Genomic DNA, 94,527 nt, shown 5'->3' on the forward strand with positions numbered 1-94,527 from the left:
TTGCTCGTGTGCGCTGTCCTGCGCACCCGGCAAGACCGGGGTTGGGCGTCCTGCCCAACCCGCCCGAGGCATGCCTCGGGCCCATGCGGCTGACACCCCCGCGAACCCACCCCGCCCGGCCTCTGACAGTTTCCGGTTGCTTCCACCCACGGAAAGAAAAGAAGAAGAGCAAAAGCTGCTTGGCTGGGCGCTCTTTGTAGAGCCGAGCCCACGCTCGGCTGCTCTCCGCGAAATCTCCAGCCGAGCATGGGCTCGGCTCTACATTCCTTCTCCGTCCGACATCAGAAACCGCTCTTGCCTTTGCCATCCGCTCCGTCACATGAACCTGTCGAGGCCGGGGCGGTGTGGGCTGGCAGGGGTGTCCGCGGCATGGATGCCGCGGCCAAGCCCCCAAGGACGGGTTTACGGCGTCCCCTGCCAGCCCACACCACCCCGGCCCACTCACAGCACCACGAAGCGCCAGCGCTTTGGCTGTTGCTGTGCGCCTCTGCCTGCCGCAGGCATCGACCCTCCCACCACCCGCACCCGATACAATGGCCGTCTGCCGTACCCCGGCATCCCGTCCCTGAGCCAAAGAGTTGCCCATGTCCATCGTCCGCATGACCGACCTCGACCTCTCCGGCAAGCGCGTGCTGATCCGCCAGGATCTGAACGTGCCGATCGAGAATGGCCGCATCACCTCCGAACAGCGCATCACCGCTTCGCTGCCGACGCTCAAGCGCGCGCTGGAGCAGGGTGCGGCGGTGATGGTCACCTCGCACCTGGGGCGCCCGAAGGAAGGCGTGTGGAGCGAAGCCGAGTCGCTGGCGCCGGTTGCCCAGCGCCTGTCCGAGCTGCTCGGCCGCGAGGTTCCGCTGGTGCGTGACTGGGTCGACGGCGTCGACGTGCAGCCGGGCCAGCTGGTGCTGCTGGAAAACTGCCGCATGAACGTCGGCGAGGGCAAGGACGATGAAGCCCTGTCGAAGAAGTACGCGGCGCTGTGCGATGTGTTCGTGATGGATGCCTTCGGCACCGCGCACCGTGCGCAGGCCTCCACCCACGGTGTCATCCGCTTCGCCCCGGTGGCGGCCGGTGGCCCGCTGCTGATGGCCGAACTGGACGCGCTGGCGCAGGCGCTGGATGCACCGGCCAAGCCGCTGCTGGCCATCGTTGCCGGCAGCAAGGTCAGCACCAAGCTGGAACTGCTTGCCAACCTGGTCGGCAAGGTCGATCAGCTGATCGTCGGTGGTGGCATCGCCAATACCTTCATTGCTGCCGCTGGTTACAACGTCGGCAAGTCGCTGTACGAGCCGGACCTGCTGGATACCGCCAAGAAGATCGTGGCCGATGCCAAGGCGCGTGGCGCCGACATTCCGCTGCCGGTGGACGTGGTCACCGCCAAGCAGTTCATGCCGGACGCGGTTGCCGAAGTGAAGGCGGTCGACGCGGTTGCCGAAGACGATCTGATCCTGGACATCGGCCCGCAGACCGCTGCGCAGTACGCGCAGCTGATCGAAAAGGCCGGCACCGTGGTCTGGAACGGCCCGGTCGGCGTGTTCGAGTTCGAAGCCTTCAGCAAGGGCACCGAAGCGCTGGCCCGCGCCATCGCCAGCTCGCCGGCCTTCTCAATCGCCGGTGGCGGCGACACCCTGGCCGCGGTCGACAAGTTCGATATCGCCCAGCAGGTCAGCTACATCTCCACCGGCGGCGGTGCGTTCTTGGAGTTCCTGGAAGGCAAGACCCTGCCGGCGGTGGCCGCACTGGACGCGCGCGGCGCATGAGTGCCGAGCGCGGCAAGGATGTGCTGTTCTTCGACCTCGATGGCACGCTGATCGATTCGCAGGTGGGCATCACCACCTGCATCGCTTACGCGCTGCAGAAGATGGACCATCCGGTGCCGCCGCAGGAGACGCTGCTGGGTTGGATCGGTCCGTCGCTGCGGACCACCTTCGCGCCGCTGTTCGTTGAACCGGCGCGGGTGGAACAGGCGGTGGGCTACTACCGTGAGCGCTTCGACGCCGAGGGCTGGCGCGAGCATACGGTGTACCCGCAGGTGGAAGACACCCTGCGCACGCTGCACGGTCGTGGCCACCGCCTGGCGGTGGTCACGGCCAAGAACGAGCCACATGCACGCCGCATCCTCGCCCACCTGCCGTTCGGCGGGCTGTTCGAGGAGATCGTCGGTTCGACCCTGGACGGTTCGCGCAGCCACAAGCCGGAACTGGTGGGTGAGGCATTGCGCCGCCTGCAGGTGCAGCCCGCGCAGTGCTGGATGATCGGCGACCGCCGCATGGACATCGAAGGCGCACACCACCACGGCCTGCGCAGTGTCGGCGTGCTGTGGGGTTTCGGCGGTGAGGCCGAACTCACCGAAGCCGGTGCCGGCCAGCTGGCACGCGAGCCAGCACAGCTGACGACGCTGTTGGCCTAGGCTCCTGTAGAGCCGAGCCCACGCTCGGCTGCTCCGGCGTGTGCCCAGCCGAGCATGGGCTCGGCTCTACAGAACGCCCTGCGCCAGCGTATGTCCGGCCGATGTCCGTTCCATGACCCGCGAAGTCAGGCAGCACAAGGCTGTAACCGTATACATGCGGCGTGAAGGATGTGCTAATTTCCGTTCTTTATCGGGAGAGGCCCATTCACCATGTTCGAGCGTCAGCGTCGCACCAAGATCCTTGCCACCCTCGGTCCGGCCACTGATCCGCCGGGCGTGCTGGAGGATCTGTTCCGCGCCGGCGTCAACGTGGTGCGCCTCAACTTCAGCCACGGCGATCCCTCCGGCCAGGCCAAGCGTGCCGCCGAAGTGCGTGCCGCTGCGGCCCGCGTGGGCGTGGAAGTGGGCATCCTGGCCGATCTGCCGGGCCCGAAGATCCGCATCGAGCGCTTCGCCGAAGGCAAGGTGCAGCTCAAGGCGGGTGACCGCTTCGACCTGATCGCCAGCGCCAATGCCGGCCCCGGCGATGCGACCCAGGTGGGCGTCAGCTACCTCGGCCTGCCGCAGGACGTCGGCCCGGGCGATGTCCTGCTGCTCGATGATGGCCTGATGCAGCTGCAGGTGGTCGAGGTGCAGGGCGAGCGCATCATCAACACCGTGCTCAATGACGGCGCGCTGTCTGATCGCAAGGGCCTGAACAAGCAGGGCGGTGGCCTCTCGCTGGGCGCGCTGACCGAGCGCGACAAGGAGCTGATCGGCATCGTCGCCAAGATCGGTGTCGACTTCATCGCCGTGTCGTTCTGCCGCAACGCGCAGGACATGAACGACGCCCGTGACATCGCCCGCTCGCATGGCTGCGATGCTGCGCTGGTGTCGAAGATCGAGCGCACCGAAGCGATCGAGAACCTGGAAGAGATCGTCGAGGCCAGCGACGTGGTGATGGTGGCCCGTGGCGACCTCGGCGTGGAAATCGGCGACGCCGAACTGCCGGGCCTGCAGAAGAAGATCATCAAGGCCTCGCTGGCACAGAACAAGGTGGTGATCACGGCCACGCAGATGCTGCAGTCGATGGTCGAAAGCCCGATCCCGACCCGCGCCGAAGTGCTGGACGTGGCCAACTCGGTCATCGACGGTACCGACGCGGTGATGCTGTCGGCTGAAACCGCTGCCGGTGCGTACCCGGTCAAGGCGGTGGAAGCGATGGCGCGTATCTGCCTGGGTGCCGAGCGCCAGTTCCAGACCGAGACCGACTTCAACGCCTCGCCGCGTAATCTGGAACGTGCCGACCAGGCGATTGCCATGGCCACCATGTTCCTGTCGCAGCACGTGGGCGTGCGTGCGATCGTGGCGATGACCGAATCCGGTGGCACCGCCCGCTACCTGTCGCGCTTCCGCGCCAAGGCGCCGGTGTTCGCAGTCACCCGCCACGACGGCGCGCGCCGCCAGATGGCCCTGATGCGCGATGTGTTCCCGATCAACTTCGACAGCCGTGGCCTGACCCCGCGCGAAGCCGCGCGGGGCAGCATCCGCCTGCTGGTGGAAGCCGAACTGCTGCAGGCCGGTGACCGCGTCGTGTTCACCAGCGGTGAGCACATGGAAACCCTGGGTGCGACCAACACCCTGCGCCTGCTGGAAGTGGGCGAAGACGGCCGCGCCAGCGGCCTGGGCGATCTGTAAACCCCGTCGGCCCCCGGTCGGAGCCGCTGTGCGGATCCGGCCCACGGTCAGATCCGCAAAGGGGCTCTGACCCGGCGCAACAGGACATCGCCTGTCCGGTGCGGACATTGGAATCGTTTCCAGACTGGCCTGCACGTCGGCGCAACGGGCGGCGGGGCTATACTTACGTTTTTCCCGCACCCGCCACAGGAAGTACATGAGCATCGAACAGCTGGCTGAAACCGCCCAGGCCATGGTTGCCCCGGGCAAGGGCATCATCGCGATCGACGAATCCACCGCTACCATCGCCAAGCGTTTCGCTGGCGTCGGTATCGAGAACACCGAGGAGAACCGTCGTGCCTACCGCGAACTGCTGCTGACCACGCCGAAGCTCAACGAGCACATTTCCGGCGCCATCCTGTTTGACGAAACCATCCGTCAGTCGACCAAGGACGGCGTGCCGTTCGCCAAGTACATGGCCGACCACGGCATGATTCCGGGCATCAAGGTGGACAAGGGTGCGCACCCGCTGGCCGGCTGCCCGGGCGAGCTGGTGACCGAAGGCCTGGACGGCCTGCGCGAGCGCCTGCAGGAGTACTACAAGCTGGGTGCGCGCTTCGCCAAGTGGCGTGCGGTGATCAACATCGGCGAAAGCATTCCGTCGGGCACCTGCATCGAGTCCAACGCCCACGCGCTGGCCCGCTATGCCGCGCTGTGCCAGGAATGTGGCCTGGTGCCGATGGTCGAGCCGGAAGTGATCATGGACGGCGACCACGACATCGAGACCTGCTACGAAGTCACCGAAGCCACCCTGCGTTCGCTGTTCGACGCCCTGTACCAGCAGAACGTGCTGCTGGAAGGCACCATCCTGAAGGCCTCGATGGTCATCTCCGGCAAGGGCTGCGATGAGCAGGCCGACGTCGAGGAAGTGGCCGAGTCGACCGTGATGTGCCTGAAGAGCACCGTGCCGGCCATCCTGCCGGGCGTGGTGTTCCTGTCCGGTGGCCAGAGCGACGAGCAGTCCACCGAGCACCTGAACGCGATGAACCAGCTGGGCAACCTGCCGTGGCCGCTGAGCTTCTCCTACGGCCGCGCCATGCAGCAGGCCGCGCTGAAGCTGTGGGCCAAGGACATGAAGGGCAACTACGCTGCTGCCCAGAAGACCGTGTACGAGCGCGCCAAGGACAACGGCCTGGCCGCGCTGGGCAAGTGGAACGGTTGATCCGTCCCATCGCTGGATGAACAAGGCAACGCCGGCATCACGCCGGCGTTTGCTTTTGCGGGTATCGTTTCCGCCCCCACGCGCCCGGCCGGTGCGTGGGAACCACATGGAAGGCCAAGGAGAAACAACATGCGTTTGGCAGCAATCACACTGGCCGTCGCCACGGTCCTGGTCGCCGGCGGTTGCAACCGTCTCGGCGGCGGTGGTGACGCAGGCAAGGCCGCGTCGCTCGATTTCGACAAGCCGGTGTCCGGCGAGATCACCTCGCGCAGCGGCATCAACTACAACGACGGCAGCCATCACCAGCTCTACCAGATCAAGCTGGAAGACAAGCAGCTGGTTGGGCTGAAGCTGACCGGCTCGCTGAGCGGCTCGATCGCCGTCTTCAACAACGGCAGCCTGGTGGCCAGCAGCAACACCGGCTACGAGCGCGAGGGCGACGTCTCGCTGGCCTTCCGTGCCAACGGTGGCGGCACCTACCAGGTAGCGGTCAACGCCAACGGCTCGACCGATTACGGTCCGTACCGCCTGCGCGCCGAGAAGCTGGTGCCGTACGACGGCAAGCCGCTGGCGGGCAGCGGCGAGATCGTCGACATGCTGGCCGGTGGTTCCCAGGACTACACCCTGCAGGTGGACAAGGCCGGCCTGTACGAGATCCGCCTGGTGTCGGATGTCTTCGATCCGGTGCTGAAGCTGTCGGGCCAGGGCGTGGACGCCGAAAATGACGATGGCGGGGACAGCACCAACTCGCGCCTGACCCTGTCACTGAAGCCGGGCAAGTACACCCTGACTGCACGCGGTCTGGGCGACGGCGTCAACGGCATGTTCACCCTGTCGGCCAACCGCATCGAGCTGCCCGGCAATCTGGTGGAACGCGATGGCACAGCGCTGCCGAAGTCGGGCAGCGTGTACACGATGCTCGACAACGACGGCCGCCGCCGCTTCCTGCTGACCCTGGATCGCCCGGCCGACGTGCGCCTGGATGCGATTTCCAGCCAGGTCGATACCGTGCTGCGCGTGGTCGGCGGCGACGTCGAGCTGACCGATGATGACGGTGGCAGCGGTACCAATTCGCGCTTGGAAGAGACCCTGCCGGCCGGTCACTACACCGTGGACGTGTCCAGCCTGAACAATGGTGCGGGCATGGTGGAAGTGCGCGTGCAGGTCGAGGGTGCCAGCGCCGACGGAGCTGCGGCCTCGGCGGCACGTGCCGCGGCCGATGCTGCCGCCGCCGTGGCCGATGACGCCGCCGCGGTGGAAGCCGCCAGCCGTTGAGCGTGATCCACGCCGCGCGTGGATGACGACAACGATGCAACGGAAAAGGCCGGGCAATGCCCGGCCTTTTCTTCTACCTGCAGCGCTGCGGTTCAGTGCGCAGCGGCGAAGCCCGAATCGCCCAGAGGCGGCAGCACCGACCCGCGCGGTTCGTTGTCCGTACTTTGCCCGGCGGCGCTCAACGCCTGCTGGTAGGCCTTCGCCGTGGCAGTGTTGAACGCCACCAGCACGATGCGCATCGGCTGTGCATGGCTGCGCTGCCACGCCAGTGTTTCCGTTACTGCGATCTGCGCGGCCTGGTACAGCGGATAGCCATACACACCGCAGCTGATCGCCGGGAACGCGATCGACTGCACGCCCAGCGACTCGGCCAGCTGCAGCGATTTCCAGTAGCAGTTGGCCAGCAATGCCGGTTCGTCGCGCTGGCCGTCGTGCCAGACCGGGCCCACCGTGTGCAGTACATGCTGCGCCGGCAATGCATAAGCGTCGGTGGCGCGCACTTCGCCGGTCGGGCAACGCACGCCCGGGCGCAGCTCCGGCAGTTGCTCGCACTCGGCCAGCAGCGCAGGGCCCGCGGCACGATGGATCGCACCGTCGACACCGCCGCCACCGAGCAGTGTTTCATTGGCCGCGTTGACGATCGCATCCACCGCCAGGGTCGTGATGTCGCCCTGCCAAACTTCGATCTTCATGCGTCCGTCTCCTGCCTGTGAGGTGTTCCGCGCAGCGTCTGCGCCGGCTGTTCCCACGGTAGGGGACAGGGCATCGATACTGCGTCATGACCGTCTCACGCGCTGCGATCCGACGGCCTTCACGCACGATGGCGGGCGACGCCTTCACGCAGGCTGAAGCACAAGCGGGGCAGAGCCTTTTTCCGACGGAAAAAGGATCCGACCCTGTGCATTACGGCAGGCCGGCCAGCCAGTCGTCGTCGGAACCCTCATTCACATCGGCGAACAGCGGCGTGGAGAAATAGCGTTCACCGGTGTCCGGCAGCATCGCCAGGATCACCGAGCCCGGTTCAGCACGGGCCGCCACGTCCAGCGCGCTGGCCACGGTAGCGCCGGCGGAGATGCCGACGAAGATGCCTTCCTCCGCAGCCAGTCGGCGTGCGGTGGCGATGGCGCGGTCATCTTCCACCGTCACCAGTTCATCCACCACGTCGCGGTTGAGCACATCCGGCACGAAGTCCGGGGTCCAGCCCTGGATCTTGTGCGGCTTCCAGTCATCGCCCTTCAGCAGTGCGGCACCGGCCGGTTCGGTGGCGATGATGCGGGTCTGCGGGCGCGCGACCTTCAGCACTTCGCCAACACCGGTGAGCGTGCCGCCGGTGCCCCAGCCGCTGACGAAGTAGTCCAGCCGCTTGCCGGCGAAGTCGCGCAGGATCTCGGCGGCGGTGGTGTTGCGGTGGTACGCCGGGTTGGCCGGATTGGCGAACTGGCTGGCCAGGAACCAACCGTGCTGTTCGGCCAATTCAGCGGCCTTGCGCACCATGCCGCTGCCACGTTCGGCGGCCGGGGTCAGGATCACCTTGGCGCCATAGGCGCGCATCAGCTTGCGGCGCTCCACCGAGAAGGTTTCGACCATGGTGGCCACGAACTTGTAGCCGCGTGCGGCGGCGACCATCGCCAGTGCCACGCCGGTGTTGCCTGACGTGGCTTCGACGATGGTGTCGCCCGGCTTGAGGACGCCACGCGCTTCGGCGTCGAGGATGATCGCCAGCGCCAGGCGGTCCTTTACCGAGCCGCCCGGGTTGAACGACTCGACCTTGGCGTAGACGCTGACCTGCGGGGGCGCCAGGCGCTGCAGCCTGACGATGGGGGTGTTGCCGACGGTATCGAGGATGGAGTCGTACAGGGCCATGGAAGCGCTCCGGAAACGGGGCCGCGCCGGGCTTCGGCGGGCGAAGGGGGAGGGCTGGCTGTTCAGGCCAGCGGCTGCCGGCTGACCGTAGCGCCGGCATATGACGCCCGGAAATGACCAGATACCTTTCTTAAACAACCTTTGGTTATAAGCTGGTGACGGCAAATGACCCTAGAGTGGACTTCCGCCCCACGCCGCCTGCCTCCCATGACGCTGACCCAGCTGCGCTACCTGGTTGCCATCGCCGACGCCGAGCTGAACATCACGCTGGCTGCCTCGCGCGTGCATGCCACCCAGCCTGGCCTGTCCAAGCAGCTCAAGCAGCTGGAAGACGAGCTCGGCTTCCTGTTGTTCGTGCGCAAGGGCCGCAGCCTGGAGTCGGTCACTCCGGCCGGCACCGAAGTGATCGCCCGCGCCCGCGCGGTGCTGGCCGAGGCCAACAACATCCGCACCTACGCGGCCAACCAGCGCCGCGAGAGCCAGGGCCAGCTGATCCTGACCACCACCCACACCCAGGCGCGCTTCGTGCTGCCGCCGGCGGTGGCAGCGATCAAGCAGGCCTACCCGCAGGTGAGCGTGCACCTGCAGCAGGCCGGCGAAGCCGATGCGCTGGACCGCTTGAACCAGGGTGACGCGGATATCGCGATCATCAGCACCGCCGGCGGTGAGCCCACCGATGGCATCGCGGTGCCGCTGTTCCGCTGGCGGCGTCTGGTGGTGGTGCCGAAGGGCCACCCGCTGGACCGCGCCGGCCGCGCCCCGGACCTGGCCGCGCTGGCCCGCCAGCCATTGATCAGCTACGAATCCTCGACCCGTCCGAACTCGTCCCTGCAACGCGCCTTCGCCGCCAATGGGCTGGTGCCCGACCTGGCACTGACCGCGCTCGATGCGGACCTGATCAAGACCTACGTGCGTACGGGTCTTGGCGTAGGCCTGCTGGCCGAGATGGCGGTCAGTTCCAACGATGAAGACCTGCGCTCGTGGCCGGCGCCGGACCCGATCAGCGAGTGCATTGCCTGGGCGGTGCTGCCGCGTGACCGCGTGCTGCGTGATTACGCGCTGGAGCTGGTGCACGTGCTAGCACCGCAGATTGATCCGCGCGATCTGCGCAGGGTGCTGGATGGCAACCAGGCGGCGGCGTGGCCGGTGCCACCGACGTGGGAGTCACTGACCCAGACCATCACGGTGTGAGGGGTTGGTCGAGCAGGGCTTGCAGCCCTGCACCTGCTGCGGCATTCAAGCAACAGCAACAGCAACAGCAGAAGCGGCATTCCGTGGGTTGGCGGGGCGGTGTCGGAGTGCGGGGACGCTGCAAGTACGTCCCTGTAAGCTTGGCAGCCGCATCCATGCGGCTGACACCCCGCACTCCGACACCGCCCCACCTCTGACAGATTCCGGCGGCTGTTGGTAGGTGTCGACCTTGGTCGACACGGTAGATCCACCCCATGCGTGGATGCTTTTCGATTCCAATTCGAAATATTCGATTCCGATGGAGATTCATCCACGCATAGCGTGGATCTACGACAGATCGCAGAAATCTGTCGAAGGCGGGGTGGGTCCGGTTGCGGGAGTGTCCGCGGCATGGATGCCGCGGCCAAGCCCCCAGGGACGGGTTTACGGCGTCTCCCGCAACCGGACCCACCCCGCCATCCCACGGATTGCCCGCTTTTGACGTTGACGTTGACGTTGATTCAGCGGGTGCAGGGCTGCAAGCCCTGCCGATAAACCCCCTCCTGCGACCGTTCGTCGCACGAGCAACCCTGGACCCGCATCTACACTAGCGGGGTGACCCGCCTGTCCCGCCCGCAGCGCCTTCTGCTCCAGCTCGCCGTCCTGGCGACGCTGCTGATGGTGCTTGCGCCCCTGGTCAGCCGCGCGCTGCAGGCGCCGCCGATGGAGCACGCCGCGATGGCAGGCATGGACCATGCCGCCATGGGCCATGACATGCACGACATGGCCATGGCCGGGCACGCTCAGCATGGCGCTGCGCCGGCAGCGCCCAACCATCCCGCCGATCCCCACGCCATGCACGGCGAAGCCTGCGAATACTGCGTGCTGGCCATGCGCCTGCTGCCGTGGCTGGCAGTGCTGGTGCTGCTGTTGCCGCTGCTGTGGCGGCCGCGCCTGGTGTTCCCGTGGTCGCAACAGGTGCTGCCGGCACTGCGTTGGCCGGCGCACGCCGCACGTGGGCCACCGCGCCCCGCCATCGTCCGCTGATGTCCCTGTCGAATCTGCCGCACGACGCCTGACCGGGCGCCGTGCGCGCGTGCGTACTTTGGAGCTGTTCCGATGAAAATGACTTCCCGCCCTGCGGGCGCCTGCGCGCGCCTGCCGGTTGCCCTTGGCCTGGCCGTGGCCGCGTCACTGGCCCATGCTGCGCCTGCCGAGCAGGCGCGCACCCTCGACACGATGGTGGTCACCGCCGCCGCACCGTCCTCGCCGCTGCACTGGGTGACCGATCCGCGCCTGCCGCGGCAGCCGGTGCCGGCCAGCGACGGTGCCGATTACCTGAAGACCGTCCCCGGCTTCTCCGCCATCCGCAATGGCGGCACCAACGGCGACCCGGTGCTGCGCGGCATGTTCGGTTCGCGGCTGAACATCCTCAGCAATGACGGCAACCTGATCGGTGCCTGCCCGTCGCGCATGGACAATCCGCTGTCCTACATCGCGCCGGAGAGCTTCGATCGGCTGACCATCATCAAGGGGCCGCAGAGCGTGCGCTGGGGTGCGGGTGCCTCGGCCGGCACCGTGCGCTTCGAGCGCGATACGCCGCGCTTCGACGAACCGGGGCTGCGTGCCGATGCCAGTGCGCTGGTCGGTTCGCGCAACCGCAATGACCAGGTGCTGGACCTGACCCTGGGCAATCCGACCGGCTATGTACGCGCCAGCGGCAACCGTTCCGAAGCTGACGACTACAAGGACGGCCACGGTGATGTGGTGCCCTCGAAGTGGCGCAAGTGGAATGGCGACGTGGCCATCGGCTGGACGCCGGATGCCGACACGCTGCTGGAAATCTCCGCCGGTGCCGGCGATGCCATCGCGCGCTACGCCGGGCGCGGCATGGACGGTGCCGCGTTCGAACGCACCAGCTATGCCGCACGCTTCGAGAAGCGCAACCTGCCCGGTGCGTGGGATACGCTGCAGGCCAACGTGTACTACAACGAAGCCGACCATGTGATGGACAACTACACGCTGCGCACGCCGAACCCGCACAGCATGATGCCGATGCCGATGGCCTCGAACGTGGACCGCCGTACCCAGGGCGGCCGGGTCAGTTCCGAGTGGCGCTGGCAGGACGTGCAGCTGGTGGCCGGTGTGGATGGCGAAGACAGCCGCCATCGTGGCCGCATGGGCATGGGCCGCGACACCTACCGCCAGGCCGCCTGGGAGACCGATGCCAACTTCCGCCGCTACGGCGTGTTCACCGAGTTGACCCTGGGCGCCGGCACCGACCAGCGCTGGATCAGTGGCCTGCGCATCGACCGTGCCAGCGCCCGCGATGAGCGGCAATTGATCCGCGGCATGATGGGCAACCGGCCCAATCCAAGCGCCGGGCAGACGCGCAAGGAATGGCTCGGCAGCGGTTTCCTACGTTACGAGCAGGACCTGGCCGATGGCCTGACCTGGTACGCCGGCCTCGGTCACAGTGAGCGCATGCCCGACTACTGGGAGCTGTTCTCGCCCAACCATGGCCCGGCCGGTGCAGTGAACGCGTTCACCGGCGTGCAGCCCGAGCGCACCACCCAGCTCGACGTCGGCCTGCAGTACAAGGGGCCGCGCGTGCAGGCGTGGGTTTCGGCGTACGCCGGGCAGATCCAGGACTACATCCTGTTCACCTACCACGGCAGCGGCATGATGGGCATGAGCCAGGCCCGCAACGTCGATGCGCGCATCGCCGGTGCCGAAGCCGGGCTGGAAGTGAGCCTGGTCGAGCAGTGGAAGCTGGGCGGCACGCTGGCCTATGCCTGGGGCGAGAACCGCGACCAGCAGCGTCCGTTGCCGCAGATGCCACCGCTGGAAGCACGCCTGAGCGCGAACTGGGAAGGCGAGCGCTGGAGTGCCGGTGCGCTGCTGCGCGCGGTGACCCACCAGCATCGCGTCGCCGATGGCCAGGGCAATGTGGTCGCGCAGGACCTGGGGCCGAGTGCCGGCTTCGCCACCTTCGGGCTCAACGCAGCCTACCGCTTCAGTTCGCAGCTGCAGCTCAGTGCGGGCGTCGACAACCTGTTCGACCGCGCCTACAGCGAGCACCTGAATCTGGCCGGCAGCGCCGACTTCGGTTTCCCGGCCGATCCGGTGCGCATCAACGAGCCGGGCCGCAGCCTGTGGATGAAGGTGAACTACCGGTACTGATCCGCCGGGTGAAAAAAACCGGGGCCGGATCCCCGCCAGGATCCGTCCCCGCCCGACGCCCTCTGCCGGGCAGCTTCAACTCTACGATGGCAACGCTTGCGGTGCACGGCTGGATACACCTCGACACATGCCGACACCGCTGCTGCCAGCCTTGCACGGAACGGGTTCACGGCGCTATCGCGACGCCGGTTCCACGCCGGTAAACGCTTGGCACATATCGCTTCTGTGGGCGCTTGCCTACACTCGGCGGCCGTGGATCACTCAGGACCGTTCATGTTGGCTCGCATCGCTTCGACCCTGGCCCTTGGCCTCTGCCTGGCCGTGCTGGCTGGGTGCGCGGGCAAACAGGAGGCCGCCGCCCGTCGGCAGGGAGAAGCGGTGCCGGTCACCGCGCAGGTCGTGCAGTCCACGCAGTGGAACGACACGCTGCAGGCACTGGGTACGGCCAAGGCGCGCGAATCCATCAGCGTCACCGCCAAGGTCAGCGAGATCGTCGAGAAGGTGCACTTCGAAAGCGGCCAGCATGTTGCTGCCGGTGCGCCGATCGTGACCCTGCGCGGGCAGGCCCAGGAGGCCGCGCTGGTGCAGGCGCAGGCCACCTTCCATGAGGCCGACCAGCTGTACAAGCGCCAGCGCGAGCTGGCCACGCAGCGGCTGGTCTCCAGCGCCACGCTGGATACGCAGAAGTCGATCCGCGATGCCGCCGAGGCGCGCGTGGCGCAGATGCAGTCGGACATCGGTGACCGCCGCGTGCGTGCGCCGTTCGCCGGTGTACTCGGCATCCGCCAGGTCAGCCCGGGCACGCTGTTGACGCCGACCACGGTGATCGCCACGCTCGATGACATCGAACACATGCACATCGATTTCCAGGTGCCGGAAGTGGAGCTGGCCGCGCTGGGCGTCGGTGACAAGGTCAGTGCCACCAGCGTGGCGTGGCCGGGCCGTACCTTCGAGGGCGTGGTCAGCACCATCGATGCGCGCATCGATCCGGCCACCCGTGCGGTGACTGTGCGCGCCGACTTCGCCAACGGTGACCATGCCCTGCGCCCGGGCATGCTGCTGGACGTGCGCCTGTTCCACCCCGAGCGCCCGGCGCTGGTGATTCCGGAAATCGCCGTGGTGCAGGTCGGTCGCGATACCTTCGTGTACCGCATCACCGCCGACGACAGCGTCGAGCGCGTGGACGTGATCACCGGCGCACGCCGTGCCGGCGTGGTCGAGATCAAGCAGGGCCTGGAAGCGGGCCAGCGCATCGTGGTTGATGGCACCGGCAAGCTGCGCCCGGGCCTGAAGGTCGCGGCAAAGGACGCGGCACCGGCCACGGGTGCCAAGCCGGCAGATGCACCGGCGCCGGTCGCGGCCGAGGGCCACGGCGGATGAAGCTGTCCGACATCTCCATCCAGCGGCCGGTGTTCGCCGTGGTGATGAGCCTGTTGCTGCTGGTGCTGGGCGTGATGTCCTTCACGCGCCTGACCCTGCGTGAGCTGCCTGCCATCGATCCGCCGATCGTTTCAGTATCAGTGGATTACACCGGTGCCTCGGCGGCGGTCATCGAAAGCCGCATCACCCAGGTGCTGGAAGACGCGCTGGCCGGCATCGAAGGCATCGATACCATCAACGCGCGCAGCACCAACGGCCGCTCGCAGGTCAGCATCGAGTTCACCTCCAACCGCGATATCGAAGCGGCGGCCAATGACGTGCGCGATGCGGTCAGCCGTGTCGCCGACCGCATGCCTGAGGAAGCGCGTCCGCCGGAAATCGCCAAGGTCGAAAGCGATGCCGACCCGATCATCTGGTTCAACATGGTCTCCTCGACCATGGACACGCTGGAACTGAGCGACTACGCCGACCGCTACGTAGTTGATCGCTTCTCCAGCCTCGATGGCGTGGCCCAGGTCCGCATCGGTGGCCGCCAGCGCTACGCGATGCGCATCTGGCTGGACCGTGACCAGCTGGCCGCGCGCGGGCTGACCACCGGCGATGTGGAAACCGCACTGCGCAACGAGAACGTGGAACTGCCGGCCGGCCGCATCGAGTCGACCGACCGCGATTTCACCCTGCGCGTGGAGCGCAACTACATCAAGCCGGAAGACTTCGCGACCATCCCGCTGGGCAAGGGCCGTGACGGCTACGTGGTGCGCATGGGCGACGTGGCGAAGATCGAACTGGCCTCGGCCGAGCGCCGCGCCTACTACCGCAGCAACGGCGAGCCGGGCATCGGCCTGGGTATCGTCAAGACCTCCACCGCCAACTCGCTGGACGTGGCGCGCACCGCGCGCGCTGAAGCCGAGCGGGTGGCGCTGTCGCTGCCCAAGGGCACGCAGATCTTTGTTGCGTTCGACAACACCACCTTCATCGAGGCCGCCGTGGACCGCGTCTACGCCACGCTGGTGGAAGCGATGATCCTGGTGCTGGCGGTGATCTGGCTGTTCCTCGGCAGCTTCCGTGCCGCATTGATTCCCGCAGTGACGGTGCCGGTGTGCCTGGTCGCCGCGTTCATCGCGCTGTATGCGTTCGATTTCTCGATCAACCTGCTGACCCTGCTTGCCCTGGTGCTGTGCATCGGCCTGGTGGTGGACGATGCGATCGTGGTGGTGGAGAACGTGCAGCGCCGCATCGACCTGGGCGAGCCCCCACTGGTGGCCTCCAAGCGCGGTACCACGCAGGTCGCCTTCGCGGTGATTGCCACCACTGCGGTGCTGGTGGCGGTGTTCCTGCCGGTCGGTTTCCTGGAAGGCAACACCGGGCGCCTGTTCCGCGAGCTGGCGGTGGCGCTGGCGGCGGCGGTCGCGTTGTCCGCGTTCGTGGCGCTGACGTTGACGCCGATGATGGCCTCCAAGCTGCTCAAGCCGCATACCGGACAGGCACCGCGGGGCCTGCATGGCTTCATCAACCGCAATCTGGAGCGCCTGGCCTCGGGCTATGGCCGCGTGCTCGACCACCATGTCGACCGCACCTGGATCTACCTGCTGGTGATGGTGGCCGCGCTGGCCGCCAGCTGGGGCCTGCTCAAGCTGCTGCCGTCGGAGTTGGCGCCAGCCGAAGACCGCGGTTCGTTCCAGATCATGATCGACGGCCCGGAGGGCGCCGGCTACGACTACACCGTGCAGCAGGTGCAGCAGGTGGAAGCGATGCTGGCACCGCATGTCGGCCCGGACAAACCCATCGTGCGTGCCAACCCGCGCGTGCCGGGCGGCTGGGGCGCCAGCGAGGAAATGCACACCGGCCGCGTCAGCATCTTCCTGCAGCCGTGGCGCCAGCGCAGCGAGGCCACGCCGGATGTGGCCAATGAGCTGCAGAAGGAACTGGACACCATCCGTGGCGTGCGCGTGCGTACCCAGGTCGGTGGTGGCCTGGTGCGCAGCGGCGGGCAGCCGTTCCAGATCGTGCTGGGCGGGCCGGAATACGCGGAAATCGCGCAGTGGCGCGACCGCATCCTGCTGCGCATGGCCGACAATCCCGGCCTGGTCGGCCCGGATTCGGACTACAAGGAAACCCGACCGCAGATGCGGGTCAACATCGACCGCCAGCGTGCGGCGGATCTCGGCGTGCCGGTCACCGCGATCGGTTCGGCGCTGGAAACCATGATGGGTTCGCGCCGCGTCACCACCTTCGTCGACAACGGCGAGGAGTACGACGTGCTCGTGCAGGCCGGTCGCGATGGTCGCGCCAGCCCGGCCGACCTCGCCGCGATCCGCGTGCGTGCCACCTCCGGCGAACTGGTGCCGTTGTCCAACCTGGTCACCCTGAGCGAAGTGGCCGAGGCCGGCACCCTGAACCGCTTCAACCGCCTGCGCTCGATCACCATCAACGCTGGCCTGGCGCCGGGCTATCCACTGGGTGAGGCCATCGCCTGGGCGCAGCAGGTCACGCGCGAAGAGCTGCCGCAGTATGCGCAGGTGAACTGGAAGGGCGAATCGCGCGAGTACCAGAGTGCGGGCGGCGCAGTGCTGCTGACCTTCGCGATGGCCCTGCTGGTGGTCTACCTGGTGCTGGCCGCGCAGTTCGAAAGCTTCATCCACCCGCTCACCATCATGCTGACCGTGCCGCTGGGTGTGCTCGGTGCGCTGGTCGGATTGTGGGTGAGTGGTGGCACGGTGAACCTGTTCAGTCAGATCGGCATCGTCATGCTGGTCGGCCTGGCAGCGAAGAACGGCATCCTCATCGTCGAATTCGCCAACCAGCTGCGCGACGACGGAAGAACCGTGCGCGAGGCGATCATCGAATCGGCGATGGTGCGCCTGCGCCCGATCCTGATGACCTCGATCGCCACCGTGGTCGGCGCGATCCCGCTGGTGGTGGCCGGTGGCCCCGGTTCGGCCAGCCGTGGCACGATCGGCATCGTGATCATCTTCGGCGTGACCCTTTCGACCTTCCTGTCGCTGTTCGTGGTGCCGGCGTTCTACGCGCGGCTGGCCCCGTACACCCGTTCGCCGGAAGCGGTGAAACGCGAGCTGGAGAAGCAGGAAGCGGAATCGCCCTCGGTGGGTGGCCATGCCTGATCCGACCACGTTGCTGCGGGGCGATGGCTTCCAGCTGCGCCCCTGGCGCGCGGATGATCTGGAATCGCTGCTGCGCCATGCCAACGACGCCGAGGTGTCGCGGGGCCTGCGTGATCGCTTCCCGTACCCGTACACGCGCGGGGATGGCGAGGCCTTCCTCGCCGGCCGCGTACTGGCCCCCGGCACCCTGAACCTGGCCATCGAGATCGACGGCCAGGCCTGCGGCAGTGTCGGCGCCCAGCAGGGCGTGGCCGAGCGCGGTCATATGGCTGAACTTGGCTACTGGCTGGGCCAGGCCTACTGGGGCCAGGGCCTGATGACCCGCGTGGTCGGCCTGTTCGCGCCGTGGGTGATGGACGAACTGCGCCTGTTCAGGCTGCAGGCCGGGGTGGTCGACTTCAACCTCGGCTCGGCACGGGTGCTGGAAAAGAACGGCTTCCAGGAAGAGGGCGTGGATCGCTGCGCGATCTACAAGCGGGGTGAGCTGCACGACCTGCGCCGCTTCGCCCGGGTGCGCACGCAGCTGCCCTGAACGCGCGGGCGGGCCGCTGTAGAGCCGAGCCCATGCTCGGCTTGGGCCCCTGACGGCAGCCGAGCATGGGCTCGGCTCTGCAAAACAGCGCTACCGCAGCGGCCTTCGATCAGGGAGAATCGACCGGTCCCCTCCAGCCGACGGGACGTCCTTACAACCCGCCGACTGGAGAGAGCGCGCGTGGAAGCTACCGTACATTTCATCAACAGCATCATCTGGAGCAAGGCGCTGATCTTCATGTGCCTGGCCGCCGGCCTGTTCTTCAGCCTGCGCACGCGCTTCATGCAGATCCGTGGTTTCGTCGAGATGTGCCGCCTCACCGTCAAGGGTGAGAAATCCGACGCCGGCGTGTCCTCGTTCCAGGCCCTGGCCATGTCGATGGCCGGCCGCATGGGCATCGGCAACATCGCCGGCGTGGCCACCGCCATCGCCTTCGGCGGCCCCGGTGCCATCTTCTGGATGTGGGTGATGGGCTTCCTCGGCGCGTCCACGTCGTATGTGGAATGCACCCTGGCGCAGATCTACAAGACCAAGGACGCCGAAGGCCGCTACCGCGGTGGCCCGGCGTATTACATCGAAAAGGCCATGGGCCTGAAGTGGTACGCGCTGGCCTTCGCCATCGCCACGATCATCGCCGCCGGCTTCCTGATGCCGGGCGTGCAGGCCAATGCCATCGCCGACAGCATCATCAACGCCTGCCGTGGCACCGCGCTGTGCGGTCCGCTCGATGGCCAGGCTTTCGGCATGGAGTCGGTGCAGGCGCTGAAGCTGGGCATCGGCATCGTGGTCGCGCTGCTGCTGGGCGTGGTGATCTTCGGTGGCGTCAAGCGCATCGCCAACTTCGCCGAAGTGGTGGTGCCGTTCATGGCCGCCGGCTTCATCCTGATGGCCATCGTCATCATGATCATCAACTACGACCGCGTGCCGGAAATGTTCGGCATCATCTTCAAGAGCGCCTTCGGCACCCACGCCGCGTTCGGCGCGATGATGGGCCTGGCAGTGGAGTGGGGCATCAAGCGCGGCATCTACGCCAACGAAGCCGGCCAGGGCTCGGGCCCGCACGCTGCAGCCGCCTCGGAAGTCTCGCACCCGGCCAAGCAGGGCTACGTGCAGGCCTTCGCCATCTACTTCGACACCATGATGGTGTGCACCGCCACCGCGTTCCTGATCCTGGCCAGCGGCACCTACAATGTGTACTCGCCGGTGCCCGGCGCCGCGCCGATCTTCCAGGGCCTGGCCGGCATCCCGGAAGGCGCAGGCTACGCGCAGGCCGGCGTTGAAGCCGTGCTGCCGGGCTGGGGCTCGGCGTTCGTGTCCATCGCCATCTTCTTCTTCGCCTTCACCACCATCATGGCGTACTACTACATGGCCGAGACCAACCTCAGCTATGTGAACCACAACAAGAAGCGCCCGCTGACCGTGCTGCTGCTGCGCCTGGGCATCATCGGCATGGTGGTGTTCGGCGCGTTCCACAATGCCACCCTGGCCTGGGCGCTGGGTGACATCGGCGTGGGCCTGATGGCCTGGCTGAACATCATTGCCATCCTCATCATCCAGAAGCCGGCCATGCTGGCCCTGCGTGATTACGAACGACAGAAGAAGCTCGGCCTCGATCCGATCTTCGACCCCGATGCCCTGGGCATCAAGAACGCCGATTTCTGGCGTCAACGCAAGCTGGAGTTGTCCCGTAGTGAATGATCCCTGGAAGAACGCCCGCCGCCCGTCGTCGCGACCGCCGCGGGCCACCCCGCTGCCACCGCGTGAGGGCGGCACCCCGCCACCGCCGGGGCGTGGCAATGACGAGCTGCGCCTGTATGGCTGGAACGCCGTGCAGGCCCTGTTCGCCAAGCGCCCGCAGGCGCTGCGCAAGCTGTACCTGGTGGACGCGCTGATTCCGCGCATGCAGCCGGTGCTGAAGTGGTGCGTGGCCAACCGCGTGGGCTATCGCGTGGTGGAGGAGGGCGACCTCAACAAGCTGGCCGCTACCACGCACCACGAAGGCCTGGTGGCCGACGTGCTGCGCGCGCCGGTCGTGCCGCTGGCACAGTGGTTGGCCGATCTGGGCGAAGGCCCGGCGCTGGCGTTGTGGCTGGATGGCGTCGGCAACCCGCACAACTTCGGCGCGATCCTGCGCTCGGCCGCGCACTTCGGGGTCAAGGCGCTGCTGCTGCCGGCCGGCAGCACGCTGGCGCTGTCCGGCGCTGCCGCACGCGTGGCCGAAGGCGGTGCGGAATCGGTGCAGCTGGTGCAGCTGCCGGAGACTGCTCAGGCGATGGCGCAGCTGCGTGCGGCCGGCTTCGGGCTGGCCGCGACCCTGGTGGAGGGCGGTGATGACGTGTTTCGCGCGTCCCTGCCGGACAGGCTGGTGTATGTGATGGGCGCCGAAGGCGAAGGCATGGACCGCAACCTGGCAGGGCAGTGCGATCTGCAGGTCTCCATTCCCGGCAGCGGTGCGGTGGAGAGCCTCAACGTGGCCTCGGCCACGGCGGTATTGCTGGCGCAGTGGGCCAGCCGCCGCAGCTGAGTGGCGCCCGGTGGGTGCGAACCTTGGTTCGCACCGCTCCTGCTGCTGCGCTCGCCGGGCATGGCCCGGCGCTACCGCATCATTCGTTCGGCGGCGTGGTCGCCTTGGCTTCGCTGCCGAAGTTGCCATCAGCCTCCGCCGCTAGGTACGCAAACACGGTATACGCGGCCACGTTCTGCGCCAGTGCCTTCGGGTCGATCTTGTCCAGCGTGTCGTCGGCGGTGTGGTGCAGGTGGAAGTAGTCCGAACCATCCTGCGCCAGCCACGCCCATGCACCGCCCTTGGCGGCCAGCGGGCCGACGTCCGGGCCCGGGCCACCCTTGTCGGCCTGGTACTCGATGCCCAGCGGCTTCATCACTTCGGCAATCTGCTTCGTCGCTTCGCGCGAGCCTTCCGGGTTCGGCGAACCGGTGTTGAAGGCGTAGATGCGACCAGCACCGAAATCGCTCTCGGCAGCCAGCTGGTGCAGGGCCACGTCCTTGGCATGCGCCTCGGCGTAGGCCTTGCCGCCGTACAGGCCCTGTTCTTCGTTGGCGAAGGCGACCACACGGATGGTGCGCTTCGGCGCCTGCTTGAGCAGGCCGATCAGGTGGCCTGCGGCCATGGTGATGCCCACGCCCGCGCCGTCATCCACCGCGCCGGTGCCCAGGTCCCATGAATCCAGGTGACCACCGATCACCACCACTTCCTTCGGCAGGCTGCGGCCGGTGATCTCGCCGATCACGTTGTACGAGGTGGCGGTGCCATCCCAGCCGCAATCCAGCGCCACCTTCACCGTGGTGCTGCCACGCGCCAGCAGGCGCGCCAGCTGGTCGGCATCGGGCACCGACAACGCGGCCGACGGCACCGGGGTCAGGCCGTCATCGAAACGGGTGATGCCGGTGTGCGGCACGCGGTGCGAGTCGGTACCGGCCGAGCGCATCAGGAATCCGACCGCGCCCTTGCGGATCGCTTCGGACGGGCCCTTGCTGCGGATCGCACCGCCGCGGCCGTAATCGCGGCCATCGCGGAAGGGCAGCATCTGGTAATCGACAAAGGCGATCTTGCCCTTCAGCGAGCCCGCCGGTGCGGCCTGCAGCGCGGCCAGGTCGGCGAAGCGCACCACTTCGGCTTCCACCGTGCCGCCCGGGCTGCCGCCCAGTGCGGTGATCTGCAGCGGCTGCGGGTTCTTGCCGGTCACGGCGGCGTGTTCACTGCGGCGCTCCCACTTCGGGAACGTCACTGGTTCCTTCCACACCTTGTCGAAGCCCAGGGCCTTGAACTTGGCTTCAGCCCAGGCCACGGCGCGGGCGTCGGCTTCGCCGCCTGCGATGCGGGGGCCGATCTCGGTGGTGAGCGATTCGACCACCTTCCAGCCGGTGTCGTCGGCCAGCGCCTGGTCGCGCAGCTGTGCGGCGGTGGCCAGCGACGCCGGGGGCAGGGTGGTGGTGTGCGGCGCCGCGAAGGCCGGGGTGGCCAGCAGGGCGAGGGAGGATGCGATGGCAAGGATGCGGCGACGCATGGACAACTCCGGGAAGGGACCTAAGCCTTGGAGCTTAACAGTCGTTCAGCCCGGCGCATGGGCGGGAGGTCATGGCTGGCGCGAACGCTGTTTTCCGCCATGACCGGCAAAGCGAAAGCCCCGCCGGAGCGGGGCTTTCGCCTGCTTCTGTAGAGCCGAGCCAATGCTCGGCTGCCTTTTGCAGATCAGCCGAGCGTGGGCTCGGCTCTACAGGTGGGAGGGGCGCCCGTAGGCGCCCGATACCTTATTTCTTCAGGCTGTCGCGGATCTCGCGCAGCAGCACCACTTCCTCGGCCGGCGCAGCGGGAGCGGCTTCCTTCTTGCGCGACAGGCGGTTGATCACCTTGATCACCAGGAAAATGGCGAAGGCCACGATCACGAACTGGATCAGCGTATTGATGAAGTCGCCGTAGCCGATCACCACCGCCGGAATCTCCTTGCCGTCCGGCCCGATGCGGGCCGGCGACAGCGTCCACGCCAGCTGCGAGAAATCCACCTTGCCGATCAGCATGCCCAGCGGCGGCATGATGATCTTCTCGACCAGCGCCGTCACGATCTTGCCGAAGGCCGCGCCGATCACCACGCCGACGGCGAGGTCGATGACGTTGCCGCGCATCGCGAATTCCTTGAACTCGGTGAGCATTCCCATTGTTGTTTTTCTCCGGTGGGGGAAGTGGACAGCGCGCAGGGTAGCGCAGGTGATGTCAGCCGGCGATCACACCGTGGCGCTCGGCCACGTTTTCCAGGCGGGCACTGAAGCGGTCGCCGGGCTTCAGTGCGGCCACCCCGGACGGGGTGCCCATGAACACCAGGTCGCCGGCACGCAGCTGCCACAGCTTGGACAGCTCGTGCAGGATCTCAGGAACATTCCAGATCATCTGGTCCAGCAGCGCCTGCTGGCGCACCTCGCCGTTGACCTCCAGCGACAGGTTCAGCGCGGCCAGGTCGCCCACTTCCTCGGCGTGGACGATTTCGCTGATCGGCGCGGAGGCATCGAAGCCCTTGGCCGCGTCCCACGGGTGGCCCTTGTCCTTGGCGGCGGCCTGCAGGTCGCGGCGGGTCAGGTCCAGGCCCACGGCGTAGCCGTAGACCAGTGCATCGGCATCGGCTACGGCCAGCTCGCCCACGGGCGCGTCGCGGCCGATCGCCACCACCAGCTCCACTTCGTGGTGCAGGTTCGCAGTCGCTGGCGGGTAGGGGATGGCATCGTCGTGGCCGACGACGATCGCATCGGCCGGCTTGCTGAAGAACATCGGGCGGCCGCGGTCATCGGCCGACGGCACCGCTGCGCCCATTTCGCGGGCATGGTCGGCGAAGTTGCGGCCGACGCAGTAGATGCGGTGCACGGGGAAACTGCCGCCACCGGCTACCGGCACACGCGGCAGGGCTACGGCAGGGATCACATCGGAGACATCGGACATGCGGGCATCCAGGAAGGGCGTGCCCGCAGTCTAGAACGCATGGCGCCCGCCGTCAGCGGGCGCGGATGGCGTAAGTCAGCGAGAGACCGGCAACACCGGCTTGCGCACCACGCGGTACTCGCCCTCGACCACGGTCGGGTCGACCGGACGCGCGGCACCCGGCTTGCGCGAGGCCAGTAGCTTCCACGCCAGGCCGACCATGATCATCGCCGCACCAACAAACACGCCGATGAACACCATTGCGGCCAGGATCGCCAGGCCAAGCAGGCCCACGGCAACGCGCACCAGCGGGTGACGCGGCTTGCGCGGCGCGAACAGGGTGCGGAACTGGTTGAAGGCGGATGCGCGATTGAACATGGCGGCTCGATAGGCTGGGATCAGCGAAAACAGAGTATCGGGACGCGCCACTGTCATTGAGTGAAAAACTCGTTAAATATAGCCTGTGCTTATTACGGATCAATGACTTGTGTTCATGTCGCAGCCAGTCACCTGAGTGGGCATGCGACAATGCGGGTTTACTGTCCGAGCCTTCGCCATGACTGCCGCTGCTTCCCTGATCGCCCTTGATGCCATTGCCGATGGCGCGTTTGCCGAGGTCGAAGCGGTGGTGGATGGCGATGCCGAATCGCTGGTGCTGTACCGCGACGGCGCGCAGGTGCGTGCCTTCCTGAACATCTGCCCGCACGCCGGCCGACGCCTGGACTGGGCCCCGGGCCAGTTCCTGAAGAGCCGCGAAGGCCACCTGGTCTGCGCCGCGCACGGCGCCTCGTTCGCGCTGGACAGCGGCGACTGCATTGCCGGTCCCTGCAAGGGCGACCGCCTGCGCGCAGTGCCGGTGGACGTGCGCGACGGGCAGGTTTACCTGGTTTGATGTATCGGTGTGCGGACCAACGGTCCGCACCCACCAAGCCAACAGTCCGCACCCAACAGATCAACAGGTATCCAGATCCATCCACGCATGGCGTGGATCTACTGCAGATTGCAGCGATCTGTCGAAGGCGGGGTGGGGCCGGTTGCGGGGGCGTGAGCCGCATGGATGCGGCGACCGAGCTTACAGGGACGTACTTGCAGCGTCCCCCGCCACCGGACCCACCCCGCCATCCCACGGATAGCAGGCTGTTGCTGTTGCTGTTGCTTTGGCTTCTGCGGGTGCAGGGCGCAGCCCTGCCAACAAACCCAACCCTCAGAACATCAGGTTGATCATCAACACCACCACGCAGGTGTAGATCAGCGACAACGGTCCGCCGACCCGCCACATCTCGCGCGGGGTGTAATTAGCCGGACCGGTGATCATCGAGATCACCGGGTTGGACGCCGTCATCAGGTTGTTGGATGCCGACAGCGCCACGATCAGCGCGAACGCGGTCGGGTTGCCGCCGGCCGCCAGTGCCAGGTTCACCGCAATGGGCACCATCACGATGGTTGCGCCCACATGGCTGATCACCAGCGAGAACGCCGTGGTCAGCAGCGCCAGCGCCACCTCCAGCACCCACACCGGGATGCCGGTCGGCAGCTTGTCGATGGTATGGCCGGCCACCCATGCCGCCGCACCACTGGAATCCATTGCCCAGCCGAGTGGAATCAGCCCGGCCATCATGAACACCGTCTTCCAGTTGATCGAGGCATAGGCCTCGTCCATGCGCAGCACGCCGGTCAGCAGCATGCCGGCCACGCCGGTCATCAGCGTCAGCGCCACCGGCAGCTTGCTGGTCAGCGCGATCAGGATGGTCAGCGCGAAGATCGCCATCGCGATCTTGAACTTGTGCGGGCGCTGCTCGCCGGTCGGGTAGTCGGTCACCACCACGAAGTCACGGCTGCGCGCGGCCTGCGCCAGATCGGTCCAGATGCTGTGGAAGACCAGCATGTCGCCGGCGCGCAGCTGTACGTCGCGCACGTCCTCGCGGATCACCTGCTTGTCGCGGTTGATCGCCAGCAGGCTGATGCCGCGCTCCTTGCGCAGGCGCAGGTCCGCGGCGCTCTTGCCGATCACGTTCGAGGTCGGCGGCACCACCGCTTCGGAAATGCCGGCACGGCTGGGATTGAACAGGTCGCCCAGGTGCTTCAGGCGCGAAGACATGCGCAGGAACTGGTTCTGCGCGAAATCGTGGATCTGCTCGCGCGGGCCCATCGCACCGAGCACGCTGCCGACCCAGATGCGCATTTCCGCCGGCGGCGCCAGGCGGGTGTCGTTGCCGGTTTTCAGGGCCAGCAGCAGCGGGGCATCGTGCAGGTTCTCGGCCTCGCCCAGGGTCATGCCCACCAGCGGGCTTTCGGCACTGACCACCAGCTCGAACACATCGCCTTCGATGCCGTAGGTCTTGGCGAAGTAGCTCTCGGTGCGCGCGGGCGTGACCCCGTCGTTGACCAGGTTCTCTTCCTCGATCAGCTTGCGGTCGCCGTAGTAGCGGAAATACAGCAGCGAGGCGATCAGCAGGGCCACGCCGATCGGCAGCGGCGCGAACATGCGCAGCGGCTCGATGGTGGCCAGGCCCGAGGGCAGGTTGTTGTTGGCCGAGGCCAGCAGATCGTTCAGCAGGATCAGCGGCGAGTTGCCGACCATGGTCAGCGCGCCGCCCATCACGATCGCCGCCGAGATCGGCAGCAGCAGGCGCTGCAGGGTCAGGCCGGTGCGTGCTGCCAGTCGCGAGGCGACCGGCAGGTACAGCGCCATCACCGACGGGTTCTGCATGAAGGACGAGTTCAGGCCGGCGATGGCCGTGGTCATCATCAGCAGCCGCTGCTCGACGCCATGGCCGCGCCGCAGCAGCCACGCGGCCAGCCGGTTCAGCGCCCCGGTGCGGTCCAGGCCCGCACCGAGGATGGTCGTGGCGATGATGCTCATCACCGCGTTACCGGAGAAGCCGCCGAAGATCTCTTCCGGCGCGATCAGGCCGGTGACACCCAGCACCACCAGCACCACCAGCGCGACCACGTCGGCGCGGATGCGCTCGAACAGGAACATCGCCATCGTGAAGCCGACCAGCCCGAGCACGAGCTTCATGTCGTTGGTCAGCGTCAGCGCGGTATCCATGTGGGGCGCGGCGTCCTCAGGCGATCGTCAGGTGCGGTCGTACAGCAGGTCCCAGACGCCGTGGCCGAGCTTCTGGCCGCGGGTCTCGAAGTGCGTCTGCGGGCGCCAGTCAGGGCGCGGCACGCTGCCACGCGGGCCGGCGCGGTTGACCAGGCCGGCGGTGGCATCGAGCACGTCCCACATCTGCTCGGCGTAGTCTTCCCAGTCGGTGGCGCAGTGCAGGCGGCCACCCGGGCGCAGCTTGCGCACCAGCAGCTCGGCGAACGCCGGCTGCAGCAGGCGGCGCTTGTTGTGGCGCTTCTTGTGCCACGGGTCCGGGAAGTAGATGCGCACTTCATCGAGCGCGCCATCGGCGATCTCGTTCTGCAGCACTTCCACCGCATCGTGGTGGTACAGGCGCACGTGGTCGGCGTTGTCGTCGGCCAGCGCGTTCAGCAGGCGACCCACGCCGGGCGCGTGCACTTCGATGCCGATGTAGTCGCGCGACGGGTCGTGCTGGGCGGCGAAGCGCAGCGCGGCACCGTTGCCGAAGCCGATTTCCAGCACCTTGTGCGCCGGGCGCCCGAAGGTGGCGTCCAGGTCACGCGGCTGGCCGTTGTAATCGATGCCGAAGCGCGGCCAGCGTTCGTCGAACGCGCGCTGCTGGGCGGGGGTGAAGCGGCCCTGGCGCAACACGAAGCTGCGCACCTCGCGGCGGCCTTCGCTGACGGTGAAGGGCTTGGGCGGAGCCTTGGAACCGGCGCTGTCGAAAGGATTGGTCATCAGCCGATCAGCCCATCCACCGGAGAGGAGGCGCTGGCGTAGCGCTTGCGCGGGATGCGCCCAGCCAGGAACGCCTCGCGGCCGGCCTCGACCGCCTTGCGCATCGCACTGGCCATCAGCACCGGGCTGCGCGCACCGGCGATGGCGGTATTCATCAGCACGCCGTCACAGCCCAGCTCCATCGCAATTGCCGCGTCCGAGGCGGTGCCCACGCCGGCGTCGACGATGATCGGCACCTTGGCGTCTTCGATGATCTGCAGCAGGTTGTACTTGTTCTGGATGCCCAGGCCCGAACCGATCGGTGCGGCCAGCGGCATCACCGCAGCGCAGCCGATCTCTTCCAGGCGCTTGGCCAGGATCGGGTCGTCGGAGGTATAGACCATCACCTCGAAGCCGTCCTTGACCAGCTGTTCGGCGGCCTTGAGGGTCTGCATCACGTCCGGGTACAGGGTCTTCTGGTCGCCCAGCACTTCCAGCTTGGTCAGGTTGTGGCCGTCCAGCAGCTCACGCGCCAGCCGGCAGGTACGCACCGCGTCTTCGGCGGTGTAGCAGCCGGCGGTGTTGGGCAGGATGGTGTAGCGCTCCGGCGGCAGCACGTCGAGCAGGTTGGGCTCGCCCGGGTTCTGCCCGATGTTGGTGCGGCGGATGGCCACGGTGACGATCTGGGCGCCTGCAGCCTCGGTGGCCAGGCGGGTTTCTTCCAGATCCTTGAACTTGCCGGTGCCGGTGAGCAGCCGCGAGCCATAGGTCTTGCCGGCGATCACCAGCGAATCGGGGGAGACATGAACGTTCATGGCGCGATTATCGCCTATCCGCCTGAAGATGGGATCACGCAATGGCGTGCCGGCCGCTGGCCGGCAAACCCGCACAGGTCTCAGCCCCCGCCCAGCGCGTGCACGATTTCCACGATGTCGCCTTCGGCCAGGACGTGCTCGCCATGGCGGCTGCGGCTGACGATCTCGCCGTTGACCTCCACCGCCACCCGGCGCTGCAGCAGCTGCTCGGCCTCGAGCAGGTCGTGGAGGGTCGCCGAGGCGGGCAGGGTGCGGGGTTCGCCGTTGAGCTGGATGTTCATCCCTGCATTGTCGCTGATAGCCCGTCGGGATCGGAACGTTTGCAATTTGAACCGGGCGCCAGCTCCAGCACAGCGGGTTCCGGCGTGATCAGGCGACAATCCATGCGGCGGCGCAGCGTGAGCAAACCGCGGCGCGGTGAAACCATTCACCGTGCGCCGGCGTACGTGCGCCGGATCCTCAACGATATCCCCACAGGAGTTTCTTACATGTTGCTCAGCAAACGCCCGATCCGCTCCCTGATGGCGGCCGCGATCGCGCTGGCCGCGCTTCCGGCCATGGCAGGCGAAAGTCCGTATTCCAAGGCGGTGTTCTTCGGCGACAGCCTCACCGACGCCGGTTATTTCCGCCCGCTGCTGCCTGAGGCCACCCAGGGGCTCTCCGGCCAGTTCACCACCAACCCGGGCTGGGTGTGGTCGCAGCAGGTCGCCAATTATTACGGCCTCAACAAGGACCCCAACGGCAACGGCCAGAACGGCGACAACTACGCTGTCGGCGGTGCCCGCGTGTCGGTCGAAGGCGGTGGTGCCCTTGGCGCGATCCCGTCGTTGAAGTCGCAGGCGGCCCGTTACCTGGCCGCAAACGGCGGAAAGGCTGATCGTAATGCCCTGTACACCGTCTGGGGCGGCGCCAACGACCTGTTCGCCGCGGCCGGTGCTGCCGGCGCGGGTGCGTCGCCGGCCCAGGTGCAGGGCATCATCGGCGCGGCGGCCACCGACCAGATCGCGCTGGTCGGCGCTCTGAAGCAGGCCGGTGCCCAGTACGTGCTGGTGCCGAACCTGCCGGACGTGGGCATCACCCCGCAGTTCCGCGGCCCCAACGCGGCAGCCGCCACCGCCATGTCGGTGGGCTACAACAAGGCGCTGTACGGCGGCCTGAAGCAGGCAGGCATCGAGTTCATTCCGCTCGATACCTTCAGCATCCTGCGTGAAGTGACCGCCAACCCGGGCATGTACGGCTTCACCAACGTCACCGGCACCGCCTGCAAGATCAACCCGGCCAACACCACGGGCAGCATCATCGGCTGCAACCCGACGACCTACGTCAGCCCCGATGCGTACCAGACCTATCTGTTCGCCGATGGCGTGCATCCCACCGTGACCGGTCACCAGCTGCTGGGCCAGTACGCCGTCTCGGTGCTGGAGGCTCCGCGCCTGCAGCAGGTGCTGAGCCACTCGGCACAGACGGTCGGCCGTTCGCGTGCCGACCAGGTCAGCAACCACCTGGGCGCCCGTCCGGCCGATGGCCTGTCGTGGTGGGGTGGCGTGCGCGGTGACATGCAGCGCTATGACCACGCCGACCTGTACGACGGCGTGGCGCCGGCCGGCCTGTTCGGTGTCGACTGGGCACGCAACGGTGTGGTGGTCGGCGGCTTCGCCGGCTTCGGCCGCATGAGTGCCGACTTCGGCAACAGCCGTGGCGATTTCACCCAGAAGGACACCACCGCCGGCCTGTTCGCTGCCTGGTATGGCGACCGCGTCTGGGTCAACGGCCAGGTCAGCTACACCTGGTTGTCGTATGACGTGAACCGCAAGGTCCAGCTGGGCCCGGCCACCCGTGAGCATGGTGGTTCGCCGGATGGCAGCAACCTGACCGCTGCACTGAATGCCGGTTACGAGTTCGGCACCGAAGGTGGCTTCCGCCACGGCCCGATTGCTTCGGTGATCTGGCAGAAGGTGAAGATCGACGGCTACACCGAAAGCGCCACCGCCGGCACCATGGCCACTGCGCTGGGTTACGACCGCCAGAACGTCGACTCGACCGTCGGCCGCGTCGGCTGGCAGGCCCGCTTCGATGGCGGTACCGTCAAGCCCTACGTGCAGGTGACCTACGACCACGAGTTCGAGGACACCAAGCAGGCCAGCGCCTGGCTGCAGACTCTGCCGGAACTGGGCAGCTACCGCGTGCCGGGCCTGGACTTCGACAAGAACTACGCCACCGCCGTACTGGGTGCGCGCATGGACCTGTTTGGCCTGCAGGGCAACGTTGGCCTGAGCACCACGGCCGCGCAGAAGCGCGCCCGTGACGCGACGATCTTCGCCACCGTGGGTGGCAGCTTCTGATGAATGCAACATCCCGGGCACCGCAAGGTGCCTGGGATGCCTGCACGGCAGCGCCGGGCCGTGCCCGGCGGGTGCGGCGGCCACCATTGCGCAACACCGGCCGCTCCGCATAGACTTTCACCCGCAATGCGGGCGTAGCTCAATGGTAGAGCTGTAGCTTCCCAAGCGTGCGACACGAGCCGTGCCGCACGTTCAACCGACCAGGCGGTTTCCTGGCCACAGCTGTACAGATCTCGGTCTGACAGCAAAACGTCCCCCAGCAACACGGTGGACGATACGTTGAACGGTAGGAGTACATCCCTACTGGCACGGCGAAGGCTGTGCATGCAATTGTTGGTCGTCCACCCTGCCAAGGGTTGTCGAACCAACCCGGTGTTCAGCCACCGGTAGCCAAGGAGTGGTGCGGGAGAAGTAATTCTCCGGTGCTAAGCTCTCCGTTAATGTAGCCATCCTCACGGATACGATTCTCCCGTGAGGGAGGACTCGTGACCTCGGTAGTCGTAACCGAGTAGGCGCTAGGCTGAGTATCAAGGATCAGTACAAACGAATCGCCATATAAACGTCGTCAAGCTAGACGGGCCAACTGCGACTGGGCCCTACCCAAAACGGGACGAGGTCGGATGTTTCTCTGCTTGGTAGAGACACGCTGACAATTGCACCTCCGGCGAAAAGGCGAGATCCTAGGTACTCTGTTGCATGTACGGAACGTGGTAAGCCCAACTGGTTGTCGCCTCGGCGACTAGGTTCTCCGCAAGGAGAAACGATGACCAAGTGGGTATAGGATGGTGGAGTAAGCGAATGCCTCTCTGTAATCGAGGGGATAGGGGATGAAAAGATCGCCCCAACCCGAAAGGGTGCTGACTTCCACCGGGTGGTCTGTCGCTAGACAGGCTTCGCAAACTCACACCCAACGGGGAACGACTCCCCTTTGGGGCGTCTATCCCCTGACGGGCTCTGGGCGGGTGTAGCTCAATGGTAGAGCTGTTGCTTCCCAAGCAACTGACGAGGGTTCGATTCCCTTCACCCGCTCCACTCCAGGAGGTAGATATGGACGCCATCATCGATGGTGATGTCGCCTCCTCACACCTCAGCAACTGGCACTCCATCAACTGGAAAGCCACAAGCTGCGCTGTGTCGAGGATGCAGGCAAGAATAGCGAAGGCAGCTAAGGATAAGCAGTGGCGTAGGGTCACACGCCTACAGAAACTACTTGTCCGCTCAACTGCAGCCAAAGCAACGGCTGTACGTCGAGTCACGGAGAACCAAGGCCGTCGTACCCCGGGTGTAGACCGTGCAACGTGGTCGACACCTGCGGCAAAGTGGAATGCCATCAACTCCCTGCAACGCAAGGGATACAAGGCAAAACCGCTTCGCCGAATCCACATCCCCAAGGCCCGAGGTGGCACCCGCCCTCTCGGTATACCGACGATGAAAGATCGAGCAATGCAGGCGCTGTATCTGTTTGCGCTCGACCCCGTCGCCGAAGCATATGGGGACATTCACTCATACGGGTTCCGTAATTTCAGGTCGACAGCTGACGCTGCCGCCCACCTGAAGACCTGTCTGAGCACGAAGACCAGCTCACGCTGGGTGATGGAAGGGGATATCAAAGGCTGCTTCGACAACATCAGTCACGACTGGCTGATGAAACACGTACCAATTGACCGGCATGTGCTGTCGCAGTGGCTGAAAGCAGGCTTCATGGAAGACCGTAAGTTGTTTCCGACGGACGCGGGTACACCACAGGGCGGAATCATTTCCCCCGTGCTCGCAAACATTGTCCTTGACGGATTGGGCCGGCTCATCGATGCGCTCCCACGCCGCAACAAGTGCAACTTCGTCCGCTACGCAGACGACTTTGTCATCACAGGAGCCTCTGCGGAGATCCTGGAACGCAAGGTCAAGCCGATCGTCGTCAAGTTCCTCGCAGAAAGAGGGCTCACGCTCTCCGAAAGCAAGACGAAGATCACACACATGGACGAAGGCTTCGACTTCTTGGGATGGAACTTCCGGAAATTTGGAAATCTCCTCCTTAGAAGGCCGTCGAAACAAAACACCAACGCCTTCATGGCTAAGATCCGCAGCCAGCTCCGGCTACTGCGGGGATCCACCCAAGACGACGTACTGCACGTCCTTAACCCGATCATTCGGGGGTGGGGCATGTATCACCAAGTCGTGAACGCTTCAGAACCGTTCGCAAGACTGGATCACCTTATCCACCACGCGGTCTGGTGTTGGGCCAAACGCCGTCACCCCACCAAAGGTCTCCGCTGGATCAAACGTCGGTACTTCCGGCGCGACAAGTCCCGCGACTGGATCTTCGGTGTTGGTAAACACACTCTGATGCGCCTGTCGTCCCTCAAGGTCGGCGAGTACATCAAGGTGCGGTCTGACGTTAGCCCCTACGACCCCAAAGACGAGAGCTACTTTAATCAGCGGTTGCAGTACCGCATGAAGCGCTCGCTGACCGGGAAAAGGAAACTGCTATGGCTTTGGACAAAGCAAGAGGCCAAGTGCGCCTGCTGTGGGCGGAAACTGACCAGCACCAGCTGGCACATCCACCACAAGGTTTTCAGGGTGTACGGGGGGTCTGACCGCCTCTCCAACCTTGTTTTGCTCCACACCACCTGTCACGAGCAGCTTCACGCCCGTGCCAGGCTACGGCTGTCGCCCCCTCCCATAGAAGAAGGGGGTTCGTGACTGCTTGAGCCGTGTGAAGGGTAACTTTCACGCACGGTTCTGAGGGGGGAGGGTGGCCGCGAGGCCACCTTCCCACCCGACTACTGACGTGGGTTCGATTCCCATCGCCCGCTCCATTTTTCACCGGATCTGCGCTTAAGTTGTTGATAGCGCACGGGTGATTTGGCAGAAAAGCGAACGCTCAAACGACCTGTCCAGGTATCGTTCGAGGTATCGTTTTTGCCCAAGCCGCTGCTTCTTGCTCGTCCCAGTGGGCTATACGCCCGCTTTCTTGTGCCCATCGATTTGCGTGCCGCCATCGGTTCGCGTTTCCTTGTTCGTCCTCTCCATGAGCCTGCCGGCGATAGGGCACGGCTGGTGGCCGCCTGCTTGTGCCGTTTGTCGATGCCGTTTACGTCGGCACGTTTGGAGGAACATTGGGAACCCCTGACACCAAGGTCGATCCCGGCGATGTCCAGTCCATCGTGGCCCGATGCACCCAAACCAGCACCGTGCCCAACACCGAGAACAAACTGGTGATGCTGATCTTCATCCGTTGAGCGAACGATGCGCCCCCCTCTTGCGCCACGCGCTATTTCTGCTTGCATGGAGTATCAGAGGTGGTGAGCAGGCATGCCGTGGCAGACGTCGAGAAGCAAAAACTAAAACTGGCAAAGATGTTGGATGCAGCGGCAAAGGAACATGCCAAGCTCATGATTGCCGAGCGTCAGGAAAAGCAGCGGCAAGCCAGGCAGGCGGCACGTGAGAAAACCAAGGAGCGCGCCGCGCTGTTCCGCTCAGCAGATGCAGACCGCAAGATCGTGCTGGGTGGGCTGACCATCGCAGCGGGCGCCGATGACTGGGACCCTGCGGAGATCGCAGGTGCGCTATTGATGATTGGCGAGAAGATGGTTCAGCACGGAACGCTTCGGGGGCAGTTGCGTGAGCGAGGAATTGTTCACCTGGAAGCACGAGCAGCTGCGCGTCAGGCGGGTCGGTCCTGAGCGCACATCCACGCGTTGGTGACTCTGCAATCTGGCGTGCGGCAACCGGAGCGGCAGGGAAGGGCAGTCCGATGGGACCCATCCAAGATCCAGGTATGGGTCCTGATGCTCCGGTGTGAGCCAAGCAGCGCTTGGCCCACACTCATTTCTTCAGGGCAACCACATGTTTACGGCCGCGGCCAGCTCCCGGCAGGGGACAACTGATTTCGCAGCTCCGCAGCCCTTCTGTCGATGCTGGCGCGCTCCGGAGCAGAAAGCTGAGGTGCCTCCATTTCAAGCGCTATGCCGGCCTTTGAATCGCCAGCAAGGTAGGCAAGTCGCAGGTATGCCAGCGCAAGCGGAGGGTTCAACAGCTCCCCGGAGTGCATGTATGCGTCCGAAGCAAGATACAAACCGTAGATGTTCCCGCCTTGAATAAAGCTATCAACCATGGAGCCTACCGCCTCTCTGTAGCGCCCCTCGCGTAGCAAGGCATGGCCATACAAACTCTTGTCAACCAATGCGCCGGACTTTTCGGCGGCAAGCTTCAGTGAGTCCGCGCTGGACGAGAGCGAATTTGTGACCTGATCCGGAGTCGGATAGCCTCGAGCGAGGAGCCACTGTGCTTCCTCAGGACTATCGGCCACCAGCGGGTCCTTGCTGCAAGAACCCGAATCCGCCTTGCAGGCGTAATACTGCTGAAGTGCGGTTGCCGGCAAGCTGCCCAGTGAGCTCGAATTTGCAACCAAGGCCGCATCAGGTCTGGGTTCTGTGGCACCACTTCCGATGTCGGCGGCCTCCTCATGGGTCGAATGGATGTCCTTTGCTTCGTCACCCCTGCCGCAACCCGAGAGCATTGCGGTGACGGTCAAAACAAGGACGCCCGGTATCATCAATCGCGCCTTAGCAGCCATTTTCACGGACCTCTTTGAACCAAAGATTGCATTGCTTCTGCTCATTTGCCTTTTCAAACTTCACATTGAGCGAATTCTCGGGAGCAAACCAGTTGATGATGGTTTGCGGTATTCCGAGGTCGGACAAGACAATCCCTTTCGTGTGGAGCCAGGTTTGGAAGAAGCTTCCGAAGTTTGAGTCTGCCTCACCGTTGACTCTCGAAACCGTTGCGAGGCAGGCCCTAAGTCCAGGCGACACTCCGCCTGAGTGAGGCGAGAATGGCGGGTTCGCTGCGTCGTGCTGACTTTGAAGTTCACATGCCTGCACCAGTCCATCGATCAGCGTCCTGTTCACCTCGTTCAATGGCCTTCTGATGTCGGAGAGGTCAACGGTATGCTGGGCAAGCGAGGCTTGGATCGCTCCCCGGGACTGGGCTGTGATGCTCGAGTTTGACAAATTCGACAAGGCCGTCGCGAGTCCGGAGCCGATCATGAACTTGTCAGAGGCGTAGTCAGCCCCCTGGATGGCGCCTTCTGAGGCGCAGCCGCTTGGCTTCGACCGCAAAAGAATCGGGCAGTATTGGTCCGCTCCATTGTCCCCACCAACCGGACCAGCTCCTCTGGGACCACTCCCGACCGGTCCGCCGCCAGGGTCATCCCAGCCATCGGAATAGCAAACCTGTTGGCGCTTCCCCATTACAGTGCCTTGTCCACAGACCAAGCCTGCTTCCGCACGAGGGGAGGCAAAGAGTAAGACGATCGCAATCAACCCGAAAGCCAGGTGGGCGTTCTGGGACATCCTTGACATCCGATTCCTATGTTGAATGGTGCTCCTTTTTAGTCAAGCCCATTTAACTTGTTAAATGACGTCTAGACGTACAGACATTCTTATTCTTACTGGAGTGATCCAAAAGGCATTGGTGCATAGGGCAGGGCATTCCCGCGGGAGACACGGTTTCGCCACCCGCCCCGTCCCTCGGGCGAAAGCTAAGTGTCTGAGTTCTCTAGCCTCGTTGCTTTGGTAGATGACTTCCCTAAGCACCCGGCCCGCCCGCCGGGGAAGCAATGGGGCTGGGCGCGCCGGGGTTGCAGAGAAGCCGCCGTGGTGCTGTCGCTCCGAGCCGTCGAACTCCCACTGGTCTTTGCTCGGATCCAATGACGAGCTCTGCCACCGGTGCGAGTGCGCCTGAGGCCGCGAACGCACGGGGATGCGAACGTGCCGCATCACGGCCAACCTCGTGATCCTTGAGTGATGCCCCAAGATGACCGTATGCTCTGGGTATCGTTTGAGGTATCGTTTTTTCCGCCTGCTTTTTCAAGGATGTTCTTTGAAAACAGCTGGTTAGGCGTTTTGGGGTTCGATTCCCATCGCCCGCTCCATGTCTCCAGGGTATTCACCCCAGGCAGGCGCGGCGCACTCGTTGAACCACACCCAGGTCGAGCGTGTGGCAGCCGCGCCGGACTCTCTTTCCCCAGTGTTGGGCTGTGGCTCCTCCGAACCACAGCCCGAGTGGCTTATGCGCCCGCTTGCGCAGCCGCGTCCTTGGCCGCGGCAGTTACAGAGCTCCCGAAACCGGTATAGGTCGATCCGTTGCAATGCAGGTATGCGCGGAAGACGACGCCATTCAACTCGGCGTTGTCAAAATAGCAGTGCGTACCGGTCTTGGATGATTTCTTCACAAGCCGCATTGCCATCGCGTTTGAATCGTCGACGCTGGAGCCAAGGCCGGCAACGCTCCAGGATTGGCCCGGGCGAGTGCAGCTGTAGGGATACTTATAGCCATGTGCCGACCCATAGTAGTAGTCGACATTGCACCGCGCCTGCGTCGCCGCCAGGGTGATGGCCAGCTCAAGCAGGTTCTGTCCCGCAGTGGTGGTCGTCATGCCATAGGCGGAAATCGGAGTGGAACTGCACTCTCCTTTGATGCCCACACCCGGTGCCGGGATGCTGACATAGGGATCGCGTGCGAAAACACTGCATACCGGGCCTTCCTCGGCGACGGCAAGGAAGCCATTGGTGTTGGCCGTCGCAGCATCGATATTGCTGCCAACGCCCGCGACCGTTCCATTCTTGCCGCAGCGCCGGATCACCACGCCTCCGCCGTTCGGCAGCATGTCCATACCGGGGTCGCAGATGCCCGGCCCGATCGAGGATGCCCCTGCCGGTCCGGTGTAATCACGTTCCGCGTTTGCGGCCATCGGGGCCTGGGTGGAAAGCAGTGCAAGCATCAGCGGAAAAGAAATCGCAGCCATTCAAAACCTCGAATCCATGAGTGAGCAGTGACGCTAGCAGAGGCGCCATTCTGGAAAACTGGAATTCGACCAATCCGCCACTGCTGCAAGCCAGTGATTCGATTCAGAATGCCCACGCCTATGGAAATGTGCGGTAGTTCGCGCTGCGTTTCCGGCTGCGCGGCTGCCGCGGCGGGCTCCTGCAACCTCCGCTGTCTGCCGGGCCCGTCGGGCCGCAGGGTTCAGTTGGTGCTGGGCTTGGGGATGCTAAAAGATCGTTAACCGTTGACCCATCGTCCGCTGCCCGGAGCGCGAATGATCCCCGCACTTTTGCCCCTCAGGCGTTGCTTTGATTTTTCAGGGCGATCCAACCGGAAAGAGTTCTGGTCGTACTCCCTGTCTGCTGCGCTTGTGGTGGCAGCGAGCTACACCTTGATGGACGGCGGATACTGGCTGACGGGCACCGTGCTGCTCGATGGCGAGGCCTTCGAGCCGTTCCGGATGCTGGGGTGGGGCATGACGGTCTGCGCGGTCATCGTCCTCCTTCCGCCGATGCTGGCCCTGGCCGTTCGACGACTGCATGACATCGACGAGTCTGGCTGGTACGTCGTGATCGCCTTCATCCCGTTGGGCGTATTCGTCCTCTTCCCGGTCATGCTGCTGCCGGGCAACGAGGAGGAGAATCGATTCGGCGGCATTTCCGGTCTGCCGGGCGCCTGACTCAGCGCCGGGCGAAGTCCACCAGGTCGGAAGGGTAGTGCGGGCAGGTGCGCAGCGCGGCATCGTCGCCGCCATACAGCACCACCAGCGCTGCTACCTCAAGCGCCCAGTAACCCCAGGCATTCGGTCCGGTCAGGCGTCGGGTCCGCTTCTGGGCTTTGGGCGACAGCAGGAAGAAGTCGCGGTACTGCACCTGCAGGTAGCCGGCCAGCTGGGAAGGGATGAGTGCTTCACCGTCGCGCAATGGCGCGAACAGCTCGGCGAACGGGCGTGGATGGAATATCGCATCGCTGGCTTCGGCAAGGCCGAGTGCCGGCGCGCTGAGGTAGTCCAGCACGCGGTCGGTTTCGAAGCAGAGCACCTGCTCCACCAGCGCCGGAAGACGATCCTGCGCATCCAGCAGCACGCCCAGTGACAACAGCTGCAGGGCGTATTCGTAGTGCTGCGTTGTGCGCGGTTGCAACGGCGCGGCCAGCGCGATGTCGTGGCCTTGCTGTTGCAGGCTGTCCTGGGCTACCGCCAGCAAACGTGAGTGTTCCAGCCACAGATCTGTCACGTCGGCATGCATCTGCTGCAATGCCGTGGGGGCGAAGCCGCGGTCGGTGCCTTTCAGCAGCAGGTTGCTGCCGGTCTGGGCAACCGCTTCCCAGCCGTAGGCATGTTCCAGTGCCGCATGCCCCTGCAGCGGTTCCTCCGCAGGTTCACCGCCATTGCGCGCATGACGCGCAAGCAGGGCCATGCCCGCGTTCCAGTCCGCCTGCCAGTCCGGCAGGCGAAGCATGCGGCGCGGTACTCCCGGATCCTTGGCCAGTGCTCTCCATCGCGGTAGTACGTCCAGCAGCAGATTCCGGCGGTTCACGGCAGTCATCGGTTCCATCATCAGGGAAAGTCTAGCGGCAATGCCGGTTCGACCCCCATTGCCTGGCACCGCGTTGAAGGTTTGAATGGTGCGCAATCGCAGTCACCATGCCCGCATGACCGTTGATCGAATCGCTCTCCGCCGTTTCACCCAGTGGCTGCCGTTCCTGGTCCTGGTCGCCATCTGCGTGGCCTGGTGGTCGCCGCTGGGCGTGGTCGTCGCCCTGGCCGCGTGCCTTGCAGTGGGTGGCGTGCTGCAGCGCTTCGATCTGGTCGGCGATGCCGTAGGCGGCGCACTGCTGCGCTCGCGGGCGACGCTGCCCTTTGCCACACGGCCGCCCACGCATGATGTTCTGTTGGATTGGGGCGAGCTGGGCATGGGAGGGCCGGCCTACAGCACCCAGATGCTGCGCGATGGCGCCATTGTCGAGGGCGTATCCACCGGAGGCAGCCACGATGCCAGTGGCGAGTGGCAGACGCTGGCGGGAAGCGCGCTGCGCGTGGCCAGTGGCTACGTTGATCGCAGCGAAGCGGTGATCGTCTACGACGAAGCGGACAAGAGGGTGATGCACCTGCTGGCGATTGTTCCCAGCCTGTTCTGGCAGGAACTGCACGAGCGCCGGCAGCTTGGCGGGGATGCCGAAGCCGCGATGTGGTTGCGGGATCTTCCCTGCCGATCGACCACGCTGCGCCCCTGCCGGGGTCTATGGCTGGAACCGGAGCATCCGGCGCTGGCCGCCGGGTTGCCGCAGGCATTGCGGCATGTCCTGCCGGATGCCCGGGTGTTGCAGGCCATCCCGCTGTTTCCCGACGATCTGCGCCTGACCGCGCATCCGACCCTGTTCGCGCGCATCTGCCCGTACGCGCTCTGTCTCGATGGCGAGCCCAGTGACCGTCACGCCTGCGATCTGGAGACGGTGATCACCAGCCCGTCCGGACGGTGCGTGGTGGTGGCGGGCAGCGTGCTTGATGGGGATCTGCGTCCCATCGAGGACGTATGGCTCGTCCACTGGCAGGGGCGTTGGCAGGCCATCGGCCGCCGTGCGACGGGCGGCAGCGGCAAGGCCCGCAGTGGGGCCTGGATCGATGTGATCGAGGCCGGCGATGACGGTACGCTTCGCTGCGACGCCTATGAGGAACACTGGACGTTCGACGCGATCACACGCATCCCCACGCCACACACGGTACTCGCCTTGCCTGTGGAATGGCGGGAAACCGCACTGGCCGTGCGTGTCCGCGATGGGCACTTCTCGTTGCGCCTGCCCCGCGCGGATCAGCGGCCGTCAGTCACAGGTTAGACAGCGTCGAATCGAACAAGGAGGTTCCGGCATGCATTGTGGATGCATGCCGGGAAGGCGCTGGAAAAGCTCAGGAAATGGGCTGCGGTCAGTACCGAGTGCGGATGGCTCATGCGCCTGCCGCCTTCACCCGCTGCGCATACTCCTCGGTAAACAGCCCGGACAACGCCCGGCGCTGCTCTGCATCGATGGCGCGTGAGGCGTTGGCGGTGTAGTCAAAATGCACCATCACGCAGCGCCCGGTGGCCACCAGGGCCTCGAACTGGAACGCCTGCTGCACGATCGACAGCGAGGAGCGGCCGATGTTCTCGATGCGGGTCTCGATGCGCACTTCGTGCCCGGCCTGTATCTGCTGCAGGAAGTCGATCTCGTAGCGACGCAGGATCAGTGTCAGGTCGCGCATGCTGGCCTCGCGGCTGAAATGCCGGAAGATCTCCTGGCGGCCTTCCTCGAACCAGACGGGCAGGGCGGTGTTGGTGACGTGGCCAAGCACGTCCACCTCGGAAAATCGCGGGAACACGGTGATCGCCATCGGCCGCTCCATGCGCGCTGAACAGGTCCTCGCAGTGTGCCGCCCGCTGCCGGTCAAGCCACGCCGCAGGGCATCATCCACCCGCCACACGCCCGCGCTATGCTGCGCGCCTGCCGTCCGATCCTGCCGCGATGAAGCTCGCCATCCTGTCCCGCAACAGCTCCCTGTACTCCACCCGCCGGCTGGTCGAGGCGGCCCGCGCGCGCGGCCACACCGTACGCATCCTCGACCCGCTGCGCTGCTACATGCGCATTGCCGCCGATGGTTTCTCGATGCACTACAAGGGCCGGCCGATGACCGGCGTGGACATGGTCATCCCGCGCATCGGTGCCTCGATCACCCGCTATGGCACCGCCGTGCTGCGCCAGTTCGAGCTGATGGGTGCGCGTACGCCCAACCCCTCCGACGCGATCCTGCGTTCGCGCGACAAGCTGCGTGCGCACCAGCTGCTGGCCGCCAAGGGCATCGACATGCCAGTCACCGTGTTCGGCGACAACCCGGATGACACCGTCGACCTGCTGTCCATGCTCGGCCCGCCGCCACACGTGGTGAAGCTCAACGAAGGTACCCAGGGACGGGGGGTGATCCTCACCGAGAAGGCCAGTGCTTCGCGTGGCATCGTCGAGGCCCTGCGGGGCCTGTACGCCAACTTCCTGATGCAGGAGTTCATCGGCGAAGCCAAGGGCGCCGACCTGCGCTGCTTCGTGGTCGGTGACCAGGTGGTGGCGTCGATGCAGCGCCAGGCGCCGGAAGGGGACTTCCGCTCCAACCTGCATGCCGGCGGAACCGCGGTGGCGGCCAAGGCCAGCCGCGCTGAACAGCAGGTGGCGGTGCGCTCGGCCAAGGCGCTGGGCCTGTCGGTCTGTGGCGTGGACCTGATCCGCTCCGCGCGCGGCCCGCTGGTGCTGGAGGTCAACTCCACGCCAGGGCTGGAGGGCATCGAAGCCGCCTGCGGGGTGGATGTGGCCACGCGCATCATCGAGCACGTCGAGAAGCTCAAAAAGCCATGATTAATCAATGGCTTGAAATTCTCATGGGCAAATGAGGCCGGCTTTAACATGCCTTTAATCGGCGCCGGCGTAGCCTTCAGCGAACCGCAGCTCTGCCTCTCAGCAGGATCGGTATCGGGATACGACTTCAGGCCCAGGCGGGGCACCGCCTGGGTCTTTTTTATGGCGATCCACCGCCCGTGAGGGCCAGCTCCCGGTTTCCTCTTCCCGAGCGGCACTTGCTCATATGAAGGGACGTCAATACAGTCGGCATTCACATTCGAACAAGGATACGTTTGCCATGAAATATGGATTGCTCTTGACGTGCCTGCTTTCCTGCGCCGCTCTGTCTTCCGTTGCATGGGCGGGCAACGATAAGGCCGCGGTGATCCGGCCGGGCAAGCCCCTGCTGGCAGAAGTCGAGCGGATCGAGACTGATATCAATGATGGCAAGACCTATTCGGAGCTCAAACCCGATGAGCGCAGCCGCGTGCGCGAGGTGCTGGGACGCCTGCGATCGGCTTCCGAACGCTTCCCGGATGCGGCGAGCATGCCTGAATCGACACGAACCCAAGTGTTCAATGACCAGCAGATCGTGAACACAGTTTTGACACAGGCGCGTGAAGATAGTCGTCTAATATGCAGGCGCGAACGGATTGTGGGTTCCAACCGGCCACAGACGAGTTGCATGACGGTGGCCGAACGGAATCGCAAGAGAGAAGAGAGCGATAACCAGTTGCAGCAGGCCCAACGTCTCGGCACACGCATGAATACAAGCGATTTTTAATTAAGAGGTGACAGTGAGAATCCTGGTAATCGAAGACAACAGCGACATTGCGGCCAACCTGGGCGACTACCTGGAGGACCGGGGCCACACCGTGGACTTCGCGGCTGACGGGGTTACCGGTCTGCACCTGGCCGTGGTGCACGAGTTCGACGCGATCGTGCTGGATCTCAATCTGCCAGGCATGGACGGCATCGAGGTCTGCCGCAAGTTGCGCAATGAAGCGCGCAAGCAGACCCCGGTACTGATGCTCACCGCCCGCGACTCGCTGGACAACAAGCTGGCCGGCTTCGATTCCGGCGCGGACGACTACCTGATCAAGCCGTTCGCGCTGCAGGAAGTGGAAGTGCGTCTGAACGCCCTGTCGCGTCGCGGCAAGGGCGTGCAGACCCGCGTGCTGGAAACCGGCGATCTGGAATACAACCTGGATACGCTGGAAGTGCGCCGCCAGGGCAAGCTGCTGCAGCTCAACCCGACCGCACTGAAGATCCTGCAGGCGCTGATGGAAGCGGCCCCGGCCGTGGTGACCCGCCAGGAACTGGAAACCCGTGTGTGGGGCGAAGAACTGCCCGATTCGGATTCCCTGCGCGTGCACATCCATGGCCTGCGTGCGGTGGTCGACAAGCCGTTTGAAGTGCCGCTGATCCAGACCCGCCATGGCATCGGATACCGCATCGCCACCCCGGAAGCCTGATTCGGTGGCAACCAAGGGGGAGCGCCGGCGCACGCCTTATCGGCGGCGCCTGCGCAGCCGCATCATCGTTTCGTTCGTGTTGTTGGGCTTCTGCCTGACAACACTGTTCGCGTTCGCCACCAACTGGGCCCGCCTGCGCGTGGAAAACCAGCTGGTGGAAGAGCTGATGAACCGCAACATCGACGAGTATGCGCGCCGCTATTACGAGCACCCCGGGCATAACCCGGACGCGCCGGTGCTGCAGATCAGGGCCTATGCCTATTCCAAGGACAAGTTCGACCGGGTGCGCGAAGAACGCGCGCAGTGGGCGGGCTTCTCCGATGGCATCCACAGCGTCAGTGGCGATGAGCACGGCGAGCCGTACTCCTACAAGCTGGCCGTGCGCAAGACGCCCGACGCCTGGTTCTTCCTTGCCTATGACATGACCGACAGCGTGCGCGGCGGCAAGCAGCTCAACCGCGCGCTGGTGCTGTCGGTGCTGGTGTTCAGCGTGCTGTCGCTGGTGCTGGGCTGGTGGTCGGCCTCGAAGGTGATGAAGCCGGTGTCGGATCTGGCCGCGCGGCTGCGCGCCTACCGCGGCGGCACCAGCGATCCCGAACCGCTGGCGCCACGCTTCCCCGACGACGAAGTGGGGCAGCTGGCCCAGGCGCTGGACGACTATTCCTCGCGGCTGACCGAAGTGGTGCAGCGCGACCGTGAGTTCAATGCAGACGTCAGCCATGAGCTGCGCACGCCGCTGGCGGTGATCCGTGGCGCCACCGAGCTGCTGCTGACCCGGCCCGGCCTGGACGAGAAGGTGCTGCAGCGCCTGCAGCGCATCCAGCGTGCCGAACAGCAGTGCAGCGACCTGATCGGCGCGCTGCTGCTGCTGTCGCGCAACGAGCGCGGGCAGGGCACCAGCAACGTCGCCCGCGTGGCCGAGCAGCTGCTGGACGCGCATCGAGCGCAGCTGGGTGGCAAGCCGCTGGAGCTGCTGCTGGAAGGTGAGCGCAACCTGGTGATCGATGCACCCGAGGCGGCGCTGTCGGTGGCACTGGGCAACCTGATCGGCAATGCCGTGAAGTACTCGCAGGACGGCGAGGTACGCGTGTTCGTCGGCACCAATTCGGTGTCGGTAACCGACAGTGGCCCGGGCCTGAGCGAGGAAGACGCGGCCAAGCTGTTCCAGCGTGGCTACCGCGGCACCCATGCCGGCCATTCGCAGGGCGGCGGTATCGGCCTGTCGATCGTCAGCCGCCTGTGCGATCTGTACGGCTGGCAGGTGAGCGTGCGCCCCGGTGGCCAGCGTGGCGTGATCGCCACCCTGACGTTCTCGCCGAAGCCGTTGTAAGGGCCCCTGCTTTGGTGGGTGCCGGCCTTGGTCGGCACGAACCCTGCCGACCTTTGCGCTCTGTGTCGCTTGTGCCACCTAATCCCCCTCGCGCGACGATAGGGCCTCAGGCCCAACACGACACCACCGTGATCGCTGCCGCGCCCCGCGCGTGTTCCAGCGCACGCATTGGCAAGCCCGCGCCGCACTTGGGAATTCCCTTACAGATTGCCGCGTGCGGCGATGGCCTGATGACCTGGCCAGGGCAGGTGCCTTGGCCGGGATTGGCGTCCTGAAATCAACTGTTAGATGGAAAGCTTCCGATGCCTCGCGCGGCATCGCGGACAATGCACTGTGCTCGCTTCATGGCGGGCGGTGCGTGGGGATTCCCGGGAATCCGCCGGAGTTTCCATCCATCTGGGAGTTGTCCGGTACGCCAACCCGCACCGTCCGCCACCTTGCATCTGCAGGTGGCCTGCCGACCGCGAGGAGCTCCACCATGTCCAACCGCCCGCTGTTCCCCCAGCTGCACGCCCTGAGCGGCGACGCCGCCCACCTGCTGCCTGCCGACGTCGCCGAGCGTGTCGAAGTTCTGCTGGATGACCCCAAGGACCTGCTGCCTGCCCTGCTGGCGCGCATGGATGGCCGCGACGCCGCCGACGGCCAGCCGCTGGACGTGCAGGGGGCCAGCCCGGCGCAGGCAGCCATGATGGCCGGCCTCAGCCGCACGCTTGCCGGTCTGAATACCCTGATTCAGCTGCTGCACGCCGCCGAACTCGCGCGAGAGCAGGGCGGTGCCCGCCAGCAGCTCAATCCCGATGTGGTCGACGGTCTGCTACTCGGCGCGCGCGAACTCGCCCGCTACGCCCGCCTGCAGCTGGAGTAGATCCACGCCACGCGTGGATGCAGAGCGTTTTGTAGAGCCGAGCCGATGCTCGGCTTGATGGTCGCAGCCGAGCATCGGCTCGGCTCCACAGCAGATCCCCAGATCCACGCCATGCGTGGATGCACTTCGGTAGTGCCGGCCGCTGGCCGGCAACCCGGCCTCAACCCCCGGCCAACCCCAGATACCGCGCATGCAGCTGTTCCACCTGCACTTGCAGGTCCTCCGGCTGCCCATCATTGACCACCACGTCATCGGCCAGCGCCAGCCGCTGTGCGCGGCTGGCCTGGGCGGCAATCATCCGGTCGGCCAGCGCGGCATCAATGCCATCGCGCCGCATCAGCCGGGCGTGCTGCACGGCTTCGGGCGCATCCACCAGCAACACCCGGTCCAGCCATGGGTAGGCCTTCCGCCCACCCACCTCGGTCAGCAGCGGAATGGCCGCAATCGCATAGGCGCTGGTGGCCTGCTCGCACTGCTGCTGCATCAGCAGGCGGATGGCCGGGTGGGTGATCGCTTCCAGCGCCGTCCGCTCGGCCGGGTCGGCGAACACGTGGGCGCGCAGGCGGGCCCGGTCCAGGCTGCCGTCGGCCAGCAGAATGTCGGCGCCGAAGCGCTCGGCAATGCGGGCCAGGGCGGGGCTGCCGGCGGCCACCACGGCCCGTGCGGCCAGATCGGCGTCGGCCACCACGATCCCCAGCGCCTCGAAGCGCCGGGTCACCTCACTCTTGCCCGAGGCGATGCCCCCGGTCAGGCCAACCACATAGCGGCTCATGGGGACTCCCCTCAGCGCAGCCCGCTCATCACCAGGTATTGATCCACCAGCGGCGCACCCCACATGAAGTACAGCCAGCCGGCGATGGCCAGGTACGGCCCGAACGGGATGGGCGTGGCCCGGTCACGACCGCGGCTGTACAGCCAGATCGAGCCGATGATGGCGCCCAGCACCGACGACAACAGGATGATCGGCAGGATGCCCTTCAGCCCGCACCAGGCGCCCAGCGCCGCCAGCAGCTTGAAGTCGCCGTGGCCCATGCCTTCCTTGCCGGTCAGCTGCTTGAACAGCCACCAGACCGTCCACAGCGACAGGTAACCCACCGCCGCGCCTACCAGGGCGGGCTTGGCCGGCATGTACAGGTTGTCGATGCTGCCTATCAGCCCCAGCCACATCAGCGGCAGGGTGAGCTGGTCGGGTAGCAGCTGGGTGCGCAGGTCGATGCCGGACAGGGCGATCAGGAAGCAGGTCAGCACGATGGCGCCAAAGCCCTGCCAGCCGAAACCGAACTGCCAGACGCAGGCCAGCACCAGTACCGAGGTCAGCGCCTCCACCAGCGGGTACTGCAGCGAGATCGGCGCCTTGCAGTGGCGGCACTTGCCACCCTGGATGATCCAGCTGAACAGCGGGATGTTCTCGTACCAGCTCAGCTTGTGCTTGCAGTGGGGGCAGTGCGACGGCTCCACCACGATCCCCGGTGGCGGGGGCTCATAGAAGTCCGGTTCCTCCAGGACCTCGCGCGCATCGCGCTTCCACTGCCACTCCAGCCGCTTGGGCAGCCGCAGGATGACCACGTTCAGGAAACTGCCCAGCAGCAGTCCCAGGGCGGCCGCGGCGGGGTAGCCGAGGCCGGGGTGCTGGTCGAGAAATGCCATTGATACCTTTAGCCGACGACGGCGCCGAGTTTGAAGATGGGCAGGTACATCGCAATCACCATGCCGCCCACAATGGTACCAATGAACACCATGATCATCGGCTCCAGCAGGCTGCTCAGGGCATCCACCGAGTTGTTGACCTCCTGCTCATAGTACTCGGCCACCTTAAACAGCATGGCGTCCAGAGCGCCGGCCTCTTCGCCGATGCCGGTCATCTGGATGACCATGTGCGGGAACAGGTTGAGCTGCTTCATGGCCATGTTGACCGGGTAGCCGACCGAGACATCGTCCCTCATTCGCAGTACGCCTTCCTCATAGACCTTGTTACCGGTGGCGCCGGCCACGATGCCAAGTGCCTCCACCAGTGGCACGCCAGCCTTGAAGGTGACTGCCGTGGTGCGGGCGAAGCGGGCTATCGAGCTGTTGTGCATGATCTGGCCAAGTACTGGCACCTTCAGGATCAGCCGGTCGACCGTATGCTGCATCTTCGGAGAGCGCTTGTAGAACATGATGGTGCCAACGATTGCGCCAATGAGGGCAATGAGCATCAGCCACCACCAGCTCACCATGAACCTGGACAGGTTCACCACCATTTGGGTGAATGCCGGCAGATCTGCGCCAAAGCTCTTGAAGACTTCCTCGAACTGCGGCACCACCCAGATGAGAAGGATTGAGCTGACCAAGAGAGCTACCACCAGCACCATGGCTGGGTAGAACATTGCCTTCTTGATTTTGCCCTTAAGAGTTTCGATGTTCTCTTTATAGGATGCGATGGTCTCGAGTACGGTCTCCAGCACGCCCGCCCCTTCACCAGCACGCACCAGGTTGCGGTAGAGCTCGTCGAACTGCACAGGATGCTTGCTGATGGCTTCATGCAGAGAGGAACCGCCCTCGATATCGGTGCGTATCCCATCCACCATCTTCTTCATGCGCGGGTTCTTATGTCCGCTTCCGATGATCTCCAGCGCCGAGACGATCGGTACGCCGGATTTCATCATCGTGGCCATCTGCCGGCTGAAGAACGCAATGTCCTTTGACGTCACAGCCTTGCCGGCCGCGCCGAACAGCGGCTTCGGCTTCGGCTTGACTTGGCCCGGGTTGATCCCCTGCCTACGTAGCTCCGCACGTAGCATGTTGGCGTTCTTCGCCAACTGCTCGCCCTTCATCTTGATGCCCCGCTTGTCGGTCCCCTCCCAGACAAACGGCTGCAGCTCCATGGTGCTACGCGCCACGGGCTCTTTCTTGATCGCACTGCGACTGACAGACATGTTGGCTCCCCAAGGCCCGCCATCCCCAGGCGGGCATCCTGACCGGCGATGGTAGCCGGTTCAAGGCCGTCCGGGGAGCCCGCTGGCGTGACGCCGCGCAGGGTTTTCGACCTGGCGAGACGAAAGGTGACGTACCGCGTCACATTGCCGCGTCCATCGCAGATTCGTATCAGGGGGGGTTCCCATCCGCGAAATTGCTGCCATCATGGGCTTGGGGAAATCCAGGGGGAGGCATGTCAGTGTTGGCATGCAACCTGCGTTGAACCACCCGCAGGGCGTAGGGCCCGCTCAGTCGGCCTGACGGCCGGTCTGGCCTTGTGCACTGAAATTACCAACCACCTATCTTGGGGACGTACCGTTATGAAGAACCAGAAGGGCTTCACCCTTATCGAACTGATGATCGTCGTTGCGATCATCGCCATCCTCGCTGCGATCGCGCTGCCGGCCTACCGTGACTACACCGTTCGTGCGAAGGTCAGTGAATCTGTCATGGCGCTGAGCGCCTGCAAGACTTCGGTGTCGGAGTACTTCGCCTCACAGAATAAGCTTCCGACTACTCTGGCTGAGGCTGGTTGCAATGAGGCGACCAAGGATATTAGTCAGTACGTGAATGCGCTGAGCCTGAGTGGCACCGACGGTGCGATTACCGTGACGACGAAGGCCACCGGTGCGAAGGCTGCAGAATGCGAACTGACTCTGACCCCCACCGTTGATGCGACTCGCAACGAAATTACCGCATGGGCTGGCAAGCATGACAAGTGCGATGCCAAGTACGTGCCGGCTAACTTCCGCTAAGTACTTCTCGGCACCGTGAATTAATGAATCAGGCAGCTCATTGAGCTGCCTGATTTCGTTTTCTGCCGGTTGCGGAGATTAGCTGGTGGCTATTCCGTGGAATGCCACCTGGATGGAATGTCACCTAGCAAATTCTTCTGCGGATAGTTGTCCGCGCGCGTGTGGCATTCCGTGTTGCCAGCTGGCCATGGCGCCAGCTGGATGATTCCTTGCCTTACGGGGCCACATGGAAGGCATGTAATTCCCTGTGTTCCAGTGCCGACGCGTGAGTTACTCTTCGGCAAGGGAGTAGGAGCTTTGAATGAGTACCGTAACCACCGCCAACCTCGTCGGCATCACTGGCCTGGCCCGTCGCCTCGTCCAGGACGGCGCCCTCGACGAGGCCACCGCCCGCGACGCGATGGCCAAGGCCACGGCCGCCCGCCAACCGCTGCCTACCTGGTTCGCGCAGAACAAGCTGGTCAGCGCCTCGCAGCTCGCCGCCGCCAACGCGGTCGAGTTCGGCATGCCCTTGTTCGACGTGTCCACCTTCGATGCCAGCCAGAACGCGATGAGCCTGGTCAGCGAGGAGCTGCTGCGCAAGCACAACGTGCTGCCGCTGTTCAAACGCGGCGGCAAGCTGTTCGTAGGTACCAGCAATCCAACCCATGCGCTGGACGAGATCAAGTTCCACACCAATCTGGTGGTGGAGCCGATCCTGGTCGACGAAGACCAGATCCGCCGCACGCTGGAGCAGTGGCACGCCAGCCACGACACCCTCGGCGACACGCTGGGGGGCGACGACGAGGGTATGGCCAACCTCGATGTTGGCCTGGGCGACGAAGACAACGCGGGTGGCGACTCCGGCATCGACGCCAAGGGTGACGACACTCCGGTGGTGAAGTTCGTCAACAAGGTGCTGGTGGACGCGATCCGCAAGGGCGCTTCCGACATCCACTTCGAGCCCTACGAAGATGATTACCGCGTGCGCCTGCGCATCGACGGCCTGCTGAAGATGGTGGCGCGTGCGCCGGTGAAGTTGAACCAGCGCATCGCCGCGCGCCTGAAGGTGATGGCGCAGCTGGATATCGCCGAAAAGCGCGTGCCGCAGGACGGCCGCATCAAGCTCAACCTGTCCAAGAGCAAGCAGATCGACTTCCGCGTCAGTACGCTGCCGACCCTGTTCGGCGAGAAGGTGGTGCTGCGTATCCTCGATGGCAGCGCGGCCAAGCTGGGCATCGACAAGCTGGGCTACGAACCGGACCAGCAGAAGCTGTTCCACGACGCCATCCACAAGCCGTACGGCATGGTGCTGGTGACCGGCCCGACAGGTTCGGGCAAGACCGTGTCGCTGTATACCGCGCTGGGCATCCTCAACGACGAGACGCGCAACATCTCCACTGCCGAAGACCCGGTTGAAATCCGCTTGCCCGGCGTCAACCAGGTGCAGCAGAACAACAAGCGCGGCATGACCTTCGCTGCGGCACTGCGCTCGTTCCTGCGACAGGATCCGGACATCATCATGGTTGGCGAAATCCGCGACCTGGAGACGGCCGAGATCGCGATCAAGGCAGCGCAGACCGGTCACATGGTGCTGTCCACGCTGCATACCAACGATGCGCCGCAGACCATCGCGCGCCTGATGAACATGGGCATCGCGCCGTACAACATCACCAGCTCGGTGACGCTGGTGATCGCGCAGCGCTTGGCACGCCGGTTGTGCGGCAACTGCAAGCGCCCGGCCAATCTGCCGGAGCATGCGCTGCTGGCCGAAGGTTTCACCCAGGCGCAGCTGGATGCGGGCATCCAGTTGTACGAGGCGGTGGGCTGCGATGAGTGCACCGAGGGCTACAAGGGCCGAACCGGTATCTACCAGGTGATGCCGATGACCGATGAGATCGCCACCATCGTGCTGGCCGGTGGCAACGCGCTGCAGATTGCCGAGGCGGCGCAGCAGATCGGAGTGAATGACCTGCGGCAGTCGGCGTTGAAGAAGGCCGCCGCGGGCGTGACCAGCCTGGCCGAGATCAATCGCGTGACCAAGGATTGATGTAGAGCCGAGCCTATGCTCGGCTGATGGCCGAAGAGCAGCCGAGCGTGGGCTCGGCTCTACAGTAGATTCAGGCCATGCGTGGATGATCGGCCACGGATCCCATAATAGATCCGCGCCATGTGTGGATGGCGCGGCGGCGCAACGCCAACCAAGGTTGGCGCCTACCAGGGCCGTTCGGCCCTTACTCCATTCCCAGCTTCTTCAGCTTGTAGCGCAGCGCGCGAAAGGTAATCCCCAGCTGCGCGGCGGTCCGGGTCTTGTTCCAGCGGTTCTCTTCCAGCGCGCGCTGGATGGCGCTGCGTTCCAGCTGCTCGATATACGAGGGCAGGGCGGCACCGCCCGGCTGCAGGTCAGCCACCGCTTCAGCAGGAGCTGCGCCACCGGGCGCACGCGGGGCGTGCTGTGGCAGGCGCAGGTCGTCGGCGCCGATGCGGTCTTCTTCGGCCAGTGCCAGCGCACGTTCCAGAATGTTCTCCAGCTCGCGCACATTGCCCGGGAACGCATAATGGGCCAGCGCTTCCAGCGCCGATGGCGCCAGCAGCGGGGTGGCACGGCCGTGGCTGCGGGCCAGCCGCGCCAGCACGGCGGCCGCAAGTTCCGGCAGGTCCTGGCGGCGCTCGCGCAGCGGCGGCACCTTCAGCTCGATCACGTTGATGCGGTAATACAGGTCGTGGCGGAAGCGCCCGTCCTCGACCAGTTCGGCCAGGTCCTTGTGGGTGGCCGAGAGGATGCGCACGTCCACCGGCTCCTCGGTGGCAGCGCCGACCGCGCGCACTGATTTTTCCTGGATCGCGCGCAGCAGCTTCACCTGCATCTGCAGCGGCAGCTCGGCCACTTCGTCGAGGAACAGGGTGCCGCCATGCGCGGCCTGGAACAGCCCGGGCTTGTCGGCATGGGCGCCGCTGAAGCTGCCTTTGCGGTGGCCGAAGAACTCGCTCTCCATCAGCTCGCCGGGAATGGCGCCGCAGTTGACCGGTACGAACGGGCCGGCGGCACGCGCGCCCTGGGCGTGGATGGTGCGAGCGACCAGTTCCTTGCCAACCCCGGATTCACCGAGGATGTAGACCGGCGCCTGGCTGCGCGCGACCTTGCCGATGGTGGTGCGCAACACGTCCATGGCCGGCGAAGCGCCCAGCAGGCGTGCAGCCTGTTCGGTGGCGGGGCCGGGCGCAGGGCGTTCGGTGTTGTTGAGTTCCAGCGCGTGCTTGACCAGGCCACGCAGCACCGAGATGTCCACCGGCTTGCTGACGAAGTCGAAGGCGCCGGCTTTCAGCGCTTCCACGGCCAGGTCCATGCTGCCGAAGGCGGTGATCATCGCCACCGGCGTGCGCGGGTAGTGCTGGGCGATTTCGCTGACCAGCTCAATGCCGTTGCCATCCGGAAGGCGCATGTCGGTGATGCACAGGTCGTACGGATTGCTGGCCAGCAGCTCGCGTGCTTCGGCCAGGTTGGCGGCGGTACTGATGCGCAGCCCCATGCGGCCGAGGGTCAGTACCAGCAGTTCGCGGATGTCGCGTTCATCGTCGACGACGAGGGCGCTGCGGGTTTCGTTCATGGGCGTGAAAGATAAACGAGGGGGCTGGAAGCGACAAATGTTTGACGCACAGATTTGGAATCAGGTGGGCAACAGCGTGTGCGGGCCGGGCAGCACCAGGCGGAAGCAGGAGCCGCCTGCCGGCACCGGGATGTAGTCGAGCCGTGCCTGGTTGGCGCGGCACAACTCGCGGGCGATATACAGGCCCAGGCCGGTGCCGTGCTCGGAGGTGGTGAAGAACGGACGGAACAGCTGTGCGGCCACGCTTTCAGGAATGCCGGGGCCACGGTCCATTACGTCGATCACCGCGCTGCGTTCGTGCTGCGCCACGCGCAGGCGCACCCGCGCCGGCTGCTGGCCGATGCGGCCGTACTTCAGTGCGTTGTGCACCAGCACGGTGAGCACCTGGTACAGGTGCTTGGTATCGACCTGCGCCATCACCGCCGTGTCGCTGATGATCGGTTCGATGCTGTCGGTCTCCAGCGTCTGGCCCTGCTTGTACTCCAGCACGAAGCGGCGCACGAAGGCGACCAGGTCGACGTTCTCGGGCGTGGCGCGTTCGCGCCGTGCCAGCCCCAGCACGCTCTCGACGATGCCGTTGGTGCGTTGGCACTGCTGGCGGATGATCTGCAGCAGGCGGCGGTCACTCTCGTTGAAACCGATGCCTTCCTCGAGCAGCTGCACGGCGTAGTTGATCGCCGCCAGCGGATTGCGGATCTCGTGGGCGAGGCTGGCCGAGAAGCGGCCCATCGCCGACAGGGTGAGCGATTCGGCGCGCCGCGAGACCACGCTGGAATCGTCCAGGAACACCAGGGCCAGCTCGCTGCCGGCCAGCAGGCGGGCGAAGCGTGGTTGCACTTCCGGCTGGTCGGGGTTGAGCTGCAGCGGCAGTTCGTCCTGCGCCCAGCCGTTGCGCCAGCGCTGCAGGCGGCGCGCCAGTTCCGGCGCGGCACTGGCCAGATCCAGGCGTCCTGTCTCACCGATGCCGTCGTTGTCGCCGAGCAGCATCGAGGCCGCTTCATTGGCCAGGGTGATGCGGTTGTCGGCGTCCACCACCAGCACGCCGGTGCGCATGCGGCGGATGATCAGTTCGTTGATCTGGAACAGGTTGGCCACTTCGTCGCCGCGCTGGTTGGCCAGCTGCTGGTTGCGGCGCGCGCGGTTGCCCACCTGGTAGCTGATGAAGGCCAGCGCCAGGTAGCTGGTGGCGAACATGGCCAGCTCGGCCAGCGTGCGGGTGGGGTCGCCGCCTTCGAGCACCTTCCAGAGGTACTCGGTACCGGTGGCCAGGCTGGCAACGATTGCCAGGCCCAGGCCCCAGCTCAGCGGCAGCAGGGTGGCGGCAGCGGCGATGTTGAACAGCAGCGACATCGAGATGCCGGCGCTGGCGCCGGGCAGGGCATGCGCCAGCAGGGTGGCGGCGATGATGTCCACCAGCACGCTGCTGACCACGATCGGGCGCAGCCAGCGTTCGTTGCGGCCGATCGCCAGGGCCAGCAGCGACAGCAGCAGATAGATGGCCGCGACGGTATCGGCCAGGCGCGGGTGATGGGCCTCGCCGACCATGCCGGACAGGGGGCTGTAGAGCAGGCCGGCGATGACTGCAGCGATCAGCACCCGGTACAGCGCGAAGAAGTACAGCTCTCGCCGCGGAATCGATTCGATGCGGTCGATCAATGAAGCACTGGGTGACACGCCGGAACTCCCCTTCTGGCTGCCTGGGTCTGGAATCTGCGGCGGCCCTGCCTGGCATCCCCTGAAGCCGGGCGGGTACGTCGCTTCTCTGTGGCCTGCGGTGGAAGCAGCCGGGCAGGCCCGACACTACACACCTTGGTTGACCAGTATAGGGCCCCCGGCAGGACGCCGCCGGAGCCGCCCGGATCGCGCATTTGGCCCGCCGTGGATACCGGTGGCCAACGGCGGCCCGGGCGCAACTGCCTGAATGACGGTGGAAATCTGGCCGGGTCTGGCGTTTTGTACAGACTTCTTTGCGCCCCGGCGCTCGCTCGGCCACAATAGTGGGCCCGCCGCGGTCCATGCCGGCGCCCCGCCGGGGCCCTGAGGAATTGCGTGCGGTCGTTCCTATTCCCACGGTGACGCATGAATTTCCACGAATACCAGTCAAAACAACTGCTTGCCGAGTACGGCATCCCGGTCCCGGCCGGCAAGGTCGCTGCGACCCCGGACGAAGCGGTTGCCGCTGCCAACTCCCTGGGCCAGGGCCCCTGGATGGTCAAGGCGCAGATCCACGCTGGCGGCCGCGGCAAGGCTGGCGGCGTCAAGTTCTGCAAGACCACCGACGACGTGAAGGCCGCTGCGGCCAAGATGCTCGGCACCAAGATGGCCACCTACCAGACCGCAGGCGTTGAACTGCCGGTCAACCTGGTGCTGGTGACCACCGCCGGCGAGATCGTCAAGGAACTGTACCTGTCGGTGCTGGTCGACCGTGGCACCAAGACCATCACCTACATCGCCTCTTCGGAAGGCGGCGTGGAAATCGAGCAGGTCGCTGCTGAAACCCCGGAGCTGATCCACTCGCTGAACGTCGACTTCGTCGAAGGCGTGCAGGGTTACCACGGCCGTGATTTCGGCTTCAAGCTGGGCCTGACCGCCAAGCAGGCCGGCCAGTTCGCCAGCATCATGGTGAACCTGTACCGCCTGTTCAACGAAAAGGACCTGGCCCTGGTTGAAATCAACCCGCTGGCCATCCTGGACGACGGCAACCTGTACGCGCTGGACGGCAAGTTCGACAGCGACGACAACGCCGCGTTCCGCCAGAAGGCCCTGGTCGCCATGCGCGACAAGACCCAGGAAGACCCGACCGAAGTGATCGCTTCGGAGCTGGACATCAACTACGTCACCATGGACGGCAACATCGGCTGCATGGTCAACGGCGCCGGCCTGGCCATGGCCACCATGGACGTCATCAAGCTCAACGGCGGCGAGCCGGCGAACTTCCTGGACGTGGGCGGCGGTGCCAACAAGCAGCGCGTCATCGAAGCGTTCAAGCTGATCCTGTCCTCGGACAAGGTTGAAGGCATCTTCGTCAACATCTTCGGCGGCATCGTCCGCTGCGACATGATTGCCGAAGGCATCATCGCCGCCGTGAAGGAAGTGGGCGTCAAGGTTCCGGTCGTGGTGCGCCTGGAAGGCACCAACGTGGAAGAAGGCAAGCAGCTGCTGCGTGACAGCGGCATGGCCATCATCCCGGCTGACAACATCAATGATGGCGCCAAGAAGATCGTTGAAGCTGTCAAGAACGCTGCCTGATTCGACACCAAGGAATTCCCATGTCTGTTTTGATTAACAAGAACACCAAGGTGATCGTGCAGGGCTTCACCGGCCAGCAGGGCACCTTCCACGCCACTCAGATGATCGAGTACGGCACCCAGGTTGTTGGCGGCGTGACCCCGGGCAAGGGTGGCACCACCCATATCGACCTGCCGGTCTTCAACACCGTTGCCGACGCCGTGCAGAGCACCGGCGCCAACGCTTCGGTCATCTACGTGCCGCCGCCGTACGCGGCCGACGCGATCCTGGAAGCCGCTGCTGCCGGCATCAAGGTCATTGTCTGCATCACCGAAGGCATCCCGGTGCTGGACATGCTGCGCGTCAAGAACGTGCTGACCCGCTCCCATCCGGACACCGTGCTGATCGGGCCGAACTGCCCGGGCGTCATCACCCCGGGTGAGTGCAAGATCGGCATCATGCCGGGCCACATCCACCAGCCGGGCAAGATCGGCATCGTGTCGCGTTCGGGCACCCTGACCTATGAAGCGGTCAAGCAGACCACCGAAGTCGGCCTGGGCCAGTCCACCTGCATCGGCATCGGTGGTGACCCGATCAACGGCCTGAACTTCGTCGACTGCCTGAAGCTGTTCAACGAAGACCCGCAGACCGAAGGCATCATCATGGTTGGCGAAATCGGCGGTGACGCCGAAGAAGCCGGTGCCGAGTACATCAAGAACCACGTGAAGAAGCCGGTCGTCGGTTTCATCGCCGGTGCGTCGGCTCCGGCCGGCAAGCGCATGGGCCACGCCGGTGCGATCGCCTCGGGCGGCAAGGGCACTGCCGAAGGCAAGTTTGCTGCAATGGAAGCTGCTGGCGTCGTCACTGTGCGTTCGCCGGGCGACCTGGGTGCGGCCATCGCCAAGCTGGTGAAATAAGATCGACTGCCTCTGGCAGCCGATTCTGTAGAGCCGAGCCCACGCTCGGCTTGCTTTGGAAAAGCCGCCCTCGGGCGGCTTTTCTGCGTCTGGCGGCCGCCTGGTCGGCCCATCCACGCACGGCGTGGATCTACTGAGCCAGGGCTGTCCACGCAGTGAGCGCGCCCGGCGCGCGCATGGCACAGCGCTACAATGGCGGCATTGCAACCACAGGCTGGATTCCCAATGGCTTCGATCCGCATCGCGATGGCGCAGTTCGACTTCCCGGTCGGCGATGTCGCCGGCAACACCGAGCGCATCATCGAGATGATCGGCCAGGCGCGCGACGAGTACGGCGCCGAGCTGGTGATGTTCCCCGAGCTGGCGGTGAGCGGTTACCCGCCGGAGGACCTGCTGCTGCGCCCGGGCTTCCTGTACGAGTGCGAGCAGGCGATGACCCGCATCGCTGCCGCCTGCCGTGGCATCACCGCCGTGGTTGGCTGGCCGCAGGCGGCCGGCGCGGTGGTCTACAACGCCGCCAGCGTGCTGCGCGATGGCCTGGTCGAACAGACCTACCGCAAGCGTGAACTGCCCAACTACGCGGTGTTCGACGAGCGCCGCTACTTCGATGTCGATCCGGATGGCGGCAGCTGCGTGTTCGAGGTCAACGGTGTGCCGGTCGGCCTGCTGATCTGCGAGGACCTGTGGTTCGCCGAGCCGTTGGCCGACACCGTGCGCGCCGGCGCGCAGCTGGTGGTGGTGCCGAATGCGTCGCCGTACGAGCGCGGCAAGCATGCCCAGCGCGATGCGGTGCTGGCCGCGCGCACCCGTGAGAGCGGGGCGGCGATCGCCTACCTCAATGTGGTCGGTGGCCAGGACGCGCTGGTGTTCGATGGCGCCTCGGTTGTGGCCGATGGCGACGGTACCGTGCACCCGGCCGCCGCCGCCTTCGTCGACCAGTGGCTGGTGGTGGAGTACGACGGTGAAACCCGCCGCTTCATGCCGCACGTGTGGATGGACGATGGCGACGAGAGCATGGACGCGCTGGCCTGGCGTGCCGTGACCCGTGGCATCCAGGACTACTGCCGCAAGAACGGCTTCAAGAAGGTGTGGCTGGGCCTGTCCGGTGGCATCGATTCGGCACTGGTGCTGGCCATGGCCGTGGACGCGATGGGCGCCGAGAACGTCACCGCCGTGCGGTTGCCGTCGCGCTATACCGCAGGCCTGTCCAATGACCTGGCGGCCGAGCAGTGCCAGGCACTGGGCGTGAAGCTGGAGGCGGTGTCGATCGAGCCGGCGTTCAAGGGCCTGATGGAATCGCTGGCGCCGATGTTCGAGGGCACCACGCCGGACGTGACCGAAGAGAATCTGCAGTCGCGCAGCCGTGGCGTGATCCTGATGGCGCTGGCCAACAAGTTCGGCGGCCTGCTGCTGACCACCGGCAACAAGAGCGAATACGCGGTGGGTTACGCCACCATCTACGGCGACATGTGCGGTGGCTATGCGCCGTTGAAGGACCTCTACAAGACCGAGGTGTTCGGGCTGTCGAAGTGGCGCAACACCGTGGGCGGCGCACCGGTGATCCCGCCGGCGGTGATCAGCCGCCCGCCGTCGGCCGAGCTGCGCGAGAACCAGTTGGACCAGGATTCGCTGCCGGCCTATGACGTGCTGGATGGCATCCTGTACCGCTACATCGACCAGGAGCAGTCGCGCACGGAGATCGTAGCGGCCGGTTACGACGCGACCGTGGTCGACCGCGTGCTGCGCCTGGTACGCATCAGCGAGTGGAAGCGGCATCAGGCCGCGCCCGGGCCGAAGGTCTCGCGCCGGGCGTTCGGCCGTGAGCGTCGTTACCCGATCAGCAACGGCTACAAGGGCTGAGGCCCGGTCCAGCAGACGACAGGGAGTGCCGGCCGATGGCCGGCAACCCGTTGGCCCTCTCCGGTGGGTGCGGACCCTGGTCCGCACGATGGTCGAAGATCATCCACGCATGGCGTGGATCTACCGGGCTTCGTCGAGCAGCTGTTCGAGGCCGGAGGTTTCCGCAGCTTCGTTGAAGTGGCCGTCCTCAAGCCGTGCACGCACAAATGCCAGGCCATCCGCCGCCGCCGCATCCAGCGTGCCGCGGTGGTCGACCGGGTAGCGGCGGAACGCGACCGGCTCGCCTCGCAGGGCCAGGCCTGCGGCGTACAGCAGCGTGGTCAGATAGGGCACATCGCGGTCCGCGCTGCCATGGCCCAGCATCAGTGGTTGGCTGAAGCCGCGGCGCGGTACGCCGAGATAGTCGTACAGCACCGCCCAGATGCCCGGCACGCTGGTCAGCGGTGCAGTGAACATGCTGCCGGTATCCGCACCGTCCAGCGTGGCGGCCAGTTCGCCCAGGCACTGCTCACGTGCCACTGCCACGCGGGCGCGGCCGGTGTCGCTGAGGACGCGGTCGATCTGCGGCGCGACCTGCAGCAGGCCATCGAGCAGATACGCGTGATACGCGTTGACTGCACCGGGATTGGCGGTGCGGTTGTCCGGTTTCATCACCAGCGCGGTCAACTCCACTGCCGTGGGCGTACCGGTGGTGAAGCTGCCGCGGTAGTGCAACGCCGGCCCTCCATAGGTAGGGGCGATGTGGCCTGCCGTGAGCGCGGCGGCGCCACCCTGCGAATGGCCGACCGAGACCCAGCGCGGCGACAGCGCTGCGTTGCCCAGGTACTGGCGGCTGGCTTTGACGAGGTCGATGGCGTTGCGCGCGGCAGTGCGCACATGCAGATAGGCATGGTCACCTGGACTGCCGAGGCCCTGGTAGTCCGCGGCGACCACCGCATAGCCCTGTGCCAGGAACTGATCGAGGAAGCGCCCGTCGCGTTCGGGTTGGTAGGGGCCGGATACCGAGGGCGCGCAGCGATCCGCGATGCCCTGTGTGCCGTGTGCCCAGGACACCACCGGCCAGCCGCCTGCAGGAGCCGCGCCGGCGGGCAGGTACAGCAGGCCGGTGCCTTCGGCCAGCTGGCCGCGATGATCCGGGGTGCGGTAGTGCAGCTTGTAGGCCTGCGCGGCCTTGGACGGCACCCATGACGCGCGATAGGGGGCAGCAGACAGCAGATCGCCCGGTGCAACCGGTGCGGCGGCCAGGGGGCCCGAGGACAGCGCCAGCAGGGCGGTGGCGAGGAGGCCGGCGAGGGGCCGGAAACGGCGGGGCAGTGGGGTCATGGGGCGCTCCTTGACGGCCGGGATGGCCGTTGCGCCGCAGTGTGGAGGGCCTTGCCCGCGCCGATTGGGACCGGCGTCGCATCCGCCGGGGATTCGTAGAATTCCTAGGTGCCGGCCCCGGTGCGGGTAGGCTGATGAGGAGGGCAGTCGAGCATGGCTCGACGCTACAAAAGAAGAAGGGCCCCTTGCGGGGCCCTCTCTTATTTCTTTTCCAGTCGCGCGTTGCGCTGGCCGGTGCTGGCGGACTTTTCGCCGGCGAACGGGTTCAGCTTGCGGATCATCCACGGGTACTTCGGCCACTTGCCTTCCAGCCACGGGTGGTCCGGCTGGTTCAGCTGCAGGACGCGGCGGGCGTCGTCGGCCAGGGTCTTGTTGCCAAGGTGGGTGTAGGAATCGGCCAGGACGGCGACGGCGTCGTACTGGAACGCGCTCTGCGGGTAGGTTTCCAGCAGGTAGTTGGCGCGGCCGGCGGCGGAGACCCAGGCGCCGCGGCGCATGTAGTACAGGGCGTTGTCGAGCTCGTGCTGGGCGAACACGTCACGCAGCTCCAGCATGCGCTGGCGCGCATCGGCGGCATAGCGGCTGTTCGGGTAGCGGTCCACCACGATGTTGAAGTCCGAATACGCCTGGTGCGGCGTGGACAGATCGCGGCGGCTGGCATCCAGCGACCATACGCGACGCAGGAAAACCGTACTGCGGTTGGAGTTGGCCAGGCCGCGCAGGTAGTACAGGTACGCGATGTTGCGATGGGTCGGGTAGGTACGGATGAAGCGGTCGATGCTGGACACCGCGTCATCGTGCTTGCCGGCCTTGTACTGGGCGTAGGCGGTCTCGATCATCGCCTGCTCGGTGTACGGACCGTACGGATACTGGGCCACCAGGCGGCGGAAGCTGGCTTCGGCGCCGCTCCAGTTGCCACCCTGCATCAGCTTGTGGCTCTTCTCGTACAACTGTTCGACCGGCGTCCCTTCATCGGGGCGATCGCCCTTCTTGGCACCACGGTGGCAGCCGGTGGCGGCGATGACCAGCACCAGCAGCAGGGCGGTGAGGCGGACGGGCGCGGAGAGCATGGCGGAGCGTCGGATCATGGGGTCGAGGCGGGACGCGGCTGGAATACGAAGGGTCGATGATAGCCTAGTGTCCTGTCCAGCGACTGAAACCGGCCGCCGGGACCCCAAAATTTCAAAGAATGCCCCCTGCCATGTCTGAACAACCCTCTGAATCGGCCCGCCAGGCCATCGTCCCCGACACCGCTGCCGGCCGCCGTTTCGACGCCGTCGTGGCCGAACTGTTCCCCGAATACTCGCGGTCGCGCCTGACCGAGTGGATCAAGGCCGGCGAGGTCCTGCTGGACGGCGCCCAGGTGCGCCCGCGCGATCCGCTGCGCGGCGGCGAGGTGGTGACCCTCAACGTGGTGCTGGAAACCCAGACCGACGCGCAGCCGGAGGACATTCCGCTGGACGTGCTGTTCGAGGACGAGCACCTGCTGGTGATCAACAAGCCGGTGGGCCTGGTGGTGCACCCGGGCGCCGGCAACCACAGCGGCACCCTGGTCAACGCCCTGCTGTTCCGCGACCCGTCAGTGGCGGTACTGCCGCGCGCGGGCATCGTGCACCGCCTGGACAAGGACACCAGCGGCGTGATGGTGGTGGCCAAGACCCTGGAAGCGCAGACCGCGCTGGTCGAGCAGTTGGCAGCACGCGACGTGCACCGCCAGTACCTGGCCATCGTGATGGGCGCGCTGGTGGCCGGCGGTACCGCTGATGCCCCGATCGACCGCCACCCGCGCGACCGCCTGAAGATGGCCGTGCGCGAGGACGGCAAGGAAGCGATTACCCATTACCGCCTGCGCGAGCGCTTCCGTGCGCATACCGCGCTGGAGTGCCGCCTGGAAACCGGCCGTACCCACCAGATCCGCGTGCACATGGCGCATGTGCGCCATCCGATCATTGGCGACCCGTTGTACGGCGGTGCATTGAAGCTGCCCAAGGGCGCCAGCGACGAGCTGGTGGCCGCGCTGCGCGGCTTCAAGCGCCAGGCCCTGCACGCCGAGACGCTGGAGTTCACGCACCCGATCACCGGTGAGCCGGTGCGCAACACCGCGCCGGTGCCGGACGACATGCTGCACCTGATGAAGGTGCTGCGCGAAGACAGCGAAGCCTTCACCGCGCGCGAGCGGGACCGCTGGTGATGGCTGCCGCGCTGCCCTTGCTGCAGGCGGACTGGCCGGCGCCTCCGGGCATCCATGCGCTGACCACGCGCCGGCACGGTGCGGGCATTTCGCCGGCGCCGTTCGCGCAGTTCAACCTGGGCAACCGGCACGCGGCCGATGGTGATACCCCCGCCAACGTGGAGCACAACCGCCAGCTGCTGCAGCAGGAGTTGGCGCTGCCGTCGGCCCCGCACTGGCTGCGCCAGGTGCACAGCAGCACCGTGCTGCGCTTCAGCGCGCCGCCGGTGCCCGGCGCCAGCGAACCGGTGGCCGATGCCGCGGTGACCTCGGTGCCGGGCGTGGTGCTGGCGATCCTGACCGCCGACTGCCTGCCGGTGGTGTTCGCCGCCGCCGATGGCAGTGAGGTGGGCGCGGCCCACGCAGGCTGGCGTGGCCTGGCCGACGGCATGCTGGAGGCCACGGTGGCCGCCATGCAGACGCCGCCGGCGCAGCTGCGGGCCTGGCTGGGCCCGGCCGCCGGACCGGCCGACTACGAGATCGGCGAGGAGGTCTATCACGCCTTCGTCGGCCATGATCCGGCCGCCGAGGCGGCGTTCGTGGCCACCCGCGCAGGCCACTGGAAGGTGGACCTGTTCGCGCTGGCGCGGCAGCGTCTGCAGGCGGCGGGGATGGACCCGGCGCAGGTGTATGGCGGCACGGTGTCGACCATGGCAGATCCTGACCTGTATTCGCACCGGCGCGACCGTCGTACCGGGCGCATGGCGACGCTGGCCTGGATCGCGCCCTGACTCCGCCGCTGTTCGCGCGCGTGCTGGGGCCGGCCTTTGCCACCCTGGCCGCGCCGGTGCAGGCGCTGCATGCCGCACCACTGCCGTGCCGCTACGTGGGGCAGGCACGGATCGAGCGGGGACGGCACTGGCTGGTGCCGCTGCTGGCTGCGTTGGCGCGGTTGCCAAAGGACGGAGACGCGCTGCCGACCGAAGTGGCGTTCAGAGCACACGGGCAGGGCGAGCAGTGGGCGCGGCGTTTTGGCCGCGGGCCGATGGTGTCGCGGCTGTGGGCGCATGAGGGGTACCTGCGCGAGCAGTTGGGCGCGGTGCGCTTCGAATTTGATCTGCAGGCCCGCGAGGGTGGCATCGACTGGTCGGTGCGGCGGGTCTGGGCGTTCGGGCTGCTGCCGCTGCCGAGGCGCTGGTTTGGTGGCGTGCGTTGCCGCGAAGCCTGGCAGGGTGAGCGTTACACTTTCCTGGTCGATGTGACGCTGCCCTGGGTGGGAGCCCTGATCCGCTATGAAGGCTGGCTCGAACCGCAGTGAGGTTTCCACCGAGACCGGCAGCGCGGTGATCGTATTCGATGGCGTATGCGCGCTGTGCAACCGCTGGGTGCGCTTCCTGCTGCGCTTCGACCGCAGGGGGCGCTATCGCTTTGCGGCGATGCAGGGCGCGCAGGGCAGCGCGATGCTGCGCGCGCATGGGCTGGACCCGCAGGACCCGATGTCGTTCCTGCTGCTGGACGCGCAGGGCGCCTGGACCGATACCGATGCGATCCTGCGCGTGCTGGCGGGGCTGGGCGGCGCCTGGCGTTTGAGCGGCGTGCTGCGGGCAGTGCCGCGCGGCTGGCGTGATGCCGCGTATCGCGCGCTGGCGCGCAACCGTTACCGCTGGTTCGGGCGGCATGACGCCTGTTACCTGCCCGCACCGGAGCAGGCCGCGCGGTTCCTGGATTGAAGAAAAAAGGGGACGGAGGGGATTAAGTCGTTTGTGCACAAACGACTTAATCCCCTCCGTCCCCTTTTTCCCTCAGCCTTCCAGCGCGTCCAGATAGCTGCGGCGCCAGTGGTTGATGTCGTAGGTGCGCAGGTGATCCATCATCGCGTGCCAGCGCTCCTTGCGCCTGCTCAGCGACATCGTCGCTGCCGTGGCGATGGCGTCGGCCACGCCGTCCAGATCATGTGGGTTCACCAGCAGCGCCTGCTTCAGTTCGTCGGCAGCGCCAGCCAGCAGTGACAGCACCAGCACGCCGGGATCCTCCGGGTCCTGCGACGCCACGTATTCCTTGGCGACCAGGTTCATGCCATCGCGCAGCGGCGTGACCAGGCCGACCGCCGCCGCCCGGTAGAAGCCGGTGAGGGTGGCGTGGGTGAAGTTCTGGTTGACGTAGCGCAGCGGTGTCCAGTCGGGTTCGGCGTGGCCACCGTTGATGTGGCCGGCGATCTGTTCCAGCTGGCTGCGCAGCTGCCGGTACTCGGTGACGTCGCCGCGCGAGACCGGCGCGATCTGCAGGTAGGTCAGCGAGCCGCGCTGGTCGGGGTGGCGCTCAAGATAGCGCTCGAAGCCGAGGAAGCGCTCGGGCAGGCCCTTGGAATAATCCAGGCGGTCGACGCCGATCGCCAGCTGGCGGTCACGCAGGCTGTTGCGCAGGTTCTTCACCGCAGCCTTGGTCGCGGCGGTGCCGGCCTGGCGTGCGATCAGCTCGGTGTCGATGCCGATCGGGAAGGCAGCGGCACGGAAGCGGCGCCCGCCCGGTGCTTCCAGCTCGCCGTTGTCGAGTACGCGACCGCCACCGAACAGGCGCAGGTAAGTCTGGAAGCGATCGGCGTCGCGTTGGGTCTGGAAGCCGACCAGATCGTAGGCATACAGCGCAGAGAACAGCCGCAGGTGGTCGGGCATCGCCTGCAGCAGGTCGGCCGACGGCATCGGGATGTGCAGGAAGAAGCCGATGCGGCAGCCGATGCCACGCTCGCGCAGCAGTGCACCCAGCGGGATCAGGTGGTAGTCGTGGATCCAGACGATGTCGTCCTCGCGCAGCAGCGGCGCGAGCTTGTCGGCGAACAGCGCGTTGACCTTATGGTAGGTCTCGCGGGTGCCACGGTCGTAGTCGACCAGATCAAGACGGAAATGCAGCAGCGGCCACAAGGTGCGGTTGGCGAAGCCGTTGTAGTAGCCATCCACCTCGCGCTTGCTCAGGTCAAGGGTGACGAATTCGATGTCACCGTCCTTCTGCGTGTGCAGCGTGCCGCTGCCATCACGCACGCTCTTGCCACTCCAGCCGAACCACATGCCGCCGCGTTCCTTCAGCGCGGCCAGCAGGCCCACCGCCAGGCCACCGGCACGGTTCTCGCCCGGCACCGCCACGCGGTTTGAAACCACCACCAGACGGCTCACGATGCCTCCTGCCAGGACCGCGACAGGCGCATCGCGGCGGTGATCAGGCCGACGTGCGAATAGGTCTGCGGGAAATTGCCCCAGGCCTCGCCGCTGTCGAAGGCCAGATCCTCCGACAGCAGGCCCAGGTGGTTGCGCTGCTTCAGCAGCAGCTCGAACATCTCGCGTGCTTCGTCCATGCGCCCGATCGCCGCCAGCGCATCGATGTACCAGAAGGTGCAGATGGTGAAGCTGGTTTCCGGCTCGCCGAAGTCATCCGGCGCGACATAGCGGTACAGCGAATTGCCATGCTTGAGGTCGCGGCCGATGGCGTCGACGGTGGCAATGAAGCGCGCATCCAGCGCGTCGATGAAGCCGATGTCGGCCAACAGCAGCAGCGAGGCATCCAGCCGGTGGCCACCGAAGGTATCGGTGAAGTGGCCCAGCTCCTCGTTCCAGGATTCGGCCATGATGCGGGCGTGGATGGTGTCGGCGCGCTCGCGCCAGTAGCGTGCGCGGTCATCGCGCTTCAGGCGCACGGCGATCTTGCACAGGCGGTCGCACGCCGCCCAGCACATCGCGCTGGTGTAGGTGTGCACTTCGGTGCGGCCGCGGAACTCCCACAGGCCCGCATCGGGTACGTCGTGCAGGGCGAACGCCTGTTCGCCCAAGGGTTCCAGGCGGGCGAAGGTGTGCGCATCACCCGGGTCCTGCAAGCGCCGGTCGAAGAACAGCTGCGTGGAGGCCAGCACCACGCTGCCGTAGACATCGTGCTGGCGCTGCACCCAGGCCAGATTGCCGCGGCGCACCGGGCCCATGCCGCGGTAGCCGGACAGGCTGGGCACTTCGTCTTCGTCCAGCTTGGCTTCGAAGCCGATGCCATACAGCGGCTGCAGGGTGCCGTCGGTGGTGGCCAGGTTGAAGATGTAGCCGAGGAACTGTTCCATCGTGCGCGTCGCGCCGAGGCGGTTCAGTGCACGCACCACGAACGCCGCATCACGCAGCCAGCAGTAACGGTAGTCCCAGTTGCGCACGCTGCCGGGGGCTTCCGGAATGGAGGTGGTCATCGCCGCGATGATCGCGCCGCTGTCCTCGTACTGGCACAGTTTCAGCGTGATCGCGCTGCGGATCACCGCGTCCTGCCATTCCAGCGGAATGGACAGGTAGCGCACCCATTCGCGCCAGTAGTCGCGGGTGCGCTGGAAGGCTTCCTGCACATAGCCGCTGATCGAACGGTTGAGCGATTCATCCACGCCCAGGATCAGGTGGATGGGATGGTTGAGCACGAACGGCAGGCCGTCGCGCACGAAGCGCACCGGCACGTCGGTGGTCAACCGCAGCACGTGCTCGGGCAGGATCCAGCGCACGTGGTTGCTGCCCCAGGTGGACTCCGGCACGCGTGCGCCCCAGTCCGCCAGCGGTCGCGCACGCACGGTGATGCGCGGGCTGCCGGCCAGCGGACGCACCTGGCGGATCAGGCTGACCGGTCGGTAGAAGCGGTCGTTCTGGCGCCAGCGCGGGGCGAAATCGAGGATTTCCAGTTCGCCACCGTGCGCGTCGCGCAGGACGGTGCGCAGGATCGCGGTGTTGGTCAGGTATTCCTGCTCGCTGCTCGCGAAGTCCTCCAGCTCGATGGCGAAGTCGCCACCGGTCTGCTGGTTGGGACCGAGCAGGGCACAGAAGGTGGGGTCGCCGTCGAAGGTGGGCAGGCAGCTCCAGACAACGCGGGCACGTTTGTCGACCAGGGCGCCGAAGCTGCCGTTGCCGACCACGCCCAGATCAAGATCGGGTTGGGTCATCACGCGGTACATCTCGGTTGCGGCCGTGGGGTGGCCGGGTCAATAGGCATTCTCACGCAGCCAGGCGTGCACGCTGCGTATGTCGGGCAGTGCGAACACCGCCTTGCTGGGTTCCCGCTCGCCCACCAGCACGCTCCAGCCATGCTGGACGTTGGCGGCGTCGAAGCCGAATTCATCGGTGAGGTCATCACCGATGAACACCGGCAGGCGGCCGCGGAACGGCAGGTACTGCATCATCCGGCGCACGGCACGGCCCTTGTCGGTGCCGACGGGCACGAACTCGACCACATGGTCGCCCGGTTGCAGGCGGTAGCTGGCACGACCACGCACGTGGCGGTCTGCGAAGGCGCGGACATCGCTGGCGGCATGCGGCGCGCCGCGCCAGTGCAGGGCCAGGCCGACGCCCTTGTCTTCCACCAGCACGCCGGGATGGCCGTGGGCGAAGCGCATCGCCTGCTGGTGCAGTGCGTGCAGCCATTCGGCGGTGTCGTCGTCGTGTTCGTCGCGCAGCACACGACCATCCTGGCCACGCAGCTCATGGCCGTGCAGGCCGGCGGCAGGCAGTTGCAGGGGAGCGAACAGTTGATCCAGCTGTTCAAGCGGGCGACCACTGACCAGTGCCACGGCACCTTCCAGGCGGTCGCTGATGCGGCCGATGGCTTCACGCACATCTGGCAGCAGCTGCACGGCATCCGGGCGTGCAGCGAATTCGATCAGGGTGCCATCTACATCAAGGAACAACGCGCAGGCATCGTCCAGCAATGGAGGTGGCGGACGCAGGGGGAGCGGTTCAGCCATGACGCCCAGCTTGCCAGCGTGGGCGTGTACGTGGGGTCGAGGGCAGGCTACGGCCTTGCTGCGGTGGGTGCCGACCGTTGGTCGGCACAAAGGGTCAGCCTGCATTGAACCCGGGCAGTGCGGACCAACGGTCCGCACCCACCGAGAGCGATCACTTCCGGTGGGTGCCGACCGTTGGTCGGCACAAAGGGTCAGCCTGCATTGAACCCAGACAGTGCGGACCAACGGTCCGCACCCACCGAGAGCGATCACTTCCGGTGGGTGCCAACCGTTGGTTGGCACAAAGGGTCAGCCTGCATTGAACCCAGGCAGTGCGGACCAACGGTCCGCACCCACCCAAGGCAATTACACCCAGAGCAATCAGAAGGTATAGCGGACGCGGCCGTAGTAGTACGCACCGTTGCTGCCGATCGGGGACAGCACGTCGTACGGCAGGTTGCCGAAGTAGTGGATATCGCTGTTGGATCGATCCGGGTAGTTGTCGGTCAGGTTCTGGCCGCCGATGGCCACGCTCCACTGCGGGGTGATGCGGTACTCGACTTCGGCATCCAGCTGCCACTCGGCCTGGTAGGTCTGGCGCGGGATGTAGCCGTCACCGAAGTTGAACACGCGGGTGGCGCTGCCGTAGCGGTTCACGCGGCTGCTCAGCGACCAGTGGTCGTTGCTCCAGGCTGCCGAGAAACTACCGCGCGTGCGCGGCGTGGCGTCGGTGAGCGTGTTGGTCTCTTCGATGCCGAACAGCACGTAGTCCGGGTTCAGTGCCCGCAGCTGCGCGGGCGTGGCCAGCACGTTCTTCAGCGTGGTCTTGGTGTAGGCGTAGGTGCCGGTCAGCAGCAGCTGGCCATCGCCCAGCGACTGGCGCCAGTTGCTCACCAGTTCGGCGCCGCGGGTGCGGGTGTCGGCGGCGTTGACGAAGAAGCTGGCGCTCTGCAGGCCACTGACGCCGTAGTTGGCGGCCACATAGTCGGTCAGTGCGTCGCCAGTGATGCTCTCCGACAGCGCGATGCGGTCGTCGATGTCGATCTGGAAGAAGTCCAGCGACAGGTCGAAATGCTCGCCGATGCGGCTGGTGAAGCCCAGCGAGGTGTTGATCGATTTTTCCGGCTTCAGGTTCTGCGCACCCAGGCCGCGCGCGATCGGATTGTTGACCGACAACAAGCGGCCCTGCACCAGCTGACCGCCAGCGTTGTAGCCGGTGGAGGTGGACTCGTAGCCGATCTGCGCCAGCGACGGCGCACGGAAGTTGTTGGAGATGGCGCCACGCAACGCGAACGCCGGGGTGAATTCGTAGCGCAGGCCGAGCTTGCCGGTCAGTTCACCGCCGAAATCGTCGTTGTGCTCGTAGCGCGCGGCCAGATCGGTGGAGAACTTCTCGCCGAACTGGCTGGACAGGCTGGCATAGGCGCTGGCGACATCGCGCGACAGGCGCGCCGCATCCTGCGGGGTCAGGCCGCCACCGGCCTGCGAACCGGTCGGGCGGTCGGTGTACGGGCCGGCCGCATAGCTGGCCGGGTCGCCGGGACGGGTCTGGTAGCGCTCATGGCGCGCTTCCACGCCCAGTCCCAGGGTGTGGCTGATGCTCTCGCTCTGGGTGAACACGCGACTCAGATCGAGGTTGCCCACGGTCTGCGCGTATTCGTAGTCAGCGGTCTTGAAACGGGTCGGGCTGGTCGGGCCCAGCGAGGCGTTGAGCGAGTCGCGCAGGCGGTAGGTGAAGTCGTTCTGCCCGTAATCCAGGCTGCCGTCGTAGCTCCATTCGCCCCACTGCCCACGCACGCCGGCCACGGCCTGCACGTCGCGGTTCTCGCCTTCGGAGATCGGCCGGTAACCGTTCGGATAGATCTCCTTCCAGTTGGCATCGCCATCGGGGTAGCGGAAGTAGTTCGCGCCTTCTGTATCCCGCTGGTTGAAGGTACCGAATGCGTAGAACGTCGAGGTCTGGCCCACCGGGATCTCGGTGTTCAGCCACAGATTGATGTCCTTGCTCTTGCCATCGCCCAGCACGTAGTTGCGCTTGCCCTGCAGCGCCAGGTTGCCCGGGGTCTGGTCCCACGGCGGAATCTGGTCGAAGCCGGCGCGGTTGGTGCCGTTGCGGTGCTTGTATTCCAGGCCGAAGCGCAGGAAGCCACCGTCTTCGCCCAGCGAGGTGCCGACCTTGGCGCTGATGTTGCCGGTCTGGCCGTCGGTGAGGGTGCGACCGATCGGCTTGAGGTCGGTGTGGTTGGCACCGTAGCTGGCCTCGATCTCGCCACCGTCGCCGCCGTTGTCGAGGATCACGTTGATCACACCGGCCACCGCATCCGAGCCGTACAGCGCGCCGGCACCATCGCGCAGCACTTCGATGCGCTTGATCGCACTGACCGGAATCGAGTTGAAGTCGACCGGGGTGGTGCCCTTGCCGATCTTGCTGTCGGTGTTGACCAGCGCGGTGTGGTGGCGGCGCTTGCCATTGACCAGCACCAGCACCTGGTCCGGCGACAGGCCACGCAGCTGCGCGGCACGCACATGGTCGGCGCCACCGGAGTTGGACTGGCGCGGGAAGTTGAACGATGGCAGCAGCGCCTGCAGCGCGCTGCCCAGCTCACCGTTGACCACGCCGGCCTTGCGGATGTCCTCAGCGGTGAGCACGTCTACTGGCGAGGTGGATTCGAGCACGGTGCGGTCGGCGGCACGGGTGCCGGTGACGATCACCGTGTCCAGGTTGGTGGCGTCCTGGGCCAGGGCCGGGAGGGCGGCGGAGGAAAGCGCGAGGGCGATGGCGAGGCCGAGCGGCGACGCGGGCAGGCGGACGGACATGGGGACTCCAGCAACAACGACGACGGGGAAGGGGGAGATAGTTTCACTTACATCCATCCGGATGAAGCGATATATTATCTTCGCGTGATGACCGGTGCCGATGCAAGCCCCTGCCGGTCCGGCATGAGCTGATGCCCGGTTGGCATCAGCACGCCGGGCCGGTGGCGCTGTACGCTGCCGGCTCGCCTTGTCCCCCTTCCCCGGAGCTGTACCGATGAAACACCTTGGCCTCGTCTTCGCCGTGCTGCTGGCCACCAGCGGCTGTGCCAGCCTCTCTTCGCAGGCGCCCAGTGCCTATGCCACGGCCACTACCGCCGAACTGAAGGGCGATGCCGCACGCCCGTCCGCCGGCCATGGCTGGGTGCGCAGCGAGCTGTACTTCGGCGTGGGCGAGGAGCAGGGCGCCGGCAACCGCCCGCAGGCCGACACCATCAGCGAGGCGCAGTGGCGCACGTTCCTGGACAAGGAGGTGACCCCGCGCTTCCCGGATGGCCTGACCGTGTTCGATGCCTACGGCCAGTGGCTGTTCCGCGGTGATGCCGCGCCCAACCGCCTGCGCACCAAGGTGCTGGTGGTGCTGCACGAGGACACCCCGCAGCGCCGCGCCGATATCGAAGCGATCCGCCTGGCGTGGAAGCAGCAGACCCAGCATCAATCGGTGCTGTGGTCGCGGCAGCCGGTCGAGGTATCGTTCTGAGTTGAAGGCGCCACCGCGGTGCCGCAGGGACCGATGATGAAACACAGGGAATGCGTGCTGGGCCTGGTGCTGGCGGGATTGCTGGCACCGTCGGCGCAGGCCAGTGGCGACGACGTCGAAACACTGCGGTTCCAGGTGGCCGCGCACGTGCAGGCGCACGCCGATCCCCAGCAGGATGGCAGCATCGCCGTGCAGCTGTCGCCGTCGGGAAAGCGCCAGACGCTGGCGGGCGCGGCCGATGCCGACGGCAATTCGCGCTGGGGTCTGGAGGACGTCGATTTCGATGGCTACCCGGAACTGATTGCGCGTGCATCGGTGGGCATGGTCAACGAAGCGGTGACGGTGTATCGCTTCGATCCGGCCAGTGCCGGGTTCCGAGCGCTGCAGGCCGACACCCACGGCAAGGACAGTTGCGGTGACCTGATGGGGCTGAATGTCGACCGTCCGAGCCGGACCTTGACCAGCAACTGCCGCAGCGGCCCGATGTGGTACACCGACCAGTATCGGTTTGATGGCGCGAAACTCTATCTGTACCGCGCCGAGAGCGTGCTGATGCTGGGCGATACGTTGAACGCCGCGCTGCACTGGGAACAGACCGACGAGCAGGGCCCGTTGGCGGTCTGGCGCACCTATGACCCCGCCGGTCGTGTGCTGGAGAGCGCCATTGCCGATGGCCTGGGTGCACCACCGGATGGGCCGTTGCGTGGTCAGCAGGCCACCGTGGTACCTGCGCGCCTGTTCCTGTTCGACCGGCCCGGTGCGTCCAGCACCAAGCGTTACCTCGTGCAGGGCGATCGCGTGGAACTTCTGGATGAACAGGACGGCTGGGTGAAGCTGCGCTACCGCAACCCGAAGCACGTCGCGGTGGAAGGCTGGATCAACGTCAACGACTGAAAAAAGGGGACGGAGGGAATTAAGTCGTTTGTGGCACATACGACTTAATTCCCTCCGTCCCCTTTTTTTGCGGAGGCATCACTTCTACGGGTCTAGCCTCGGACGTTCCCCCGTTCGAGGATGTATCCGATGAGCAAGCGCGTGGCCGAAATCGTGGTGGACGCCCTGCAGCAGGCCGGTGTCCGCCGTTGCTACGGCATCGTGGGCGATACGCTCAACCATGTGACCGATGCGATGCATGGTAGTGACATTGCCTGGGTGCACGTGCGGCATGAGGAAGTAGCAGCCTTTGCCGCCGGCGCCGATTCGCTGGTCAGCGGCGAGCTGACCGCCTGCGCCGGCTCCTGCGGCCCCGGCAGCCTGCATTTCATCAACGGCGTGTTCGAGAGCAACCGCAACCGCGCGCCGATGGTGCTGATCGCCAGCCAGGTGGTGACCAGCGAGCTGGGCATGGAATTCCCGCAGGAAGTGGACTTCAAGGCGGTGTACGCCAGTTGTTCGGTGTTCTGCGAGCAGGTGCACAGCGCCGAACAGGCACGCCGCGTGGTCACGCTGGCCTGCCAGGCCGCGATCAGCCGCCGCGGCGTGGCGGTGGTGATCCTGCCAGCCGACATCAGCCAGGCCGAGGTGAAGCACGATGTGCCGTTCTCGGTGCACTACACCCAGCCGGTACTGCGCCCCTCCGACGCCGAACTGCAGCGCATCGCTGAGCTGCTGGGGCAGGGCAAGCGCATCGGCGTCTACGCGGGTGCCGGTTGCCAGGGCGCACACGCGCAGCTGCTGGAACTGGCCCGGCGCCTGCAGGCACCGATCGCGCACACCTCGCGCGCCAAGGACTTTGTCGAGCCGGACAACCCGTACAACATGGGCATGACCGGCATCTTCGGCATCGAATCCGGCTTCCACACACTGATGGCGTGCGACACGCTGCTGCTGCTCGGCGCCGATTTCGCCTGGGGCCAGTTCTACCCCGACAAGGCCACGATCATCCAGGTCGACCGCGATGGCAGCCACCTCGGCCGCCGCCACCCGGTGAACCTGGGTGTGGTGGGCGATATCGCGCCGACGCTGGATGCGCTGCTGCCGATGCTGCCGCCGCGCGAGGACAGCAGTTTCCTGGACGAGTGCATCGAGCGTCGCGACAAGGCGCTGAAGAAGCGCGAACAGGAAGAACAGCCGGGTGAAGGCGAGCTGATCCACCCGCAGCACCTGACCGCGTTGCTGTCGAAGTATGCGACCGACGATGCGCTGTTCACCGCCGACGGCGGCTCGCCGATGGTCTGGGTGCTGCGGCATATCCGGGTGAATGGCCGCCGCCGCACGCTGACCAGCTTGCTGCACGGCACGATGGCCAACGCGATGCCGCAGGCGCTGGGCCTGCAGAAGGCGTTCCCAGGCCGCCAGGTGATATCGCTGTCCGGCGACGGAGGCCTGGCAATGCTGCTGGGCGACCTGCTGACGGCAGTGCAGGAAAACCTGCCGATCAAGGTGGTGGTGTACAACAACAGCTCGCTGAACTTCGTCGAGCTGGAGCAGAAGGTGGAAGGGCTTCTGGACAACTACACCGATCTGAAGAACCCGGATTTCGGGCGCCTGGCCGAGGTGATCGGCTTCCACGGCCGCACGGTGACCCGTAGTGAGGATCTGGAGGAAGCGGTGCAGGATTTCCTGTCGCAGCGCGGCCCGGCACTGCTGGACGTGCACACCAGCCGCGCAGAGTTGGTGATGCCGCCGCAGATCGAGGCCAAGCAGGTCGCCGGCACGGCGCTGTACGCGGCCAAGGCGGTGTTGAATGGCCGCTTCGACGACGTGAAGCATCTGCTGGTGGACAATTTCCTGAAGAAGTAGGGGGGAGTCGATGCAGGGCTGCGCCCTGCACCCGCCGAAACCACCGCAACCGCCGAAGCAAGGTCAAAAGCAGGTTTGCCGTGAGTAGGCGGGGTGGGTCCGGTTGCGGGGGACGCTGCAAGTACGTCCATGTAAGCTCGGTCGCCGCATCCATGCGGCTCACGCCCCCGCAACCGGACCCACCCCGCCTTCGACAGCTTCCTGCAATCTGCCGGAACGGGATATTGCACTGGTGGGTGTCGACCTTGGTCGACACGGTGGATCCACGCCATGCGTGGATGAACGAAAGAATGATCGGAATGATCTTCTGTAGAGCCGAGCCATGCTCAGCTGAGAGGCTTCGCGTACAGCAGCCGAGCATGGGCTCGGCTCTACAAAGAGAGCCTGCCTTTGCTTTTGATCTTTTGATTCTTTTCCGTGGCTGGCACGCGCAGGAAACTGTCAGGGGCCGGGCGGGTAGGCTGTGCAGGGGCGTGAGCCGCATGGATGCGGCGACCGAGCTTACAGGGACGTACTTGCAGCGACCCCTGCGCAGCCTACCCGCCCGGCCCACCCGCTGAGGTCCGCTGTCCGCGACCAACCCAGCCACGAGGGGCCCCGCCGTTGGCTGGAACCCATCATTCCACGACGGAATTGGCGCGCCGGCCCCGCTGGGCCTACCATCGGCGGTCCCCACCCCCACCGCCCCTTCCATGTCCGCTCCCGCTTCCGCCGCACCGCGTCGCTGGTTCGTCGCCGGTGACTTCAACGGTTTCTTCGGCCTGGTCGTCGACAACCTCTCCATCCTCGGCTTCATCGCCATGGCCCTGGTCGGGATCTTCCAGTTCCCCGCCGACGTGGTGTTCGGCCGCATGTTCCCCGGCACGGCCTTCGGCGTGCTGGTCGGCAACCTGCTGTACACCCTGATGGCGCGCCGGCTGGCCGCACGTACCGGCCGCGACGATGTCACCGCCATGCCGCTGGGCCTGGATGCGCCGACCAGCATCGGCATGGCGCTGCTGGTGCTCGGCCCGGCCTTCCTCGCCTTCAAGCAGCAGGGCATGGACCCGCACGCGGCGGGCATCGCCACCTGGCAGCTGGGCATGGCCGCGCTGGTCATCATGGGCGTGCTCAAGTTCGTGCTGTCGTTCTTCGGCGAAGCGGTCACCCGCGCGCTGCCACGTGCGGCGCTGCTGGGCTCCATTGCCGGCATCGCGCTGGTGCTGATGGGCCTGCTGCCGCTGCTGGAAACGCTACGCTCGCCGCTGGTCGGCTTCACCACGCTGGGCCTGCTGCTGTATGTGCTGATCGCCAAGGGCAGGCTGCCGGTGCGTGGCCCGGGCGTGCTGCTGGCCTTCGTGTTCGGCACCGTGCTGTATTATGGCCTCGGCGTGGCCGGGCTGGGTGCACCGGGCTTCCATGTGCCGGAATGGGTGCCGCCGCAGGTGGTGCTGCCGCTGCCGACGCTGGGCTTCCTTGAGGGCCTGCCCACCGCGATGACCTACCTGCCGCTGCTGCTGCCGTTCGGCCTGCTGATGGTGGTCGGTGGCATCAATGTGTCCGAGAGCGCACGTGCGGCCGGTGATGACTACCGCACCCGCGACATCCTGCTGGTGGAAGCGGTGGCGACGCTGGTGGCCGGTGTCTGCGGCGGCGTTGCGCAGACCACGCCGTACATCGGCCAGCCGGCCTACAAGCACATGGGCGCACGCAGCGGCTACACGCTGCTGACCGGCCTGTTCGTCGGCATCGGCGGCATGCTCGGCATCATCTCTGGGCTGGTGCAGTGGCTGCCGCTGGCGGTGCTGGCACCGATCATCGTGTACGTGGCCATCGACATCACCACCCAGGCCTTCCAGGCCACGCCACGTCACCACACCGGCGCGATGGTGTTCGGTTTCCTGCCGTCCGTGGCCTACCTGCTGGCGATCAAGGCGCCGGGCTGGATTGCCCCGGACCAGCTGCCGCAGCTGCTGACCAAGCTCGACGGCCACGGCCTGCCCGAGCTGGCGGTGATCTTCACCCTTGGCAACGGCTTCATCATCACCTCGATGCTGTGGATCTCGGCGGTGGCGGCGATGGTCGATGGACGCCTGCGCCGCGCCTGTGGCTTCCTGCTGGTGGCGGCGGTGCTGACCCTGTTCGGCCTGATCCACTCGGTGGACCCGCGCGGCGGCATCTACCTGCCGTGGGATCTGGAAGGCCTGGCGCGCATCATCAGCTGGCAGTTCGCGGGCGCCTATGTGGCACTGGCGGTGCTGCTGGGGTTGTTGTCGCTGCAGAAGCAGGCGGTGAAGCCGCTGGGTGACGGCACCGATCATTGACCGGGGACGCTGGGCATGGCCCGGCGCTACCGATCTCTTTCCGCCTCGGGATGTTGTAGAGCCGAGCCTGCGCTCGGCTGCTCTGAGCCGAGCATGGCTCGGCTCTACAACAGGACTTGCAGGCGGCGGTATCAGCGCGCTCCATCCAGCTCGGGGTAGTGGCGGAAGATGCCTTGGGTGTTGAACGCCAGCCGCCGTTCCGAGCGCAGGTAGGCGGCGATGTTCGGCCGCTTCGCCACCCGCTCCTGCAGCGCACGCAGCAGGGGCAGGGTCGGCGCCAGTGCCTGCATGCGGCGCGGGAACATGTAGTCCAGCCCGCTCAGCAGCTGGAACAGCGACAGATCCACATAGGAATGCTCGCGCAATGCATGTCGGCCTCCGTTGGCGGCCAGCACCTGTTCGAAGTAACCAAGGAACTTCGGCAACCGTTCGCCGCGCAGCGACGTGGCCCGGGCCTTGGCTTCGGTCTTCTGCTCTTCGTAGTACTTCGATGCGGCGATCGGATGGTGGGTGTCATGTACCTCTGCCACCAGGTCGGCGATGGTCAGCTGCAACTGCAGTGCCTGCATCCGCCGCGAGGCCGCTTGCGGCACCAGGTCCAACGTCGGGCCGAGAAAATCCAGGATGGCCGCGACCTGCGCGATGACTTGTCGCCCGGCCTTCAGGAACGGCGGTGCGAAGGGCTGCGCACCTTCGCTGCCACCGTCGAGGAACGGCTGCATCACTGCATCGCCGTGCACCCGCGCCATGTCGATGTAATCGGCGCCGGCATCTTCCAGCGCCAGGCGCACGAACTCGCCACGGCCCTGGATGCCAGTCCAGTAATACAGCGCGTACTGCATGGCAGTGCCTCCACAGGACAAGACCCGCAGCGTCGCGCGTGGCGTGCAAAGCAGGCGTGAGCGCGGCTCTGCTGCAGGCCCGAACCCGAACGGCAGCGGAACAGGTGGGGAACCCGCTGGAATCGGTGGGGTCACACCTTCTCCATGCGTGTGAAACGAGGTGCTGCATCATGCAGAGTGGAAAGGCGGTATGGCCCTGGGTGTTGGGTGTGGTGGTGATCGGTGGCGCGGGCGGTTGGTTGTTCCGCGATCAGCTGAAGAGCCTGGCAGACGGTGTCTCGGTGCCGGTGCAATCAACCCCTGCCAGTACCAGCACACCGCCACAACCGCAGGCGGCCGCAGAACCCGCGCCAGCGCCGCCGCCGATCAAGCATCCGCTGGACGCCGAAGCCGCCGCCGATCCGGCGCTGCCGAAGCTGGCGGACAGCGATGCCGCTGCCTGGGGCGCACTGAGCCAGCTGTTCCAGGGCGAGGGCCCGCTGACCCTGTTGCTGCGCGATCACCTGATCCAGCGCCTGGTCACTCAGGTCGACAACCTGGACAAGCCCAGTGTGCCGCCCACTGCGCTGGCCGCACGGCCGCTGCCGGGCAGTCTGCAGGTCGAGCCCGCTGAGGGCGGCGGGCGGATCGCTGCCAGCAACGGGGCACGCTATGCGCCCTATGTGCAGGCATTCACCGTGCTGGACCCGGCGGCGACGGCTACCGCCTACAAGCGCTTCTATCCGCTGATCCAGCAGGCCTATGTTGACCTTGGCCGGCCGGAGGGCTATTTCAACGACCGCCTGGTCGCGATGATCGATCACCTGCTGGAGACCCCGGAACTGACCCAGGCGCCGCTGGTGCAGCGCGATGAGCGCGGCCGTTACCGCTTCGTCGATCCCACCCTGCAGTCGCGCTCGATCGGCCAGAAGGCGCTGCTGCGAATGGATCCGGCGCAGGCGCGGGCAGTCAAGCAGCAGCTGCGGGCGATCCGCACCGCGATCACCCGCTGAACCCGTCCACCGCGCGGAACTGATCCGGATCAACGCGCCGACCACACCCACTCCGGCATGCTGGCCGCAGGCTGACTGGCCTCGGGGTGCAGTCGCAGTCACCCTTGAAACGGGGTGGGGCAACCGCATCTTTCCAGCATCGCCGGCGCGGGCCGGCCCTGATGACCGATGAGGATTCGCAATGCGGATGGACAAGCTCACCTCGCGTTTCCAGCAGGCGCTGGCAGACGCACAGTCGCTGGCCGTGGGCCGTGACAACAGCATCATTGAACCGGTTCACCTGTTCAGCGCGCTGCTGGACCAGCAGGGCGGCAGCACGCGCCCGTTGCTGGCCCAGGCCGGGGTGAACGTGCCGGTGCTGCGCGAGCGCCTGACCGAGGCGCTGGATGCGCTGCCCAAGGTGTCCGGCCAGGCCGGCAACGTTTCGATGGGTAATGACCTCGGCCGCCTGCTCAATCACACTGACAAGCTGGCTCAGCAGAATGGGGATGCCTTCATTGCCAGCGAGTGGTTCGTGCTGGCCGCGCTGGAAGACAACGGCACGCTGGGCATGGCGCTGCGCGCCGCCGGTGCCGACAAGACCCGCCTGCAGGCGGCCATCGACAAGCTGCGCGGCGGCGAGAACGTGCAGTCGGAGAACGCCGAGGAGCAGCGGCAGGCGCTGGAGAAGTACACCATCGACCTGACCGCGCGTGCCGAGAGCGGCAAGCTCGACCCGGTGATCGGCCGTGACGAGGAGATCCGTCGCACCATCCAGGTGCTGCAGCGCCGGACCAAGAACAATCCGGTGCTGATCGGCGAACCCGGCGTGGGCAAGACCGCGATCGTGGAAGGCCTGGCCCAGCGCATCATCAACGACGAAGTGCCCGAGGGCCTGCGCGGCAAGCGCGTGCTGTCGCTGGACATGGGCGCGCTGATTGCCGGCGCCAAGTTCCGCGGTGAATTCGAGGAGCGCCTGAAGGGCGTGCTCAACGACCTGGCCAAGAACGAAGGGCAGATCATCCTGTTCATCGACGAGCTGCACACCATGGTCGGCGCCGGCAAGGCTGATGGCGCGATGGATGCCGGCAACATGCTGAAGCCGGCGCTGGCACGCGGCGAGCTGCACTGCATCGGCGCCACCACGCTGGACGAATACCGCAAGTACATCGAGAAGGACGCTGCGCTGGAGCGCCGCTTCCAGAAGGTGTTCGTCGGCGAACCCACGGTGGAGGACACCATCGCGATCCTGCGCGGGCTGAAGGAAAAGTACGCCGTGCACCACGGTGTGGAAATCACCGACCCGGCCATCGTGGCGGCGGCCACGTTGTCCAACCGCTACATCACTGACCGCCAGCTGCCGGACAAGGCCATCGACCTGATGGACGAGGCGGCCTCGCGCCTGCGCATGGAGATCGACTCCAAGCCGGAGGAACTGGACCGCCTGGAACGCCGGGTGATCCAGCTTAAGATCCAGCGCGAGATGTTGAAGAAGGAAAAGGACGAGGCCTCGCGGCAGCGCCTGGCCGATCTGGAGAACGACATCGATGCGCTGGAGCGCGAGTTCTCCGATCTCAATGAAATCTGGAAGTCGGAGAAGGCCGCGCTGCAGGGCGCAACCAAGATCAAGGAACAGGTCGAGCAGGCCAAGCTGGAGCTGGAAGCCGCGCAGCGCCGCCAGGATTTCGCCAAGATGAGCGAGATCCAGTACGGCCTGTTGCCGCAGCTGGAGAAGCAGTTGGCCGCCGCCCAGGAAGCCGAGCACAAGGACTTCAAGCTGGTACAGGACCGGGTCACCGACGAGGAGATCGCCGAGGTCGTGTCGCGCTGGACCGGCATCCCGGTCAACAAGATGCTTGAAGGCGAGCGCGACAAGCTGCTGCGCATGGAAGAGGTGCTGCACAACCGCGTGGTCGGCCAGGAGGAAGCAATCAAGGTCGTCTCCGATGCCGTGCGCCGTTCGCGTGCGGGTCTGTCTGATCCGAATCGTCCGGCCGGCTCGTTCCTGTTCCTTGGCCCAACCGGTGTCGGCAAGACCGAGCTATGCAAGTCGCTGGCCGAGTTCCTGTTCGACAGCGCCGACGCGATGATCCGCATCGACATGAGCGAGTTCATGGAGAAGCACAGCGTCGCACGCCTGATCGGTGCACCTCCGGGCTACGTCGGCTACGAGGAAGGCGGCTACCTGACCGAAGCCGTGCGTCGCCGCCCGTATTCGCTGATCCTGCTGGACGAAGTGGAAAAGGCGCATCCGGATGTGTTCAACATCCTGCTGCAGGTGCTGGACGATGGCCGCCTGACCGATGGCCAGGGCCGCACCGTGGACTTCCGCAACACCGTCATCGTGATGACTTCGAACCTGGGCTCGCACCAGATCCAGGACATGAGCACCGACGACAGCCCGGAGGCCTATACACAGATGAAGGCGGCGGTGATGGGCGTGGTGCAGGCGCACTTCCGCCCGGAGTTCATCAACCGCCTGGACGACATCGTGGTGTTCCACCCCCTGGACAAGCAGCAGATCAAGCAGATCGCGCGCATCCAGATGCGTGGCCTGGAAAAGCGCCTGGCTGAGCGTGGCTTGAAGCTGCTGGTGTCCGATGCAGCGTTCGACCTGCTCGGCAACGTCGGTTTCGATCCGGTGTATGGCGCGCGTCCGTTGAAGCGGGCAATCCAGGCACAGCTGGAAAATCCGCTGGCGCAGAAGATCCTCTCCGGTGCCTTCGTCAACGGCGACACCATCGAAGTCGGCAACGACGGCGGCCATCTGGTGTTCGCCAGGGCGTGAATCATGCGGGGCGCTGCCTGATCGCAGCGCCCCGTTTCCTGCGAAGTACGCCGGGCCATGCCCGGCGCTCACTCAGAAGCGGTGCGTATAACCGCTCATCAAGCCGAACTGGTTCGCCTTCTGCACGATCGGGCTGTCGGCGGCATCGCCAAGCAGGCGCGTGCCTTCGGCCGAGATGTACCAGTTGCCGTTGCGGCCCACGCGGTGGCTCCACTTCAGGCCGAGACCGGCGCTGACCAGGCCGGCCTTCGGCTTGTGCTGGGCAAAGCCGGTGCGCGCCGCCTGTTCCGGACTGACGCCGTACCAGGTCTGCATGTAACCCCGGTTGCCGTAGTCGGTGGAAACACTGCCGCTGACCACGCCACCGGCCAGGTCGAACAGCGGCATGGTCAGGTTCAAGTGCACCTGCTGGGTGGCCAGGCCGTTCTCGGCCTTGTCCTCATCCTTGCGGGTGAACTGCCAGGAACCGCTCAGCACGGCTTCGCCCAGCGTATAACCAGCCGAGATGCCGACCAGGGGACGGGTATCGATATCGCCCATGCCGCGCAGGAAGTCCGAACCACCGAGCAGGGAGTCCTTTTCCTTGCGGATGCCGCTGGCGCCGACGTAGGCACGCACGCGCGTGTGCTCGCCGATGGACGTGCCCCAGCCGATGCCACTGGTGCCCAGAAACCAGCCCCCTGGCGAGGTGACATCGAAGGACAGCGAAGGCGTTGCACGATACTCCTCGCTGCCGCTGTAGCGAGGCGTCACGCCACCGCCAGCGGCGAGCTCGAAGGTCCAGTGGTCATCCTTGGCGTGGGCGATCGGGGCCGCGAACAGCGGCGACAGGGCCAGGCAGAGCAGGGCGGGGGAACGGCGAAGCTGGGACATGGAAACTCTCGACAATGGGAGGAAAGCAGCACGCGCATCCGGCGTGTCCTGCAGGGTTGCCAGCGTGGCGATATGCCGGCGACCGATCCGTCCGCAGTTGTGCGGGAGTTGTAATCAACTGTAATGGCGCCCGTGGGCGTTCAGCTGGCAGCCAGCGGCCAGTGCATTTCCAGGCGCGCGCCGCCCAGCGTGGCGCGGCTGATGCGCAGCTCGCCACCGTGGCGGGCGGCGATGCGGCTGACAATGGCCAGGCCTAGTCCGAAGCCGCCGGTGTCGCGGCTGCGGCTGTCGTCCAGGCGGGTGAACGGCCGCATCACCTTCTCGCGATCGGCTTCGGCGATGCCGGGGCCGTCGTCGTCCACGCGCAGGCAGGCGCGGCCGCCGACACCGACCAGCGAGACTTCCACCTGCGAATGCGCGTGGCGCAGCGCATTGCCCACCAGATTGCTCAACGCCAGCTGCAGCAGGCGCGGCTCGGCATCCACCCGTGGCAATGCACTGGGCTGCACGCGCAGGACCACGCCGGCACGTTCGGCATCACGACGCACATCGGCCAGGCAGGCCTGCAGCCAGTCGTTGGCTTCGATGCGCTGTAGCGGTTCGCCTTCGCTGGGATGTTCCAGGCGCTCATAGGCCAGCAGTTCGCTGACCAGCCGGTTGAGTTCGGCCAGGTCGCCGTGCAGGCCCTGTGCCAGCCGTTCGCGGCGTTCGCGATCATCACTGTCCTGCATCAGGTCCAGGCCGAAGGCCACGCGCGCGATCGGCGTGCGCAGTTCGTGCGAGATCGCATGGGTCAGGTCGCGTTGGCGCTGCACCAGTTCGGCTACGCGCGCGGCCATGCGGTTGGAATGTTCGACGATGACCCGGATCTGCGAGCGCGGCGAGACCTGTGCGCGCGCCTGCAGATCACCGGCACCGATGCGGTCGGCGTGCAGGCGCAGCGCTTCAAGATCGCGCCAGAGCAGGCGCACCCAGGCGTACAGGCTGGCGCCGACCAGCAGCAGGATGCTGAGGTATGCCGCGATTGTCATGTACGTCGTCATCTGCACCGCGCCAGGCAGGCGCAGGTGCAGCCAGCGGCCTCCGATGCCTTCGATGGGCAGCAGGACCTGCTGGTATTGATCGCGCACGATGAAGCCATCAGCCTTCACGGCTGCCTGTTCCTGGGGGGCGAGCGCGGGCGGACTGTCGAGCAGGGTCAGCGCGATGCCGTAGTGTGGCTGCCACTGCTGCAGGCGCTCACGCTGCTGGCCGGCGTCCAGGCCGGCCAGGCCACTGCGCAGGGCGTACACCTGCCCGCGCACCTGCTCGACGAACACTCGATCCTGCACAGGCGTGTAGATGCCGTCCAGGATGTGGTTGAGGAAAAACACCGACACCAGGAAGCAGGCACCAGTGACGAACCACAGCCACAGGAACAGCCGCTTCATGCGGTCCAGGCCGACGGGTTGAACTGGTAGCCGCGGCCCCACACGGTCTTGATCCGCCGCGGTTCGCGCGCGTCATCGCCCAGCTTGCGGCGCAGCTTGCCGATGCTGACATCGACACTACGGTCCAGGCCGTCGAAGCCGATGCCGCGCACCGCCTGCAGGATCTGGTCGCGCGACAGGATCTGCCCCGGCTGGCTGGCCAGCAGCCACAGGATCTCGAATTCGGTGGTGCCCATGTCTACCGGCTGGCCATGCAGATGCACCTCGCGCTGCATGCGGTCGATCAGCAGTTCGCCGTGCATCAGGCGGCAGGGCGTGCCGGTGTTGCTGCTGCCATGGCGGCGCCGCAGCAGGGCACGCAGGCGGGCCAGCAGCAGGCGCGGTTCGATCGGCTTGTGCACGTAATCGTCGGCGCCGGATTCCAGGCCCAGTACCTGCTCTATGTCGTCCTCGCACGCGGTCAGCATCAGGATCGGCACGTCGGAGAAGCTGCGGATCTGCCGGCACACGTCGATGCCGCCGAGGCCGGGCAGCATCAGGTCCAGCACCACCAGTTCCGGTGCGTGCTGGCGGCAGGCCGCACCGGCCAGGTCGCCACGCGCGACGTGCTGCACGGCGAAGCCATGTTCGTGGAGGTAATCGCTGACCAGCTCGGCCAGGCGGCGATCGTCTTCCACCAGCAGGACCGGTGTCGGCGTGCCGTTGGCGGTGGGTGTCCAAGGGGATGGCTGCATGCGCGTAGGGCCTCCGTGCCCGGACAGGAGCGCCCGGCGGCGAAGCCTAGCAACGGCCCATGACGGCTGCCTGAATCGCGGCCAACCTGATAACCGGCGGTACTGGCGTCATCGCCAGCGGCTCTCAGTGCCACGCCGTGCCTGGCCTATCGTGGCGGTTTCCCCGGATGGAGCCTGGCGCAATGAGCGACCCGCAGTGGCAACTGGAAACCCTGGCCGTGCACGGCGGCTACCGTCCCGACCCGATCACCCGCGCGGTGGCGGTGCCGATCTACCAGACGGTGGCGTATGCCTTCGATGACACCCAGCACGGCGCCGACCTGTTCGACCTGAAGGTGCCCGGCAACATCTACACCCGCATCATGAACCCCACTACCGACGTGCTGGAGCAGCGCCTGGCCGCGCTGGAAGGTGGCATCGGCGCGCTGGCACTGGCCTCGGGGCAGGCCGCGATCACCTACGCCATCCAGACCATCGCCGAGGCCGGTGACAACATCGTTGCCTCCAGCGCGCTGTATGGCGGCAGCCTCAACCTGCTGGCCCACACGCTGCCGCAGTACGGCATCCAGGCGCGCTTCGCCGACCCCGCCGATCCGGCCGCGTTCGCCGCGCTGATCGACGAGCGCACCAAGGCGGTGTTCGTCGAATCGATCGGCAACCCGCGTGGCAACGTCACCGACATTGCCGCCATCGCCGAGGTCGCGCATGCCGCCGGCGTGCCGCTGATCGTGGACAACACGGTGGCCACACCGTTCCTGCTGCGCCCGTTCGAGCACGGTGCCGACATCGTCGTGCACTCGCTGACCAAGTACCTGGGCGGCCACGGCAACAGCCTCGGCGGCGCGATCATCGACTCCGGCCGCTTCGACTGGGCCGCGCAGCCGAAGCGTTTCGCCCGCCTCAACCAACCCGACCCCAGCTACCACGGCGTGGTCTATACCGAAGCACTGGGGCCGGCGGCCTACATCGGCCGCGCGCGCGTGGTCCCGCTGCGCAATACCGGTGCCGCGTTGTCGCCGTTCAATGCGTTCCTGATCCTGCAGGGCATCGAGACCCTGGCCCTGCGCATGGAACGCATCAACGCCAATGCACTGGCCGTCGCGCAGTTCCTGAAGGCGCACGCCAAGGTGGCCTGGGTACGCTACGCCGGGTTGGCCGACGACCCGGAGCACGCCGCCGCGCAGCGCTACCTGGGGGGACACGGCTCGGGCGTACTGACCTTCGGCCTGCCCGGCGGCCGTGAAGCCGGCGCGCGCTTCCTTGATGCGCTGAAGCTGTTCACCCGCCTGGTCAACCTGGGCGATGCGAAGTCGCTGGCCACCCATCCGGCCTCCACCACCCATCGCCAGCTGGATGCCGCCGAACTGGCCAAGGCCGGCGTCAGCGAAGACACCGTGCGGCTGTCGATCGGCATCGAGCACATCGGCGACCTGCGCGCCGACCTGGAACAGGCCCTGGCCGGCGCCTGATAGCCACGCGCTTGGTCGTCATCGCTACAGGCGATCACCACCGGCACCGCGATGCGCTACGGTGGAACTGCCTCTCCAAGGCATGGCAACGTGGCGATCCAGATCCCCGGTCGATGCGGGTCGACCGGGGATTTTTTTGCGCCGCCGTGTCGACCAAGGTCGACACCCACCAACAGCATCGGCGAACTGTCGAAGGCGGGGTGGGTCCGGTTGCAGGGGCGTGAGCGCCATGGATGGCGCGACCGAGCCTCCATGGACGGATTCACGGCGTCCCCTGCAACCGGACCCACCCCGCCATCCCACGGATAGTCAGCCTTTGCTTTTGCCGTTGCCTCGGCAGGTGCAGGGCTGCAAGCCCTGCCGCACCCACACCTCTCACACCACCGGAATGCTGTGCTGCCCCAGATTCCGGTACGGCGGCGTGGACATGATCATCTCCGCCAGCGAATAGGCCAGCTCGCGCTCGGCCATCACCGTGCCATCGGCGCCGTGCTCCAGCAGATGCTTCACTTCGGCATCGCTGTGCGCGCGCGCCAGCAGGGTCAGGTCCGGATTGATCGCGCGCAGCTTGGCCAGCGCCTCACCGGCTTCCAGCGGCTGCGGAATGGCCAGCACCGCAATCTTCGCGCGCTCCGGATGGGCCTCGGCCAGCACCCGGTCGGCGGCGGCGCTGCCGCGGATCGCCGCCAGGCCCTTGGCGTGCGCCTGCTCGACGTGCTCCTTGTTGTCATCGATCACCAGCACCGGCACGCCACGGTCACGCAGCACCTGGGCCAGTTCGCTGCCCACGCGGCCATAACCAATCACGATGGCGTGGTCATGCAGGTCACGCGAGGGACCGGTGGCCTCTTCGGGCTCGGCGGCCTGGGGCGACTGTTCCTGCTTGGCCTGCCAACGGTCCAGCAGCCCGAATACCAGCGGGTTGAGCATGATCGACACCAGCGCACCGGCCAGTACCAGCGACTGGCCTTCCTTCGGCAGGATCTGCAGTGCCACGCCGAGGCCGGCGATGATGAAGGCGAACTCACCGATCTGCGCCAGGCTGGCCGAGATGGTCAACGCAGTGCTGGTCGGATGCCCGAACGCGCGAACGATGAAGAACGCAGCGGCCGACTTGCCGAACATGATGATCAGCACGGTGGCCAGCACCTGCCACGGGTGCTGGACGAGGATGTTGGGGTCGAACAACATGCCTACGGAGACGAAGAACAGCACCGCGAATGCGTCGCGCAGCGGCAGCGAATCGTGCGCAGCCTTGTGGCTCAGCTCCGATTCGTTGAGCAGCATGCCGGCGAAGAACGCGCCCAGCGCGAACGAGACGCCGAACAACATGGCCGAGCCGAATGCCACGCCCAGCGCGATCGCCAGCACGGACAGGGTGAACAGTTCGCGCGAACCGGTACCGGCGATGCGTTCCAGGATCCACGGAATGACCCGGCGTCCGACCACCAGCATCACCGCCACGAACAGGCCCAGCTGCACGAAGGTCCAGCCGATGTCGGCCAGCACGCTGCCCAGCGAATGCGATTCCTTGGCCGCGTCGGGACCGAACACACCGGCCATCACCGGCATCATCACCAGTGCCAGCACACAGGCCAGGTCTTCCACGATCAGCCAGCCGACCGCGATCTTGCCGCGCATGGTCTCCAGCAGGCGCCGCTCCTCCATCGCCCGCAGCAGCACCACGGTACTGGCGGTGGCCAGCGAGAAACCGAAGATGACGCCATGGATCGCCGGCCAGCCCATCAGCGAGGCCACGCCCCAGCCGAGCAGGGTGGCCACCGCGATCTGGCCGATGGCGCCGGGGATGGCGATGGCCTTGACCGCCATCAGGTCCTTCAGCGAGAAGTGCAGGCCGACGCCGAACATCAGCAGCATCACGCCCAGCTCGGCGAGCTGGTTGGCCAGCGCCTGGTCGGCGACGAAGCCGGGGGTGAACGGGCCTACGCAGATGCCAGCAACCAGGTAACCGACCAGGGGAGACAAGCGGAGCTTGTTGGCCAGCGCGCCGAAGATGAAGGCGAGCCCCAGGCCAACGGCCACGATGTTGATCAGGTCGGTGTCATGGTGCATCGGCACTCGCAGGAAATCGGGGGGATGCCCCGATTTTCACCGATGAGGCCAGATACGGCAAACCGGGCCAGCGTATCGGATCGTTGCGTGGGCGGAGCCATCAGTGGTCGGCGTCCGACCTGGCGTATGTGGGGCGGTCGAGGGTGGCGCTGTCGGGATCGGACCTGTTTGGGGTGGCCGGTTGCTCTGCACCGTGAACCGGGGCGAGACCAGCGCCACCCGAGACAGGTACGGGAAGGGTGATGGGTTCGATACACGGCGGTGCCTTTGCGGTGCCTCTGACCCTGTCCCACAAGGTTTTCCAGTCGATGCGACAGCATCCAAGGGCCGGTGGCTGGCCGGGAGGCGCAGGCGACGGGGCTGACGTTTGCGATCTGGCGGAGGGTTCCTCGAGTCCGGAACACGTCACCATGTGCCCGCTACTCCGTTCTGCTGACCAATCAGAGGGGCCTGCTCTCTCCAGGCCGCATGGGTGAACGACCACATGAAGCTTCCCGGCATTGACGTAGTGATTCAGGCGATAGGTCAAGACACAAGCTCGGCGCCCCTGTCCCGCTTGCTCCTTGATCTGGAAATTGGTGAGCGCGACTTTCGTCACTATCCGTTGAAGTTGGCGGGAATGCGGTTCTGGACTGACGAGGAAAATACGCTGCAGTTGGAATTCAAGGACGTCGGGCTGCTGGTGGACATTCCTTACCACGACCTGGACGAAGGGCCCTGGGTACTGACGAGCGTAGCGCTCTGGGGAGCGAGAGTGAGTAAGAAGAACAAAGTCAGGAAGGAGAAGCCTGCCTACTCAGGCCCGTTGCCCTGTGGACTGAGCTTTTCCATGCTGCGCCAGCATGTAAGGGAGCGACTCGCCGCGTTGAGTGCAGGGAATGCTGTTGAAATGGGATTTGATGGTGAGGTGGATGTCTGGTGCGTCAGTGGCTTGGAGCTTGCGGTTGATTTCTCTGGTCCAGATGACTCGATTCGCTGCATCTCGTTGAGCATCCCCATCAAGCGTAGCGATCACCATCCGTAAGCGCTACGTAGGCGCATCTCGCCCATACAGATAGGCGGAATTTCATGAATCATCCCACCGTTGAAGAGTTCATCGCCGCGATCGGTAGAGATTCGGAATCGAAGGAGCTCGAAACCATCTTTTCCAGGATCGGAATCCAGCTTCAGAATCTGGATGATTACCGCCTGGGTGTCAGTGGTCACCGGATCTGGGCAGATGACGCTGCTGGACTGCAGCTTGAATTCAAGGATGCCGGTCTGGTCTCAGAGACCGCCTATCACGACATCGATGATGGCCCCTGGATGCTCACCGACGTGATCTTCTGGGGCTGGCGAAATGACACCGGCACCCAGTATGAAGGGCCGATGCCTTTCGGCCTGAACTTCCTGATGTCCAGGGACCAGATCAGGTCGGACGCATCTGCCGATCTGGGGGCGCCAATGGTGTTTGGTCTGTCTGGCAATGTCGACGCATGGATGCTCGGAAAGCTGGAGCTGGCTGTCGACTACGACGGCGAAAGGGGAGTCCGCTGCGTCAGCCTGGGGCTGCCACAAGAGGAATGAATGGACCTACAGGCGATAACGGCCCTGTTTGGCAGAAGCGCCACTGACCCAGCCGTCTCAACGATGCTGCAGTCGCTTGGCGTCAGGCGAAGGCCAGAGCTGGCCCGTCCTGCCAAAAGCCCTTACGAGGCGATTGTGCGTGTGAGCGCGCGGGGCATGCTGTTCTCCTTCAGCGAGCGCAACTACTGGAACGGGCGATCCATTGCTTCGCACGGCAAGAGCGGTGAGCTGATCTTCACCAACGTTGCGGTGACGGCCGGCATTCCGGATGTCATGCGCAGGTACGAAGGCGACCTGCTGTTTGGCCTGCAATGGGAGGACGACAGGACGACAGCGCGCGAAAGGCTCGCCACGGCGGGCTTTGGGGACAGCTTGCACGCCGGCAGGCGTGACGCGTGGTGGCTGCCTGACTACCGCATCCGTCTGACCTATCAGCCTGGATGCATCGAGCAGACAGGAGTGCCCGGGATCTTCGATGTCAGCTTGGGAATTCCCATGCGTCCATTGGCTCGCGCATCGGCAACGCACGAGTACCCCTCAGCGGAGCAGGTGCTTGCTGTCCTCGGCAAATCGACCGACGACACTGATTTCCAGGCTGTGTTCCGGGACCTTGGTCTTGTGAGCCTGATGGCGGAGGCGAGCAGCGAGGTCGTTGATAGAGCCGACGAGCATGGCTTCATCCTTTACTTTGACAGTAGGCAGGGCGTGCCCGGTAGCCATCCGGTATGCACCGGCATCAGTTTCGTCCGCGATCGACTGGGAAACTCAAGAGCCTGGGCTGGGCCGCTGCCATTCGGCCTTCAATTCGATGATCCGCCGTCCATTCTCGAAGAGCGCATGGATCAACGAGCCAGTCGTTGGCTTGATGAAGGAACGTTTGGCAGCGCGAGGTGGTCGCTGCCTGGTCTTCAAGTGAGCGTGAATTTTGACAGTCTGGACAACTGTCTCGAGTCTGTCCGTGTGATCGCAGAAGGTCATCGCACGTCCAATTGCCAGCCGCGCGGCTGATCTTGCCCGCAGCACATAACAAAACACCCGCCGGATCACTCCGGCGGGTGTGAGAGATGTGGCTAGGAGTTGCCGGCCAGCGGCCGGAACTACCCCTTACCAGGTGTACTTGATCCGCCCGTACACATACGCGCCGTTGAAGCCGAACGGCGAGTAGTTGCTGTACGGCAGCATGCCGAAGGTGGAGTTCTGCAGGTCTTCGGTGCGGTCCGGGTACTTGTCCAGCAGGTTGTCGGCGCCCACGGTCAGGGTCCAGTTGCTGCTCGGCTTGTAGCTGGCCGAAGCATCCACCACCCAGGCATCGCCGTAGGTCTGGTCGCGCAGCGCGGTGGCCGAGTTGCGCACGGTGAACTTGCCGTAGCGGGTCGCCGCCAGGCCCAGTTCCCAGTGGTCCGAACGCCAGGTGCCGCTCAGGATCGCCTTGTCGCGCGGGTAGCTGTCCTCGATGCGGCCGATCTCATCTCGGCCGATCAGTGACTGGGTCAGGCCCAGCGTGCCGAACACCGCCGGGGTGCCGCCGACGCGGCGCACTTCGGTGTCGTTGTAGCTGTAGGCGGCGGTCAGCTCCAGGCTGCTGGCGCTGAACGGCACGGTGTAGCTGGACACGAAGTCGACGCCACGGGTGCGCGTATCCAGGCCGTTGGTGAAGTACGAGAACGCGGTCACCTGCGGCAGGCCCAAGGTGCCCAGCAGCGCGCTGGTGGCGGCGTTGGTGGTGATGCTGGACGACAATGCGATGCGGTCATCAATGTCGATCTGGTAGGCGTCGACGGTGATGTACAGGCGGTCGACCGGCTGCAGCACCAGGCCCAGGCTGTAGGAGGTGGAGGTCTCGGCCTTCAGCGGCGAGGCACCCAGCGCCTGCGCGGCCGGGCTGGTGGTCGGGAAGGTGCCACGCTCGACGAACACGCCATTGAGGAACTGGCTGGTCACCGCCTGGTAGCCCTGCTGCGCCAGCGACGGTGCACGGAACCCGCTGGAGGCGGTTGCCCGCAGCGCGACCTTGTCGGTGAACGCGTAGCGCGCCGACAGCTTGCCGGAGAAGCGGTCGCCGAAGTCTGAGTAATCCTCGTAGCGCCCGGTGATGCCGGCCGAGAACTTCTCGGTCAGGTCCGCTTCCAGGCCGGCGTAGACCGCGTAGTTGTGGCGATCGGCATGCACTTCATTGGTCGGGGTGAAGCCACCGAAGCCCTGCGCGCCGCTGCCGGTGTACGAGTTCAGTTCGCCCGGCTTCTGGTCCCACTTCTCCTTGCGATACTCACCACCGAAGGACAGCGTGACCGGGTAGGCCAGGCCCCAGTCCAGCGACTTGGTCAGGTCGGCGTTGAAGATGTCCTGCTGGTACTTCAGCGTGCCGTCGTAGAACGAGCGCGGGCTGGTCGCGCCGAGGCTGTAGTTGATGCTGTTGCGGGTGTGGAAGTCCAGGGTGTTCTCGCCGTGGTTCAGGCTCAGGTCCCAGGTCCAGCCGTTGTCGGTGTTGCCCTTGACCCCGGCCACCAGCGAGCGGTCCTTGGAGTACTGGTTGATCTCCGGCACGAAGCCGTCCGGGTAGGTCTGCGCCAGCAGCGCGCTCTGCCCGTTGTGGTTGCGCGAACGGTAGAACGCGAACGAGGTGATGTCGCGGTTGCTCAGCAGCGCGCTGGCGTAGCCGGTCACGTGGTCGCTGAAGTCGAAGCTGGCGTTGGCCGATGCCGCGGTCGCATCCACGCGCGGGTCGCCGACGATGAAGGTCTTCTGGCCGATGCTCGGGAAGTTGCCGGTGTTCGGCGTGGTGCCGCGGTACGGGCCGGCGCGGTTGCTTTCGTCCTGCTGGCTGATCTGGCCGGCCACGTGCACGCGGCCACGGCCGTTGCCGAACTCGATGCCGGTATCGCCGGAGAGCTGGTACTTGTTGCCGTCACCGGCCGAGTACTGGCCGTAGTCCACCGCCAGGCTGCCGCCTCTGCCGCTGCCCTTGAGCACGATGTTGATGACGCCGGCGATGGCGTCCGAGCCGTACTGTGCCGACGCACCGTCGCGCAGCACTTCCACGCGCTCGATGGCGGCGATCGGAATCGCGTTGATGTCCACCGCCGACGAGCCACGGCCGATGCTGCCGTTGACGTTGATCATCGCCGAGGTGTGGCGGCGCTTGCCGTCGACCAGCACCAGCACCTGGTCGGGTGACAGGCCGCGCAGCTGCGCCGGGCGCACGCCGCTGGTGCCATCGGTCAGGGCAGGGCGCGGGAAGTTCAGCGAGGGCAGGGCGCGCGACAGCGCGGTGGCCAGCTCGCTGGTGCCGGTGGACTGCAGGGCTTCGGGGGTGATGATGTCGATCGGCGACTGCGATTCGGCGACGGTGCGGTCGGCCACGCGGGTGCCGGTGACGATCACCGTATCCAGGGTGTTGGCGGCGGTGCCGGCCTGCTGGGCGGCGGCAACGAACGGAGAACCACCTAGTGCGACAGCGACGGCGGCGGCGATCAGGCTGGTCTTGCGGGTCATCGGGAGGGGGCTCCGGTTGGCGGGATGGCACCGGAATCGACATCACGGGGGTGAGCGGACGACGGTTGTTGCGGTGCGCAATACAGGAATTAACGGGATATCCAGTGCCTGTCAAATGCCGGTCATCAGAAAAAACGTTGCAGCAGCAACCATTTAGCCCGAATTGGCACTGGCGGGGGAGGGAGCCCGGGAGGCGCGCGGCGAGGACGTGGGAGAGAGAAACGCCGGCCGCTGCGCATCCCGGGGCGCGTCAAGTATTCGTTAACGCTAGAATTGCGTCGCAGGAACAGTGCTCACCAGCACATTCCATTCGGTTATATGGACGCCTCCCCCGATGATCTCCCTTCGTAATTTCGCCTTGCGCCGCGGCGAGCGGCTGCTGTTGTCCAATGTCGACCTGACCCTGCACGCCGGTTACAGGGTGGGTGTGGTCGGCCGCAACGGTGCTGGCAAGTCCAGCCTGTTCGCGGCGGTGAAGGGCGAGCTGGAGGCGGACAAGGGCGATGTCGATCTGCCCGGCAAGGTGCGCATCGCCAGCGTTGCCCAGGAAACCCCGTCGCTGCCCGACCCGGCGCTGAGCTTCGTGCTGGGCGGTGACATCGAAGTGGCCGCGGTGCTGGCCGCCGAGGCCGAGGCGACCGCCCGCGAAGACTGGGAAGCGGTGGCCGAAGCCCACACGAAGATGGCCGAGCTCAATGCCTACGACGCCGAAGCGCGCGCCGGCAAGCTGCTGCATGGCCTCGGCTTCCCGGCCGAGACCCACCATCGCGCGGTGTCCTCGTTCTCCGGCGGTTGGCGCGTGCGCCTGAACCTGGCCCGCGCGCTGATGATGCCCAGTGACCTGCTGCTGCTGGACGAACCAACCAACCACCTGGATCTGGACGCGGTGTATTGGCTGGAGCAGTGGCTGCTGAAGTACCCGGGCACCCTGCTGCTGATCTCGCATGACCGCGAGTTCCTCGACAACGTGGCCACCCACACCCTGCACCTGCACGGTGGCGGCGCCAAGCTCTACCCGGGCGGCTACACAGACTTCGAGCGCCAGCGCGCCGAACAGCTGCGCCAGCAGCAGATCGCGCACGAGAAGGAACAGGCCGAGCGCGCCCACCTGCAGAGCTTCATCGACCGCTTCAAGGCGCAGGCCAGCAAGGCCGCGCAGGCGCAGAGCCGCATGAAGCGCCTGGCCAAGCTGGCCGGTACCGAAGCGGTGCGTGCCGAGCGCGAGTTCCGCATCGAATTCGCGCCGCCGGCCAAGCTGCCGTTCTCATTGATTCGCCTGAACCACGTCGAGGCCGGTTACGGCAAGGATGCGGTGATCCTGCACAACGTCGGCTTCGGCTTGGAAGCGGGCCAGCGCATCGGCCTGCTCGGCCCGAACGGTGCGGGTAAAACCACCCTGGTGAAAACCCTGGTGGGCGAACTGGCACCGATCGTGGGCGAGCGAATGGCGCATCCCGATCTGAAGATCGGCTACTTCGCCCAGCACACGGTGGAGTCGCTGCACGAAGGCCAGTCGCCGATGGAGCACTTCCGCGAAATCGCCCCGGATGCGCCGAACCAGTCGTTCCGCGATTTCCTTGGCAAGTGGAATTTCCCGGGCGACCGCGCGTTCGAGCCGGTCGATGGTTTCTCCGGTGGCGAGCGTGCGCGCCTGGCGCTGGCGCTGATCGCCTGGCAGCAGCCGAACGTGCTGCTGCTGGACGAACCGACCAACCACCTTGACCTGGAAATGCGCGAAGCGCTGGCCGAAGCACTGGCCACCTTCGAAGGCGCGATCGTGATGGTCTCGCACGACCGCCACCTGATCGGCCTGGTCTGCGATACCTATTGGCGCGTGGCTGATGGCGTGGTCGAGCCGTTCGACGGCGATCTGGATGCCTACGCCGCGTGGCTGCGTACCCGCCCGCAGGCACAGGGCACCAAGGCCCGCATGGAGCAGGTGGAAGAGCCGGTGGTGGTCAAGACCGCGCCGGTGGCGCAGGTGGTGCAGAAAAAGCCGGTGAACCCGCACAAGCTGGCCGCCGCCGAGGCCAAGGTAGCCGAGCTGGAAGGCGCGCTGGCCGAGCTGGACCGCCAGTTGGCCGACCCGGCCAACTACGCCGATGCCACCCGCATGGCGGTGATCGGCCGTGACCGCGAAACCGCCGCCGCCCAGCTGGAAAAAGCTG

The 94,527-nt window shown here is 65.9% G+C and carries 77 protein-coding genes, 1 tRNA gene and 1 pseudogene; 47 read left to right on the top strand and 32 right to left on the bottom strand.

Annotation, left to right across the window (positions count from 1 at the left end; genetic code table 11):
- The first annotated feature begins 584 nt into the window (after positions 1 to 584).
- The 5 genes from N5D20_RS14550 to N5D20_RS14570 all read left to right on the top strand — a co-directional run bounded on the left by N5D20_RS14550 (position 585) and on the right by N5D20_RS14570 (position 6,563).
- A complete protein-coding gene (locus tag N5D20_RS14550) occupies positions 585 to 1,760 on the top strand; it encodes a phosphoglycerate kinase (protein WP_010481432.1) in 1,176 nt (391 codons plus the stop codon).
- Positions 1,757 to 2,410: an HAD hydrolase-like protein gene (locus N5D20_RS14555; RefSeq protein ID WP_197579340.1), complete on the top strand. Its 654-nt coding sequence runs from the start codon at positions 1,757 to 1,759 to the stop codon at positions 2,408 to 2,410. The genes N5D20_RS14550 and N5D20_RS14555 overlap by 4 nt, the downstream gene beginning before the upstream one ends.
- Positions 2,411 to 2,620: 210 nt before the next feature.
- The gene (pyk, locus tag N5D20_RS14560; protein WP_049434791.1) at positions 2,621 to 4,087 is read left to right on the top strand and encodes a pyruvate kinase; all 1,467 of its coding nucleotides are present in this window, start codon (positions 2,621 to 2,623) and stop codon (positions 4,085 to 4,087) included.
- Positions 4,088 to 4,283: 196 nt separating this feature from the next.
- Complete coding sequence (locus N5D20_RS14565; RefSeq protein ID WP_010481439.1) at positions 4,284 to 5,288, top strand: class I fructose-bisphosphate aldolase; 1,005 nt, start codon at positions 4,284 to 4,286, stop codon at positions 5,286 to 5,288.
- Between the two features lie 129 nt (positions 5,289 to 5,417).
- Entirely contained in the window at positions 5,418 to 6,563 is a 1,146-nt protein-coding gene (locus tag N5D20_RS14570) for an ABC transporter substrate-binding protein (RefSeq protein ID WP_197579341.1), read from the top strand.
- Between the two features lie 92 nt (positions 6,564 to 6,655).
- Here N5D20_RS14570 and N5D20_RS14575 read toward each other — a convergent pair whose 3' ends face one another.
- Positions 6,656 to 7,255 carry an O-acetyl-ADP-ribose deacetylase gene (locus tag N5D20_RS14575; RefSeq protein ID WP_197579342.1) on the bottom strand — a complete coding sequence of 200 codons (600 nt, stop codon included), beginning with the start codon at positions 7,253 to 7,255 and terminating at the stop codon, positions 6,656 to 6,658.
- Positions 7,256 to 7,466: 211 nt separating this feature from the next.
- A complete protein-coding gene (gene cysK, locus N5D20_RS14580) occupies positions 7,467 to 8,426 on the bottom strand; it encodes a cysteine synthase A (RefSeq protein ID WP_126930632.1) in 960 nt (319 codons plus the stop codon).
- Positions 8,427 to 8,633: 207 nt separating this feature from the next.
- Here cysK and N5D20_RS14585 point away from each other — a divergent pair, with 207 nt between their 5' ends.
- From N5D20_RS14585 to N5D20_RS14620, 8 genes are all read left to right on the top strand, one after another.
- Positions 8,634 to 9,617, top strand: a complete 984-nt coding sequence (locus N5D20_RS14585) for a LysR family transcriptional regulator (RefSeq protein ID WP_010481448.1) — start codon at positions 8,634 to 8,636, stop codon at positions 9,615 to 9,617.
- Between the two features lie 594 nt (positions 9,618 to 10,211).
- On the top strand, positions 10,212 to 10,643 hold the full coding sequence (locus N5D20_RS14590) for a DUF2946 domain-containing protein (RefSeq protein ID WP_197579343.1): 432 nt from the start codon (positions 10,212 to 10,214) through the stop codon (positions 10,641 to 10,643).
- A 72-nt stretch (positions 10,644 to 10,715) separates the two neighbouring features.
- On the top strand, positions 10,716 to 12,779 hold the full coding sequence (locus N5D20_RS14595; RefSeq protein ID WP_197579344.1) for a TonB-dependent copper receptor: 2,064 nt from the start codon (positions 10,716 to 10,718) through the stop codon (positions 12,777 to 12,779).
- A 273-nt stretch (positions 12,780 to 13,052) separates the two neighbouring features.
- A complete protein-coding gene (locus tag N5D20_RS14600) occupies positions 13,053 to 14,159 on the top strand; it encodes an efflux RND transporter periplasmic adaptor subunit (RefSeq protein WP_053443439.1) in 1,107 nt (368 codons plus the stop codon).
- A complete protein-coding gene (locus N5D20_RS14605; RefSeq protein WP_043403057.1) occupies positions 14,156 to 17,281 on the top strand; it encodes an efflux RND transporter permease subunit in 3,126 nt (1,041 codons plus the stop codon). The genes N5D20_RS14600 and N5D20_RS14605 overlap by 4 nt, the downstream gene beginning before the upstream one ends.
- Positions 17,274 to 17,813: a GNAT family protein gene (locus N5D20_RS14610; RefSeq protein ID WP_134958867.1), complete on the top strand. Its 540-nt coding sequence runs from the start codon at positions 17,274 to 17,276 to the stop codon at positions 17,811 to 17,813. Before N5D20_RS14605 ends, N5D20_RS14610 begins: the two co-directional genes overlap by 8 nt.
- 180 nt (positions 17,814 to 17,993) lie before the next feature.
- Complete coding sequence (locus N5D20_RS14615; RefSeq protein ID WP_010481454.1) at positions 17,994 to 19,511, top strand: alanine/glycine:cation symporter family protein; 1,518 nt, start codon at positions 17,994 to 17,996, stop codon at positions 19,509 to 19,511.
- Positions 19,504 to 20,337 (top strand): TrmH family RNA methyltransferase, encoded by an 834-nt coding sequence (locus N5D20_RS14620; protein WP_049433703.1) that lies wholly within the window; start codon positions 19,504 to 19,506, stop codon positions 20,335 to 20,337. The genes N5D20_RS14615 and N5D20_RS14620 overlap by 8 nt, the downstream gene beginning before the upstream one ends.
- 79 nt (positions 20,338 to 20,416) lie before the next feature.
- Here the strand turns inward: N5D20_RS14620 and N5D20_RS14625 are convergent, their stop codons facing one another.
- The 4 genes from N5D20_RS14625 to N5D20_RS14640 form a co-directional block, all read right to left on the bottom strand.
- The gene (locus N5D20_RS14625) at positions 20,417 to 21,838 is read right to left on the bottom strand and encodes a M28 family peptidase (RefSeq protein WP_197579345.1); all 1,422 of its coding nucleotides are present in this window, start codon (positions 21,836 to 21,838) and stop codon (positions 20,417 to 20,419) included.
- A gap of 244 nt (positions 21,839 to 22,082) precedes the next feature.
- Complete coding sequence (mscL, locus tag N5D20_RS14630; RefSeq protein WP_010481458.1) at positions 22,083 to 22,487, bottom strand: large-conductance mechanosensitive channel protein MscL; 405 nt, start codon at positions 22,485 to 22,487, stop codon at positions 22,083 to 22,085.
- 55 nt (positions 22,488 to 22,542) lie between these two features.
- On the bottom strand, positions 22,543 to 23,259 hold the full coding sequence (locus N5D20_RS14635) for a fumarylacetoacetate hydrolase family protein (RefSeq protein WP_197579346.1): 717 nt from the start codon (positions 23,257 to 23,259) through the stop codon (positions 22,543 to 22,545).
- A 75-nt stretch (positions 23,260 to 23,334) separates the two neighbouring features.
- On the bottom strand, positions 23,335 to 23,616 hold the full coding sequence (locus N5D20_RS14640) for a hypothetical protein (RefSeq protein WP_010481462.1): 282 nt from the start codon (positions 23,614 to 23,616) through the stop codon (positions 23,335 to 23,337).
- Between the two features lie 178 nt (positions 23,617 to 23,794).
- Here N5D20_RS14640 and N5D20_RS14645 point away from each other — a divergent pair, with 178 nt between their 5' ends.
- Positions 23,795 to 24,130, top strand: coding sequence for a Rieske (2Fe-2S) protein (locus N5D20_RS14645; protein ID WP_071306355.1), 336 nt, complete (start codon positions 23,795 to 23,797; stop codon positions 24,128 to 24,130).
- 312 nt (positions 24,131 to 24,442) lie between these two features.
- Here N5D20_RS14645 and N5D20_RS14650 read toward each other — a convergent pair whose 3' ends face one another.
- The 4 genes from N5D20_RS14650 to thiS form a co-directional block, all read right to left on the bottom strand.
- Positions 24,443 to 26,290: an SLC13 family permease gene (locus N5D20_RS14650; RefSeq protein ID WP_049413367.1), complete on the bottom strand. Its 1,848-nt coding sequence runs from the start codon at positions 26,288 to 26,290 to the stop codon at positions 24,443 to 24,445.
- 27 nt (positions 26,291 to 26,317) lie between these two features.
- The gene (gene trmB, locus N5D20_RS14655; RefSeq protein WP_010481468.1) at positions 26,318 to 27,052 is read right to left on the bottom strand and encodes a tRNA (guanosine(46)-N7)-methyltransferase TrmB; all 735 of its coding nucleotides are present in this window, start codon (positions 27,050 to 27,052) and stop codon (positions 26,318 to 26,320) included.
- Entirely contained in the window at positions 27,052 to 27,846 is a 795-nt protein-coding gene (locus N5D20_RS14660) for a thiazole synthase (protein ID WP_049437329.1), read from the bottom strand. Before N5D20_RS14660 ends, trmB begins: the two co-directional genes overlap by 1 nt.
- Before the next feature lie 80 nt (positions 27,847 to 27,926).
- Positions 27,927 to 28,127 carry a sulfur carrier protein ThiS gene (gene thiS, locus N5D20_RS14665; protein WP_010481472.1) on the bottom strand — a complete coding sequence of 67 codons (201 nt, stop codon included), beginning with the start codon at positions 28,125 to 28,127 and terminating at the stop codon, positions 27,927 to 27,929.
- Positions 28,128 to 28,334: 207 nt separating this feature from the next.
- Here thiS and N5D20_RS14670 point away from each other — a divergent pair, with 207 nt between their 5' ends.
- The 6 genes and pseudogenes from N5D20_RS14670 to N5D20_RS14695 all read left to right on the top strand — a co-directional run bounded on the left by N5D20_RS14670 (position 28,335) and on the right by N5D20_RS14695 (position 33,871).
- Positions 28,335 to 30,188 (top strand): autotransporter domain-containing esterase, encoded by a 1,854-nt coding sequence (locus N5D20_RS14670; protein WP_049437326.1) that lies wholly within the window; start codon positions 28,335 to 28,337, stop codon positions 30,186 to 30,188.
- 958 nt (positions 30,189 to 31,146) lie between these two features.
- Positions 31,147 to 31,220, top strand: a tRNA-Gly gene (locus N5D20_RS14675).
- 15 nt (positions 31,221 to 31,235) lie between these two features.
- Complete coding sequence (ltrA, locus tag N5D20_RS14680) at positions 31,236 to 32,888, top strand: group II intron reverse transcriptase/maturase (protein ID WP_164106453.1); 1,653 nt, start codon at positions 31,236 to 31,238, stop codon at positions 32,886 to 32,888.
- A gap of 162 nt (positions 32,889 to 33,050) precedes the next feature.
- A pseudogene (locus N5D20_RS14685) lies at positions 33,051 to 33,293 on the top strand (hypothetical protein); the annotation flags it as partial.
- A complete protein-coding gene (locus tag N5D20_RS14690; RefSeq protein ID WP_154583052.1) occupies positions 33,260 to 33,427 on the top strand; it encodes a hypothetical protein in 168 nt (55 codons plus the stop codon). The pseudogene N5D20_RS14685 and the gene N5D20_RS14690, both read left to right, overlap by 34 nt.
- Before the next feature lie 78 nt (positions 33,428 to 33,505).
- Positions 33,506 to 33,871 carry a conjugal transfer protein TraD gene (locus tag N5D20_RS14695; protein ID WP_197579347.1) on the top strand — a complete coding sequence of 122 codons (366 nt, stop codon included), beginning with the start codon at positions 33,506 to 33,508 and terminating at the stop codon, positions 33,869 to 33,871.
- Positions 33,872 to 34,038: 167 nt separating this feature from the next.
- On the opposite strand, the gene N5D20_RS14700 is transcribed toward N5D20_RS14695, so the two are convergent.
- From N5D20_RS14700 to N5D20_RS14710, 3 genes are all read right to left on the bottom strand, one after another.
- Positions 34,039 to 34,764, bottom strand: a complete 726-nt coding sequence (locus tag N5D20_RS14700; protein WP_197579348.1) for a hypothetical protein — start codon at positions 34,762 to 34,764, stop codon at positions 34,039 to 34,041.
- Complete coding sequence (locus tag N5D20_RS14705; protein ID WP_154583050.1) at positions 34,754 to 35,542, bottom strand: hypothetical protein; 789 nt, start codon at positions 35,540 to 35,542, stop codon at positions 34,754 to 34,756. Before N5D20_RS14705 ends, N5D20_RS14700 begins: the two co-directional genes overlap by 11 nt.
- Positions 35,543 to 36,258: 716 nt before the next feature.
- The gene (locus tag N5D20_RS14710) at positions 36,259 to 36,996 is read right to left on the bottom strand and encodes a hypothetical protein (RefSeq protein ID WP_019336443.1); all 738 of its coding nucleotides are present in this window, start codon (positions 36,994 to 36,996) and stop codon (positions 36,259 to 36,261) included.
- A 294-nt stretch (positions 36,997 to 37,290) separates the two neighbouring features.
- Between N5D20_RS14710 and N5D20_RS14715 the strand changes: the two genes are divergently transcribed.
- Positions 37,291 to 37,695 carry a DUF805 domain-containing protein gene (locus N5D20_RS14715; RefSeq protein ID WP_019336442.1) on the top strand — a complete coding sequence of 135 codons (405 nt, stop codon included), beginning with the start codon at positions 37,291 to 37,293 and terminating at the stop codon, positions 37,693 to 37,695.
- A 1-nt stretch (position 37,696) separates the two neighbouring features.
- On the opposite strand, the gene N5D20_RS14720 is transcribed toward N5D20_RS14715, so the two are convergent.
- Positions 37,697 to 38,563 (bottom strand): PoNe immunity protein domain-containing protein, encoded by an 867-nt coding sequence (locus tag N5D20_RS14720; protein ID WP_279914941.1) that lies wholly within the window; start codon positions 38,561 to 38,563, stop codon positions 37,697 to 37,699.
- Positions 38,564 to 38,669: 106 nt separating this feature from the next.
- On the opposite strand from N5D20_RS14720, the gene N5D20_RS14725 reads away from it, so the two are divergent.
- A complete protein-coding gene (locus N5D20_RS14725) occupies positions 38,670 to 39,851 on the top strand; it encodes a hypothetical protein (RefSeq protein ID WP_279914942.1) in 1,182 nt (393 codons plus the stop codon).
- A 109-nt stretch (positions 39,852 to 39,960) separates the two neighbouring features.
- On the opposite strand, the gene N5D20_RS14730 is transcribed toward N5D20_RS14725, so the two are convergent.
- The gene (locus N5D20_RS14730; RefSeq protein ID WP_197579351.1) at positions 39,961 to 40,383 is read right to left on the bottom strand and encodes a thioesterase family protein; all 423 of its coding nucleotides are present in this window, start codon (positions 40,381 to 40,383) and stop codon (positions 39,961 to 39,963) included.
- Positions 40,384 to 40,514: 131 nt separating this feature from the next.
- On the opposite strand from N5D20_RS14730, the gene rimK reads away from it, so the two are divergent.
- The 5 genes from rimK (at position 40,515) to N5D20_RS14755 (ending at position 45,045) form a co-directional block, all read left to right on the top strand.
- Positions 40,515 to 41,393, top strand: a complete 879-nt coding sequence (gene rimK / locus N5D20_RS14735) for a 30S ribosomal protein S6--L-glutamate ligase (RefSeq protein WP_005410807.1) — start codon at positions 40,515 to 40,517, stop codon at positions 41,391 to 41,393.
- Between the two features lie 280 nt (positions 41,394 to 41,673).
- On the top strand, positions 41,674 to 42,159 hold the full coding sequence (locus N5D20_RS14740) for a hypothetical protein (protein ID WP_159360514.1): 486 nt from the start codon (positions 41,674 to 41,676) through the stop codon (positions 42,157 to 42,159).
- A 13-nt stretch (positions 42,160 to 42,172) separates the two neighbouring features.
- On the top strand, positions 42,173 to 42,850 hold the full coding sequence (locus N5D20_RS14745; protein WP_005410804.1) for a response regulator transcription factor: 678 nt from the start codon (positions 42,173 to 42,175) through the stop codon (positions 42,848 to 42,850).
- Positions 42,813 to 44,180 (top strand): HAMP domain-containing sensor histidine kinase, encoded by a 1,368-nt coding sequence (locus tag N5D20_RS14750; RefSeq protein WP_032952284.1) that lies wholly within the window; start codon positions 42,813 to 42,815, stop codon positions 44,178 to 44,180. The genes N5D20_RS14745 and N5D20_RS14750 overlap by 38 nt, the downstream gene beginning before the upstream one ends.
- A 478-nt stretch (positions 44,181 to 44,658) precedes the next feature.
- Entirely contained in the window at positions 44,659 to 45,045 is a 387-nt protein-coding gene (locus tag N5D20_RS14755; RefSeq protein WP_197579352.1) for a hypothetical protein, read from the top strand.
- Positions 45,046 to 45,205: 160 nt separating this feature from the next.
- Here the strand turns inward: N5D20_RS14755 and coaE are convergent, their stop codons facing one another.
- The 3 genes from coaE to N5D20_RS14770 are packed head-to-tail and all read right to left on the bottom strand — an operon-like array spanning position 45,206 to position 47,960.
- Positions 45,206 to 45,817 (bottom strand): dephospho-CoA kinase, encoded by a 612-nt coding sequence (gene coaE / locus N5D20_RS14760; RefSeq protein ID WP_197579560.1) that lies wholly within the window; start codon positions 45,815 to 45,817, stop codon positions 45,206 to 45,208.
- An 11-nt stretch (positions 45,818 to 45,828) separates the two neighbouring features.
- Complete coding sequence (locus tag N5D20_RS14765; protein ID WP_197579561.1) at positions 45,829 to 46,692, bottom strand: A24 family peptidase; 864 nt, start codon at positions 46,690 to 46,692, stop codon at positions 45,829 to 45,831.
- An 8-nt stretch (positions 46,693 to 46,700) separates the two neighbouring features.
- Positions 46,701 to 47,960 (bottom strand): type II secretion system F family protein, encoded by a 1,260-nt coding sequence (locus N5D20_RS14770; RefSeq protein ID WP_107380263.1) that lies wholly within the window; start codon positions 47,958 to 47,960, stop codon positions 46,701 to 46,703.
- A gap of 360 nt (positions 47,961 to 48,320) precedes the next feature.
- On the opposite strand from N5D20_RS14770, the gene N5D20_RS14775 reads away from it, so the two are divergent.
- Together N5D20_RS14775 and pilB are read left to right on the top strand one after the other, a co-directional pair.
- Positions 48,321 to 48,755, top strand: a complete 435-nt coding sequence (locus tag N5D20_RS14775) for a pilin (RefSeq protein WP_049481728.1) — start codon at positions 48,321 to 48,323, stop codon at positions 48,753 to 48,755.
- Between the two features lie 301 nt (positions 48,756 to 49,056).
- Positions 49,057 to 50,784 carry a type IV-A pilus assembly ATPase PilB gene (gene pilB / locus N5D20_RS14780; protein WP_197579562.1) on the top strand — a complete coding sequence of 576 codons (1,728 nt, stop codon included), beginning with the start codon at positions 49,057 to 49,059 and terminating at the stop codon, positions 50,782 to 50,784.
- Between the two features lie 184 nt (positions 50,785 to 50,968).
- On the opposite strand, the gene N5D20_RS14785 is transcribed toward pilB, so the two are convergent.
- Positions 50,969 to 52,342 (bottom strand): sigma-54 dependent transcriptional regulator, encoded by a 1,374-nt coding sequence (locus N5D20_RS14785; protein WP_054172386.1) that lies wholly within the window; start codon positions 52,340 to 52,342, stop codon positions 50,969 to 50,971.
- Between the two features lie 60 nt (positions 52,343 to 52,402).
- On the bottom strand, positions 52,403 to 54,016 hold the full coding sequence (locus tag N5D20_RS14790) for an ATP-binding protein (protein WP_197579563.1): 1,614 nt from the start codon (positions 54,014 to 54,016) through the stop codon (positions 52,403 to 52,405).
- 405 nt (positions 54,017 to 54,421) lie between these two features.
- Between N5D20_RS14790 and sucC the strand changes: the two genes are divergently transcribed.
- The 3 genes from sucC (at position 54,422) to N5D20_RS14805 (ending at position 58,347) form a co-directional block, all read left to right on the top strand.
- A complete protein-coding gene (gene sucC, locus N5D20_RS14795; RefSeq protein WP_004154430.1) occupies positions 54,422 to 55,591 on the top strand; it encodes an ADP-forming succinate--CoA ligase subunit beta in 1,170 nt (389 codons plus the stop codon).
- Positions 55,592 to 55,611: 20 nt separating this feature from the next.
- On the top strand, positions 55,612 to 56,487 hold the full coding sequence (gene sucD / locus N5D20_RS14800) for a succinate--CoA ligase subunit alpha (protein WP_005410793.1): 876 nt from the start codon (positions 55,612 to 55,614) through the stop codon (positions 56,485 to 56,487).
- Positions 56,488 to 56,712: 225 nt separating this feature from the next.
- The gene (locus N5D20_RS14805; protein WP_049437286.1) at positions 56,713 to 58,347 is read left to right on the top strand and encodes an NAD+ synthase; all 1,635 of its coding nucleotides are present in this window, start codon (positions 56,713 to 56,715) and stop codon (positions 58,345 to 58,347) included.
- Positions 58,348 to 58,467: 120 nt separating this feature from the next.
- Here N5D20_RS14805 and N5D20_RS14810 read toward each other — a convergent pair whose 3' ends face one another.
- Together N5D20_RS14810 and N5D20_RS14815 are read right to left on the bottom strand one after the other, a co-directional pair.
- Positions 58,468 to 59,670, bottom strand: coding sequence for a lipase family protein (locus N5D20_RS14810; RefSeq protein ID WP_197579564.1), 1,203 nt, complete (start codon positions 59,668 to 59,670; stop codon positions 58,468 to 58,470).
- A gap of 200 nt (positions 59,671 to 59,870) precedes the next feature.
- Positions 59,871 to 60,758 carry an outer membrane protein assembly factor BamD gene (locus N5D20_RS14815; RefSeq protein WP_029379759.1) on the bottom strand — a complete coding sequence of 296 codons (888 nt, stop codon included), beginning with the start codon at positions 60,756 to 60,758 and terminating at the stop codon, positions 59,871 to 59,873.
- Positions 60,759 to 60,871: 113 nt separating this feature from the next.
- Between N5D20_RS14815 and rluD the strand changes: the two genes are divergently transcribed.
- From rluD to N5D20_RS14835, 4 genes are read left to right on the top strand one after another with little or no spacing between them, the layout of a single operon-like run.
- Positions 60,872 to 61,861, top strand: coding sequence for a 23S rRNA pseudouridine(1911/1915/1917) synthase RluD (gene rluD, locus N5D20_RS14820; protein ID WP_197579565.1), 990 nt, complete (start codon positions 60,872 to 60,874; stop codon positions 61,859 to 61,861).
- On the top strand, positions 61,861 to 62,631 hold the full coding sequence (pgeF, locus tag N5D20_RS14825; protein WP_197579566.1) for a peptidoglycan editing factor PgeF: 771 nt from the start codon (positions 61,861 to 61,863) through the stop codon (positions 62,629 to 62,631). Before rluD ends, pgeF begins: the two co-directional genes overlap by 1 nt.
- A 20-nt stretch (positions 62,632 to 62,651) precedes the next feature.
- Positions 62,652 to 63,158 (top strand): DUF4166 domain-containing protein, encoded by a 507-nt coding sequence (locus N5D20_RS14830; protein WP_054172380.1) that lies wholly within the window; start codon positions 62,652 to 62,654, stop codon positions 63,156 to 63,158.
- Positions 63,133 to 63,570: a thiol-disulfide oxidoreductase DCC family protein gene (locus N5D20_RS14835; RefSeq protein WP_049437280.1), complete on the top strand. Its 438-nt coding sequence runs from the start codon at positions 63,133 to 63,135 to the stop codon at positions 63,568 to 63,570. The genes N5D20_RS14830 and N5D20_RS14835 overlap by 26 nt, the downstream gene beginning before the upstream one ends.
- Positions 63,571 to 63,642: 72 nt before the next feature.
- Here N5D20_RS14835 and otsA read toward each other — a convergent pair whose 3' ends face one another.
- The 4 genes from otsA to N5D20_RS14855 all read right to left on the bottom strand — a co-directional run bounded on the left by otsA (position 63,643) and on the right by N5D20_RS14855 (position 70,379).
- Positions 63,643 to 65,007, bottom strand: a complete 1,365-nt coding sequence (gene otsA / locus N5D20_RS14840) for an alpha,alpha-trehalose-phosphate synthase (UDP-forming) (protein WP_010481544.1) — start codon at positions 65,005 to 65,007, stop codon at positions 63,643 to 63,645.
- Positions 65,004 to 66,785: a glycoside hydrolase family 15 protein gene (locus tag N5D20_RS14845; protein ID WP_010481545.1), complete on the bottom strand. Its 1,782-nt coding sequence runs from the start codon at positions 66,783 to 66,785 to the stop codon at positions 65,004 to 65,006. The genes otsA and N5D20_RS14845 overlap by 4 nt, the downstream gene beginning before the upstream one ends.
- Positions 66,786 to 66,824: 39 nt before the next feature.
- Positions 66,825 to 67,583, bottom strand: a complete 759-nt coding sequence (gene otsB / locus N5D20_RS14850; RefSeq protein WP_049437277.1) for a trehalose-phosphatase — start codon at positions 67,581 to 67,583, stop codon at positions 66,825 to 66,827.
- 360 nt (positions 67,584 to 67,943) lie between these two features.
- The gene (locus N5D20_RS14855; protein ID WP_197579567.1) at positions 67,944 to 70,379 is read right to left on the bottom strand and encodes a TonB-dependent receptor; all 2,436 of its coding nucleotides are present in this window, start codon (positions 70,377 to 70,379) and stop codon (positions 67,944 to 67,946) included.
- Between the two features lie 214 nt (positions 70,380 to 70,593).
- Between N5D20_RS14855 and N5D20_RS14860 the strand changes: the two genes are divergently transcribed.
- The 4 genes from N5D20_RS14860 (at position 70,594) to N5D20_RS14875 (ending at position 76,121) form a co-directional block, all read left to right on the top strand.
- Complete coding sequence (locus tag N5D20_RS14860; protein WP_197579568.1) at positions 70,594 to 71,076, top strand: DUF3574 domain-containing protein; 483 nt, start codon at positions 70,594 to 70,596, stop codon at positions 71,074 to 71,076.
- Positions 71,077 to 71,112: 36 nt separating this feature from the next.
- Positions 71,113 to 71,970 (top strand): SH3 domain-containing protein, encoded by an 858-nt coding sequence (locus N5D20_RS14865; protein ID WP_197579569.1) that lies wholly within the window; start codon positions 71,113 to 71,115, stop codon positions 71,968 to 71,970.
- A gap of 129 nt (positions 71,971 to 72,099) precedes the next feature.
- Positions 72,100 to 73,818, top strand: coding sequence for a thiamine pyrophosphate-dependent enzyme (locus N5D20_RS14870; protein WP_197579570.1), 1,719 nt, complete (start codon positions 72,100 to 72,102; stop codon positions 73,816 to 73,818).
- A gap of 692 nt (positions 73,819 to 74,510) precedes the next feature.
- The gene (locus N5D20_RS14875) at positions 74,511 to 76,121 is read left to right on the top strand and encodes a hypothetical protein (RefSeq protein WP_197579769.1); all 1,611 of its coding nucleotides are present in this window, start codon (positions 74,511 to 74,513) and stop codon (positions 76,119 to 76,121) included.
- A 131-nt stretch (positions 76,122 to 76,252) separates the two neighbouring features.
- Here N5D20_RS14875 and N5D20_RS14880 read toward each other — a convergent pair whose 3' ends face one another.
- Positions 76,253 to 76,963: a glutathione S-transferase gene (locus N5D20_RS14880; protein ID WP_197579771.1), complete on the bottom strand. Its 711-nt coding sequence runs from the start codon at positions 76,961 to 76,963 to the stop codon at positions 76,253 to 76,255.
- 170 nt (positions 76,964 to 77,133) lie between these two features.
- Here N5D20_RS14880 and N5D20_RS14885 point away from each other — a divergent pair, with 170 nt between their 5' ends.
- Both N5D20_RS14885 and clpB read left to right on the top strand, forming a co-directional pair.
- Positions 77,134 to 77,955 carry a DUF3014 domain-containing protein gene (locus N5D20_RS14885; protein ID WP_197579772.1) on the top strand — a complete coding sequence of 274 codons (822 nt, stop codon included), beginning with the start codon at positions 77,134 to 77,136 and terminating at the stop codon, positions 77,953 to 77,955.
- 181 nt (positions 77,956 to 78,136) lie between these two features.
- The gene (clpB, locus tag N5D20_RS14890; protein ID WP_197579774.1) at positions 78,137 to 80,722 is read left to right on the top strand and encodes an ATP-dependent chaperone ClpB; all 2,586 of its coding nucleotides are present in this window, start codon (positions 78,137 to 78,139) and stop codon (positions 80,720 to 80,722) included.
- A gap of 72 nt (positions 80,723 to 80,794) precedes the next feature.
- Here clpB and N5D20_RS14895 read toward each other — a convergent pair whose 3' ends face one another.
- From N5D20_RS14895 to N5D20_RS14905, 3 genes are all read right to left on the bottom strand, one after another.
- On the bottom strand, positions 80,795 to 81,595 hold the full coding sequence (locus N5D20_RS14895) for a MipA/OmpV family protein (protein ID WP_197579776.1): 801 nt from the start codon (positions 81,593 to 81,595) through the stop codon (positions 80,795 to 80,797).
- Between the two features lie 140 nt (positions 81,596 to 81,735).
- Complete coding sequence (locus N5D20_RS14900) at positions 81,736 to 83,025, bottom strand: ATP-binding protein (RefSeq protein ID WP_197579778.1); 1,290 nt, start codon at positions 83,023 to 83,025, stop codon at positions 81,736 to 81,738.
- The gene (locus N5D20_RS14905; RefSeq protein ID WP_043400508.1) at positions 83,022 to 83,759 is read right to left on the bottom strand and encodes a response regulator transcription factor; all 738 of its coding nucleotides are present in this window, start codon (positions 83,757 to 83,759) and stop codon (positions 83,022 to 83,024) included. Before N5D20_RS14905 ends, N5D20_RS14900 begins: the two co-directional genes overlap by 4 nt.
- 182 nt (positions 83,760 to 83,941) lie before the next feature.
- On the opposite strand from N5D20_RS14905, the gene N5D20_RS14910 reads away from it, so the two are divergent.
- The gene (locus N5D20_RS14910) at positions 83,942 to 85,228 is read left to right on the top strand and encodes an aminotransferase class V-fold PLP-dependent enzyme (protein WP_197579779.1); all 1,287 of its coding nucleotides are present in this window, start codon (positions 83,942 to 83,944) and stop codon (positions 85,226 to 85,228) included.
- A gap of 375 nt (positions 85,229 to 85,603) precedes the next feature.
- On the opposite strand, the gene ybaL is transcribed toward N5D20_RS14910, so the two are convergent.
- Positions 85,604 to 87,301 carry a YbaL family putative K(+) efflux transporter gene (ybaL, locus tag N5D20_RS14915; RefSeq protein WP_049481763.1) on the bottom strand — a complete coding sequence of 566 codons (1,698 nt, stop codon included), beginning with the start codon at positions 87,299 to 87,301 and terminating at the stop codon, positions 85,604 to 85,606.
- 484 nt (positions 87,302 to 87,785) lie between these two features.
- On the opposite strand from ybaL, the gene N5D20_RS14920 reads away from it, so the two are divergent.
- From N5D20_RS14920 to N5D20_RS14930, 3 genes are all read left to right on the top strand, one after another.
- Positions 87,786 to 88,325 (top strand): hypothetical protein, encoded by a 540-nt coding sequence (locus N5D20_RS14920; RefSeq protein ID WP_049411116.1) that lies wholly within the window; start codon positions 87,786 to 87,788, stop codon positions 88,323 to 88,325.
- 44 nt (positions 88,326 to 88,369) lie between these two features.
- Positions 88,370 to 88,867, top strand: coding sequence for a hypothetical protein (locus tag N5D20_RS14925; RefSeq protein WP_109814736.1), 498 nt, complete (start codon positions 88,370 to 88,372; stop codon positions 88,865 to 88,867).
- Between the two features lie 156 nt (positions 88,868 to 89,023).
- The gene (locus tag N5D20_RS14930) at positions 89,024 to 89,875 is read left to right on the top strand and encodes a hypothetical protein (RefSeq protein ID WP_241877633.1); all 852 of its coding nucleotides are present in this window, start codon (positions 89,024 to 89,026) and stop codon (positions 89,873 to 89,875) included.
- Positions 89,876 to 89,971: 96 nt separating this feature from the next.
- Here the strand turns inward: N5D20_RS14930 and N5D20_RS14935 are convergent, their stop codons facing one another.
- On the bottom strand, positions 89,972 to 92,359 hold the full coding sequence (locus N5D20_RS14935) for a TonB-dependent receptor (RefSeq protein WP_197579781.1): 2,388 nt from the start codon (positions 92,357 to 92,359) through the stop codon (positions 89,972 to 89,974).
- Between the two features lie 334 nt (positions 92,360 to 92,693).
- Between N5D20_RS14935 and N5D20_RS14940 the strand changes: the two genes are divergently transcribed.
- Positions 92,694 to 94,527: ABC-F family ATP-binding cassette domain-containing protein (locus N5D20_RS14940; RefSeq protein ID WP_279948128.1), on the top strand; the 1,834-nt coding region annotated here is incomplete at its 3' end.

Origin of the sequence: Stenotrophomonas sp. GD03877 (genome assembly GCF_029840555.1) — a bacterium.
GTDB lineage: Bacteria > Pseudomonadota > Gammaproteobacteria > Xanthomonadales > Xanthomonadaceae > Stenotrophomonas > Stenotrophomonas geniculata.

Coding starts and splice junctions, on each gene's coding strand:
- mscL (WP_010481458.1), bottom strand. CDS start 22,487: ATGGGAATGCTCACCGAGTTCAAGGAATTCGCGATGCGCGGCAACGTC.
- N5D20_RS14865 (WP_197579569.1), top strand. CDS start 71,113: ATGAAACACAGGGAATGCGTGCTGGGCCTGGTGCTGGCGGGATTGCTG.
- N5D20_RS14640 (WP_010481462.1), bottom strand. CDS start 23,616: ATGTTCAATCGCGCATCCGCCTTCAACCAGTTCCGCACCCTGTTCGCG.
- N5D20_RS14550 (WP_010481432.1), top strand. CDS start 585: ATGTCCATCGTCCGCATGACCGACCTCGACCTCTCCGGCAAGCGCGTG.
- N5D20_RS14570 (WP_197579341.1), top strand. CDS start 5,418: ATGCGTTTGGCAGCAATCACACTGGCCGTCGCCACGGTCCTGGTCGCC.
- N5D20_RS14670 (WP_049437326.1), top strand. CDS start 28,335: ATGTTGCTCAGCAAACGCCCGATCCGCTCCCTGATGGCGGCCGCGATC.
- ltrA (WP_164106453.1), top strand. CDS start 31,236: ATGGACGCCATCATCGATGGTGATGTCGCCTCCTCACACCTCAGCAAC.
- N5D20_RS14895 (WP_197579776.1), bottom strand. CDS start 81,595: ATGTCCCAGCTTCGCCGTTCCCCCGCCCTGCTCTGCCTGGCCCTGTCG.
- N5D20_RS14740 (WP_159360514.1), top strand. CDS start 41,674: ATGAAATATGGATTGCTCTTGACGTGCCTGCTTTCCTGCGCCGCTCTG.
- N5D20_RS14555 (WP_197579340.1), top strand. CDS start 1,757: ATGAGTGCCGAGCGCGGCAAGGATGTGCTGTTCTTCGACCTCGATGGC.
- sucD (WP_005410793.1), top strand. CDS start 55,612: ATGTCTGTTTTGATTAACAAGAACACCAAGGTGATCGTGCAGGGCTTC.
- N5D20_RS14845 (WP_010481545.1), bottom strand. CDS start 66,785: ATGACCCAACCCGATCTTGATCTGGGCGTGGTCGGCAACGGCAGCTTC.
- N5D20_RS14755 (WP_197579352.1), top strand. CDS start 44,659: ATGTCCAACCGCCCGCTGTTCCCCCAGCTGCACGCCCTGAGCGGCGAC.
- trmB (WP_010481468.1), bottom strand. CDS start 27,052: ATGACCAATCCTTTCGACAGCGCCGGTTCCAAGGCTCCGCCCAAGCCC.
- N5D20_RS14875 (WP_197579769.1), top strand. CDS start 74,511: ATGTCCGCTCCCGCTTCCGCCGCACCGCGTCGCTGGTTCGTCGCCGGT.
- N5D20_RS14600 (WP_053443439.1), top strand. CDS start 13,053: ATGTTGGCTCGCATCGCTTCGACCCTGGCCCTTGGCCTCTGCCTGGCC.
- pilB (WP_197579562.1), top strand. CDS start 49,057: ATGAGTACCGTAACCACCGCCAACCTCGTCGGCATCACTGGCCTGGCC.
- N5D20_RS14575 (WP_197579342.1), bottom strand. CDS start 7,255: ATGAAGATCGAAGTTTGGCAGGGCGACATCACGACCCTGGCGGTGGAT.
- thiS (WP_010481472.1), bottom strand. CDS start 28,127: ATGAACATCCAGCTCAACGGCGAACCCCGCACCCTGCCCGCCTCGGCG.
- N5D20_RS14565 (WP_010481439.1), top strand. CDS start 4,284: ATGAGCATCGAACAGCTGGCTGAAACCGCCCAGGCCATGGTTGCCCCG.
- sucC (WP_004154430.1), top strand. CDS start 54,422: ATGAATTTCCACGAATACCAGTCAAAACAACTGCTTGCCGAGTACGGC.
- N5D20_RS14720 (WP_279914941.1), bottom strand. CDS start 38,563: ATGACTGCCGTGAACCGCCGGAATCTGCTGCTGGACGTACTACCGCGA.
- pyk (WP_049434791.1), top strand. CDS start 2,621: ATGTTCGAGCGTCAGCGTCGCACCAAGATCCTTGCCACCCTCGGTCCG.
- N5D20_RS14770 (WP_107380263.1), bottom strand. CDS start 47,960: ATGTCTGTCAGTCGCAGTGCGATCAAGAAAGAGCCCGTGGCGCGTAGC.
- N5D20_RS14885 (WP_197579772.1), top strand. CDS start 77,134: ATGCAGAGTGGAAAGGCGGTATGGCCCTGGGTGTTGGGTGTGGTGGTG.
- rimK (WP_005410807.1), top strand. CDS start 40,515: ATGAAGCTCGCCATCCTGTCCCGCAACAGCTCCCTGTACTCCACCCGC.
- N5D20_RS14715 (WP_019336442.1), top strand. CDS start 37,291: ATGATCCCCGCACTTTTGCCCCTCAGGCGTTGCTTTGATTTTTCAGGG.
- N5D20_RS14925 (WP_109814736.1), top strand. CDS start 88,370: ATGAATCATCCCACCGTTGAAGAGTTCATCGCCGCGATCGGTAGAGAT.
- N5D20_RS14710 (WP_019336443.1), bottom strand. CDS start 36,996: ATGGCTGCGATTTCTTTTCCGCTGATGCTTGCACTGCTTTCCACCCAG.
- N5D20_RS14775 (WP_049481728.1), top strand. CDS start 48,321: ATGAAGAACCAGAAGGGCTTCACCCTTATCGAACTGATGATCGTCGTT.
- N5D20_RS14855 (WP_197579567.1), bottom strand. CDS start 70,379: ATGTCCGTCCGCCTGCCCGCGTCGCCGCTCGGCCTCGCCATCGCCCTC.
- coaE (WP_197579560.1), bottom strand. CDS start 45,817: ATGAGCCGCTATGTGGTTGGCCTGACCGGGGGCATCGCCTCGGGCAAG.
- N5D20_RS14625 (WP_197579345.1), bottom strand. CDS start 21,838: ATGCGTCGCCGCATCCTTGCCATCGCATCCTCCCTCGCCCTGCTGGCC.
- N5D20_RS14705 (WP_154583050.1), bottom strand. CDS start 35,542: ATGTCCCAGAACGCCCACCTGGCTTTCGGGTTGATTGCGATCGTCTTA.
- N5D20_RS14815 (WP_029379759.1), bottom strand. CDS start 60,758: ATGATCCGACGCTCCGCCATGCTCTCCGCGCCCGTCCGCCTCACCGCC.
- N5D20_RS14650 (WP_049413367.1), bottom strand. CDS start 26,290: ATGGATACCGCGCTGACGCTGACCAACGACATGAAGCTCGTGCTCGGG.
- rluD (WP_197579565.1), top strand. CDS start 60,872: ATGTCTGAACAACCCTCTGAATCGGCCCGCCAGGCCATCGTCCCCGAC.
- N5D20_RS14860 (WP_197579568.1), top strand. CDS start 70,594: ATGAAACACCTTGGCCTCGTCTTCGCCGTGCTGCTGGCCACCAGCGGC.
- pgeF (WP_197579566.1), top strand. CDS start 61,861: ATGGCTGCCGCGCTGCCCTTGCTGCAGGCGGACTGGCCGGCGCCTCCG.
- N5D20_RS14605 (WP_043403057.1), top strand. CDS start 14,156: ATGAAGCTGTCCGACATCTCCATCCAGCGGCCGGTGTTCGCCGTGGTG.
- N5D20_RS14700 (WP_197579348.1), bottom strand. CDS start 34,764: ATGGCTGCTAAGGCGCGATTGATGATACCGGGCGTCCTTGTTTTGACC.
- N5D20_RS14595 (WP_197579344.1), top strand. CDS start 10,716: ATGAAAATGACTTCCCGCCCTGCGGGCGCCTGCGCGCGCCTGCCGGTT.
- clpB (WP_197579774.1), top strand. CDS start 78,137: ATGCGGATGGACAAGCTCACCTCGCGTTTCCAGCAGGCGCTGGCAGAC.
- N5D20_RS14835 (WP_049437280.1), top strand. CDS start 63,133: ATGAAGGCTGGCTCGAACCGCAGTGAGGTTTCCACCGAGACCGGCAGC.
- N5D20_RS14585 (WP_010481448.1), top strand. CDS start 8,634: ATGACGCTGACCCAGCTGCGCTACCTGGTTGCCATCGCCGACGCCGAG.
- N5D20_RS14935 (WP_197579781.1), bottom strand. CDS start 92,359: ATGACCCGCAAGACCAGCCTGATCGCCGCCGCCGTCGCTGTCGCACTA.
- N5D20_RS14730 (WP_197579351.1), bottom strand. CDS start 40,383: ATGGCGATCACCGTGTTCCCGCGATTTTCCGAGGTGGACGTGCTTGGC.
- ybaL (WP_049481763.1), bottom strand. CDS start 87,301: ATGCACCATGACACCGACCTGATCAACATCGTGGCCGTTGGCCTGGGG.
- N5D20_RS14930 (WP_241877633.1), top strand. CDS start 89,024: ATGCTGTTCTCCTTCAGCGAGCGCAACTACTGGAACGGGCGATCCATT.
- N5D20_RS14645 (WP_071306355.1), top strand. CDS start 23,795: ATGACTGCCGCTGCTTCCCTGATCGCCCTTGATGCCATTGCCGATGGC.
- N5D20_RS14660 (WP_049437329.1), bottom strand. CDS start 27,846: ATGAACGTTCATGTCTCCCCCGATTCGCTGGTGATCGCCGGCAAGACC.
- N5D20_RS14805 (WP_049437286.1), top strand. CDS start 56,713: ATGGCTTCGATCCGCATCGCGATGGCGCAGTTCGACTTCCCGGTCGGC.
- N5D20_RS14725 (WP_279914942.1), top strand. CDS start 38,670: ATGACCGTTGATCGAATCGCTCTCCGCCGTTTCACCCAGTGGCTGCCG.
- N5D20_RS14905 (WP_043400508.1), bottom strand. CDS start 83,759: ATGCAGCCATCCCCTTGGACACCCACCGCCAACGGCACGCCGACACCG.
- N5D20_RS14870 (WP_197579570.1), top strand. CDS start 72,100: ATGAGCAAGCGCGTGGCCGAAATCGTGGTGGACGCCCTGCAGCAGGCC.
- N5D20_RS14750 (WP_032952284.1), top strand. CDS start 42,813: ATGGCATCGGATACCGCATCGCCACCCCGGAAGCCTGATTCGGTGGCA.
- N5D20_RS14900 (WP_197579778.1), bottom strand. CDS start 83,025: ATGAAGCGGCTGTTCCTGTGGCTGTGGTTCGTCACTGGTGCCTGCTTC.
- N5D20_RS14810 (WP_197579564.1), bottom strand. CDS start 59,670: ATGACCCCACTGCCCCGCCGTTTCCGGCCCCTCGCCGGCCTCCTCGCC.
- N5D20_RS14635 (WP_197579346.1), bottom strand. CDS start 23,259: ATGTCCGATGTCTCCGATGTGATCCCTGCCGTAGCCCTGCCGCGTGTG.
- N5D20_RS14880 (WP_197579771.1), bottom strand. CDS start 76,963: ATGCAGTACGCGCTGTATTACTGGACTGGCATCCAGGGCCGTGGCGAG.
- N5D20_RS14765 (WP_197579561.1), bottom strand. CDS start 46,692: ATGGCATTTCTCGACCAGCACCCCGGCCTCGGCTACCCCGCCGCGGCC.
- N5D20_RS14610 (WP_134958867.1), top strand. CDS start 17,274: ATGCCTGATCCGACCACGTTGCTGCGGGGCGATGGCTTCCAGCTGCGC.
- otsB (WP_049437277.1), bottom strand. CDS start 67,583: ATGGCTGAACCGCTCCCCCTGCGTCCGCCACCTCCATTGCTGGACGAT.
- N5D20_RS14785 (WP_054172386.1), bottom strand. CDS start 52,342: ATGAACGAAACCCGCAGCGCCCTCGTCGTCGACGATGAACGCGACATC.
- N5D20_RS14910 (WP_197579779.1), top strand. CDS start 83,942: ATGAGCGACCCGCAGTGGCAACTGGAAACCCTGGCCGTGCACGGCGGC.
- cysK (WP_126930632.1), bottom strand. CDS start 8,426: ATGGCCCTGTACGACTCCATCCTCGATACCGTCGGCAACACCCCCATC.
- N5D20_RS14920 (WP_049411116.1), top strand. CDS start 87,786: ATGAAGCTTCCCGGCATTGACGTAGTGATTCAGGCGATAGGTCAAGAC.